Origin of the sequence: Paenibacillus sp. 1001270B_150601_E10, assembly GCF_015558675.1 — a bacterium.
Taxonomy (GTDB): domain Bacteria; phylum Bacillota; class Bacilli; order Paenibacillales; family Paenibacillaceae; genus Paenibacillus_B.
The window spans coordinates 410,484-525,826 of the sequence record NZ_JADMOL010000003.1 but is presented as its reverse complement, the minus strand read 5'-3'; the positions used below and the strand labels follow the sequence as shown (position 1 = coordinate 525,826).

Sequence of the window (115,343 nt, the reverse complement as noted above, 5' to 3'; positions counted from 1 at the left end):
ATAAGGAAATCACCAAGTCAATCGGAGAAGCTTGGACTTTACCCCATAGAAAAAGAAGTTCTAGATTTCATGGAGCGAGCCTATGAAATTTACATCACTTCCGTGCACCAATCTTCCACCCAGCAAGGAGGAATATCGTGAGTGCTGAATTGCTTCTTACTGTAGGGGGATTAGCCGTATTAGATATGCTTAGTCCTGCAACTTTGGGAGTCACGGTTTATTTGTTATTAACGGAAAAAGAGCGGTTGGGTTCACGCTTAATGATCTATTTATTCACCGTCGCAGCATTTTATTTTATAGTAGGTGTTGCGTTTATGTTAGGCTTAGATGTTTTGCTTGCTGTTTTCTCCTCCATCCTTCAAAATCGGATTGTAAGTTGGATGATGATGATCGTTGGAGTGCTGCTTTTTATAGCCAGTTTCTACTATCCTAAGAGTAAAAAATCTGATTTGCCAAGACCGAAGTCAAAAAGTAAAGCATCCATGATTGCGCTTGGGTTCACGACGTCCATCATTGAAGTGGGGCTAGCCTTTCCTTATTTTGCAGCGATAGGCCTTATGTCTACCTCACATTTAGCCGTTTATCAGTGGCTCCCCATTTTAGCTGGTTATAATTTGATGATGGTACTTCCGCCATTCATCGTGTTTACCTTGCATTTATGGTTAGGGCGTGTCATGCAAAGACCATTGGAAAGGCTTCGAATCAAGCTTTCAAAGAATTCGGGATCGGCTATTTCATGGATGATGAGTATTGTGGGGCTGATTTTAATTTTTAATAGTTTGGACTATCTATAGCATGACGATGAACCAACAAACGACGTTATTCGAAATCAGTATTGGCAGGGAAGGGGATCAATCTATGAAAGCTGCGTTAATGGAGAGGTTAAAGAATTTCCTTCATCGCGAGGATAATCGCTCATTAGTAGGCATTCCAGCGAGTCAAGAGGAAATCGCTAAGGCAGAGCAGCGGCTGAATGTAGAATTTCATGACGACTATGTACATTTTATTAGGGCGTTTGGTGGAGCGTATGCAGGTCTTGCGATACATGCATTCTGTAATGGTTCCAGTCTCGGAAAGGAAACGGTTGTCGATCTGACACTTGAGTTCCGCGAACAATTCAAGGGACTTCCCTTTGCAGAGGTGTTACAAGCCAGTTATGTTATTTCTATGGATGGGTCCGGTGATCCGATTATCATCAATCAGGCAGGACAGGTTTGCATCTGTTATCACGATACCGGAGAAATCAAGTTATTAGCGGACTCATTCGAGGCGCTGATCGAGGACAATTTCTATGAATGGTGATGCTCCATACGAAGGTTTATCGGGAATCATCAAATGTTATATAGGATAGGATTAAATACCCCAGAGCTCGGTACCAGGACATATTTTAATAAATGAATGAAGGAGTTGCTGCGGCAGCTCCTTTCGCTTGTTCGAGGATAGGCTTAGGCCCTTTAAGCTGAACCGCATCTTAAGTACGGTGAAACCTGATGAATAAATTTGGTATAATGTCGACACGAAGAAGAGGCGTGAATTTACCCTAAGGTAAGGATGATCAGCATATGAAAATATTATTAGTCGAAGATGACAAGACGATCGCGTCGGGTCTGGAATATTCGCTGCAGCAGGATGGTTATGCAACGGTTCTGTGCCATGATGTCACCTCAGCCAGAAAGGTGCTTGCCGAAGACATCGATCAATTCGTGTTATGCTTGTTTGATTTACAGCTTCCGGACGGAAGCGGCTATGAATTGTGCAAGATGGTGAAAGAGCGGCGAGACATTCCGGTCATCTTCCTAACGGTGATCGAAGACGAGGTCAACGTCGTGATGGGGCTCGACATGGGAGCCGACGATTACATTACCAAACCGTTTCGGGTTCGTGAGCTTCTCTCCCGGATCAAGACCGTCCTGCGGAGATATCAGAAGCCTTCCCACACCAGAGCGATCATCGACATCGACCATGTCCGAATCCATACGCTGGAAGGCAAAGTGCATAAGAACGGCACCGAAATTCCATTGACCGCCTTGGAATACCGCTTATTATTGATCTTCGGCAACCACGTTGGACAAGTCCTTACAAGGAATCAGCTCTTGGAGCAAATTTGGGACGTAGCCGGCGAATTCGTGAACGATAATACGTTAACGGTGTATATCAAAAGGCTGAGGGAAAAGCTGGAGGATGATCCATCACATCCGACCTTGATCAAAACGGTACGCGGCTTAGGCTATAAGGTTGGTGATTAAATGCTGCGCAATCGAGAAATCCAACGATTACTGCTTGTCATGGGCTCGATCAGCTTAACGGCGATCATCGTCGCTGCTTTCATTTCGCGTGACACGGTAACGATCGTTTTCATTCTATCTATTCTGCTTATTGGCAGCAGCTTGTTATTCACGAGATGGAGATATCGCGAGCTAGCGAAGCTGTCTGTCTATTTGCGCGAAATCAGCAACGGTAATGATTCCCTTGACGTTCGCGATAATCAAGAGGGCGAACTTAGTATTTTGAAGAATGATATTTACAAAGTGACGCTTATGCTATCGGAGCACCGGTCGCTTCTACAGCGGGATAAAGTTCAATTGACGGATGCTATATCCGACATTTCACATCAGCTCAAAACGCCGCTCACCTCGATGACAGTGATGGCGGATTTGTTAAGCGCCCCTGACCTGCCTCCGGATAAAAGAACGGAGTTCACCCATCATATTCGCATCCAGCTTGAACGGATTGATTGGCTTGTTTCTTCCTTATTAAAGCTATCGAAAATGGACGCGAAAACCATCCCATTCAAGAAAGATCGAATCCTTTTAAAAAAGCTTATCCATAAGGCAATAGAGCCGGTTATGATTCCGATGGATATTAAGGGACAAACGCTGTCCATCGCTGGCGATGACGACGTCTCTTTTGTTGGCGACTTCAATTGGACGGCTGAAGCGATCATCAATATTTTGAAAAACGGTGTGGAGCATACGCCTGAAGGCGGAACTATCGCCATCACATTTTCCGAAAACGCGTTATTTACAGAAATCGTCATTGCTGACCATGGAAAAGGCATTCCGAAAGAAGATTTGCCTTATATTTTTAAACGTTTCTACAAAGGAAAGAATGCTAGCGAAGGGAGCATCGGCATAGGGCTTGCAATGGCTCACAGCATTGTTGCCAGCCAGAATGGCGTGATCGATGTGACAAGCGATAGCGAAAAGGGGACGCAGTTCCGGATTAAATTGTATAAGCACGTCATTTAACGCACGTCGTAAGTGACTGAATTGTCACCTCCATCGTCACTGGAAAGTCATTTTAGACAGATAAAATGATATTCATCAGGTGAACGATGGAGGTAAGACCATGCAATTGAAGCAGCACCGAAAGATGATGTTGGCGATAACCATAGAGGGGAATGAAACCCTATGGGATGTTGGATTTAGAGAGATGGTATATACCTGGAATTGAGCAATTAGGGAAGGAGGTAACGTCATGGAAATTTTGAAAATCGAGCATCTATCTAAAATATACGGCAAAGGCGAATCGGCAGTGAAGGCACTCGACGATGTTTCTTTCTCGGTTCAAAAAGGCGAGTTCGTCGCAATTATTGGTCCGTCCGGATCGGGGAAATCAACGCTCCTTCATATGCTGGGTGGCGTAGATCGGCCGACTGGCGGTAAAGTTTATGTTCAGGATACGGACATGTATGCCTTGAACGAAACGCAGCTAGCCATCTTCAGACGCAGACAAATCGGCCTGATCTATCAGTTTTTCAATCTAATCCCCGTCCTGACGGTGGAAGAGAATATTACGCTGCCGCTCTTGCTAGATAAACAAAAGGTAGATCAAAAGCAATTGGATGGCCTTGTGAATACGTTGAATTTGCAGCATCGACTAAACCATCTGCCGAATCAGTTATCCGGTGGACAACAGCAACGGGTCTCGATCGGAAGAGCGCTCATCGGCAACCCTGCGATCATGCTGGCAGACGAACCGACAGGGAATTTGGACAGCAAGAATAGCAGCGAGATTGTCGACCTATTAAAAATGCTGAATAAAACCTATCAACAGACGTTGATTGTCATTACGCACGACGAACGAATTGCCTTGCAAGCCGATAGAATCATTTCGATTGAAGATGGGAGGATTGCCAAAGACGAGGTGATCCGCCGATGAATATTGTCAATAAACTAACGATAAGGCATTTGAAACAGAACAAAAGACGGACGCTTGTTACTATTATTGGCGTCATTATATCCGTTGCGATGGTAATGGCTGTTGCAACTCTTGGCATCTCTTTTATGGATGTATTGCAAAGACAGTCGATCACAGACAACGGAAAATGGCATGTTCTTTATAAAGATGTGAACAAAGCTCAGCTTGAAGCGGTTAAAGCAGATGAAGCAACACAAACGGTAGTAATCTCAAGGGATCGAGGCTACGCTTCTTTAGAGGGGGGACGCAATCCCAATAAGCCCTATTTATTTATCAGGGAGTATAATACACAAGGCTTTGAACTGTTTCCAATTGAACTAAGTCAGGGAAGATTTCCGCAAGCAAGCAATGAGATCGTTATTTCGGAGGAAATTGCAAAGAGTGCTAAAGTGGATTACAAGATTGGTGATTCTTTCACACTTAAGGTTGGTGAGAGATTTTCAGAAGACAAAGAGGATATACAGCGAGCACTTACACAGAATGATCCCTTGCGATACGGGGATAATCAGAATGCGGAAATCTTAAAGAATACCTGGTCAGCAAGTTACACGGTAGTAGGCGTCATCAAGCGTCCAGCATGGGAACAGACCTGGGCTCCTGGTTATACCATCCTATCTTATTTTGATGAAAGTATGATTGGTGCTAATGACAAGGTAAATGCAGCGGTTGTCTTAAACAAAGTCAAAAGTACCTTATATACGCATGCTGGAGATTTAGCTAAGGCCAATACAATTGATCCAGAGTCTGTTGCATTTAACAATAATTTATTGCGTTATTACGGTATAACGAATAATGATGGCTTGCGTAGCACGCTTTATTCCTTGACTGCAATCATTATGATGGTCATTGTTATTGGCTCCGTTTCGTTGATCTACAATGCATTTGCGATTTCCGTTTCGGAACGTTCACGACATTTAGGTATGCTTTCAAGTGTGGGGGCGACCAGAAGGCAGAAGCGAAACTCGGTATTTTTTGAGGGAATGGTCATCGGTGTGATCTCTATTCCTATTGGAATCATCAGTGGCCTTGTAGGAATTGGCATCACCTTTATGTTCATGAATGCCATGATTCAAGGGGCATTATGGACCAATGAAAAGCTGAAGCTTATTGTCACGCCGCTATCGATCTTAATTACTTGTCTTGTGTCGATGCTGACGATTTTCATTTCGACGTATTTCCCTGCGATCAAGGCATCCAAGGTATCCGCAATGGACGCGATTCGCCAGACTGCCGACGTTAAGCTTACCGTCAAAGCTGTAAAAACGTCGAAGTTCATTCGCAAACTATTCGGCCTCGAAGCGGAAATCGGATTAAAAAACTTAAAAAGAAACAAACGGAGATACCATGCCATCGTTTTTTCGCTCGTTATCAGCATCGTTTTGTATATGACAGTATCGTACTTTACAGCCGGCATGACACAATCGCTGGAACTGTCACGGCAAGGCGTCAATTATGATATTGAAGTATCGTACAGCAATGGAAAGAGAATAGACGATCATTTGATGCAAGCGATAGTATCTCTGAGTGACGTCACGGCGTACAACGTAATTCAAGAGTTCTATATGAACGCTTGGGTCGATGAAGCGTTCATTGCCGATGAATTGCAAGAGAGGGTTCAGAAGGATAAGGGTTTACTTCAAGATGGGAAGTATCCTTACGACATTAAGATTCATGCTTTAGACGATTCGAGTCTTCAAGCCTACGCTAAAGCTGTTGGCGCAGATTACGAACAGCTTACGGATCCAGATCGACCGGCTGCAATTGTGATGGATAGGATTCATTACAAAGATAAGGATACCGGAAAGTATGTCCAGACAAAGGCCATCTTTACGAATGTCGGTCAACGTATGGAGCTAACCCATTCCTATAAAGAGAATGACGAAAAAACGAAAGATAATAAAGTGATCATTGCCGCGTTAACGGATCAAGCTCCTATGGGGATGAACTCGACAGGAGTAGGCGGGTTGAATATGATCATGTCGGAGCGGGTTATGAATCTACTGGCAGACGATAAGGACCTGATTAACGCTTCAACGTACCTCCATTTGAAAAGCACGGAACCGATGAGAACGCAGCAGGAGATCGAGGAGTTGTATGAGATCAATCTGAATGTCAACAATGTCTATCATTCCAGAAGAAGCGAAGAACAACAGATTGTATTGATGTCTGTCTTTTCTTACGGTTTTATCCTATTAATTTCTGCGATTTCCATTGCGAATATTTTTAATACCATCTCGACGGGCTTAGCTCTTCGCAAAAGGGAATTCGCAATGCTGAAATCCGTCGGCATGACACCAAAAGGCTTTTCGAAAATGATGAACTATGAAAATATTTTTTATGGGATCAAGTCTTTGTTGTTTGGACTACCTGTTAGTCTCGCGGTGATGGTTTTGATCTATAACGCATTTTCAAACAAATTTAGCTATGGGTTCACCCTTCCTTGGATGAGCATTCTGTCTGTCATTGTCGCCGTATTTGTCATAGTCGGCTCTGCGATTGCTTATTCCGGTGCGAAAGTAAAAAAGGAAAACATTATCGATGCATTAAAACAAGAAAATATATGATTGGGAATTAGAATGAAAATATGATTCTCTATCTGCATGATGGAACAAGACTATTCAGTATAACAAAGAAAAGAGGATAGAGATGCCTACGATACTGGTTGCTGATGATGATGCGAATATTCGCGAACTTGTCTGTTTATTTCTACGCAACGACGGCTTCACCACAGTCGAAGCTGCGGACGGTAAGGAAGCACTGAACGTCTACGCCTCAACACACGTTGATCTTGTCGTGCTCGATATTATGATGCCAATTATGGATGGCTGGACGTTATGCAAGGAGCTCAGAAAAGCAAATCCTGATCTCCCTTTGCTTATGCTCACTGCGAAGGGCGAAACATGGGAGAAAGTGAAGGGTTTTGAGCTCGGGACGGATGATTATTTGACGAAGCCCTTCGATCCGTTGGAGCTCACGGTTCGAGTGAAGGCGCTGCTGAAGCGATACCGGATTGGCTCGACACAGACGATTCAGTTAGGAAGCGTCACTCTTGATCGTCAGAGCTATAAGGTCACAAGAGGGGCAGATTCAATCACACTGCCTCTGAAGGAGTTTGAGTTGCTGTACAAGCTTGCTGGAACACCTGGACAAGTCTATACGCGTGAGCAGCTAATCGATCAGATCTGGGGAATTGATTACGCTGGAGACAACCGAACAATAGACGTTCATATTAAGCGCCTGCGCGAACGGTTCGCGAATGCGCCGGACTTCCGTATCGAGACGGTGCGAGGGCTTGGCTATCGGCTTGAGGCTGACGAATGATCAGATCCTTATATACACGAGTCGTCCTGATATTTCTGGTCTCGGTTATTGGGGGCACGCTCATTTCTTTTTTCGTATCGATATGGATGTATAAAGATAAACTGAATGAGAACGTGCAGCTCCCTTTGCTGTACTTCGGGCAAGACGTTGCCCGGGTATATGAGACACTTCCGCTGCGAGAAGCGGACAAGTTTGTAAGTGAAATGAGTCAGCTCAAATCCTATCATATCCGGATATACGATGAAACAGGCCAGTTTCACTCCTATGGATCGCTTAATGGACACAAACCTGCTACCGTGACGATGGAGCTCGTGAGACAGGTGCTGGGCGGAGAAGTGGTTCAAGTTAATCGGGCAGGTGTTACTGTTACTCTATTAGGATTGTCATTTACAACGGAGACAGGTACGAAAGCGATGTTTATCGAACCGATCGACCTCCCTTCCGCTCCTTTTATCATAAAGTGGGTATGGAATTTTACCATCTATTCACTGGCTGCAGGAAGCCTATTGATTCTAGGTGCTGCGATATTCCTAGTCAAGCCGATTCAAAAGCTGACAAAAGCGACGAAGCGAATTGCAGGCGGTGACTTCAACGTCAAGCTGAACATTAAGCAGAAGGGCGAGCTGGGTGATTTGGCGAAAAGCTTTGAAGACATGACGCATGATCTGCAGCAGCTGGAGCAGATGCGAAGAGAATTTGTATCGAATGTGTCTCACGAGATTCAGTCGCCGCTTACCTCGATATCTGGCTATGCTATGGCGCTCAAGCAAGTAGACCTTGCTGACTCAGAGCGAGGCCGTTATCTCGACATTATCATCGCTGAAGCAGATCGGATATCCAAGATGAGCGATAGCCTGCTTAAGCTCAGTTTGCTTGAATCGCAGTCACAGCAACTGCGGATGGACACGTTCAGCCTTGATGAACAGATCAGGCGGGTCATCGTTGCCATCCAGCCGCAATGGTCGGCTCGCAACATTCGCTTCGAACTTGACTTGAGGACTGTTCGAGTAAAGGCCGATTATGATTTACTAAGTCAGATCTGGACGAACATCATCGGCAACAGCATCAAATTTTCTGAGAATGACAGCGTGATTCACATCAGCATCAAGCAGGATGTTAAAAACGCGACAGTCCGTATATCCGACACAGGCATTGGGATTTCGCTCGAAGACCAGAAACGTATCTTCGAGCGATTCTTCAAAGCCGATCGCTCCCATAGCAGAAAGTATGGCGGAAGTGGTATGGGTCTTGCCATCGTGAAACAAATCATATCGCTTCATCAAGGCGATATCCGAGTCGAAAGCGAACTCGGCCGGGGAACGACCTTCATTGTCACCCTTCCCATTACAACGCCGACAGCCTAATGAGCGGGTAGTTGTGCGATTCGTTTGAACAATGGCAATCCTTGAATTTTCTATTTGGTGATACACTGTTCAATCTACTCCTGTGCATGCGGCACGGCAGCTTTTTTACTTGTTCATACTCCGTTCATATGAACGTCATAGGGAGTCCATCTTCGTCATATATGCTTTCCTTAGCAGTCGATAAAGACAGCTAGAAAGCTGGCGAAGATAGGAGATGATGCGAGTGGAACAAAGAGAAGCAATAAATAGGGGTATGAGTCCGAAAATGAAAAAAACCCTTCGTGTGGTACTTATAGCCGCAGCAGGCTTAGTTGTCGCCATCGGGCTTTTTCTTGTCATCGTGTTTATTGTAAATATGATTAGCACCCAATCAGAGCAAGCAAAAATTGAGCCTTATGGTCAGTTGGTATCTGTAGACGGGAAAAAGATGAATGTTGCGATTCAAGGAAATGGCGAGGAAACCGTTGTACTATTACCTGGTTATGGAACAGCGGCACCAGCCCTAGACTTTAAGTTGTTAGTGGATGAGTTATCTCCCTATTATAAAGTTGTCGCGATCGAGCCCTTCGGTTATGGATTGAGCGATGACACCGAAAAAGAGCGGACCACGGAGAATATTGTAAGAGAAATCCATGATGCCTTACAGCAGCTTCAGATTGATCGCTATATCTTGATGGGGCATTCCATTGCAGGCCTTTACGGCATCGACTATGTGAACCAATATCCGAATGAAGTGCGTGCATTTATTGGTATTGATAGCAGTGTCCCGACACAGCCCGGCATGGATGTGGAGTTCCCACTTAAGACATTTGAGTTTCTCAAAAAATCGGGTCTTCTCAGATTGGGCATTAACGTAAGCGGCGACCCTTACGCTGCCTTACCCTTTGATGAACATACAAAAGAGCAAATGATCATGCTGATGAAACAAAACGCGAACAATGATACGATGTTGAACGAAATGAAACATATTTCTACTAATTTCAAAGAAGCGCAGCATCTAACATTCCCTAACAATCTTCCTGTTCTTTTATTTATTGAAGACAGTAATACAAGTGTTGCAGGGTGGGAAGCCTTGCATGAGGAGCAGGTAAAAGATGCTGAGTACGGGAAAGTCATAAAGCTGGAGGGAGATCATTATCTTCATCATACGCAATCCAAGGCCATAGCAGAAAGCTTTAGAGCATTTATGCAAGAATTAAAATAAGCTAATATTGATTGCCGAATACGAATGGTTGTTGAATGAAGCGGTCTTGATCCAGACTTATTGGATTGAGGCCGCTTTATGATATATTCAAATAAAGACGAGCTAAGTTTTAACTACTTGATGATAAGAAGGAGTGCAAATCATGAATCTCGAAATGGTGATGCAAGAGCTTGCGGCGCTCGGCAAGGAGCGCACTAAGAAGATATACCTATCTAATGGCGCGCACGAGCCGCTGTTTGGTGTGGCAACAGGGCAGATGAAGCCCATTTACAGGAAAATAAAACGCAATCAGCCATTAGCGGAGGAGCTCTACGCAACGGGAAATTACGATGCGATGTACTTTGCCGGGGTGATTGCGGATCCTAAGGCAATGACAGCAGATGACTTTGAACGGTGGATCGATCAAGCTTATTTTTATATGCTCTCCGACTATGTGGTCGCTGTTACTTTGGCAGAGACGGATATTGGACAAGAGGTTGCTGATAAGTGGATTGCTAGCAATATCGAGCTTAGAATGTCGGCTGGCTGGAGCTGCTATTGCTGGATGCTAGGGAATCGCCCTGACAGTGAATTTTCTGAAGAAAAAATAGCAGGGATGTTGGAACTCGTTAAACATACGATTCACGATGCTCCTGACCGTGCGAAGCACGCGATGAATACTTTTATATATACGGTTGGAGTATCCTATCAGCCCCTTCATGATAAAGCGGTCGAGATCGCGAAGGAAGTAGGTCCGGTGGAGGTCAATCGTGATACCGGTAAAAGCAAGTTCTTGGATGCATCCGTTAATATTCAAAAAGCAGTGGAAAAAGGACAACTTGGCTTCAAACGGAAATACGTGAGATGCTAGTCGTAAAATGTTGAATAGGATACTTCATGAGGCTGTCGATACATGACAGTCTTATTTGCATTGAAGAAAGAAGGCTATCATGAAGCGCTGGGCAAACATTTTCCAAAATACAGGGAAAAATAGATGGACTCCGGACAAACGTTCACTATAATGGAAATAACAGACAAACAGAACCGTTGGACTGGATAAGAATATGAACTAGCAATAGTAAGAAAAAGAGTGTGATCTATATGGAATGTTGTTAATAATCATAAACTTATAATATCTGAACGAGGTGTCGAACAATGAAATTGCCGCAGGTTTGGAAGAAGCGCCTTATGCATATCACGCCGAATGTAGTCATCTTGTTCGCAGCAATCTCTCTTTCCATGAATATGATCAGATCCGTTAGCAGTTCGCAAGGTCTCACTCTTAGTCTTATTTTCGCTGGCTTCATCTTTGCCTCGATACTTATTCGACCGCTCTCGCTCAAATACGTGCTGGCCGCTATTGCTTTTTTCGCATTCTTCAATGCGCTTCCGGATTTATCGTTTGATAAGTTGGTCAGCGTCATGTATTTATCGCTGATTCTTCTCGCTTTTCTACTGCCGTCACCCTTACCGATATTCCTAGCCGCAGGATATTTCCTTTATTTCATTCCATCTTATTCGCCCGAAGAGCCGATGGAGATGATTCGCACGATAATGATCGGCATCATCGTAAATACGATCCTCTATTCACTACTGGCATTCTACTTACGGAACTTAAAGCAAGAGAATGCGGTCAATGTGGAGTTAAATGCAAAACTCAACCAAGCGTTAGGCAAGCTGGAGCATATCGCTTACTACGATACGCTCACCAAATTGCCAAACCGTGAATTGCTCATGGAACGGATGTTTGAGGAGTTGACCAAAGAAGCAAAGACGGCCGTTCTGTTCCTCGACCTCGATCACTTTAAGAATGTTAATGACATGATGGGCCACAACGCGGGAGACCGGATGCTGCAGGATGTCGCCAGCCTTCTGAGCGACACAGTAGGCCATTCGTGTTTTATTTCCCGCTATGCGGGGGACGAATTTGTACTGCTAATGCGCTACCAGCAGCAGGATGAAATCGAAGCGTTGGTGGAGCAGCTCATTCATGCATTCCGGACACCGTTTCTGATCGATCATAAGCAGATCTATGCGACGCTGAGCGTTGGCATCAGCCTGTATCCCGAAGATTCACGCGATGCTGACACGCTAATCCAGTATGCAGATAAGGCGATGTACAGCGTCAAGAGTGGTGATAAAAATGGATTTCGTTTTTTTTCCGCCATCAAGAGTGAGGAACTGCTGCGTCAAGTCAAGCTAGAGAACGATCTCAGGAGTGCAGTGAGTAGGAGAGAATTAGCTGTCCACTATCAGCCATTGGTGGAGATGAGCACCGGGAGAATTCGAGGTTTGGAGGCGCTGCTGCGCTGGACGCATCCAGAGCTGGGACCAGTCTCGCCATCCGTATTCATCCCGTTGGCTGAGCAGACCGGAGTCATTGTCGAGCTGGGTGAATGGGTTCTTAACGAGGCATGCGGGCAGGTTCGGGCTTGGCAGCTTTCTGGAAATCCCGATCTGACGTTAGCTGTGAACATTTCGATCCGCCAGTTTAGGTCGCCTAAGTTTGCTTCGAAGGTGATAAGTATTTTGGAAAATACAGATTTCGAACCTGCGCTATTGGAGCTGGAGATTACAGAAAGTCTGGTGCAGAACTTGAATGAATCGGTCATGATTCTTGGCGAACTCAAGCGCCAAGGCATAAAAATCTCGATCGACGACTTCGGAACGGGTTACTCCTCGCTCAGCGTCTTGCGGCACCTGCCTGTGGATCTCCTGAAGATTGATCGTTCGTTTACGCAGGAAATGACAACCGCTATCCCTGCTGCTTCGATCGTCAAGCTTATCATCGATATCGGTCACAGTATGAATCTACAAGTCATCTGCGAAGGCATCGAGAACCTGCAGGAGTTTAAAATGCTCCAGCAATACGGCTGCGAGATTGGGCAAGGTTTTTACTTTCATCGTCCATCCTCTCCAGAAGAGATCGAAACTCTACTTCGCCGCAGGACTCCTGCTTGAGTTTCAAATATTCCGACAACAATTCGCGTTAGCCATTATTGTGTTGCAAATTAGAGCGATTATACTAACGGGTTCTAATTCTACAAAATAACGATCTATTGGGAGTGTGTATAATGGAAACCTTGATCCGGGTAGCGATAGTCACGGGCGGCGCATCTGGGATTGGCAGAGCAATTTGCACCCAGTTGGCGGGTAAGCGCGTATTTGTCGTAGTTGCCGACATCGATGAAATGGGCGGCAAACAGACGGTTAGCATTATTGAAAAAGAAGGTGGCAGAGCGCGATTTGTAAGACTGGATGTTACGAATGCTGCTCAGGTAAACGCAATGGTCAACAACGTATATAAAGAATTTGGACGATTGGACTATATGTTTAATAATGCGGGGATCGCAATGTATGGAGAGTTGTATGATATGTCGTTAGAGCATTGGGAGAGAATCGTCAACATCAATCTTTGGGGTGTCATACACGGTACTCAGGCAGCTTATCCATTAATGAAGAAGCAAGGTTTCGGTTCTATTGCCAATACGGCATCTGCAGCAGGGCTTGGCCCGTCACCAACTGCGGCAGCTTACGCGACAACCAAGCACGCTATTGTCGGGTTGACTACCTCTCTGCATTACGAAGCAGAAACGTTCGGAGTCAAGGTATGCGCGCTATGTCCCACGTTCGTGAATACGCCGATCTTCTCTAATGGCGAAGGGATCAACATGGACAAAGCGAAAATATCCGCACAATTGCAGCAGAAGAAAATGATGAGTCCCGAGCAGTTTGCACGTATTGCGTTAAAAGGACTTGATCGAAACCAGTTGATTGTATGCCCAATGCCGCTGCGGCGGACAATGGATATTTTCTTTATTCTTTTCCCGGCCATTCATCGGAGGCTAATCAGGTTCTTCCGCAATGCAGCACGCCAAGCGAACGTAAGCCATACTAAGCAAACTTAATAGAATCATGTGAACCGAGATACCCGATAAGCTGAATCTAATCGCAAGTAACACTGAAAAGTTTATTCGAGGAGGATGTTATATGCGGAAGATATGGAAAAGAAAGATTCTGATTGATAATCCCGTTGAGCTGAACCGGGATCAGATCGAACAGGATCTGCTCGCCGGCAACCAAGTAATCGTCCAGTTCTCTCACCCGGACTTATATGGCACCATCCTGGAGGAAGTAGATGAACTTTGCGCTCATTTCGATGAAAATTTCGGAGTACGATTCTACGGTCATTACTCTCTTTCGTTTGATGGTCATACGCTCTTTCGGATTCCCCATGTTAAAATGCTGCATCTCAATAGTCTCACCCATGCGCATAATACAGAAGCACTGGCTGCACTGAAGCACTTGCGCAGTTTGCATTTGGGCATATACGAGCTGGAGAATTCGAACATTTTGGGAAGTGATTCGCTGCGGTCTTTAAGCGATTTAACGATTTTTTCAGAAAAAAAGATTCTTAATCTAGAATATGTTAAAGAGTTCTCCCGTCTAGAACACTTGCATGTCGGAGGAAAGGTGAAAAATCTAGATGCTGTAGGCGATCTGAAGAATTTGAATTATCTCGCCCTGCATTCGATCAGCAAAATCCCGTTGCATTTTGTTAACCGATTGAAAAGGTTGAAGCACCTTCGCATTTTGCTAGGAGGCCGAGAGCATATTCAGGAAATTGAGGAAAATGAAATGGATAATTTGGAGATTTCCAGAGTACGCGGTTTTCAAGACCTGTCCAATATTGCAAACTTCAGAGCGCTAACGAGTCTTTTGATCGAGGATCAAAATCAACTGCATGAAGTCCGCTTTGATCAGCAAATGAAGTCACTAAAGGAATTATCCATTTGGAATTGCAAAAACTTGGCGCATATATCGGGAATGGATCAATTGCCTTCGCTGCTCAAGCTCCGCATGATCAAAACGGCCATCGATTTCGATTCCTTTATCCACCAAAAGCTTCCTCATTCCTTATCAACCGTGGAATTTTTGACTACCAAAAACAAAGTGGACCAAGAAATTCAAGAAACCTTGTCTAATAGGGGTTATCAAAAATGGAGCAGCTTCTAATGGCCAACATTTTTCCAAAATGCAGGTAAAAAGTAGGTAGACTAAGAGCAGGTGTTCACTATAATGGAAATAACAGGCATATAAAACCATTTTGCTGGATATGACATGAGGCAGTTTCAATAAGAAAAGAGAGCTAGTGAGGAGGCTAACCTGTGGGAAGATCATTTGCCAATTTGCATATTAAATCGAATAATCTTGAGAAGACAATCGAAGCATTAAAAGACTTAAGCGAAAAGGATGCCAACGTAATAGGGAGATCGCCCGAAAATGAATCTATAGAGCCTCAAGTGATCATGTACGTGAGCAGCAGCAATGAGAAATGGATCAGCGTGCTCCACGATTATTTTGTATGGGGAACCGTGAAGAAGATCGGCAAAGCGCTATCCCGTCATACCGAAGAGCCAGTGATGACAGTTGGATATATGAATGAGGAGATATTCGAGTTGTCGGTGTTCGAAAGTGGAGATATTCAAGCTGAAAGAATCTTTTGTGAACCTTGGACGAGAAGTGAATATGAACTCAAAGAAGCGCGTCTTCAGGATGACTATTTGCAAGAAGCGTTGGATATCCATCCGGTAGATTTCGGCAACCTCATAAGCATGACGAGTCCAGAACAAGCCGTTGATAAGCTGTCAGAGCTCTTAGGAATGTCGATATGGGGTGATGCGGAGTGGATCCCGTATGAGGAGGAGCTCAGAAATCGATTTAGAAAATATGAATTCGATGTTACGAGTTGAATTTGTTTTAGGAGGAATGAATGAAATTATCTTTTTTACTAGATACACATGGAACGTGTGTAGGCCAATTAAGAGATGAACTGCTGCCGTTAGAAGAATTAGCAGAAGCATGGACGTTTCCGTATGACGTTCTCTTCATATTCCGTGTTTTCCCTGAGAGTTATAGTCGAAAAACATTTAGACGCTTTGATAGCCGGGATCATGCTCTCTATTTAGACATCAGCATCAGCTACGAACAGTATCAACGGATGTCCAAAAATGAACAGCGCGAAGCCTTAGGCATTTTCTTCTATCACTATATGTTAGAGTCTGTTGCAAAGTATAACAAGCATGCGGATAAGGAAGCACAAGGACAATTGCTAGCCCAGGTGAAAAGTTGGATGCTAGAAAACAATTGGTTGGATGGAAACATTCATCAAGCAAGGGGACTTCTTGCTCAAAATATGGGGCTTTACGAGGTCAGCCAGCAATTGAAAATGCCTCTAGAAGAAATCGAGTATATCTATCTTCGTATGAATGATGATGAACCAACCGGCGTTCATCCAGACAATATTGCAGCAGAAAAGGCCCCGCCATATCCTTTCTAGCAGGTAGGTGTACAAAAAACCGGATGTGGGCATATTTACGTCTGTTAACATAACGTAGGGTGAGGAGAAAGGATGAAGCACATGTATGAGCGTTTGGCAGACAAACTCGAGACGACGACTTCCGCTTTAAAATGGTTTCCTGGTCACGGAGCAGAAGAAAGCTGGATCGTGGAAGTCGAACAGGAATTAGGATTTCGTCTGCCGCCATCTTACCGCTGGTGGTTGGTTCATTACGGCAATGCCCGGTTGAATGGCGGGGAAATTCTAGCGATCTCTGCTCCGGAACATAGAGAGTATGACGATAGCGATCTTCTCTACATCCACAGGCTGAATATAGCCGAGGACTGGTGGATTAGCCGGTTCCCGAACAGACTAGATTTGTTCGTTCCGGATAGCGACGAGCTTTATTTTTTTGATACGTCTTCCAGAGATGAACAGGGTGAATTTCCGATTATGTGCTATGATCTCATGAATGAATTGATCGACAAATATGCTTCAACGTTTGCGGAGTTTCTAGAGCGGCTGATCGACGAGCGCTCATAAATGATAAAGATTCAGGAATGTACCATCCTGTCGAAAGCGATGTTTCGCGTTAACCATGACGAGTTGGGTTTCCCGTGGCCAGGACATGTTTGTCCTGGTTTTTTACATGCGAGATATTCTAAGCGTGCAAATGAAAACGTTAAACCTACCTGTTGACTTTGACGTCGTGTCGTCCTTTAAGCTGATGATGAAAGGAGGATAACATGGAACTGCACACCATCAGTGAAGTAACAAGAAAATATCAACTCTCAACACGAACACTTCGATACTATGAGCAAATTGGACTGCTTAGAAGCTCGAAGAAGGAGGGGTATGCTTATCGCACCTATGACAAAGGTTCGTTGAGGATACTGGAACAAATATTAATTCTTCGCAAGCTTAGAATTCCATTAAGAGACATCCAATCCATTCTGCAAAATGAAGAGTCTCGCGTAGCTGCAGCTATCTTTCAAAAGAAGATTAAAGAGTTATCAGATGAAATTACGGCAATGGCTTCGGTTAAAACGATTCTAGAACAGTTTGCAATCTCCCTAAATAAAAACACTGATGTAGAGATTGGCCCGGAATTATTAGCGGACGAATCCATTCGAAAGATCATTGAAGCCTTGCCAGCATCAAGATCCAATTTAAAGGAGCATACACTCATGAATAACGGGAATAAGGTTGAATATCACGGACATCAACTCAACGATGTAAGAATCATATATGTGCCACCTTCATCAGTCGCTTCCATACATGTTGTAAGCGGGTCGCCTGAGTATGATACGGAAGTAGAACTTAGACAATTAATGATTAGTACGGATCTTGCTAGTAAGAAGCCTGATCTACGCCATTATGGCTTCAATCATCCGACTGGAGTCCAGCCCGATGGGACTGACCACGGGTACGAACGATGGGTCACCATTCCAGATGACATGGAGGTGCAAAAACCATTTGTTAAAAAGTTTTTCCCTGGTGGTTTATACGCTGCCCATATGATCCCAATGGGAAATTTCGAGGAATGGCATTGGCTTGCAGAATGGGTGGAACAGAGCAGTGAGTATGAGCCGAACTGGGGAGATCCTGAGTGCATGCATGGATCAATGGAAGAGCATTTGAATTATTTGAATCAGTATCAGCTGAGTGTAGAGGACATGAACGAAGGGTTGCAGTTGGATCTGCTGCTTCCTATCAAATCTAAAGGAAAGGATGAGTAATGGGGGTAGCATAACCCTTATATAAATAGAAGCCTAGGGAATGAGCGAGAAACTAATTTCGTTCATTCTTTTTTTGATATGAAAAAGGAAAAATTGATACAGGTTAACTGTATAATAGAGGAAATGACATCTCTGTCCATTCCTTTATGAAGGTCAAGGAGGTGTCTGTTTACGCGTTGAAAAGATTAGTGCTAGGAGAGGGAAGTTTCTTGGTCAATCCTATACCCAAATACCAAATTAAAAAGGGCCGAATTTTATTAGTGCTGGGGTTATTATTCATCGCATTGTTTGGCTCACGGCTATTATGGATGGAATTGTTCCGTGACCATAAGCCAGCACCCATTCAGAATGGTCAGTTCGATTTGCGCAAGTGGCATGCAGAAGAAGGCGACATTCTCTTGCTTGATGGGGAATGGGAGTTCTATCCCTCACAATGGCTGATCGAAAGAGGACAGAACCATAGCTTAGATGAGAACAAGCGAGAACTTATCCAGGTCCCGGGAGGATGGAATGAAGCCTTGCAGCCTGACAGGCCAACTCCATATGGATTTGGTTCCTATCGCTTGCGCATTCATGTAGATCCAGGAAAGGATATCAATTACAGCATCCGTGTACCAAGCGTGCGCACATCATCGGAACTATATGTTAACGGTCGGCTGCTTACTGCATCTGGTCAGGTGGCCAAATCGGAAAATGAATATGTGGCAAAAAACCTGCCTTATTCCACAACCTTTACGGCAGATGAGGACGGCGTCATCGAACTGGTGATTCAGGCGGCTAATTATGTGGATAGTCGAAATAGCGGCATTATTCGATCGATTAAATTTGGCTCGGAAGGAGCCATTGCAAAGGAAATGAAATTCTCCATTTCGATGCAGCTTCTGGGGGCTGTTATCTTTCTTATGCATGCTGTCTATTCGCTTATTTTATTTTTAGTAGGCAATAGGGAGAAGAGGCTGCTTTATTTTTCACTGCTGGCGCTATGTGTAACGCTATCTAGTTTATTTAGCAATGATGAAAAGCTGTTCCATCAATTATTTTACATCGGCTACCAGTGGGATTTCCGACTTTCCAATGCCTCCTTTATCATAGGGGCGTATGCGTTGCTGGAGTGCACCAATCATCGTGAGCTCCCTTATTGGAGAAGAGTGTTCCCTGCTTATAGGGTGATTAGTCTGGGAACTGCAGGAATGATTTTATTTTTAGCTCCCTCCCAGGTGATTGCGCTTTTCCCCGTTTACTTTTTATTGGGCTGCATAGCTGCAGTTGTCACCGTCTTTACTATTGTAAAAATAATCATCAAAGATATAAATAAACATCTGCTGTTGCTTTGTTCGCTGCTTGCGCTCATACACCATTTTCTTTGGTCATTATATTGGCGAGAAAGCGGCATGAGTATTGTCCACTATCCGTTTGATCTTATAATCTCCATGGGATGTATTGCCTCAGTGTGGTTTAAGGATTACTTTAATATGCATGCCAACACGAAGGAGATCGCTGCGACCTTGCAAAGAATGAATGATCATAAGGATCAATTCTTGGCTAATACCTCGCATGAATTTAGGAATCCGCTTCATAGCATGCTTAACATGTCACAATCTGTGTTAAAGAGGGAACGGCATCTGCTGCAGGAGCGAAGTGTCAAAGAGCTTGAAACGGTCTTATCGGTAGGGCATCGTCTGACATTTATCTTAAACGACTTGATTGATGTCATGAGTTTAGAAGAAGGGACGCCGCGGCTTCAGAAAAAAGTGATTAGGATTCAGCCTATCGTAACGGGAGTTATGGATATGCTGCAATTTAACGCTGAAGTGAAGTCTGTTAAGATTGCAAATCTGATATCAGAGAATTTTCCTACTGTCATTGCGGATGAGAACCGCCTGATTCAAATCGTGTTCAATTTGCTTCATAATGCAGTGAAGTATACGAATGAAGGGGAAGCTCTGATTCAAGCTTTTACAAGAGATGGAAGAGCTTATGTTGCGATTACCGATTCCGGAATTGGAATGGATGAGGAGATGCTGAAGCGAGTATTCCTTCCCTATGAGCAGGGCAGCACGAGTGAGACGATGATAGAAGGCGGATTTGGGCTTGGTTTAAGCATTAGCAAGCAGCTGGTTGAGCTTCACGGAGGGACATTGTATGCCACCTCTATTCTAGGAGAAGGCTCTACCTTCACCTTTTCCTTAGAGTTGGCAAATGCGGGGATGGTTGAAGGGGCTGACGGTCCTCCTGATTTCGAATCCGTACCGCTATCCTTAATGCTGAATCAAACAATCCCAAGCGGCCTAAACAGACCGGAAATCTCCCCAACGATGGAGCAAACCTTAATTGGAGAGAGAGAGCATGATCGACCGCTTCTATTAATCGTTGATGATGACCCTATTAATCTTCAAGTGCTTGAAGCGATACTGCCGCCGGAAGAGTATGACCTCACGATGGTTACGGGCGGCAAGGAAGCGTTGGCTGTACTGGATACTAAGGACTGGGATCTAGTCATCACGGATATTATGATGCCACAGATGTCGGGCTATGAGCTGACGCGAAGGATTCGCGAGAAATTTACGCTTACCGAGCTGCCTATTCTGCTGCTTACAGCGAGAAGCCAGCCGAAAGATATTCAGAGCGGCTTTTTAGCGGGAGCCAACGATTATGTCACCAAGCCTGTGGAGGCAGTGGAAATAAGATCGCGAATAGAAGCATTAACGACGATCAAAAAGATGGTTCGCGAACAACTGCAGCTAGAAGCAGCGTGGCTGCAAGCGCAAATTCAGCCGCATTTCCTATTCAACGCATTAAACGCGGTATCTGCCTTAAGTGATATTGATCTGGATAAGATGCGTCATTTGCTGGATGAGTTCAGCAACTTTTTAAGGCATAAATTTAAATTTCAAAATATGGACGGTCTTGTTCCGCTTGAGGAAGAGCTGAGTCTCGTGCAATCTTATTTATATATTGAGAAGGTGCGTTTTGATAAAAGGCTGCAGATTATTTGGGAGATAGACGACTACGAGGGCATTCATATTCCTTTTCTTTCGATCCAGCCTTTAGTCGAAAATGCGATTAGGCATGGCGTGATGAAGCGGGCTCGTGGAGGGAAAGTAGCTATTCGGGTTACGGTCCATGAGACGCATGCAGAGATCACCGTTGAAGACGATGGAATCGGAATGAACGATACCCAATTGCAGCGGATACTAGAAAGAAAGGCTGACAACAAGTCAGGAGTCGGATTGATCAATACCGATCAGCGGTTAAAACGTCGATTCGGAACAGGATTGCAGATTACAAGTGCGTTAGGAGCGGGGACAAAGGTAACCTTCTATGTATGCAGCAAACCAGGCAGCAGATATGGCGATGGACATAGATAAAGCCCTTTAACCTATTCAGGATAAGAGGCCCTTTCATGAGAAAATAGGCATAAAAGAGGCCATCCATATGGATGGCCTAAAACATGCGGCAAGGAGTTCATGATGGTGAATTACAGATATATCCTGTGTGCATCCTCATTGAAGTGAGCGATGACATTCTGATATTGGCGAATATCGATATGGTTCTGTCTCATGATCTTCTGCATAAAGATCGAATCCGTAAACATTTTGTTGATGATGCATTCGCACCATAACGGGGTATCTTTAAAGAATTCCACCAAATCATGAATATCATCAAAGTCAAAATAAAGGATATAGCAGACATAATTCTGAAGCAGTATGCTGAAACAATGCTCGCGATAGGGATTAGTGCATTTGTTGGAGAGAAAGTCTCTCATGACATCGAACAGCGCTGTTTTCTTTTCGCTGTGCATATGTAGAAACTCATCTACGTTATTGATCAGTCGCCTTATATTCTCTAAGCCGTCTTCTGGAGGCATGGTGAGCTTGGGCGACTTCCCCTCTATGGCTCGCAACAGCTCCAGTGTGAGTGTTTTACTGGCTTGTATTTCATGTAGAGCAATGAATAATTGATCTTGGTGCTTCTCGATATTCTCGCTATAGTAATCATGATATAGCGAATAATAGTGCTCCATGAGGATATTGGTTTTCGTATGAACCAAGTCTTGTCCGCTGAATGAAAAACCGTAGAGCGTCTCCTCATTCACGGGGTGAGCATAGAGATAGAAAAAGAAGAAGAAATCTCTTAATTGATGCTTCTGTTCATTGCTTAACGCTCTAGCATCCGCCAATTGCGATAACTGAAAAAAACAGTAGTTCTTCATAAAATCATTCATGGCATTGTAAAAATCGATCTTTACGATGGACATTGTCTGGTTGATTGTATACAGCAAATAATACAAAATCAGTTCGTCATAGACATCTAGCTGTTCGAAATCAGCAGAGAGTACAGGCTTCCAGTCCGGATGGTTGACGTAATGAGCATCTCTAGGCTGTAATTCATTCACCCAATCGATAAACGTTGCATCTTCACGATCAACAAAGAATAGCTCTGCGCTGTCGTCTTCAAGAAGGCCATATTCAAAGCTATCGTTTGGAACAGGCTGTAATCCTCGGTTGCATTTGATATTTATGTATTCATGGTACAGGAGTTCAAGTGTCATCTGGCATACCTTCCTTTATACTGAGAACAAGGGACAAGGGATTGATATGAAGCTGCAAGGTGCTTTTTTTCGAAATAGGTTTACCTTTACCCGCGAACATCTTCAGGCTTCAACAGATGCAGCATTTCTTGGACAGCAGGAGCAAGCTTTTCGTTTCCGTTCAGTATTGCGGTGAAGAGGGGAACAGCCTCCTTTAACAGCAAAAAGCTGAAATAATAATACCCAAGGAAGGGTTCAGGCTCATAGCCGGGCGGCTCTTCTTGCTCCCACCATTCTTCGTCGTCTTCTTCACTCTCTGGCCACAAGAACTTCTCATTCAGCAAATCGTTCATCGTCTCGACCGTATGTTCAGCATTCATGTAGGCTATGTTTATCGTATTTGCTACCGTCAGGTACAGTTCTATCTCCTCGGAAGAGACTTCTTCCGGCATCTTGCCTGCAAGCCCTTTCAGCAGCAAGAGCAGCGCCCAAGGCGTTACCTGCCATAGGGTGCCTTGATGTTCGATCAGGTTAGTCACTTGTTCATATTGGCCAGTCTTGATGAGCTGCGGGATGTCGGCCCCTCTGCCATAGGCTGTCGTCAGCCGATGCCATGGAATATTGTCCGTTTCCTGAGTTAAGAGGTTCAAGGTGTTCTCCTCCTTTAAACGTCATAGCTACTGTTACTATATTATCATGGATGGGGAGAAACTCTCATCGGGGGAAATTTAGTTGCACGATTTTTTTCCAAACGATGGTATGATAAATGCAAGAAAAGGAATGAATTCGTTAATTAAGAGTGGTGAAACGCTTTGGATAATCGTTTTAAAGAAATAGATGCCGTTATTGAAGAGATGCAAGCGTTAGTTGCAGCACTGCGCGTGCAGAATCCTGATTTTTATGCCCGATACCCTATGAATCTATCGACGGAAGCCGAAGAAGAGACGATACGCTTCGTGACGGATCAATGGCAGCTGCCAGATGAGTACCTATACTTTTTGAAGCATTATGTGCCCGAATCGGTGAGCTGGAACACAGATGAATATTTAAGTCTTGATATTTACGGTGCGAGTGAGCTTTCACAAGGGCAATGGGGGTATCAGTATAATCCCGTAACGGATGAGGATATCTTGGATTGGCCGAGCAGCTACCTCGTCATTGCATGCGATGAAGGCGACCCGTATTGTATGGATCTATCCAGAGGGGACACGGTGATTTATACTGCGGAGCATGGAACGGGCAGTTGGGATTTTTCCATAGCTTATGATGACCTCGTTTCATTTTTACGAAGCACCTTGCTGCCGCGAGGCTTGGAAGAGTGGGAGATGGACGAGGATACGCCAGTGAACTATTACAAGCTAATGCTTACAGGTGAAGGTCAAGATAAGATAAAGACGCTGATGTTTATCAAAAAAGCATTCTCTTGTGATTATGCGCAGGCGAGAGCTTATTTGGAGCAGGTACCGTTGCTCATATATAAGGGTGTGGAGCTGCGTGCCGCAGGTATTGAGGCACAGCTGAAGAGCATCGGCGCTGATTATGACATGCGCCCCATCAGTCTAGAGGAATTCATTAGCGACCATTGATGTCGCCTGCGGTTATTTTGGGTTGGACCTCTTACCGGTGGGCGGCAAGATTCACTAACGTGGGACATAGGCCCCAACGACTTCGAAAGTCAGCGCGTTGTCTATGGTCAAGTATTTGACCTCAATCGTTTCTCCCTTTTGAAACGAGGGGATATGGATGATCGGGATGAAGGTTTCTACCACAGTATGAACAACTTCGCCATCCTGCTTGGTGACGGTCAGGTCGAGAAGCACTCCCGGTTGATCGTCAAGCTGAGAATTGGTTTGCTGAATCGCGTTAATCGTTGCCTGCGCAGAAGTACCGTTCATCAGAATGGCCTTGCGCTGGGATAGCTTGTTGCTGCGGGTTCGGAGTCCTTTGATGACAAACGTAATGGTTAATGACGCTGTGCATAGTGAGAAGATGACAATGACTAGAATAACCGTCATCAATGGGATGCACCTCACTTCTTTTTTTGGAAAATTAATCCTATATTTTGTTTTATTATAGCTTAATGAATTTTTTCAGATAAGTCCATGTGTGTTGAAAAGGTTGTTTATAATTTGGGATAAGTGTTCTCGGCACAACGCTCAGGTGAATATATAATCCAGGATGAGGAGGAATGTTCATGTATCTCGTATCCCAGCCTAAGCCGGTGATGGAAGGCAAGCATCAAGCGATTGTGCATGTGGAAGAACTTCTTTTTCCACCGGGTTACCTTCAGTTCTTGCAATCCTTTGGGCAAGGGACATATAGGGGGTGGATGAATATCCATTTGCCCGATTCAGAGGTTCTCAAGCCTTTTCCTGAGTATGAGTTATGGGAGCACGATGAATCCAGTCCCATAACAAAGCTGCAAATTGGACAATGCATCGCGATAGGTACAACGGTGGATGGAGACTTTCTAGCGATCCATCCGGAGACAGCTCAGCTGCTCTGGCTGCCTCGGCATGAGGATGCGTTAAGGGCATTATCCATACCGATGAGGGAGCAGGGAGAAGAGCAATACGCAAGAGTATTAGACGATATTTATCGTCAAGTATACGGCAGCAGTCAGGAAGGGCCGGTGTATTACGAACCTTGGACCGATGATAAGCGTCATCTTTTCCTACGCTTGCCGCCGAAGCAGGAACAGCCCACGCTTTCTAAGCTCGCCGGCATGTGCCGGGAGGAATTTCATCCTGACCTACTCATCGAAAATGAATACACCTGCATGCTGTTCTACCAACGGCTTGGCGGGTATATTCGATTCAATCTTGCAAACACGCAAGAAATCGCCATTTTTTATGAGCAGCAGGCGCAGCCCATGTTTGATGCCATGGAACAATGGCTCTTGTCAAAAGGCTGTGAAAGATACGCTTAACCTCTCTATAGCTTTCTTTGCATTATAGCGATGAGCGGTCAGGAGACCCTTTCAGACAACTGTAAAACAAAAAAGCCTCCGCTCTAATCGTTATAATCGCTTGTAGAAAGCACCTTGCATTTGCTATCATAATAATGAACGGAGGTTCATTTATGCAAGTGTTAAAAGAGGATGTTAAAGCAGCGATTCTAGCAGCTGCATGCCAAGAATTTCTGGAAAAAGGGTATAACCTTGCATCAATGCGAGGCATTGCCAAGCAGGCGAACATTTCAGCAGGCAATCTGTACCGCTATTATCCGAATAAGGAAGAGCTGTTCTATGCGATTACAACCCCGGTGTACCATCGCTTGCTTGCCTTGAATGAGCATCAGTCGGGCAAGATGCGAGAGGATGTCTCATTAACGCTGGAGCAGATGATTACACAGATTGGGCAAGTCATGAGCGGCCTTCTGCTTGATAACCGCAAGGAAATGTTGATTCTGCTTGATGGAAGCGCAGGGACAAAGTACGAGGACGCGAAAGATCAGATTGTTGCCGTCTTTGCCGAGCATGTCGAGCAGCATCTTGAACGATCAGGATATAGTTCGGGCAATCAAGCGCAATCGCAATCTATTGGCTATTCGGCTGGGTTGGTTGCAAAGCCGTTGGCTGTCAGCTTTTTGGAAGGGTTGTTCGAGATTATGCGGCTTTATGAAGATGAACAGCTTATTCGAGCCTGCATCATGAAGTACATTGACATTCTGTTTCAGGGCTTCGGTAAGTTGGTTCAGTAAATTTTTTTTGAATTAAAAATGAACAAGTGTTTACTATTCGGGTAAAGGAGAACTGCGATGAAAACCTGCATTGAAACCCCTCATGGCTTAGTGGAATATCGAATTGCTGTGCACCCCAATCGTCAGGCAGAGCGGACCTTGTTGATTATCAACGGAGGACATACGAACTGTAATTCGCTGCTTCCAGATGAGCCCTATCTGTTGGAGGCGGGCTATCGGTTGATTGTTCCATCGCGCCCCGGTTATCAAGGAACCCCATCCGCAACGGGCAGAACGGCTCATGAGGCCGCGGATGCACTTGCCGCATTAATGGATGCCCTTCAGGTCGAGCAGATTGATGTTATCGCATTATCCGCAGGAGGCCCTACTGGGCTTCAGCTTGCTAGCAGATACCCAAAGCTTGTCAGAAGGCTTGTCCTGCAGTGTGCTGTGACCTGTGAATGGCCGGATGCTAGGCAGAAGCGTATTGCTTCCTTGCTGTTCAGACCTGGGATTGAGCGGATTTTTTGGGCATTATTCCGGGGGATGCTGAATACTGCTCCGCGGTTTACACTATCCAAATTAATGGAAAGCCTAACCACCTTAAACGCAAAGACTATCATAGAGACACTGGATGATAAGCAGCTGCACACGATGAAGCAGTTTGTTGCAACCCAGCGCTCCGGTTCAGGATTCATAAATGATATTCAACACGATAGTGGCGATCTATCACGGATTAAAGCGGAGACGTTGGTCATATTCAGCAAGTATGACGGTACGATTCCATACCGTCATGTGGAATACGCAATGGAGCGAATTCCTCATGCGAAGCTTTGTTTAACAGAGGCGGAGAGCCATCTTATGTGGTTCAGCCCACACTATGCGCAGGCACGCGATAGACTGCTGCATTTTCTGCTGGAGGACTAATGAAATTGATTGACGTATTGAACAGCAAGCTCCTCCCTATTCAGGGGGGAGCTTGTATATGCGGCAACAATATCTGCTTTCGTAGCAATAACACCAACGATTTCGTCGCAACGTGGGAAATTCATCAGGTGAGATTCCTGAAATTTCCCAGCACCATGTCCAGAATCAGCCTCGTATCCGGCTTAAGCTCGCCGTTCATCTGTTCTTGAATAGATGGTACGATTGAATCGCTGAGCCGGATCAGCTGGTCATACGCTTCGTAATTGGTTCTCCAGAATTGATACGGGCTGCCTTCCCCGAATTCTCCCTTATCAATAACCTTCACCCAGTGTTGGACCTGTTCATCAACAGGCTTCTGCTGTACGGCCTTTACGGCTTCTTGGAATTCCAGATCCTTCTCTTTCACGTCAGGCATGGCTTTATATAGCTGCTCCTCGTGGACACATTTACGAATCAGCTGGCTTGTGGTCAAGTAATCGCCTCCAACGCCATCCGCAGCAGAGACATAGGCGATAAAGTCATCCGTGCGCTGGAGCTGTTCGAAGTCGTGCTGCAAGCGGTGAATGACATCAATCGCAATCAGGAACAGCTGGGAATCGAAGAGTGTCTTCTCGAATATATAGTTTTGTTCAATATCGAGAAAGCGAGGCTCCTCCAAGCTGACACAATGGAACATGCCGAGCCATTTCTCCAAACGCTCAGGCATATCCTCGTACATAAAAGGGAAATCTCCCTCTGCGTATTTCAAATCGGAGTAGAGCTTCTCACGAATTTCATGTTCATCTTTATTGGGATGTCGCTCGCGTTCACGAGTATAGTAATCCTCTACCATTTCGTTCAAAGTGTTCTGGTTATTGATATAAATGACATAGCTGCCGTGATAGGTATCGGTATAAATGGAGAAGGTATACACGTCCTCGTTGTTTCCTTCCGTGATATACTCCTCCACTGCCGATCTGCAATATTCATATAAAGCATCCTCTATATGTTTTGCGCTCACGAACATTCCTTCCCTTAATCGGGTCGAATCGATCTCTACGATCTGCTTATCGGGGGTGCAGAGGATATAGCTTCCGCTGCCCTCTAGTTCTCGTTTTCCACTAATCAGTTTGCTGATGTCTACATCGTAAGCACTCATATTGGAGCAACTCCCTTTTGTATTTAGCATTAATGCCATATTCAACGAGCGAGAGAGCTCTTCCTGCCAAAAGGCAGAAATATAGAATAGACAGTCAGTCATAGGAAGCAAGTGTTGCTGCCGCAGGCCATTCTCGATTACAAATGCAAGAAGGCAGATGACCGGCATCTATTTAGGGCCTAGGCCTTGTTGTGTTTTTCCGTGTTGTTTCCTATACTCTTGTAAAAAGAATTGGGTAAAGGGAGAATATGGATGATTGCGCTAAAAAATATCGGTAAATTTAAAGAGCTTCCCCCCATTGCGATGCATATTCACGAGGGGAATATTCCTGCCTTGCAAGACGAGCTTGCAAAAGGGTGGGATATCGAAGAAGGCATTGTACTTAGCCAATATACGACACTAAGCCCACTGGAACTGGCATTAATATCAGAAAGGCTGGATGTTGTGAAACTATTGGTTGAGAACGGCGTCAATCTGAACATCAAACAAAATCCAGCCTTTTTACTCGCGGTTCGCTATTGCAAGGAAGACATCGTTCGCTATGTTGTTAAGCAAGGTGCGAAGCTGGATATGCGTAATCGTGTGGGGTCGGGTGCTTATACACAGGCTTATTACGGCAATAAAAGCAATATTCCGCTCATTCAAGAGCTAGGGTTGGATATCAAGATACATGGTGGTGCTGTCCTGCGCCAGGCTGTATCTGATCATGATCTGAAACTAGCGAATTATTTGCTTGATCAGGGCGTGGATATCAATTATAACGAGCCAGATATGGTCTATCCTTATCAGGCAACCCCATTAACGGTTGCTGCACGTATGGGCAATATGAAGATGGTCAAATTTTTGATCGAACGTGGTGCTGATGTATCCAAAGCTGAAAAGGATGGGGAGCGGCCGTATACGATTGCCGTCAGCAGCAAGAATGCTGCTATGGCCGAATACTTGAAGTCATTGGAGCCTGCCGAGCTGCATGATGTGGAAAACAAAAAGCACGAGTTGAGGAAATATAAGCTGACCGATGAACTGATTGCGTTTCTAACAGGAGATCAGCTGCGCCTGAAGCTCAGTAAAAACGATTATGATATCCAGCATATCGATTTTTTTACCCTAACCGATACGGTGGAGATGAAGATTGGGCGTCAAAAGGTGCTGCGGCTGTCAGCTGATATCGATCAATACTCTGCTCTGCAGCTGGTATGGAATCCAAAGAAAAAAGGCTCAATCGGATGCTATGATATGGAGCATCAGGAGTATGCGGATTTATGCAGCTTTCAGGAATTCCTCGCAGAACCTGATCATTACCTGATCAAGTTCCTTGAGGGAGCATTGTAAAAGAATAACCGCTGCTGTACACACGTGTGGAAGCGAGTGTAAGGCAGCGAATTTTTATTGCGAAGTATGGTTCTCACTTGTAATTGTGTTTTGAAAATAGCCAGTGTGCCAAAGAGCAGTGAACCAAGGAGAGGGAAGCAGCCCTCTCCTTTTGTTTTGCTGTCGTAATACTTTCGCCCTGTTCGCAAAAGGTGAAGTATGTGATCATGGATTCATCAAGGCTTTGAGGCAATTAGCTCCAGGCTTTGAACTTCAGGCTATTGCGGTCCTTCCTTCTATACTCATTGGCGAATTAGGGCCGCAAGTTTCCTGAAGAATCCTTATTCATGAGAGGAGGCTCCAGGCTATCATATTCCTTCCTTCTACTTGTCCTTAAACCAAATGTAGGGATATGGCTTTCCTGGATTCTGATGATGAACAATACAATCTATTTGCGAAGAGCACAGAAGCTCGTGGTGAACCAAGAAGAACATGCTACTCAACTTTCAAAGGCGCATTTGGCGTCTACGATGAGAAACATCGAATATCTCGGCTTTACGTTCTCGCCTTTGTTAATGCAGGCCGTTCGCACCTTGTCTGTGGATCAGTTTCAAACGCTGTATCACCAGTTGGTTGCAGACTTGAAGGTCATGGTAGGGGCACATGTAGCATACAAACCCATGTATCCAAATTTCCCGGTGCAGGTCATGGAAGAAGATGATGCAGAGCTTTATCTAAATGCTCTCTATCATTATTGCACGCTGGAGCTTCCTCAGTACGAGGTGCGTGAACGGCTTCCGTTGCTAGACAAGGTGAAGCTTAAAGTGATTGATCTTGGGGCAGAAGCGGAGTTCTACACGATGATACGTCAGCTGATTCAAGCAAAGGGTTCCATCTCAGCGACAGACAAAGAGGATATTGATACGGTGATAGCCTTTTTAGATCCCGACCAGCTTGCAGAGATCCTGCCAGCTGAGATTCCGTATAAAGAAAACGTCGGGTTCGTAGCAGGATCTTTATACAAGCATGACAAAGCGAATGTAGAGCTGCTTGGGAGGTACATCAAGACGGCCACAGATGTGCTGCGTCTGGCCGTTGCATGGTCGGATGGCGATGTCAGCCTGGCTGAGCCCACCCGTTTTCGCAAATTCAAGCGTCCAGAAAGACGCCTCTTGCTTGGATTGCTTGAACAATGCGGTTCCATCACCGAGGATATGCTGAGATATAAAGAGCGCTGGGTTCGATTAGGGGAGATTCTCCACCCTTCCGAATACAAAGCGCGATATACACGCTGCAAGGAAGCTTTTGATATCCTGCGCAACGATAAGCCTTTTACGACCTTTAGTGGGAGCGTTGAAGTCTCCTTTCAATATAATCTAATCTGGAATCTTATTGATCTATTGATGAAGCGGCCAGGCGAGTTTGCCAGAAGACTGGATCAGCTGCTTCGAAAAAACGAGCAGACGGAATATGTGATACTGGCATTTGGCGAAGTGGCTAACCAGGTATCGACACCGGTGCTGCTGCAATTGAAGGCTCATTTTGCCCATCGTCATGAACAGCAAGAACAGCGCACCTTTTTCCCAAAAGGCAATGTGGCGAAAGCCTATGCCATACCCCATACACTCCCGCCTATTGAGGCTTCGGTATGCCAAGAGATTGTGAACCTTTGCGATCAGGTGCTTGAAGAGCGGTTCTCTGCTATGGCTCCATTAGGAAAGACATACGTTGATCCTAAGCTGAAGACCTATCTTGTGCCATTCTCGCAAAGATCAGCAAGCAAGTCGCTGCGGACGATTGTGCGTGGAAGCCGTGTACCAATGCCAGAAGGGGATACGATACGCTTCTTTAACTGGTGGAAGGAAGGCCAAGTTCAAGGCAAGCCAACAGGCCGTGTCGATATTGATTTGTCGTCCGTGATGTATGATCATAATTGGGAGTATGTGGAGCATATATCGTATACAAATCTTCGCTCCAGCAATTATCAGGCGGTCCATAGTGGCGATATCGTAGCCGCACCTAATGGGGCATGTGAATTTATTGACCTCCATATCCCCTCGATCGTCCATTATGGCGGACGATATGTCGTGACAGCCCTTTACTCTTATACCGATCAGCCTTATTGTGAATTGCCGGCGTGCTTTGTGGGTTGGATGATGCGCAAGAAGCCAGGTTCTGGGGAGATTTTTGAGCCTTCGACGGTTGTCGATAAGATCGATGTGACCGCCAATACGCGGATTGCGATTCCGGTAATTCTGGATTTGGTTGAGCGGACAGTTATTTGGACGGATCTGTCTTTAACGAGACACCCGTTCAACTACAATAATGTTGAGAATAATCAAAAAGGCATGGTATTGATGGGGAAAGCCATGTCTACGCTGAAGAAGCCAGACCTGTATGATTTGTTTATGCTCCATGCTAAGGCAAGGGGCCATTTGGTCGAAGCAGCAGATGAAGCCGATACGGTCTTTTCGGTGGACAAAGGGGTGACTCCCTTTGATCTAGAAGAGATCATGGCGGAGTATTTGGTTTAATCGTAGAGAAGGGATATCTGGCATATCGTTATTGGAGAGCGGCTTGCAGGCTGCTCTTTTTTGTTAATAGCTAATTATGCCATAGATGGTGGTTCCAGTATATGGTACGATAGACTTCACTTTAGAGGAGCGGGGCAATGCTTTATAGATTCCCTCGAAAGGAGCAAAGCACATGGAGCCTACATTTGAACTTCCCAATCGAAATGGCGAGGAAATGACGATACTAGAGCTGCAAGACGCGATGGTTAGAGGAGAGCTTACTGCTAGAGAGCTCGTGATGTACTACATGTATCGAATTGCGATCTATGACCAAAGGGGTCCAATCCTTAACTCCATTATCGAGATTAACCCAGATGCCATTTTTATTGCAGAAGCCTTAGACAAGGAAAGAAAATCGATGGGCCCTAGAAGCCATCTTCACGGTATTCCTGTATTATTAAAGGCCAACATTGAAACGAATGACAAAATGAGCACCAGCGCAGGAGCCTTGGTCATTGAGAATTACATAAGCAAGAATGACGCCTTTCTTGTTCAGAGGCTGAGAGAAGCGGGAGCTATTATTCTAGGCAAAACGAACATGACAGAGTGGGCAAACGGCATGTCCTCCCAAATGTGGGCAGGCTATAGCGCAAAAGGCGGGCAAGTGGCGCACCCGTATGGCGATTTTTTTGTAGGCGGATCAAGCACGGGGTCGGCTGTTGCAGTGACCGCTAATTTTACAAGCGTTGCGGTCGGAACAGAAACATCAGGCTCTATTCTGAGTCCCTCGATTCAACATTCCGTTGTGGGCATTAAGCCAACGGTCGGACTTATAAGCCGCTCAGGCGTCATTCCTTTTTCTTATTCTCAAGATACGCCAGGCCCAATGGCAAGAACCGTGGAAGATGCGGCGATTCTTCTTCAGATTCTGACAAGAAGGGACGAGCAAGATCCGGCAACCTGGCGGAATGAGAAGTCGGATATAGATTATACCGAATATTTGGACGCAAAGGGATTGGAAGGAGCAAGAATAGGCGTAGTGCGGAATGTGCCGCTTGGGCGGTTTCGTGATCCCGACGAATATGATGAAGAACTCTATAATGGCGCTATAGGCGATGTGGGAAATGCAGGGGCAGTTATCGTGGATGATATCGGCATCCCTTCGTTTTATCGAACATGGGAGTGGGATAAGCTCTGCTGCGAATTGAAGCACGGCATGGATAATTTCCTGCAGGGACTCCTGGCACATTGCCCTGTTCATTCCTTAAGCGAGCTAATAAAGTGGAATCAAGACCATGCTGCTGTGGCTTTGCGATATGGGCAGGATAAGTTGGAAAGGTATCAGCAGATCGAGAGTCCATTAAAGAATCCCCAGTATTTGCTGCAATCGTTGACTGATCTTTACTACGCTCAGAATGAGGGCATAGACTACGCGTTGAAAACATATGATTTGGACGCCATCCTATTTCCATCGTATGTAGGGGCGGATTTGTCTGCGAGAGCGGGATATCCTACAATCGCGGTACCAGCTGGATTTAAGGCTAACGGCAGGCCGTTTGGCATTACCTTTGCAGGAACAGCATTCAGCGAGCCGACGCTCATTCGTCTAGCTTATGCGTATGAACAGCGAACGAAGCATAGGAAAAAGCCTGTTTTGTAAGGGTAGGAACGAAAGATGACACAAAAGAGCAAAGAAGCCATTCCGTGATAAGGGGTGGCTTTTTACTGTGGATCAAATCTCTACACGGCTGTTTCTTGCATGCTATTCGATTATCATGAATGCAAAATAACTCCTAAATGCAGATGCTTATTAGACGGAACGTTACGGCATTGACATACCCGCAACTAAAATAATAAGATAATAACGTAAACGTTTAACCTATAATAAGAAATAGAATGATTGTATTACTGTTAATAAACCGTAAACGTTTACTTGGAAGGATGGTAGTATGGCGGCTACGATTAAGGATATTGCCAGAGTAGCAGGTGTGTCCACGGCGACGGTATCCAGGGTGCTTAATCATCTAGGCGGGTACAACGAGGAGACGGAGAAGAAGGTTATGGCGGTAGCGAAAGCTCTAGGCTATCGGAAAAATGAAAATGCAAGAAGTCTAGTGCAGAAGTCCACCAAGACGATCGGGGTGATTATGCCGGAGGTCACGACCGCTTTTTATGGCGACATTATAAAAGGAATAGAAGATGTCTCTTATGAATATGGGTATAGTGTAATCCTTACGCATGCAGGCAGCCAGGGTAGCCGCATACACGAGAGCATGAATCTGATGGGAGAGCGCAGAGTGGATGGGCTCATTATTGTCTCGGTAGAGCTGCATGAGGCGGCGATGGAGTCGCTATTATCGCTCGATATCCCTTATATCTTGATTTCGACGAAGACGAAGCGTGAAGATGCGCCTTACATTAAGGTCGATGATGAGCTGGCGGCATATGCAGCCGTGAAGTATTTAATAGACCATAATCATCGAAGCATTGGAATGGCAGGAGTCAATCCGGAGGACCCGATTGCAGGCGCCCCCAGGATTAACGGCTATATTCAAGCGCTGCTCGATCATGGCATTAAAGTCGATTTGAACCTGATTAAGGCGGGAGATTTCAGCTTTGAGTCTGGTAAAAAAGCGATGAAGGCTTTCATTGAAGATCAAGCGAAGTTAACAGCTGTTTTTTGTGCAAGCGATGAAGCTGCACTTGGCATAATTTCGACCTGCTTTGAGCACCAGATTCAGGTGCCTGATGACCTTTCGGTTGTCGGCTACGATAATTCCAAGGTGTCTTATATGTCAATCCCGCCGCTCACGACAGTAGCCCAGCCTCTTTATGAGATGGGGCAAGAAGGCTGCTCCAAGCTGATGGATGCGATTCAGCATCACACGAGAATCGAGTCTCAAGTCATTCCGCATCAATTGGTCGTTCGCCAATCTGTAAAAAAATTATCTTAAATAAAGGTAATTTTTTTCGCCTATTACGTAAACGTTTACGTTACTTATAAACTCATGGAAATGGAGTGAGATCACGATGAATGCACGCAGCACAAGCGATAAAGAGAATCCTCAAGAAAGAGAAGTAAAGTGGTGGCAGACAGCCGTTGTGTATCAGATCTACCCTCGCAGCTTTCAGGACAGCAATGGAGACGGCATTGGGGATCTAAGAGGGATTATCAGCCGGATCGACTATTTAAAGATGCTCGGAATTACGGCGATCTGGCTGTCTCCCGTGTATAAGTCGCCGAATGATGACAACGGCTATGATATTAGCGACTACCAGGACATTATGGACGAATTCGGCACGATGACGGATATGGAGGAACTGCTTGCAAAGGCCAATGAGGCTGGCATCAAGATCATTATGGATCTCGTTGTGAATCATACTTCGGACGAGCACAAGTGGTTTATTGAAGCGAGAAAGGGCCGGGATAACGAATCCCGCGACTACTATATCTGGCGTGACCCTGTAAACGGGGATGTCCCGAACGACCTTGGCTCCATCTTTAGCGGCACTGCATGGGAGTGGGACGAAGCAAGCGGCCAGTATTATCTGCATCTGTTCAGCAAGCGTCAGCCAGACCTGAACTGGGAGAATCCAAAAGTCCGCCAGGAAGTGTACGATATGATGAACTTCTGGCTGGATAAGGGCGTAGGCGGCTTCCGCATGGACGTGATCGATCTTATCGGCAAGATTCCGGACCAAGGCATTACAGGCAACGGGCCGAAGCTGCATGAGTACCTGCAAGAGATGAATCAGGCGACCTTCGGCTCCCATGATGTACTGACGGTAGGCGAGACGTGGGGAGCAACACCGGACATTGCGAAGCTGTACTCCGATCCCGCACGTCATGAGCTGTCCATGGTGTTTCAGTTCGAGCATGTCAGCTTGGATCAGCAGGAGGGCAAGGATAAATGGGACCTGAAGCCGCTCGACATTACAGAGCTCAAGCGGGTTCTTTCCAAGTGGCAGACCTCTTTGGGCAACCAGGGCTGGAACAGCCTGTTCTGGAACAACCATGACTTGCCGCGCATCGTATCGAGATGGGGCAATGACAGGCAGTATCATGAGCAGAGCGCCAAGATGTTTGCGATTCTTCTGCATATGATGAAGGGAACGCCGTACATTTATCAAGGCGAAGAGATTGGCATGACCAACTATCCAATATCAAGCATTGATGAAGTGGAGGATATCGAATCCATTAACATGTATCATGATCGCTTATCTAAAGGATACAGAGCAGATGACATCATTGCTTCTATTAATGCAAAGGGCAGGGACAATGCACGTACGCCGATGCAGTGGGATGATCAAGAGCAAGCGGGCTTTACGACAGGGACGCCTTGGCTGCACGTGAATCCAAACCACATGACCATTAATGTGAAGCAGAATCTTGAGAATCCTGATTCCATATTCCATACGTACCGCCGCTTGATTAAGCTTCGCCAAGATCATCCTATTATCGTATGGGGCGACTATGAGCTGCTTGAGGATGCCGCGAAGGAAGTATTTGCTTACTGCCGCCATTATGAAGGAGAGACTTGGCTTGTGGTCGCCAATATGTCTGAGCAGGAGCAGAGCTTTTCTGTCGATAAGGATGCCGTTGAGGTCATCATAAGCAACTACAATCGTTCAAGAATCGATGTGAGACAATTCATGCTTAGCCCGTATGAGGCTTTTGCGGTTAAGCTGCAATCATCAAACTAGGATTCTCCGAAAATAAGACCTCATCCCGCCGCTTTGCCGTGGAAGGAGAGGTCTTTTTCACATGTACATGCATCACATGAACTCGAAGAAGTATCGAATCATATGGAAGAAGACGGGGGACGTATATGTCAGGCTGTCGATCCGGCTTAAATATTTTTTCTTTAGCGCATCGAATTTATGTCCATCCCCGATCAGCAGGTCGCGCTTCAATACGGATATGGTCAAGCTGCCGAAGAATCCGCTGAGGCTGATGAGCAAGCCGGAAAATATCCCAAACGTGGGACCAATCGGCGTCAAATAAGGATGGATCAGATAGGCTGCTCCCGTCGTCACGAACAATGCACAAGCGAAGCCTTCCCAGGTCAAGTTCAGGTTGGCGGTCGGCACGACCTTGCGTTTGCCGAAATAGAGTGATACGAGATAATGGATGACATCGTTGAGCTGTGTCAGCACCACGAGGAACAGCACAAGCCCAGCACCATACTGCGGCGTCGCAAATTGAAAGTAGGCCAGATGGCTGAGTCCAAATACCATCAGCATCAGCCCCCACTGGGTGGAGCTTACGCTGCGTACAAACCCGACCGTCCCCTTATTAATCAAACGCGGCAGAGGCAGGAATAGAAAGACATAGATCGGAATAAAGACGATAAACATCCCATACCATTCGATATATATCCAATAGAACTGAAAGGGTATGGATAAATAAGCCCATAAGAACAATCTTCGGTCAGCCTTCCTCGAACGGATCATGGAGAAATATTCTTTTAGCGAGAAGAAAGCAAGCACCATAATAGCCAGCAGGGATACCACGGGATGAATAAGCGGCGCCATGCAGAAGACGAGGAACATGCCCCACCAAGTCTTGATGCGGAGTCCAATCATCGTATAGTCCTTGCTTGGCTGTATTCGATCAGCCACTTTATAAACCAAATGAAGAATACATAAGGCCAAGAAAATAACGAGCGAAATTGATAAAGAATGAGTCAATATGAATCACCATCTTGTCGTAAGCTATCAATCCCATTAGAGGAATCTTATGCTATTATGAAGGAATAGTTCGATGTTGATAAGGGGAATTTTTAAAATGACAGCTGAACGATCGGTCTTTATCTTGCTTACGAATACGGGAACGCTATTCACGAGGGTTATTCAAAGCTATACGAGAGCGCCTTACAACCATGCCTCGATTTCCTTTGATCGGGAGCTCTCGGAGCTGTACAGCTTTGGGAGAAAACATCCCAACAATCCACTCGATGGCGGATTCGTGAAAGAGGACATTAAGACTGGAACCTTTAGCAAGTATCCGAATACGTCATGTGTCATTTATGAGCTGAAGGTATCGGATCGTGAGATTGAAAAGATGAAGCGGGTGCTTCAAATCTTCATTCGGAGCAAAGAAAAGTTTATGTACAATCTCTTGGGCGTGATTGGCGTTGCGCTGAAGGAGCCTGTTGAATTCAGCAATTCTTACTTCTGCTCGCAGTTTGTTGCAGAGGTTCTGCAGCGATCTGGCATTAAGATTTGGGATAAGCTCCCCGCACTGGTCACACCGGATGATTTCCGCCAAAGTGAGCGAATGATCTTGATTTACGAAGGGAAATTAAGTGAATATCACCCCTATTCCAAATAAATAGATAATAGAGATTACTTATTCGGTTGCGTAGGAGAATATAAGTTCTATTTGTATTTGGTAATCATCGTACAGATGGAGGTAGCTCATTATGAATCAAAAATTTATAGCGGCTTTACAAAACCATTCTCTTTCTGATCTTCAAATGATAGATAAGAGTGATCTCCATAACCATGCAGGTCGTGGAGGTCATATTGAATATATAGAACAATGGGCAAACGTAAAAATCATGCCACCAACCGAGCCCTTTAATTCACTAGACGAAATGCAGTATTGGTTTGACCATCATGTGAAGTGCCATTGCCCGGGGCTAGAAGGATATTTAAAACGGATTGAGGCATCATTTGTACAGGCAAGACAAGACCATATAAAAGTGCTAAGTATGAGTTTTGGAATAGATGAGATCGATAAATTAGGGGGTATGAATCCATTCATAAACATAATGAACGGGATGCGTGATACATTTTCTCCTGATACAGTGTTCTTTCCTGAATTAGCACTAACACGTGAGAGTTGTATCGATTCTATCTTGCAGCGTATCGACGAGATATTGTCATACCAATGGTTTAAATCGATTGATATTTGCAATAATGAGTTTGCTCAGCCTATTAAGCATTTTAAGGGTGTATATCAGGTTGCACAAAAAGCAGGACTAATACGAAGAGCGCATGTAGGTGAATTCGGTAGTGCTGATGATGTGATGGAAGCGGTCGAAGAGTTGGAGCTTCAGGAGGTTCATCATGGAATTGCTGCGGCACAATCTCCTCAAATTATGAAGTGGCTGGCCAATCACAATATTCAATTAAATGTCTGTCCAACAAGCAATGTAATGTTAAGAGTAGCAAGAAGCTACAAGGAGCATCCGATCAGGACTCTATTTGATAACAATGTCCCGGTAACGATCAATACAGATGATTTGTTGATATTTAATTCAACCATTTCGCAAGAATATTTACATTTATATGAAGCGGAACTAATGACAGCTGATGAGCTGAATGTGATTCGTGAAACGGGTTTGCATGATGCATACTAAGAAGGTTCCTTTTGAATCACTCCATTTTTTTAATTTTATGAAAGGTAGAACGCCATTCCACATAAGCAGGAATGGCGTTCTGCATTTAGCTTAAAAATCAAAGTTGTCTGGATCGGGACCGACACGCAAATTTTGATTGAGCGCGTCAATTCGTTCCATCTCTTCCTGACTTAATTCAAAGTCGAACAAAGCCGCATTCTCCACAATCCGATGTTCTTTCGTCGATTTAGGTATTGTGATCACGCCGTTCTGCAGGTCCCAGCGAAGAATAATTTGCGCAACGGATTTGCCATGCTGAGCTGCGATCTCAAGCAGCGTATCATTAGACAATAGTTCACCCTGCATGAGTGGAGACCAGGCTTCCAGCTGAATGCCATGCTCCTTCGTAAAGCGGAGCAATTCCTTTTGCGTCAAGCGAGGGTGGAGTTCCACCTGATTGACCATTGGAGTAATCTCGGCATGCGACATGAGATCTTCCAGGTGATGAACTTGGAAATTGCTTACGCCAATGGCTTTGACTCGGCCTTCGCGATACAGCGTCTCCAGCGCTCTCCATGCCTCGTTATACTTGCCTTTTACAGGCCAGTGAATGAGGTAGAGATCGAGATAATCCAGGCCTAGTCGCTCGAGGCTGGCTTCATACGCAGCGATTGTTGATTCGTACCCAAGGTCGGCGTTCCATACCTTGGATGTAATAAATAACTCCTCGCGTGCAAGGTGATTCTCCTGCATGGCTTCATGGATGGCTTGACCCACACTGCGTTCATTTTCATAGATCGCTGCGGTATCCATGCTTCGGTACCCATGGGCAATGGCAGCTTTGACGGCCTGCACGAGGGTAGGGCCCTCCTCAACCTTGAAGACACCCAGTCCGAGACCTGGCATGTTTACCCCGTTGCTTAGTGTCATGGTGTCTTGAATATGCTTGATCATAATGGATGATCCTCCCTGTATGATGAATGATGATAATATGTCTGTTTGACCTATGGAATCGTGTGTTATAGGGTGTGTTTTAGCCTGCCTGCGATTGTATCGTTGCCGCAGAGGCGTTGGTTCCTGTGCTGTTATGCTCGCGCTTTTCTAGGATGCGTGCCCAAGCCGTTAGCAATACCGCTCCGAGTACCATGAGCGCACCAATCCAAGTCGTATGGATGAGGCCCATCGTATCTGTCACCACACCGCCTAGGTAAGCGCCAATCGCAATACCTGCGTTGAACGCCGCGATATTGACAGCGGAGGCTACATCCTTAGCCTCTGGAGCTAAGCGCTCAGCCAGCATGACGACATAAACCTGCAGCCCCGGCACATTCATAAAGGCGAACATGCCCATGAAGAAGACGGTGATTAGACCGACTGCTTTATAGGGAACGGTAAAGGTCAGCGTGAACAATACAACGGCTTGAATGGCAAACATATAGAACAAGGCCGTTAGAGGCTTTCGATTAGCCGTCTTGCCGCCAATGATATTACCTATTGCAATGGCTATGCCATAGACAAGCAGGATAACGGCGATTGTATTCTCCTTAAACCCTGTTATTTCATGAAGGAGTGGAGATAAATAGGTAAAGACAACAAACGTTCCACCGTAGCCCAGCGCCGTAATCGCAAAGGCCAACAGCAATCGAGCGTTCGTAACAAGCTTAATTTGGTCTTGAACGCGTACCTTCGTTCCTTTTCGTAAATTCGGAGATACTAACATCAAGTTCGCTAGAAAGGCGAGTATCCCGATTACCGATATAGCGATAAATGCTGCTCGCCAGCCCATTTGCTGGCCGATAAAGGTTCCAAGCGGAACGCCAGTCACTGTAGCGATGGTAAGTCCAGAGAACATAATCGCAATAGCACTGGCTCTGCGATGCTCTGGCACGAGATCTGCTGCAATGGTGGAACCGATCGACATAAAGATACCGTGGGATAAGGCTGAGATTACGCGTGCCGTCAGCAGGAGTGTAATCCCACTCGCAGCAGCAGCCAGCATATTGCCGGCAATAAAGACTGCCATAATCCAGAGCAGCAGTGTTTTCCGTGACACCTGAGAGGTCAGGGATGTCAGGATAGGCGCTCCAAAGGTAACGCCCAATGCGTACAAAGTGACGGTTAGTCCAGCTGTCGTAACGGATATATGAAAATCTTCAGCGATAAGAGGCAGAAGGCCTACGCTGATAAATTCGGTTGTTCCAATGGAAAAGGCGCTGATGGCTAGAGCCAGTAACGCCAAGGTGCTGCGCTTATTCTCTATGCTCATGATTTAACCCCTGTCTTATTGTGATGCCCGGCCGGTAATGCTATTATGTATGGTAGATGCAAAAATGAACAGTAGGTACTTTTTTGTTCTGTAGGAACTAAAAAGTGCCTATTAGAAGATATAAGGGGTTGAAGGCATGTCAGAAGAAATTGCAACTAAGAAAAAATATAATATATCGGTAGAAGCGACGTTAGAAGTGATCGGGGGAAAGTGGAAGTGTGTGATTCTGTGCCACCTTACCCACGGAAAAAAAAGAACGAGTGATTTGAGACGCCTTATGCCAGCCATTACACAAAAGATGCTTACACAGCAACTGCGTGAGCTTGAGGAAGACGGCATTCTGAACCGAATCGTATACAATCAAGTGCCTCCAAAGGTGGAGTATGAGCTAAGTGAATATGGATGGAGCCTAAAGCCTATTTTGGATTCTCTATGTGCTTGGGGCGAAGAACATATTATTAAAGAGTATGGTGATAAGTTTGCTGTGCTGGAGGATAATATTTTGAATCAAAAGACAGAAGATTGAGCGGTGAGTAGAGGGGGAGACAGCAATGAGAGAATATGAGACGTTAACTAGCTTGGAAGCGGTGAATGCGTTTGTTGATCGCTATCCGCTGTCCTTTGTTTACGTTTCCAGCACGGATTGCAGCGTGTGCCATGCCTTGTTTCCAAAGGTGCAGGATTTGCTAATGAAGTACCCGGAGATTCATCTGGGGAATGTGAATGCTCAGGAAGTACAAGAGGTAGCAGGAGCGCTGTCCATCTTCACGGTGCCTGTCCTGCTCTTGTTTGTGGAGGGGAAGGAATATTTGCGTGAAGCGCGTATTGTCCATCTGGATCTTTTGGATGAAAAAATAAAAAGGATATACGATCTTGTGGTCGTATCTTAGAGGAACAAGAAAAAGATTCGATGCCTGTGTCGGTTCTTCACAAGAAGAATGGCAAGCCGCTGATAGGGATAAAAAAATAAGAAGAACGAGAATCCCTAGTGGCTCTCGTTCTTCTTTGCATTTACAGCATGTCCACGGTCAACGCATTAAGGATTGCTTCGAGGAAGCTCCACTCGTATCTCAAGCACTCCGTCGTGCAGCGATGCGCTTACGCTGCCGCCCATTTGTTCTGCTAGGAGCTTCACAATGGACAAGCCTAAGCCCGTACTGCTGCTTCGTGCTCTATCACTGGTATAGAAGCGGTCGAACAGCCGCTCCGTATCGAAGGCAGCGACATGCTTGACTGCATTGCTGAAGGACAGCACAGCATTATCTGTCGCCAACAAGCGTACGGTGATATCTCCGCTTGAATGCTGAATACCGTTTCGAATCAGATTCTGAATGATTCTCATGGCCATTTCTTTGTCTGCAAGCACGAATAGAGGCGGGGCTTCCTCAAATCTCACCGCAAGCTGGTTCTCCTCCAAGGTGGTAACAGATGCTGCGAGGACTTCAGCTACAAGATTGGTCAGATTGATCCGTTCGATGGCAAGCTTGGGTTCGACATTGAGCAGATAGGAGTATTCAAAAAAATGCTCGATCAGCCGCTCCAGTTGATCCGCATGCTTTTGAGCGGTTTGCAGTTTTTTTCGCTGATCGAAGGTCAACTCACCAAGCGCCACAAGCTGCTGATAGCCCTTAATCGCAGTAAGCGGTGTTCGCAAATCATGGGAAATGTTCGCAATAAGCTCTTTAAAGTTGCGCTCCTCCTGTATGCTTTTAAGACGGAGGTTCTCCTCCGCCTTAAAATAGGTGTTAATATGGACCGCTAATGTATTCAGCTCCTTGCTTAAGAGCTCCAAGCGGATCGGCTGGCGGGTATGCTCAGTCAGACGCTTGTGCAGCTGACGATTGATGCTATGCAACTGCCGATGAAGGAAACCGATATAGAACGAGAGTATGAAGACCCCGATGATTAAAGCAGCTGCAAAGAGAATCAATTTGCCCACCAACCTTTCTACTACTTGATTTCGGATCTCCTAAACATGAGAGATGTGATTCCAACCATGATAATTATAAAAATAACGCTAAACAAGATGGCCAAAAACAGATCGCCTGCTGTCGTATCAAGGGTGAGGAAGGTGTAGTCTCCTGCATACGGTGTGAAGGAGAGTACTCGACCAAACCACGGATAGCTGTCGCCTAATCGAATCAGCTGTGCCGTAAAAATAGAAAAGGCATAGTAAATGACAACGACCAAAATCGGCTTTTTCAGCTTAAAGGCAAGAGGGACACAGATGCTTAACTGAGCAGCATAGACGATCATTAAGGTTAGGGCAATCGCGATCGTTTTCCATATTTCAGCGGCTGAAAGGACTGAGCCTCCTTCTGTGGTTAAGAGATGCAAAAATACAACTGCCACGGAGCCCATGCTGAATTCGGAGCCTAAGCAAAGAGAAATGAACGTAATGATCGCATAGGGAAGTAGGAGGCAGATAAGGGCCATGCCGAGTATGACGGCCTTGCTCACGATGACAGTGCTTCTGCTGCTGCCGTTCGCGATCGCATCATGGATCGTTTTATTTTCAAAATCACCACAGATCAGAATGCCCGCCATAAACCCGCCAAGAATGCTGATGACGTTGATATCTGAGAACATAAATCCGATTCCCGTTATGCTAGCCTCCATCTTGCCCTGAGGAATCAGATAGGCGATAAAGGTCATGACTAGTGCGCATAAGGTCGTAATACCGAGCAGAATCTTCATGGCGCTGGATTTGCGTAATTTGAACAGATCGGCTTGAATCAAATTAAGCATCTTGATCACCACCAATCACCGAAATAAAGTAGTTTTCAAGGGTGTCTCCCTCAATTGAAAAGGTGGTGGTCACAATACTATGCTCTAGCATCGTTTTGGCAACCGTATCCTTTTGATCCAAGAAGTCATACAGCTTTATGCTCTTGTCCGGCATGACCTTGTAATTCGTCGTATTCAACTCGCTTTCCAAGATGCCAGCAAGCTTCTCTGGCTGGTCACACCTAATATAAAGGTGGTGCTTGCAATTCTCGTCGAGCTGCTCAAGTGTTATAGTCCGCTTAACTTCGCCTTTGTGAATGATAATATAGTTCGTTACTGTCTGATAGAGCTCGGGCAGATTATGACTGGAGAGCAGGATCGTCATCTGCCGCTCCTCACATAGTCTCTTCAGCAGATTGCGAATCTCTACCACACCTAGTGGATCAAGGCCATTAATGGGTTCGTCCAAGATTAACAGTTCGGGATTGCCGAGCAGAGCGATTGCAATTCCGAGACGCTGCTTCATGCCGAGTGAAAAGTCTTTTGCTTTCTTTTTGCCTGCATCCGCAAGTCCGACCAGCTCCAACAACTCACCTTCGATGTCCTTATTTGGCACCCCGCGCATGATTCGATGATACTTAAGATTCTCCCTTGCACTCATATAGGGTACATATCCAGGATGCTCGATCATGCAGCCGAGCCGCTTCCGTTCCTCCTGCAGCGCACGATTGCCTTGGTGGCCAAACAGTTCAATGCTTCCTCCCGTCGGAAAGGATAGACCAGCCAATAAGCGCATTAGCGTAGTCTTTCCTGCGCCGTTCTGCCCGATCAAGCCGTATATCCTCCCGGATTCCAGCGTAATGGATACATCACGCAGAGCATATGAACCGTGGTAGTGCTTCGTAAGACGATTTGTTTTTACGACATATGGTTTCAACCTGCTCACCTCTCCTTTCTATTGAAGCTGAACCGTGCGTGGGTGGCTCAACTTGTATACCGTCAGTCTACGATCCAATGGTTTAGAAAAGGTTAAGGGGAGCCAACCAAAAGTCAGAAAACCGATAATTCGATCGAACCTTTACACCTTATATAAACGATAGCCTAAGCCCCATACCGTCTCGATATATTCCTCATTCGGATTCGCCTTTTTCAGCTTGTTGCGCAGATTACTGATATGCGTTTTAACCGCATTATCATCCTCCAGATATTCATCCTTCCAGACGGACTCATACAGGTTCGCTTTAGTAAATACTTTGCCGCCATGTTTAACGAGCAGCTCCAAGATCATATACTCTTTGGCTGTCAGCTCGATATCTGTCTCACTTACGATGACGCGCTTGGTATTATCATCAAGCATCAGGTCTTTATACTGGAACACTTTATTTGCATGCAGCTGCTTATGCGATCTTCTTAGAAGAGACTCTACACGTGCCACCACTTCTCCTAGATCAAACGGCTTGGTGATATAGTCGTCTGCACCGAGCTTCAACAGATCGATCTTCGTACCGACCATATCTTTAGCGGAAATGACGATGACTGGCGTATCAGTGAAGGAGCGCACTTCTTTCAGGATTTCATCCCCGCTTTTATAGGGGAGCATGATATCAAGCAGTATCAAGTCGTATGTATGATTTTTTATTTGGGAAAGGCCATCCGTGCCCGTATAGGAAGAGGCTACGGTATACCCAGCATGGGTTAAAGCCTCTGCCAGCATCAAGTGGACATCCTCGTGATCCTCAATAATCAGTACCGTTTCCACGTAGCGTCACCACATTTCTTTCTATTGGCTTTGTATATATAATATAGGAATGATCATTTTGTAGAAAGTTGGAATCACAAATGTCTTGATTCCCGAATCTCTATTAAAAGCGAAATAAGATTATAATAAATACCCCCTAATTATTTAGTGTTAGGGGGTATTACCGTATTCATACCAGCATGATAAGCACAATACCCTTCATCCGCTTTATTTATTGTGATCTGCAGAGTTAGAGTGTTGTGTCAGAACGGCCTAATCTGGGATAACAAAGGAAACCGTTGTTCCTTCCCCAGGCTTGCTGTTAATGGATAAGCCTTGCCCGTAGCGTTGAATCAATCGGCGATGGGTGTTGGAGACGCCGATCCCGCGCTTGTCCTTCAAGATTGGGTTGAGCAGCTGATCCACCTGCCCTTGTTCCATTCCTTTTCCGTTATCCTTTACTTCAATGAGGGTAGAGCACTCCTGACGGGCAATGCGGATATGGACCGTTCCGCCCTTGCTTAGACTTAGAATGCCATGCTTCACTGCATTCTCGACAAGCGGCTGAATGGACAGCGGCGGAAGCTGCACGGTAATGCCGGGCTCAATGTCCCATGCGACGGACAATCTGCCTCTAAACCGCTCCTGCTCGATATACAAGTAAGCCTCCACAAGCTCCAATTCATGGGATAACCCAACCTGTTCACTCGTATTGAGGAAGTCAAAGCTGATCCGCAGGTAAGAAGCAAAGGCATCCCCTAGATCCTGCATCTTCTCGGTATCGATCTCGCCAAGCGCCATGATGGAGTTCAAGGCGTTGAACAGAAAATGCGGCTGAATCTGCGCTTGGAGATACGCGGCTTCCATCCGTAAGCGTTCATGCACGGATTGCTTCAAGGAGATTAATGCCCGAATGCGGTATTTCAGTTCTAGGGCATCGACAGGCTTGGTGACATAGTCGTTTGCTCCCGCTAAGAATCCGGCATAGATGTCAGCAGGCTGGCTGCGTGCCGTTAGCAGCAGGACTGGAAGCTCCGATACGGAGTATAGCTGCCTTACCATGCGAGTAAGCTGATAGCCTGACATATGAGGCATCATCACATCGGCGATGATCAGATCCCACTGCTTCGTACCTAGCAGGTCCAGCACCTCTCTTGCCGAGTAGACGGTTGTGATATTGTAAGGCTCCGAAGAAAGAATGCCAACGAGCACCTTCAGGTTAACAGGATCATCATCTACTGCAAGGATATCCAATTTTGATTCGGTTAGAAGTGGCGGCACCAATTCCTGTTGGCCTTGTTCTTGCAATGCTGGCGATGAGAGCAGGAAGCGAAGCTGATCATCATCCGACTCCTTCGTATTTATAGAAACGGATACATTTTTTTCTTCTATTGAGGGGCGAATCGTGCTTGCTACCGGGAGGTCAAAGGAAAACACAGAACCCTTCCCAAGCTCAGAATGCACGGTTAAAACTCCCTCATGCAGTTCAACGAGCTGCTTGCATATGCTTAAACCAAGCCCGATGCCCTGCCCGTCATGAATACCATAGTCGCCTTGTTCATAGGGCAGGAACACACGCTCCTGCGTCTCCTTATTCATGCCGACGCCTGTGTCGGCGACATGGATGAAGGCACGTCCGTTGCTCACTTCTGCGGATACCGTTATCGTTCCTGCTTCGGTATATTTAAGTGCATTATGAATCAGATTGTATAGAATTTGCACCAATCTCTTCTCATCCGCGAGGACGGCTGGCATGGACTCGTCAATGTCCGTCCTCATCAGGATTGGCCGATCCTCTGCCATATACTTCAGCATATCCATCACGCCGGATACGGCTGCTTGAATGCTTATAGGCTCCCTCTCCAGCACAATGCGGTGCTCTTGGAGTCTAGCGACATCGAGCAGGTCGCCAAGCATATGCGACATGCGGCGGCTGATCGTAATCAGCAGATCCATATCCTTCAGGCTGCTCGGTTCCATCTTGCCTTTCTCTCTTGCTGCTACCGTCTCTGCAATATTCATAATGCCGTGAAGCGGCGTCCTAAGTTCATGCGACGTATTCGCTAGAAACTCATCCTTCAATTTGCTAGCTTGTTGCAGCTGGATATTGAGCATCGCATTCTCCCTGGAATTCCTTATATATTTCTTGAACCAGTAAGTGGAGAAGCCGACAATAGCAGCAATAATATCGATAGGATAGAAGACATTCGTCACTTCATACAAGTAATCGATGCCGCTCCATAGCAAGTTGGAAATGATGCCTGCTGCACTTAATAGGAGAAAAATAACATCCTTGTCACCATATTCTTTAAAGATGATTGCCCCTACAATATAAATGAGCCACGCCCATGGAATGAAGTAGAAGGCAAAAAAGATTGAGTAGTCGATTGCTCCGTGGACCATTGAAACAGGTGCGACGACAAGGAAACTGGTAAACAAGACTAGGGCTCCAGCATACAGTCGTATCCATCTGCTTTGCATCGGTTCTGACAACAGTCCCCTGAAAAGGAGAAGGATGAATAGATTTTGCCATAGAAGGGAGATCAGTCTGATTTTGATTCCCCATGTATAATTGGCGGGCAGCCACAGCAGGAGCACATTGTCGTGTCCTGACAGAATGGCTATTCCTACGGACAGTGTCAAGAGACCAGTAAGCAGCAATGTCCATTCCTTCCGGTTGAACAAGTAAAGAATAAACGCATATAGCCCGTGCAGCAGCAAAATAATGAATGTGACCAGCTGAAAGCCAATGGAATACCAGCGTGCATAATCAATCGCAGCCTGAGAGCCAAAGCGTATCGATCTTACAATCCCGCCATTGTAGGGCTCATCATAGTTGGCCATGCGAATGAGCAGTTCCACTTCTGTAGCGCCTTTTTCACCATAGGAGGCGGTAAAGGAACTGCTTTGTGGCCTATAATCGTCTGTTTTGGCAGCGGGTCTCCCCATAATGGCGTTAACCTGACCGTTAATCTCGACAATGGAAGACGCTTGAAGACCTCGTATCCAAAAGGCAATCGGCTCCTGCAGCGGATCAACCAGCAGCCGAAGCCGATATGTGCCATAGCCGTAAGAGGAGCCTGATGCTGGATTCAGCTTGTTTCCCCAATCTCCAGGCACTTGAATGGAATCTCCCTGATCATGGCTATCCATTAGTTGTTTATAGGTGATAAATTCGTGCGGATAGAAGCTCCACTCGCCATTCAGGTAGATCGGAGGCGACTGTTCCAAATCCATACCGCGCAAATCCAGCACACCATCAACAGACTGAAGCTGCTTTGTAGCAGGATATATTTCAGACCATATCCACCTGAGTCCCAGCAGAACGATGAGAAAGACGAGAATGATCATGCATTTTTTAAATGTGGGTTTAGGTTCGGTATGCTTCATCATACGAATGAAGTTCGACATGATCGGATACGTTCCTCTTTTTGTAATCATGAAAACGGCTGTTACTATGAATAGGGAAGGAACGCAGAATAAAAAGGCCATCCCTAATCATTAATAACATTAGGGACGGCAAACGGATGAAACTACATATTGATTTGAAGCCGGCTTAGGGTTACGAACGCGCTCCTCTTAAGGATTTGCTTACAAGGACCATGATGATACCGATTCCTAGGAAGTACAGCGGCATAGTGGCAAGTGAACCGTTATGAAGATAACTCATTCCGCTTGTCATCAGGCTGACGATTAGGTAATACCCTAATCCAAAGAGTGCGCCGGCTGTACCCAGCACATCCTGATAGTGCACGAGCGCTAGGCTTAGGCAGTTTGGAATCGCCATTCCGATGCCTAGCAGGATCACGAAGATACCCATGACCATCAAGATCAGATTCAGCACGGACGGGCTCATCCCAGAAAGCGTAAGGCCTGTAAGACATAGCGCCCCCGCTGTTGTAACCAAAGTGCCCATCAAAATAATCTTCTCTGCAGGCATTTTTCTAAGCAGCTTTTTAGACAACAAGGCCCCGAAGATGGATGACAGCGCAACAAATATACCGAAGAAGCCGAACATGCCTGGCTTCATGCTGAAGAATTCAATAAAAATAAACGGCGCTTCCGCATAGTAGCTGAACAATAACCCGTTGGTTGCGCCAATTAGAAAACCATAAGCCCATACTCTGCGGTCCACCATAAGGCGCTTTGCCACTGACAAGGTGCTAATGCTGGTCGCAGCCGTTCCTTTTGTTTCAGGCAGAGATGTAAATGTCGCTGCTCCAATTGCGATACTCATCACCACGAGCGTGAAGAACACAGCCTGATAGCCAAGAGATTGATCCAACCACCCGCCAATCAAAGGCCCGATAGCCGGAGTAAAGGCGAGAGCAGCGGATATTTGAGCAAATACGGCATGACGCTTCGCGCCATCGATGCTTTCGCGCAGAATGGTCTGCGTCACGACAGAGCCTGTACTTGCCCCAAAGGCTTGGATGAACCGACTTGCCATCAGCCACTCGACAGAGGGCGAGAGATAGCAGCCAAGGCTCCCAAGTCCATACACGGCAATTCCCCATAACATGGCTGGACGCCTGCCAATAGAATCGGATAGTCTTCCCCAGCAGAAGACGCCAAAGGAGAAGCCTAGAAAGTAGATGCTGAGTGTCATCTGAATCGCATTGCTGCTCGCGTGCAAATGGTTTGCAATGTCCGGCAACGACGGCGTATAGATCGTTTCACTAATCTGCGGAAATCCGACAAGGATAATAAGCAGCCATAAGGCTGGCGTTGAGATTTTTCTATTCAATGTTCTTTCCCCCTATATCATTCGAAAATCTCAGTTATCCTGCGTCAGAGTCAGGGGATAGGGGGTTTGCATTTGATCAATCTAGAAAATGAGAGCATAAATATCACCTTTGCCTATATAGGGGGAGTTCTAAAAGGCATTATATCAGCATTACCCGTTCAAAGGGCAGAAAAAATGATTAATAGTCAATCTAAACTAGACATGCAGATGTCAACTATTGCTCGTTATACTATGATTATCTTAAGTCGAAATGAGGTACCAATATGAACAATCACGTCGTACACAAACCGAGTATCACACTAGCAGGAGTTACGACCCGAACGACGAATGCCGAAGAAGCAGGTTCGAATGGGCGACTGCCGAAGCTGTGGGAAACCTATTTTAAAAACAGCACAGCTGTGCAAGCGTATAGCGATCAACCAGCATATCTTTATGCCCTGTATACGGATTATGAGAGCGATGCTTCGGGAGCTTATACCGTTCTCATTGGTCATGAGCTGAAGGAGAACATAGATCGAGCGGATATGCCATTCGAACATGCTGCCGTACCGGAGAGTGAGTATTTGGTGTTTACATCTAAAAAGGGTCCCGTATACGAGGTGGTGGCGCAAGCCTGGATGGAGATATGGAACTATTTTAATGATTCAAAAGAGGTGAGAGCTTATACGGGGGATTTTGAGCTGTATGATGCCAGCAGCTTTGATCCGGCGAATGCAGAGGTGCGGATTTATATTGCAATCCAATCATGAGGAATCATAATGATTTTCGGTTCCATCATAAAGAACCCATGTTGACTGTCATCTGATCAACATGGGTTTTTGTCTTATAGGAATGACACGAATCTTAGGGGCTGCTTCAGGGATTAAGAACGACTCAGAACAACGCTCTATGATTTTCCGTTTCCGTATAGACGGAAATCAGGACCAAGGCGGAGTCGTTTCCTATGTTCTTAACGAAATGGGGGGTGCAGGCATTCCACGAAAATGAGTCTCCTTCACCGAATTCCGCCGAAATTTCCCCTTGCTCCGCATAAATCCTGCCTTTAATGACCACATGCACTTCTTCACCCTCATGAGCATGCGCTTCACCCGTCGAAGCTCCGGGAGGAAGCTCGACGATCATCATCCTCATATTCTTTGTAGAGCTTAGATGCTCTACTCTTAGATTTTTTTCGATTCCGCTTGTCGTTACATAACGCTCCTCTTTTCGAACGATACGCATTCGTTCTTCTTTTTTGAGCAGCAAGTAAGCGAGAGGAACCTCTAAGGCTATTGCAATATTCTCCAAAGTAGCGATAGAAGGAGAGGTTTTATTTGTTTCGACCTGACTTAAAAAGCCTTGGGAAAGCCCTGTTCTATCACATATCTCCGCAATGGTAATGCCCTTTCGTTTGCGGATTGCTCGTATATTGGATCCGATATCCATACGATGAACACGTCCTTAACAAAATATTTGCTATACAAAATATATATTTATATTAACAAATTTCCTATTGACATGCCAATGCCTACATGATTACATTACTAATATAAATTTATTTTTATTATTACTAATATTTAAGGGTGGAGATAAACAAATGAATAAAATGACTTGGGTAACAACATTAATGAGAGTGGTGCTGGGCATCATATTTCTCGTTCATGGCATCAGTAAGTTCCAAATGGGGTTAGGAAATGTAGAGGCCTGGTTCAGTTCCTTAGGGGTTCCGGCATTTATGGCATATGTGGCGGCTATCTTAGAATTGGCTGGAGGCATCCTTCTTATTATTGGACTAGGGACAAGGGTTGTATCCATTCTGTTTGCCCTGATGATGGTTGGCGCGATTGTTACGGTTAAATGGCCTGCAGGCCTGATTGGATCGGATCAGATGCCTGGCTATGAGCTAGATTTAGGCTTGTTCTTGATCGCTTTGTATTTGTCGGTATCCGAATCTACGGCATTATCGCTTGATCGTGTTTTTTTAAAGAAACGCAATCCTTCAACCAATCTTTAAGTAACAGTCATTGACCAATAAAGGAGTGAATGATGAGATGATTCCTTCTTATTTCATTGCACACGGTGCACCTTCTCTTGTCTTGGAGGATCATGCATATACAGAGATGTTAAAGCAGTTTGCTGGCCATATTCCAAAGCCAAAAGCGATCGTCATCTTTTCCGCTCACTGGGAAGAACCGATTCAAACCATAAGCGCAGTCGATCGTCACCATGTGATTTATGACTTTGGCGGATTTCAAGAAGAGCTGTATAAGATGACGTATCCAGCGAGAGGCAGTCGCCCGTTAAGCGAGCAGATTCAAATGTTGTTTTCAAAGCAAGAAATAGCGAGCAAGTTGAATGTGGAAAGAGGCCTCGATCATGGAGCGTGGGCGGTCCTTAAGCTTATCTACCCTGATGCGGATATCCCGGTGGTCGCCCTGTCTGTTAATCGCTACTTGACGAATGAACAGCAATATTACATCGGGAAAGCTTTATCTGAGCTAAGAGAGCAGGATGTGTTGATTATCGGCAGTGGAGGAACCGTACACCATTTGAGCCGCTTGAATTGGCGCTCTGATCATGTAGATGAATGGGCAGAAGCATTCGATCAGTGGCTCGATCACAAGCTTGAGACATGGGATATCGATGCTTTGATGAATTATAGGGAGCTGGCTCCACATGCTACAGAGGCTGTTCCAACCAGTGAACACTTCATTCCTCTGCTGCTAGCAATGGGGAGCGGTGATAAGAATCGACGAGCTAAGCTGCTTCATCGCAGCTATCAATACGGCAATCTAAGCTTAAGCTGCTGGCAGTTTGATTAATGGATGAATAATGACTGCAATGAGCTTTCGCAGTCTCTGCAGAACGCTTTGCTATTCAATCATTCATTGAGCCATTCGTGGGATATATTCTAATAAAAAGCCGGACACTCTATGGGACTGCCCCCCTCTTCTTACTGGAGTGCCCGGCTTTTTCGTTCAAGAGAAACGAATGATGAGTCTCTTCTCTTATATCGCTATCCTTGACCGTCATTCATGACAGCATCAAGCTCCAATGGCAAGAAGGCATACTTTCCATCTCTAAGGATATCGCCCTGACGAACTGGAATCGGCTGCTTGAAGAGCGGGCCATCAATAACCGTCGTATGGAATTCGCCGCCCTCCCCGCAAGGATCAATGCCTCTTGCTTCAAGCTCTTCTATATATCCCAAGGTTAAAATGCGGCCGAGATCCTCTTCTTTCATGCCTAAGGATGTATTCACCGTTACGATGGTTGTTACGAATCCAAGCTGGATGAATTCCAGCACAGCTTCCCGGTGATCCATCTCCCATAGCGGCATGGCAAGACCCAGCCCAGCATTTTTCGTCACCCTATCATGCCAGCAATCCTGCACAGGCACGTCCAGATCGCCCGTAACGAGTACTTCGGCTCCTTGATCCTTGGCCTTAGCGAGCAGCATCATAAAGTTTGCTTCATAGTCCTCCCAACTGGTCGCAGCTGTAAAGACAGGCAGTCCAATCGCTTCCGCCTGCGCGCGAATGAGTTCTGGGGGCATGCCGTGAGATCGTGATCGCTGTCCTTCTTCCTCCAGCATGACAATCAGCCCGATTGGCTCCCCGACTTGCATTGCTTTGTACAACGCGAGCGTGCTGTCTTTTCCTCCACTATAAGAAGCTACAAATTTATGGCCTTGGGCTCCATTTTTCCAATCCACCACATGTTTCAACTCCCATCCACTGAATACTGCTATTATACTTCAATCGACGAGGATGCAATGTAATGAAACGTTCACAGGAATAATATTACAATATTCAGCAGGTGTGTTAGAATAGTGACCGAGGTCAAAAAATGACCGTGGTCATTTTTTCTATTGTGAGGTGATGGAAGTGCTTAGAGAATCGAGAAAACAGGATCTTAAGGAGAAGATCTTTCTGGAATCCATTCGCTTGTTTGCAGTGAAAGGAATGGATCATGTCAGCGTATCGGAGATTACGAAGGCCTGCGGCGTTGCGAAGGGGACGTTCTATAATTACTTCCCAACGAAGGAGTCTGTATTGCTTTATTTGGGGCAATCGCAGCTGGAGATGATTATAGAGCAGGCCGCAGAGACCGATAAGCCCTTGAAAGAGCGTATTCTTTTTGCATTCAAGCAGCTGACGAACCGACTTGAGGAGCATCCAGCCTTGATGAAAGCAGCGGTCGCGGAGGCAGTCAAATCCATGGGAGCCACGGCAGGGGAAATGGATACGATCGGGCAATTCAAGCTATGGATCTCCAAAATGTTCCACGAGGAGCAAATCCGACAAGAGGTGCGTTTTGCTGGCGAGATGGAAGACATCGCGTCGATTCTTGTTGGGACGTATTTCTCTTCTATTATGTTTTGGCTGCATGAGGAACAGTCCGTTGAGGAATTGCATCAGGGTGTGAATCGCAGGGTATCGTTGCTGCTCGATCAATTGATTATGAATATCTAGGACGTCGATTAACGCGATTGAGGCTGTTTTTGAATAAATGGCCATACGCTCATCGCCATTCATTCAAGTACATGTATCGACACCATACAGCCGCTTGAATGTTAATTTGTTAGGAAGGATCTCATAACGTGGCTTGAATAGGGGGCAATGAAGATGACGAAGGTGATCGTTCTAGGTGGAGGCATTGCGGGCTTGGCTACGGCTATTTCCCTTCAGAGAGAAGGAATAGAGGTTCATGTGTATGAGAAGACGAGAGAGCTAAAGCCCGTTGGAGCGGGAATCATGATCGCAGCGAACGCAACGCGGATTTTTAATGAATGGGGACTGACAAATGCCTTAAAGGCCAAGGGGCATCTGCTTCAGCAGCTTCTCATTTTATCAGAAAAGGGGAAGGTTCTGTCTGCTCTTAATCCTAATCCGCAGCCAGACCAGACAATTGCGATTCATCGGGCTGATCTTCATCAGATTCTTATGGATGAGCTGCATGCAACACCTGTTTCTTTAGGTAAAAAGGCCGTTCATGTCCTTCAAGAACCGAAGAGTGTAACGGTAGCCTTCGAGGATGGGACCGTTGCTGAGGCTGATTATGCGATTGGAGCAGACGGCATTCATTCTGCCGTTCGGCAGCAGATCCTGCCTCATGTGAAGAATCGTTACGCAGGATATACGTGTTGGCGTGGAGTTGCTGTATGCAAGGATCTCAAGCTGGGAAGCCATCTTCATGAAATATGGGGGCCTGAGGGACGCTTCGGGTATATGCCTCTTTCCTCGTCTAAAGTCTACTGGTATATCCTGATGAATACAGCTCCCAATCACAAAGAGCTCTCCGCGCTCACGGTTCATGATCTATCGAAAAAACTGCAAGCATATCCCGCGATTGTAGGGGACATCCTGAAGCATGCTCACGAGCAGCCCCTTATTCATCATGACGTGTATGACATTCCGTTAATGGATCACTATGCCTTTGGACGGATTGCACTGGTTGGCGATGCAGCTCACGCAATGACACCGAATCTTGGACAAGGCGCCTGTCAGGGCATCGAAGATGCCTATGTCCTTGGCAAATGCTTAGCGGAGAGCCTGGAATATGGGCTTCAAAATTATGAGAATCATCGGCTTCAGCGTGTGAATCGAATCTGCAAGATCGCCAAGCAGGTAGGGGTGATGTCCCAGTTCGACTCGCCCCTCTTGTGCGCCATTCGCAATACCGTCATGCGTGCTGCATCGCCAAGCCTGCTCCGCAACCAGACTCGCTATATTTATGAATATACGTATTAAAAAAATCCCGTACGACAACAAAGGCATGATGAGCGAATGTGTCTTTGTCGTACGGGATAGTATTTAGGCTGTAAATTGCTCCTGCAGCGTACTGGAGAGCTTCTTCAAGCGAAGCAGCTCCTGATTGACCTGTTCTGAGGCTTGGCCTTGGGAGGCCGTAAGGCGGTCAAGCTCCTGCACGAAAGCCACGCTCTCCTGATTGACTGCTGAAATATTGGTCATTTCGATCGCAATTCCTTGGGATTGCTGCTCAGTCTGCTTAACAGAATCGCTTAGACGCTCAATGATTCGGATCATATCATGGACCGATTCGTTCATCTGGTGGAAGCTTGCGACAGAGGCATGGGTCAGCTCAACGGTATGCGCTGTCGCCTGGGTTCCTTCTTCGATCTGAACAACCGAAGAGGCGCTTTCCTCCTGAATGTGCGTCAAAATGCGTTTAATCTCATCCGTAGCTCTGCTGCTGCGCTCTGCAAGCTTGCGGATTTCTCCAGCAACGACTGCAAATCCCCGCCCATATTCTCCCGCACGAGAGGCTTCAATAGAAGCGTTCAAGGCAAGCAGGTTGGTTTGACTGGCAACCTCCTGAATGGTAGAGATGATGCTCTCAACCTGCTCGGAAGATTGATTCAGTGTCTGCATCGTTTTCGAAGACCTGCTAATGGCTTCCGATACGATCAATACCTGCTGCAGCAAGGATTCGATGTGCTGTTGATTCTGCTGAACCATTCCTTCTGTCGCGGTTGCGCTATAATTCAGTTCGGAGAAAGCCTCGGAATTGTTCTGGATCATATGATTAATCCGCTGTAGATTCTCCTCCATATTATGCAGGGAACGACTTTGGACCTCCAAGCCTTGCGATACCTGCTCGAAAGCATTCATCATGCTCGAATTGGCTTCCAGGCTGTGTACCGATTTGTCCGCAACGACCATGGACGTTTGCTCCAGCTCCGTTGATAGATGCTTGACGGTATTCAGCAGTGAAAGAACCTCCTGCTGTTTATGAGCCTTCTCTTCCTCAAGCGCTCTAGTAATCTTCTGCTTGGAGTGAATCTGCAGACTTGTTGCACTAGAGGTTAAGATCAAAAATACAGCATGAATGACGAGCATAAGGAAGGAATACTTCTCTACGCCAAATACCAGCTCAGGCACAAGGAAGAAGCCTAGAATATGCTGTAAGGCAAAAAGGACCGTCATTAAAGCGATCAGCCGAATATTTTCATAATAAGCAACAATCGCAACCACCATGAAGATAGAAAAGTGGAATTCTACCGTCCCACCGCCGCCTGCAATAATCGATATACTGGAGAACGTAAGTATAAGCGTATTAAGAATAGGGACAAACGCATGGTCATTTTGTTTTCTGTAGGAGTACCATGCGAATCCTAATAGGATGACAGGAAGCAGGAACAGTAGATTCAGAGATAGTGAAAAGCGCTCTGCGATGGTCGGATCTACAGTAGCATGACCCATCATCAGACTGTGTCCCATAATGTTAAACACACGGTGCAGGATATGTACGATAAGGCTAAGGATAATGGTGCCGAGGGAAAACAGAAGCATCAGCTTGTTTTTCTTGTTGATCATGGATTGGACCCTTTCTCATGGTTATAAAATCATGCATATAAAGATGATTTTGATTACGAATTATAGGCCAAACCCAACGGCAATACAATGGATTTTCCGTGATCGTTTCATGTAAGCCCTTTAAATCGTTCTCTTGTTATCCATAGTCGAGGATTTGAAGGTCATGTAAGGAATAAAAAGGGATGGATTTGTGAATATTCAAATATTATGATATTATACATCTCTATAGGCGGACTCATGCTTTACCTAATAACAAGTAGAGGAATGACAAAATGACTGAATTGCCAAATTGCCCTAAATGTAACTCGGAGTATACCTATGAGGATGGAAATCTTCTCATTTGTCCGGAATGTGCACATGAATGGACATTGGACGCAGCGAATGAAAGCAGTGAAGATGTGAAGGTCGTGAAGGATGCCAACGGCAATATCTTAAACGACGGGGATACGGTCACTGTAATCAAGGACCTGAAGGTCAAAGGCAGCTCCTCCGTGGTCAAAATCGGAACAAAAGTGAAAAACATCCGTTTGGTTGATGGAGATCATGATATTGACTGCAAGATTGATGGCTTTGGAGCCATGAAGCTGAAGAGTGAATTTGTTAAAAAAGTATAGAAGCGAGTATTCAAGCTGGGCCTAGTGCCTGGCTTTTTATTTTTCAAAGTGCCTTAAAATTGGAGATAGAGCCGATCGCTAAAGACCGGCCCATTTATATGGTTATGTTAATGTCTAGTTGGAGGCGACTAGGAATGTACCTCTAATCGTCCTTTAAAGGACAATTCGGCAGGCCCGATATTATCGGTTTCTCCATCGAGAATTCGCTTCACATCGTCCATTGCTTCATATAGGGATACCCATTCACCGGACTTCTTCGTGTAGGGTTCGGAGACAAAGAATGGTTGTGACAGATAGGATTCTAATCGTTCTCCCCGCTTATACAGCTGTTGATCCGTCTCGGTCATCTTCTCCAGGCCCTGTGCGGTAACAAGGGGCCTTAATTCCCGGTAACGACGAAGCAACTTGCGTGCACGCTGCTGCAAGGTTAAATGTGCAGCTTCGAGGTGGGCGCCTTCTAATACGGTGGAGGTAGACCCTATAGGATCGATGGCAGGATATATATTGCGGCTGATCATATCAGCATCAAAACGCCATAGTGTGTCTAGCGGCCCGTATGCCCATTGATCATCCACCACTTCACATTTGATATCGACTAATGCGATGGTAATCGGCCTTGCACCAGCCTCTCTAAGCCTGTCTTGCAAGGACAGAAGCTCACCAGACAACACCGTACTCCGATCAACGCCTAGGAAGATATCCTTTTCATCACGAAGATTGACGATGCAGTTATACAGGTCTCCTTGCGAGGTGTGGACGAATTGGGATTGAGTTTGAATATGATTGATTCCAGAGGCATCAGAGCCCGTATCCCAATAAACAGTAGCAAATCCCCGTTTCTTCATCCGATGCATAAGCTCTGCTAATAATACAAGCTGACCCATATTAGGTCGTGCGACAAAGCCAACCGTGCCTCCACGAACAACTGGTGCAAACAAGTCCAAAGCCTTTATGCCTGTTTCAATCATTCGTAACCCACTCCCTCTGATTATAAGTTCATCCAGACTACACCCTGCTAGCGTAGCAAGGGCCACTAGCGTTTTTACTTCAGCGCGTCCAATCGGAATTTTCCCTGTACACAAATTCGAGACTGTCGCAGCTCTTAGCCCTGCTGACCGAGCTGCTGTTGTGAGATTAGGGACACGTCGACGCAATAGCGGTACGTTAAGCTGCAATTCATCATCCATTTATTGTCACCTCTTTTACTCTAAATAGTAATTACATTTACGCTACAAAGCAATAGTTTTTTTGAAAAAATATACATCTCCTATCTAGATTTGAAAAGCCTGGCTTGAGGGTTCTAAGCGAATACTCTGTTATAAAGAAATAAAAATACCCATTCTTGCAACAAGGATGAGCAACAGTAAACATAACCAATTAATAACTTCAGTTGACAGTTTCACTTGAGATTTGCCATAATGATAACAACTTCATATGATACCTTTAATTCAGTCCCGTGAGGCTGACAAGGACAGCGGAATGTATGATCTTAATAGGGATACGTGTGTATACGTATGTCCTATTGCTTTAGCATGATCAGATATGGCTTATTGTCAGGGAAACTGGGCAATAGGCTTTTTTTATTGCCCTGATCCACTAGGCAATCCCGTATATTCCCTCTTCCGGAGTGTGAAGAAGCGCATTACGAATAATGCGTCTCGCACATCTCAATGGTATCAGTAACATCAAGATGACTTGGGGGATGGATATGGAAAAAGTAGATTTGGAATTCTCGTTGCAGGCAGTGCCGAACAGCTATCGAAACGGATTTTGGAAGATTCTTGCCGTTATGCTTGGCTTCACCTTCTTCTCGGCCAGCATGTGGTCAGGCGGGGCGTTAGGGAACGGCTTAACGTTCATGGAGTTCATTGGCGTGGTGCTTGCAGGGAACTTGATCTTAGGCATTTATACGGGGGCCTTGGCTTACATTGCAGCAAAGACCGGATTATCTACACACTTGCTGACAAAGTACGCCTTTGGTGTAAAGGGATCGTATCTATCCTCCCTGCTGCTAGGCTTTACGCAGGTTGGTTGGTTTGGCGTAGGGGTTGCGATGTTCGCGGTACCGGTTCAAAAGGTAACGGGCATGAACGTGTACATCCTCATCGTGATTTCTGGCATTCTGATGACCGTAACAGCGATCTATGGCATTAAGGCGCTTGCAATTCTTGGAATTGTCGCTGTGCCTTCTATCGCGATTCTAGGAAGCTATTCGATGTTCGAAGCCGCATCCACAGGCGGCGGTATGCAAGGATTGTTTAATTATCAGCCGACAGAAGCGATGGGACTTGCTGCAGGCCTAACAATATGTATCGGCTCCTTTATTAGCGGAGGTACGCTGACACCTGACTTTGCGCGCTTTGCGAAGACGACACGCTCTGCGGTCGTAGCAACGGTCATTGCCTTTTTCCTAGGGAACTCATTGATGTTCCTGTTCGGTGCGGTAGGCGCCATTGTCTACGGACAAGCCGACATTTCAGACGTGATGTTTATGCAAGGACTGATTATACCTGCTATCATTGTCTTGGGACTTAATATTTGGACAACGAATGAGAACGCCCTTTATGCATCGAGCTTGGGCTTTGCCAATGTTACGAAGCTTCCGAAAAATATGATTGTTATCTTCAACGGTGCAGTAGGTACGATTGCTGCAATGTGGCTGTACAACAACTTTGTAGGCTTCCTGACGGTGCTTGGCTCCATTCTGCCGTCAATCGGGGCGATTTTGCTGGCGGATTTCTTTATCTTGCGCCGGGGATCGTACAAGAATTACGAAGAAATGAGCTTCAAATCAGTAAACTGGGTTGCGATTGCAGCCTGGATCGGCGGAGTGCTGATTGCGGAGTATGTACCAGGCATCCCACCGATTAATGGCTTGATCGGTACTGCCGTGCTTTATATTATCGGCATGAAGGTGTTCCCATCGAAAGAGAGCTAATTCAACAGGACAAAGGGGGATTCAACGGTGATTATCAAACAAGCAACACGAAGAGGCCAAGAAGGCCTGTGGAATATTGAGGTTGTAGATGGCGTATTCAAGACGATTACACAGCAGCCCTTACAAGAAGAAGGACACGAGGTTATTGACGTTAACGGCTCCTTGGTTCTTCCACCATTCATTGAACCGCATATTCACTTGGATACGACGCTGACGGCAGGCGAGCCGGAGTGGAATAAGAGCGGCACTTTGTTTGAAGGCATTCAGCGCTGGTCTCAGCGTAAGGAAACCCTCTCGATTGAGGACGTGAAGACAAGAGCGAAGACAGCTCTAAAATGGCAGGTTGCTCAAGGCATTCAGCACGTAAGAACCCATGTGGATGTAACGGACCCTACACTGACGGCGCTTAAGGCGCTGCTTGAAGTGAAGGAGGAGGTCGCGCCTTATGTGGATCTCCAACTGGTTGCTTTCCCTCAGGAGGGAATTCTATCCTACCCTAACGGGCCTGAGCTGCTTGAAGAAGCGATGAAGATGGGAGCTGATGTAGTTGGCGGCATTCCACACTTTGAATTTACACGCGAATATGGCGTTGACTCGATGAAGATCGTATTTGACCTGGCGGAAAAATATGATCGTCTCGTTGATATCCACTGTGATGAGATTGATGACGAGCAGTCGAGATTCGTTGAAGTGGTTGCAAAAGAAGCCTATGAGCGCGGAATCGGTGCGCGGACGACGGCGAGCCATACAACAGCGATGGGGTCCTATAACGACGCCTATGCGTACAAGCTGTTCCGTTTGTTGAAAATATCCGGCATCAGCTTCGTATCCAATCCGCTTGTGAACATCCACCTGCAAGGACGCTTCGATACGTATCCGAAGCGCAGAGGCTTGACGCGCGTGAAGGAGCTTCAGGAGGCGGGATTGAATGTATGCTTTGGACACGATGATATTTTCGATCCGTGGTATCCGCTAGGTACAGGCAATATGCTGCAGGTGCTTCATATGGGTATCCATGCATCCCAGCTGATGGGCTACGATCAGATTGTAAACAGCATTGATCTGATTACCAAGAACAGTGCCAAGACGCTGCAGATTGAGGACAAGTACGGCATTGAGGAAGGCAAGCCTGCCAACTTCATCGTATTGAACGCAGAGAATGAATATGAAGCGATTCGCAAGCAGGCATCGGTGCGCTACTCCTTCCGTCATGGCAAGGTGATTGCAGAGACGAAGCCAAGCGAGACAAGCGTGATGTTGAACGGACAAGCGGAGCGTGTAACATTCCAGCGATAAGACGGGGACATGGGTAGACTCTCTTAATAAAAATCGATAGGTATAGATAGGCTTGAAGCAGATCCTTTGGGATCTGCTTTTTTTCATCCACCGATTCCGCTTTATAAAAATAGTATCCGCGAAGTTGCCGCATGCAGGAAAAAGGCCTTATTCCCCTGAATAGAATTGGAATATCATGGATTAAAATGAGCCCTAAGGGGGAGAACAAGTGAGCACCTATGCGTACTATAAGTCGATATTTGAGCAGGTGCCAAAGCCATTTGCCTTTGTGGATCTGGATCTGCTTGATGACAATGCAAGAGCAATCGCTGGTGCTGCACAAGGAAAAACGATCAGGATCGCCAGCAAATCGATACGATGTGCAGAAATCATGCGGCGCATTCTGAAGCATCACGAGGCCTGTCAGGGCATCATGTGCTTTACGGCCAAGGAAGCAGCATTTCTCGCAAGGCAGGGCTTTGACGATTTGCTGCTCGGTTACCCGCAGTGGCAGGCGGCGGAGATCCTGCCCTTGTTGGACCTGCTGAAGGAGGGGCGCAGCATCACCTTTATGGTCGATTGTGTGGAGCAGGTCGAGCATCTTGAGCGTCTTGCGAAGGAACAAGGTGTTGCGATTCCCTTATGCATCGATCTGGATATGTCGGTGCAGTATCCGGGTCTTCGTTTTGGCGTATGGCGCTCGCCATTAATCTCTTGGGAGGATGCATCCCCTGTTGTTGAGCGAATAATGGCCTCTTCCTGGATCCGATTGGAAGGCATCATGGGCTATGAAGCGCAAGTGGCAGGGGTAGGCGACAATGTCAGTGGTTCATTCGGCGCTTGGGCGAAAAATCAGCTTATTCGAGCTTTGAAGCTTCGCTCTGTGAAGGAAGCTGCCAAGCGAAGGCAGGAGATCGTCGAGCGATTGATGGAATTGAAATTATCGCTTCGCTTCGTTAACGCGGGAGGAACCGGGAGCTTGAGCAGTTCCTGCAAGGAAGCATGGGTTACGGAGGTTACGGCAGGCTCAGGTTTCTATTCGCCTGCCTTGTTCGATCATTATGCGGCCTTCCGATACAAGCCTGCAGTTGCAGGGGTGGGTGTGGGGAGATATGCGATATTCATAGACTATATACTAAAGATTATATGCAAGGGATATCAAAGGAATATGCTATGTCTAGCATATATACAAAGGATATTCATAGGCTAGTGACTATTGCTAGACTATAGAAAGGAGTGTAATTGAAGTGGAAAATCAGTTTTGGCAGCTCAATGAATTCTCTGATCTATTAGGTAGACACTTTACAACTGTGAATTCATGGTTTAATGACCTAGAAAAAAATAAAATTCACTTTGTAAATAAGACGCAATCTGGTAACAAGAGAGTATTCGATTCATTGGATCTCGAAATAGGGAAGTTAATAGTCAGATTAAGAGATGACGAAGGGTATAATCTCGAGGCAATTAGAAATAAAATTGCTACAGATCCGTCAATCGAAACCCGTCCGTTTCCTATTGATTACCAATCCGATCAACAAGAACTATCAATAGAAGTTGTCTCAAATGAAATAAGCAAGAATATCGAATCCCAAGTAGGGAATTTGTTAAAAAACTTTGAAGAACAAATGATGCTACGGTTAGGGGAATCGGCAGAAGAGAGAATCATTAGAGAAAGACAACGAGATATCAATAACATGATTACAACAAACCGGATTCAAACAAAACTTGAGCTCGAGGCATTAGACAAGTGGGCCGAACTACCAACGAAAGAAAGAAGCATCGGTTTATTTGTAAAGCGTGAGGATACTATAAAAAGAGAAATGTTCGTTAAAAAATACATCCTCGAAAACTTTGAATCTCGACTTAATAATGAGATGAAAAATGATTAGGCTGCTCATTTGAGCGGCTATTTTTTTGTTCGTTTCTTTATGACTGAATAAGAGTCTAATAGAGTAGTATAGAGACAATTATACCAACATACATCGAAAAAACCGCATAAGATCAAGGTTCTTTATATTTTAATCAAATAGAGTGAAAAAGAGTATAACAGAGTGATATAGAGTGGATAGATATATTTTTAGTAATTATTATAACTTCAAGTTTCTTAGGGTGAAGTGCGGATCCGCCAGCGTTGACAATCGGTGTTATGTATGAAAGAGAAAACTTCGGAACGGAGTAGAGAGCATATACAAACACATATAAAGAGAAACTTGCTGGAGCAAAAAAATGAGCAGTAGTATAGAGGATCGAAGAGGCTTATATAGTTAGTAGTTGAGTAGGGAAGGGTTCCTTTACTAGGCACATGCTTGAGTAGGAAATGACTATAAGACTTGTCATAGAGTAGGGGAGGGTGAGATAAATGTTTATTTCTCCTATGCTATTAGAAACATCAGAAACAGCATTTAGTGATCCACGATTCATCTTTGAACCGAAATTTGATGGCCACCGGCTTATATATACTAGAACAAACGAGACTACACGACTGTACACTCGACATCATACCGAATGTACTCGTCAGTATTCTGAGATAACTGCTGTCCCTTTGGCAGATGACATCATCCTGGATGGTGAAGTAGTAACCATTGACCCGATCACCGGAGCTGTAGATTTTGAATCTATCATGTCCCGATTCCGCGCTAGTAAGGATCTTACGATTCAAAAATTAACTAGGCAGTTTCCAGCCACTTACGTTGTGTTTGACATCTTACGCTATCAAGGTGAGGATCTGCGCAGCTTGCCACTTCTGGAGCGTAAAAATATTCTTCACTCCATCGATTTTCATGGCACCAATCACATAGTCCCTATACCCTTTATTGAAGGGGCAGGGGAAGCCCTGTTTGCTGATATATGTTCAAGGAACATGGAAGGGATCGTATGCAAAAGAAAAGAGAGCCGCTATGTTAGCCGGCGATCTGCGGATTGGCTAAAAGTAATCAATTGGACTTATGTAGATGTTTGGATTATGGGATATCGAAAAGGAAAGTTCGGTTGGCTTACAGGAGTAGAGGATAATGAGGGGAACCTTAGAGCCGCTGGTATAGTAGAGTTAGGTGTAAGTCCCTTGCAAAAGAAGAAATTCTTTGAAGAATTAGAAATAGGAAATGAAAGCAAAGATATTGTATATTTAAAGACACCAAAACACGCCACAGTAAAGATCAGAAATTGGACCAAAGCAGGGATGCTTCGAGATCCGGCCTTTGTTAAATTTATATGAAACCTTACCTCTAATACTAGGTAAAGTTATTTTTTCGTTTTGAGCAGAAATATTTCTGGTTAAAGGCTGCCTATTGGATCTTATGCATAAGCATAGTAGGCGCAGGTATAACGTGGTTTTTTAGCTAGATTAAAAGATGACCCTTGGAGATCTCCTCATCCAGGGGATTTAAAATAAATACAAAATAAAATAAGGTGGGGAGTCCCACCTTATTTCAATTCCTTCGCAAAATTCGTTGTAAGTTCTGTAAAAATATTTTTCTTAATAATTGCCTCTTCACCTGAATTGTCCTCTGGATCAGTTCCATCGAGATTGAATTTACCAGCCTGCATATTAATTACGCTGTACTGACCATAACTGTTTTTCTTTAAAAAGATCAAATATTTGCTGTCTTTTTTCATTTCTGTATACCCTTCATATGCAATTCTTTTTTTACCTTTAAATGTTTGATATACTCCGATGGGTTCAATTACTGTAAGATTTTTTACAACCTCTTCTGGGCCTTTTAGAACCTTTTCCACATTAATCTCTGTAAACGTAGCAATATCAGCAACAAAGCCTTTAGGTAATTCAGTCAAGTGTACCTCACGGTCTTCAAAATCTTTAGTAGGGCTGCCAATAACAACTAATTCAGCATTATTAAATAGTCCATTACCTGTAGAGTATCCAACATAATCCGAGGATACATATACGTCACGTACAGAATTATAAATAGCAAAATAATAAATGCAGCTAGCAGCAAGAAGGAGAGCCAGAACAAGAGAGATAATAGTGCTTTTCTTTTTCAGTAACATTAGATAATCCTCCTATTTATTTAATTTCCCCATTTGTACTTCAATTCGCCTTTGTCGTAGGTTGAAGGGGAGGTTATATTTCGGTTTCTAAATGTGTCGCTTCCGTCTGTCATGACTGATTGCGATCTTAAAGTTGAATTTATGTCGTTTGTATGAGCTAGGCCAAGAGAATGTCCCACTTCGTGGAGGGCTGTGTTCTTCTTGTTTGTGTCGTTATTGTATCCCCCGAGAACAATATTGTTATCAAACATGTAAACCATGCTATAGTCCCAATTCTTAACATTGGGGTCTACTTCTCCAGTTGTTTTGCTCATTGAGATACACTGTCCTAATCGATCTGCTACAATCGAATTAGATACATAATACTGGTCAGTGGACGTTGTGGGATTGGTGGTCGTACTGATACTTACTTTAGTAGAGATTCCTGACCACTGTGAACGTGCATAATCAAAATACGTAGTGTAACCTTTTTGAGAGACGGATGCATCATACCACGCACTGAACTGACCGCCGCCGTTTCTTGTTTTTCCAAATACAGTTGCATCTGCACTAGGAATTACAGTTGCTACAGCTGATAGTGCAATGAGAGAAGCGATGATTACTTTAGTTTTCTTAATCAATTTTCCCTTACCTCCATATTATATTATGTAACCCAAGTTATTTATACCATTATATATAAAATATGGGAATAGTGCTTCAATCCTTAAAGGGCTATAATTTTCAGCAGTTGATAGTCTTGTTGGCTTATAATAAGTCGAAAATAGTAAAAAAATATTTTTGTTTCGTTGCAAATGGAATCAAAAAGAAGGTGGAACCATAAACAATTAATAATATTTCAATGCTACAGCTAGGATTTAAACGATTTTGAATACAATACCAGCCTCGTTGACACCACCCATAAAGTAAGTGAATTATCCAGTTCCAGATACAACGCTGTTCTCAGCCTAACAGTTCACACTATATGCTATAATATGTTTAAGATTGTAAACTATTAATGCATCCTGATTACATTCTCTTCATTCATACCAACTTTTTTATTGGAATTTATCATACTTTAATATTTATTTCTTATTTCTCGATCACACGGGTACTGCAGCAATCCAAACATGGGGTAGGTATACGCATTCAAATCGAGACAATCGAATGTCGATTCATGATCTACCTTACGATTTTTGGGAGGGGATTATTTTGCATACGAACCGTACAGTTGAACTCTATGTGAGAGGAAATACTGCAATGTCGGATCCTCTAAGAAAAGGATTCTACACAGTGTTATTAAAAGATGTTCAAACAAAAAACACCCATAAGAATGTGAGTAATATTTTTGACCATACAACTCCTAATCGTTTGATGTTATTAGGAACCATTTATGCATTGAAAAAACTTAAATACCCGTGTGAGATAAAGTTGTATTCCATGGCGCATTTAGGATTAAAAAAAAAGAAAGGCATTAACAGTGATTTATTGGCCGAGGTATGGTCGTTAGTTTCCACAGGTGGCCACACACTATCATTTGAATCAAACCCAAAAAAAGTACGAGACCAACTATCATATCAAAGTGAGAATAATGAAGAAATTAATGAACCTGCTACAGTGTATATGGGTTATCTATTAGCGACTCTGAAGGAACCGAGCGAAGAGACGATGGAACTACTTTGTTCTGTCCCTTGTGAGAGGGCTCTTGAGATACTACTTCTAATGCGTGAACATAAGAAGCGAATTAATTCACCTAAAAACTTTATTAAGAGAGCAATCGAGGAGGGGTGGAGCGTTACAACAAGAGCATAATCATTGAAACATAACAGAGTCAATTCAAGATCTTTTGTGTATACAATCTTTACATATATAAGGAATTTGAGTAAAGTTTATTAAGTACAAGATTATGAATAATTAGAAATGGAGATGTTTAATGACTCTTTCTAATTTTGATATGGCTCTCTACACACTATTGTTTTTAATACCTGGTTTTTCTATGAGTTTTGCTTATGGATATTTTATTCCACAAAGAGATCAAGCATACCAGCCAGCTATTCTAAGATTTTTTTTCTTTAGTTGCGTAAACTTCGCTATTTGGTGGCCATTAATTCATCAATTAATAACTATAAAATATTATGATAATCATCCTTTTCGTTGGTCAATTTGTATAATTGCTGTATTAATTATTTTCCCATTTATTCTCGGATTAGTAGCAGGGCTTATAACAGAGAAAGAATGGCTACGAGTAATGCTTCATAAAGTGAAAGTCCAGACTTTGCATCCTGTACCAACAGCATGGGATTATATTATGAGTAAAGCTGCATATACTATAGTTACTCTTAAAGATGGAACTAGAATATATGGTAAGTATTCCAATAACTCTATAGCCTCTTCTGTTCCTAATGAAAAAGATTTGTATATTGAAGTCGTATACAAATTAGATGAAAACGGGAGTTGGCAGGAAATACCGCGATCTAATGGAGTTTGGATTGCTGGTGACCAAATACTTCATATTGAATTTTTTACAATGGAGGAGATAACATGCCAAGCAGTAAGCCATCAGGAGTAGGGTATCAACCAAACAAGGACTTTGGGCATCAACCAAGTCCAGGCAGGGAACAAAAAGGGATCCAACCCCAAGCGCCAAGTGCAAAGTCACCCCCACCTACTGGAGGATCTAGTATAGCTAGACCCAATCAAAAATAGAAGTTTACATTATGAATCAAAATAACAAGCCTTTAAAAAAGTTGATAATGGACACCAGCCTAGTAAATCTCAAGATAAACAAGGACCACCTGGAGGCGGTTCCAGCATTCCACGGCCTCAAAAATGATTGTTGACTTGAATATTAAAAGACAAAAGACCACTATCCGAAGTGGTCTTTTTTCTAAACTCATACTTTTCCTTCGTAAACCAAGCGCCAATACTGATAACCAAGCGCTGTTAGTCGACAAGATTTGGATTCCATTGCTGCAAAATACATATGTTTTGCATCCACTGGAACGACTAGCCCAACTGATTCGTATTTTTGTAAGTCTTTAAATACAGCGACATTTTCTTCTTTGGGCTCATCGCTAGAGAATTCATAAGAAGGATCTAACTTAAATTCTTCTGTAGGTTCTTTAAAATAATCGCTAATTTTTCTAATAGTGATTAAAGGTATAATTGGTTCGACCCTTCTTATATGAGTAAATCTTGACACGTTTGTTTTAAAAACTGGTCTTTGATCCCAAGCACCCAGTGCTTCATCAATATATGAGTATAAGCTACCAGGTGTAACATATCCTCTTAGATCAGCTGCGCCTCCATGAAGTGCGTCAAGTAGTAATGAGGTAAAGACACCTTGGCCATCTATTGCGAATGCAGACTCAGAGCTTCGACTTGCTGTTAAAATAGTTAATCCATCACTAAGTTGAGTGAGTCCGTTTTGTTGTGATGGAGATCCAAAGGAGCCAGAATGACAACAATCGAGGATGACTATTTTATCGCGTGCACCGGACCTGTTTGCTAGATTTAAAATTGTGTCCATTGCTATGCCTTCATCGTATGTTTTGTAATCAGTTGTAACGATGTATCCTCCTGTTGAATTTATTAGTCCGTGCCCTGAAAAGTAAAGGAGAGCAACATCATTATTCCCTTCAAACAATTCTTCGATGTTCTGTCTCTAATCGGGTTTCGTAGCTTCATTTAAGATAGACTTGACCGAGAAAATTCGCGCGAAGGTGTGCGACATACATAAGCGGAGTATATGTTAATGAATACATATATAAATGACCAAAATCTGTGATTTGGTGCAATAGTCTAAAATTAGCCCTAAACATAACAACTATCTTCGAAAAATGTCACCCCAATGACACAAAACTACCCTCAATGATGAAATAATAATTCTTCCGGAAGCACCGGTTCAGCCGATCTGCTCGGCGCCAGCTGCGCAGCGAAGCTATAGCTCCTGGTTGTTTTTCCGGAAGCTGCTAGCTGCGATTGGCTTGCCAGACTAATGTTTTTGATACTTAGCCTTCGGCTAGTTGTAGACTGAAGGCAGTGACGTTGGTGATTGACCTACGCTTCAGCTTATACTCCTTATTCCTGGTTCAATGAGCTCAAACGAAGTGCAGCTGGTGACAGACTACTGTACTGATCTGTTCGCTAATGACAATGTTGGCCACATTCAAGAAGATCTATATCAAGCAACTGATCTTCCAACTGAAATGGATATGTTGATTGACCTAATGATCGTTACCATACCATATGCTCAATCTGAGCCTCTTATATTCTCTTCCTACAGCTGCTTCCGTTTATAAGATCATGGTTGTTTCTTTTTAGTTCATAAATCAAGGGCTTCTCCCGCGCCTTCGCTTGGGCTACACCCGCCATATTCATCTGCAACTATGTTTTTTCTTCTTATAAATGTTTCTTATGGGCTATAATCCTAAACATCATCTCTCTGTGGATAATAAGGCACATAAATAGGGATTATCCACACCCGCGTATAGAAGGTATAAACGCATACGCGTTTAACAGATAAGAAACATTCTCCCTCCAAAGGAGATCGTGTACCCAGGCTCCATTGAGGAGGTCGTGGACATCGTTCAATGGTGCAGGCGCGAGGGACGCAAGCTTCGTGTCGTTGGCTCGGGGCATTCGTTTACGGCCATTGCCGCATCCAATGATGTGTTGATGTCGCTTGATCACCTTCAAGGCATCGTGCGTGTTGATCAAGAGGCGAGAACGGCTACGGTCTGGGCGGGAACGAAGCTAAAGCGGCTTGGCGAAGCTCTGTTCTCGCATGGGTTATCGCAAGAGAATCTGGGCGATATCGACGTTCAGTCGATTGCGGGAGCAATCAGCACGGGAACGCATGGAACAGGCCTGACATTCGGCAATATTTCGACTCAGGTGATCGGAATGACCGTGGTTACCGGCCAGGGGGAAGTTCTGGAATGTACGCCGCAATCGCATCCCGAATGGTTTAAGGCAATGCAAATCTCCCTTGGCGTCTTAGGGGTGATTGTGCAGGTCACCCTTCGACTGGAAGCGGCATATAAGCTTGAATATGAGAGCAGGCGACTGCCGATTACTGATTGCTTGACGCAGCTCACCCAGTTGGCAGGCGAGAATCGGCATTTTGAATTTTTCTGGTTCCCCTATGCGGAGCCTTGCCAGATCAAGCTGATGAACATTACAGAGAGAGAAGTGTCAACTCGCAAGCTGCAAGATTATTTTAATGAAGTGGTGATGGAAAATGCCTTCTTTGGTCTGCTATCCGAAATGTGCAGGCTCCTCCCGCGCACGAGCGCTGCCATCAGCCGGCTGTCGGCTTCGCAGGTTCCCGTAGGCCGCAAAGTATCCCATAGTCATCGTTTATTCGCAACCAAGCGTCTCGTTCGCTTTCATGAGATGGAATATAGTCTCCCTTCGGAAGCGATGGCCGAAGTCATTAAAGAAATGCAAGCGGCGTTATCCAAGCAGCGGTTCCATGTCCATTTCCCCGTGGAGTGTCGTTATGCTAAGGGTGACGATATATGGCTTAGTCCGGCATACGGCCGGGATTCGGCCTACATCGCTGTGCATATGTACAAGGGGATGCCCTATGAGGCTTACTTTCGAGCGATGGAGGAGATCTTCCTCCACTATGGCGGGAGGCCGCACTGGGGCAAGATGCATACTCTTCAGGCCCCACAGTTCGAGAATCGATACCCCATGTGGTCAGCCTTTCAGAACGTAAGGGAAGAGCTTGATCCTGACCAGCTCTTTATGAATGAGTATTTATCCCGTATTTTCAAGCCGCATTCATAAGTGAACTCGGAACATGACGGATTCAAATGATGCTTCATGGCAAAGTTTGAGATGGGGCTCTTGTTAACCACAAATCTTGACGCAAAAAAGAATCAGCTAACGATTACGGATCTGACGGACTGGTTTATACTAACAACAAATAGAGTGGAAAGAGGAGCCGGTTCTAGAGGCGGCCCATGGGGAGCGGCCAGGCAAGAATATGGCGTTGAGGGTGACTCTGCTGGTGGTTCTGCAAAGCGATTCAGTTGATTGCTTGAGTTTTTGAATTGAAGTTCTTTCTTCTCCCTCTCTTTTTAAAGCTTGTAAAGGAGCATTGAAGCATGAATTGGAAGGAACGTATGGATATCGAGGCGAACATCGAGACGATCTGGAGATTGTTTGACTGGGATAATCAGCAGCGTATTATGCCGCAGGTGGTAGAGAACAAGTTGATTGAGGAGACAGAAGGCAAGATTGGAACCAAGTTTCAGCAAAAATACAAGGAAGGGAAACGGGTTGAGACGTATATCGTTGAAGTGTTGGAGTATGAAGATACGCCAGCCTATAAGCATTTAAAGGTTGGCTTTACCTTGGCTAAGACCTTTAACATTCGTGCCGCGTACACCCTGCATAAAAAAGATGAGCACCACACCGTCTTTGAGTATAGCGGGTCCAATGAAGGCATCAATCTGTTTGGCAAGATCATGTTGAAGCTCGGCAGCACCAAAGGGAATCAAAAGGTCGTTACGGACTTTATGAAGCGTGTCCAACAAGAAGCCCTGAAAGACGAGCGGAACGCAGTGTGACTTCTATAGCTAAGACTACATGAACCAATCTACCATATTGTCATCCATTGAGCCTTGTGAGAAACAAGGCTCTTATTGCGGCATCTATTTCTATCGATACGCTGCATGATATTACAAATATAGAGCATTTTTTCTTTAAAACATCAAAGAATCGCCTACAGAAGTAATTGAAAAAAAACTCTTTCTTAATTTATAATATAGGGGAAAATCTCCACTTGTAATTTTTGTGCAAATGGATGCCTGCATTTATTTTAAATAGAGAGACGAAATGAGGGATAGGGATGGCAAGAGTCGGAACTAAGCTTCAATCATCCAACACGCTGCTGATGATATCAAGCATCTACTCTTCTTTAACGAAGACGGAGAAGAAGGTTGCAGATTATGTAAAGGCTAACCCGGAGGACACCGTGCTTGCCACAGTAACGGACCTTGCCGAGAAGGCGGAAGTGGGAGAAACCTCTGTCATACGCTTCTGTCGGAAGCTTGGCTTCCGCGGTTTCCACGAGTTTAAGCTTTCGGTTGCGCAGGATCTAGTGGATCGTCCTCCTTCTGTGATGAGCACCGAGATTCATGAGGATGACGATCTGTACACGGTGGCGCGCAAGCTGACGCTCCAGCATGAGATTCTGCTTAAAAATACGCTCGATCTGGTCAATGTTGACCACCTGAGCAAAGCTGTTGACCAGCTGCTCGCAGCTAGGAAGATTACGATCTATGGCGTAGGCTCATCAGGAATTACCGCGCTTGATCTGCATTATCAGCTGATGCGGCTTGGCTTGAATGTGGAGGCGCATCGCGATTCCCATATCATCGCCATGACGGCTTCGCTGCTGAAGGAAGGAGACCTTGTCTTTGCCATCTCCACCTCAGGCAGCACAAGGGATATTGTCGATCCTGTGCGTGAAGCGAAGAAGAATGGCGCACAGATCATTTGTCTTACAGGACATCTGCGTTCGCCTATCGCTTCCCATGCGGATACCGTTTTGCTCGTCTCTGCCAGAGAGCGACCGACAGAAGGCGGGGCGTTGTCCACGAAGTTTATCCAGACCTATATGTTGAATATGCTGACAACGATACTTGCCATGAAGAAGAAGGATGCGGAGGATGCGCTGAAGAATACGGCGCTGTCTGTTGCTGATAAGCTGTATTAGCTTCATTGTCTACGATTAATGCAACAGGCTCATTGTAACAAGCAGGCCATTCACACATCGTTAAAGCTGGACCTACAGAGGGGAGAGCAGGCAGTCATGACCTATGCGATTGGTGTAGATATTGGTGGAACCAAAGTGCAGTTTGCGACAATCAATAGGCAAGGAAGCATTGTGGATCGGTTATTGGTGCCGACAGAGGCAGCAAAGGGTCCGGATCAGCTGATGAAAAAGGTGGAAGACGGCATTGCCCACATGATTGAATCCGTGGGGCATGCCAATCAGATTGCAGGTATCGGCATTGGGAGTGCCGGTCAGATTCATTATGTGGATGGATCGGTGTGGTATGCGGGAGAGACGCTTCCGGGCTGGAGCGGAACTCCAATTAAAGAACGAATAGCGGCGCTATATCCATACCCGGTCTACGTCGATAATGATGTGAATGTGCTTGCGGTGGCGGAGAAGCTGTACGGTGCAGCGCAGCCTATGAACCACTTCATCTGCTTGGCGCTAGGAACAGGCATCGGCGGGGCGGTTATGGAATCTGGACGCCTGCAGCGAGGCGTCTTCGGCGGGGCCGGGGAGCTTGGTCATGTGTCCGTGGACATGAATGGCCCTGTCTGCGACTGCGGCAATCAAGGCTGTGTGGAGCTGTATGCTTCAGGCACAGGGATTGCCCGCATCGGAAGAGAGGTTATTGCCGCTGCGGAAGGCCCTGTGGATTGGCAGCCGGATGCGAAGGAGATCGTGGCCGCCTGGATGAATGGGGATCAAGCTGCCGACAAGGTGATGAGTGTTGTCATCCAGGCGCTCGGGACCGCCATTGCCGGCTATATTCACAGCTTCAACCCAGAAGGCGTGCTGATTGGCGGAAGCGTTTCCCAAGCGGGAATGCGCTTCTTTGATGCATTGGATCAGGAGATTACCAAGCGTACGTCTCCTGTCATGAGAGCGAAGTGCCGCATTGTGCCTGCTCTTCTAGGAGCAGATGCAGGCGTCATTGGCGCTGCCGCTCAGGTGTGGTATGTCTAGGTTTATTTAGTATGCCTTTTTCATCACCTATCAAGGGACTGCTTTCGGCAGTCCTTTTTGTGCTGCCTTCATGCTGCCTTCCCTATGGTCTTTTGGACACCTAGGAAAACAGAACTGCAAGCCCCATTTTGGAGATTTGCTCCAAAATAAATCAAAACCAAGGATTGACAATGAAATAATTATCCATTAGATTCGTTTTAGGAGGATTATTCCTCCGAAATAGAGCATAGGATAGCATATCGAACGATGTAGGAGGGTGAGTCATTTGAAGAAGAGCAACAAACGCGCACTGCCTGTATTGCTTGTGCTTACGGTAATCTTCATGACAACACTAAGCGCATGTTCATCAGGCGGCAAGACAACAAGCAATGCAGATGGCAAAGTAGAGATTCAGTTCTGGAACTCCTTTGCGGGGGATTCCAGCAAGCCGTTAGAGGCGGCCATCGCCAAGTACAACGAGAGTCAGGATAAGATATTCGTTAAAGTGCTTAGCAATCAAGATCCACAGAAACAATTGACAGCGATTTCAGGAGGGAACCCGCCAGATCTTGTCTTGACCCAGTGGAATAATATTGGTCCATGGTCTGCGGCTGGGGCAGTGAAGCCTCTGAAGGAGTTTATCGACAAGGATGGATTTGATACCGCTCAGATCATTCCGGCAGCACTTGATCGCATGAAGGTCAAGGATGAAATCTTTGGGTTCCCGATCTCCATGAGTATGGCTAACAAATTGTTCTATAACAAAAAGACTTTCGAAGCAGCAGGCTTGACAGCTCCGCCAGAAACCTTAGAGCAGATGATGGAGTATGCGAAGAAGCTAACGGTGAAGGATGACAAGGGCAATATTACACAAATGGGCTTTATTCCAGATTATCCATGGATTGATAACGTATTCTGGCCCATCATCTTCAATGGTTCCTGGGACGATGGCAATGGCAAGCTGACTGCGAACCAGCCGGCTAACGTTAAGTCCATCGAATACCAAGCAAGCTACTATCAAGAATTCGGCCAAGTAGGCATTGATAAGTTCAAGTCCGGCATGGGCAAGATGGAGACTCCGCAGGATCCGATCTTAACCGGCAAACTCGCAATGATGATTGGCTGGGAGAACTGGTATGTTGAGAACCGCGGGGAAGGCAAGGATATTGGCGTAGCCCCATTCCCTTACCCAGAAGCACAGCCTGAATTGAAGAACGCAGGTATGGTTAGCCCGATCGCGATGTTTATTCCTGCGAAGGCGAAGTATCAGGAGCAAGCGTGGGAAGTGATGAAGTATCTCTTAAGTGAGGACGTACAGATCGATTACAGCATTGAATACGGCTCTATCCCTGTCCTGCTGAAGGCCTTGGACAATCCGAAGCTTACACAGAACGAGAAGACCAAAGCGCTGTGGGACTATTATGAAAGTGCAAAAAGCCCGAATTTGAAAGGGTTCCCAAACAGCATTTATATTAACGAATACCTGCAATCTTTGAATGAAGAGACGGAAAAAGCGTTGAAGGGCCAGCAATCTGCTCAGGAAGCGATGGACACCGTCGTGAGCAAGATGCAGCCGGTTGCAGACAAAAATAAATAAACGATAAAGCAGGCGCAGGGAATGTATGACCTACATAACCTGCCCTGCTGTAATCTTCTTAGAGAGGTGAGAAGGGTTGTCTTCCATACAGGCGAACTCAGGCATCAAGAGTAGAGAGAGAAAGCGGCTGCTGATCGGATTGCTATTTATCAGCCCTTGGATATTCGGCTTTCTCGTATTTCAACTCTACCCAATCATCATGTCCCTTTATTACAGTTTCACTGAATACAATCTATTTAACGCTCCACAGTGGGTGGGTTTATCCAACTATATTGAGATGACGAAGGACGTCAAGATGTATCAATCGTTGTACAACACGATTTTTATTACGATATTTGGCTTCTTTCCTCAGCTCATCTATGCCTTGGGTATTGCCCTTCTGTTGAATCAGAGTGTGAAGGGCCTGTCGATTTACCGCACGATATACTTTCTACCGACGCTCGTTCCTGCTGTGGCCAGCTCCTTGCTCTGGCTGTGGCTGCTTAACGCACAGTATGGTCTCGTTAACCAGATGCTTGGGGCGATTGGGCTGCCTGAGCCGAACTGGCTCTTGGATGCCAACTGGACGAAGCCGTCGCTTATATTCATGGGCTTCTGGGGGACGGGGACGACGACGATCATGTATCTCGCTGCCCTGCAGGAGGTTCCGAAGATGTACTATGAGGCGGCCTCCATCGATGGCGCGAGCAGATGGCGCAAGTTTTGGCACATTACGCTTCCTGCCATTTCGCCTATGACCTTTTTCCTCATCATTATGGGCTTGATCGGTTCCTTTCAATATTTCTCGCAAGGGTATGTATTTGCCGATTCAAGCGGGCAGGCGATTGGCGGACCAAGCAACTCTATCTTGTTCTACGCCATCTATTTATTCCAGAATGCGTTTGTCTTCTTAAAAATGGGCTACGCTTCCGCGATGGCTTGGCTCTTGTTCGTGGTTGTGCTCATTCTAACGCTTGTCATCTTCCGCAGTTCAGGCAAATGGGTCTTCTATGGGGGGGATAAGTAATGGACAATTCATCCATTGTTAAAAAAATCGTTCCTCATATCATCTTGATCCTATTTGGATTGATGTTCTTGGCTCCCTTTGCTTGGCTCTTGCTTACTACATTTAAGACAGAAGATGAGATCTTCGTTATTCCCATTCAATGGTTCCCAGCGGAACTGATCTGGGATAACTATGTGAATGCCGTCAGCATGATTCCCTTTGTTCAGTACACGATGAATACGATTGTCATTGCGATCCTAAGCGTTGCGGGCGTGGTCATTCTGTCCCCGCTTGTAGCATACGGATTCTCTCGAATTGACTTTAAAGGACGCAATGTTCTGTTTGTTTTTATGCTAAGCACCTTGATGCTGCCGATGCAGGTGACGATGATTCCGCTCTACGTGATGTTCAACAACCTTGGTATGCTGGATTCCTACTGGCCGCTCGTGCTGACGGCTTGGTTCGGAACTGGAATTGCCTACAACGTGTTTATGATCCGGCAGTTCTTCAACGGCATTCCGTACGAGCTGACCGAATCGGCCCGCATTGATGGGGCGTCGGAGTTCCGCATCTATTCGCAGATCGTGCTGCCGCTAGCCAAGCCTGCGCTTCTAACAATTGGACTCTTTACCTTCCTCAATGCCTGGAGTGATTTCCAAGGTCCGTTGATCTACTTGAACAATCAGGACAGTTGGACATTATCTATTGGACTAAAGCAATTCATCCGTGAAAACAGCGTAGCTTGGGGTCCATTGATGGCCGCAGCGACCTTGTTTACCGTACCGATCATCATTATGTATTTCTTCGTTCAGAAGAAATTTATCGAAGGCATCTCGATCACAGGCATGAAGTAGATGGGAGCACAAAAAGATAGGAGATAGGAGAACACATTATGGGACAGTTGATAACAAGGAGAGGATTAGTCGTTTCCTGCCAGGCCTATGAAAATGAGCCGCTATTCGGTGCGGATCATATGGCGGAAATGGCTAAAGCGGCTGTGCTTGGTGGAGCCATCGGCATTCGAGCCAATGGAACGGCGGATATCGCTGCGATAAAAAATAAAGTGAATGTTCCTGTGATCGGACTCGTGAAGCAGCAGATAGGAGAGGCCTCCGTTTATATTACGCCTACGCTGCAAACGGCCTATGAGGCATACGAAGCTGGCGCAGATATCGTGGCGATAGACGGTACAAAGCGAGCACGCCCGGACGGCAAGACGTTAAGGGAGGTGGTCGAGGCACTGCATCTTAGAAACATCCCGGTGATGGCAGATATCTCTACTGTCGAGGAGGGGCTGTATGCGGTTGAGCTGGGAGTGGAGTATATCTCTACGACTTTATCCGGATATACCCCTTACAGTCCACAGACGGCTGAGCCTGATGTGGAGCTCGTTAGACAGCTTGCCCAACTGACGGACATTCCAGTGGTAGCGGAAGGCAGGTATCGCCGATCCTCTGATATGGTCGAGGCACTCAAGGCTGGCGCACAGTTCGTCGTCGTTGGTACCGCGATTACAAGACCTCAGTTCCTGACTGAGCTTTACTTGAAGGCGATGCAGGAGAAGGTAGGGATATAAGAGGTTGTTTAATAAGCCGACTTTCTGATCACGCACGATAAGGGATACCGCTGCAGGAATCGGGATGGGTGAATGATCAGTGCACACAACGGAATATACGATTCCTTTACCATGAATCACATGAGGCAATAAAGTTTCTTACTTAACGGTTAGACCCCTATTGCAGCTTATCAAAAGGATTGGATAGAGGAGGAAGATGATGTTGTTGTCGATGAGAAAATGGATGTCTATAGCTATGGCTGCCCTACTGATGGTATCAATCCTTCCTGTAGCAAAGGCTGAGGAATCAGCGCCAAAGCCAGGGAATGTCTACAACCTCGCTTCTCATTCCACCTATACGTGGTCAGAAGCACCAGAGAGCACTTATCCTGATCCAGGTAACAAGCTGATAGACGGCCAGAAAGGCAGCGTGAATGTGCTTGATCCAGCATGGGTTGGACATATTCGCAAGCAAGCCCGGGAGATTCATTTTGATCTTGGTGCCTCCAAATCCATCTCAAGTATAAAGGTGCATTTCCTTCAGGATTGGCCATCCTCCGCCATTCTATTTCCCTTAACGGTCTCAATGTACGTGTCGGATGACCAACAGAACTGGGCGCTTCTCTCCCACAAGGCCACGGAGAAGCTGTGGGTGGATGGTCCGCCAGTGGATCAGTATTATACGTGGAACGGCAGCCAAGACGGTATTGCCGACAGCACGACAGGGGCAACGATGGCCTATGCCCGTTATGTGAAGGTTGTCTTCACGATGCATACTCGCGCATGGAGCTTCATTGATGAAGTCGAGATTATGGGGGCGGATGGTAAGCTTGCTCAAGCGGAAACGATTCCAACGAAGCCATTTGCCTATCAGCAAACCGGAGCAGACACAGCGGGAATTAACAACCTGACCTTGCTCTACAACGGTCATTATAGCAATGGTGATGGCGATTGGACGAAAGATAGCATTGTTCCGCACATCAGCTATGTCAATCAACAGGGGGAGCCGCTTGATTGGATGTTTGACGGCGTGCTCTATCTAGGCCTATTCTCGCCTAATGGCAAGAGCTTTGATGGGTCTGCAACGATTCAGGAGTGGAACTGGTACCTGAATAAGACCTTTGCAGCAAACGGAGACATGAAGCAGCTGAATGAGGCAGCGAAGGAAGTTGGTACGAAGCTTGGTGATCCGAATCATAAAGTGAAGGTTGTCGTGATGATCCCTGATCCAGGGGAGTACTTAGCAGACTTTGGCGATGTGGATGGAGACGGGAAGTCGGAGAACTTCAATGCAGGTCAAGTCGGTACTCAGAAAGCAATGGAGAATCGCAAGAAGGTCGTCAAGTGGTGGATCGATCAAGTGACGCAGCGCTTTGCCCAACAATCCTATTCCAACTTGGAGTTCTCTGGACTGTATTGGCTGTCCGAACAAGTGAGCACAAGCGCTACTGGTCCAGAGATGCTTAGCGCAGTAAGCGATATGGTTCATGCCAAGAACCTGAAGCTGTTCTGGATTCCTCACTTCCTTGCGTATAAGAGCTTCATGTGGGAGGATGTAGGCATTGATGCAGCTGCCTTCCAGCCTAACTATTTCTTTGAAGAGATGAACGTTGATCGTATGGAGGATGCTTCCAAAACGGCAAAACGCTATGGCATGGGCGTAGAAGTGGAATTCGACAGCCGCCTGTTGACCGAGCCGAATGTATTCCGCCAACGCTACATCGACTACTTAGATGGCGGCGTAAAGTATGGCTACATGGGAAGTGCCTTCAAGGCTTATTATCAAGGCAGCGGCCCTGTTCTGAAGACTGCGGCATTAAGCAATGACCCAAGCACACGGATACTTTATGACTGGCTGTATCAATTTGTGAAAGGCACGTATACGGTCAACTCTACAGCAACAGCTAGCCTGAAAGCCAGTGTAGAGCAGTTTGAAGCAGCAGGAGAGTTTAAGAACCATGGTGCAGCCCAGTCTCTCAAGGCGAAGCTGGATTCCGTCATTCATGCAGAGAGCAAGCAGAAGTCTCAAGAGGCTGCCCAGTATATGAATGAATTTGTAAGCCATCTGGATAATAAGAAAAGCAGCAAGCACATTTCCGATAAAGCCTATCAGCAGCTGCATGCTTCTGCGCAATATTGGCTGACCCATTATAAGTAAGAAGCCAGCTTGCCACGAGTTGAAGATCTTTTTTTAGTCATATAACCGTCAAACAGGTGATCTGTCGGCATTACATGCCGGTTGAGATTGCCTGTTTTTTTGCAATGTTAACAAGCGGCAATAAACCTCTTGACTTCGAGATATATAAATGTTATATTTATCTCGAATTAAAGATAATATTTTTCTAAATAAAAAGATGACTTACCGTATACGCTAATGTTGATTCAGCAGAGTCAGATGAAAGGTAATATCACTTACACGATATATTCAATCGCTTTCTTAAGATAAGAAGGCGATAAATAAATGGAGGTATGAATCATGAACGGATTAAAAGGAATTCACCATGTTACAGCGATTACAAGCAGTGCGGAAAAGAACTATGCGTTTTTCACCTATGTGCTAGGCATGCGTCTTGTGAAGAAGACGGTTAACCAGGATGATATTCAAACCTATCACTTATTCTTTGCTGACGACAAGGGCAGCGCTGGAACCGATATGACGTTCTTTGACTTCCCTGGTATTCCAAAAGGAACACATGGTACAGATGAGATCTATAAGACGTCCTTCCGTGTGCCAACGGATGCTTCCTTGGATTATTGGGTGAAGCGCTTTGACCGTCTGGACGTCAAGCATACGGGAATTCAAGAGCTGTTTGGCAAGAAGACACTGTCCTTCGTGGATTTCGATGATCAGCAGTACCAGCTTATTTCGGATGAGTTCAACAAGGGCGTTGCTTCAGGAACACCATGGCAGAAGGGACCAATTCCGTTGGAGCATGCGATAACAGGCCTTGGTCCAATCTTTGTGCGCACATCGAATTTTGAATTTTTCAAGGAAATGATGGAAAAGGTACTGTTGTTCAAAGAAATGGCCAAGGATGGCTCGCTGCACCTCTTTGAAGTTGGCGAAGGGGGCAACGGAGCTCAAGTAGTGGTGGAGTTTAACAATGTGATGCCGCAGTCCCGTCAGGGCTTTGGTACAGTTCATCATGCAGCTTTCCGAGTGGAGGATCGTTCTGTTCTCAATGAATGGATTGAGCGCTTGGACGGATTTGGCTTCCCAACTTCCGGCTATGTGAACCGCCACTTCTTTGAATCGCTGTATGCAAGAGTAGCACCGCAAATTCTGTTCGAATTCGCAACAGACGGTCCAGGCTTTATGAGTGACGAGCCTTACGAGACTATGGGAGAAATCTTGTCCCTGCCGCCATTCCTGGAGCCAAAGCGCGCAGAGATTGAGAAGATGGTCCGTCCAATTGATACCGTGCGAAGCACAAAGGAATTCGTGAAGGAATAAGCATGCTGCGAATCACTCATACTTGTTATGGAAGACTGCGCCTTAGGAACTTGAATCAAGTTCTTAAGGCGTATTTCTGTTGGTTGTTTCATTGTGCACTTGAACAATAAAAATCGTCCGATTTTCAATATTCATGCATGGATTGTCCAACTATAATGAAAGCGAATACAAAAACAGACAGAGGAGGACATACACAATGGACGGATTTACAATCAGTTGGATTGGGGCACTTGTCGGTCTAGCTATTGCCATCATATTGATCCTGAGAAAGCTTAATCCGGTGTATGCATTATTTTTAGGTGCGATCCTTGGCGCTTTGATTGGCGGGGCGAACTTGGAGCAGACGATAAATGTTCTTGTAAGCGGTACACAAAGTGTCATGGGAACAGTTATCCGAGTTCTTGCAGCCGGTGTGCTTGCCGGGGTCATGATGGAATCGGGCGCCGCCGAGACGATCGCGCAGGCGATTGTGAAGAAGTTTGGCGGAGGCAAGGCCATACTCGCACTAGCTTTGGCAACGATGATTATTACGGCAGTAGGCGTGTTCATTCCAGTGGCTGTGCTGATCGTAGCGCCAATCGCTTTGTCGGTCGGCAACAAGATGGGAATTAGCAAGATTGCTTTGCTGCTTGCATTGTCAGGCGGCGGTAAAGCAGGCAACATTATTTCTCCGAATCCGAATACCATTGCAGCAGCAAGGGGCTTCAACTTGGAGCTTAGCGATGTGATGATCGCGGGATTTATTCCTGCATTATGTGGATTGATTGTAACCGTCATTGTAGCCTCCCTTTTGAAAAAGAAAGGAACCATGGTTTCAGATGCAGAAGCAGTAAATAGTGAAGTAGACACCACAAAATATCCGCCGCTTAAGACGGCGATTGTAGCGCCTCTTGTCGCTGTTATTCTGTTGATGATTAACCCAATCGGTTCGATTATCGGAATCGAAGCGCTATCGAACTTCAAGGTTGATGCTATGTTTATCCTGCCGATTGCCGGTGTGATCGGAATGCTCGCCATGGGACAAGGCAATAAGATTCTCGAATATACAACTTCTGGTATTCAGAAGATGACCGCAACAGTACTGATTCTGATTGGCGCAGGAGGGATTGCAGGACTGATCTCAGCTTCCGACTTATCTATACAGGTTGTTAGCTTGATTGAGGCATCCGGCATCTCTGGCACGTTCCTTGCCCCTATTTCCGGTATTTTGATGGCAGCAGCAACCGCGTCTACTTCGACTGGTGTTATTCTAGCAACAGGTTCGTTTGGACAAGCCATTCTTGATATGGGTACTGCTCCGCTTGCCGCAGCCGTTATGGTGCATACAGGAGCGACGGTTATCGACTCCTTGCCGCAGGGCAACTACTTCCATGTTACAGCGAACAGCATGAACATGAGCATCAAGCAGCGGATGAGCTTGATCCCATACGAGGCGATCGTAGGCGGAACCATGACGATTGTCGCAACCTTAATCTACGGATTTTTCTTATAATACAGCACATGAGGTGATCACATGAAACAACCAACATTTCTGCTAGCTCCCGATTCCTTCAAGGAGAGCATGACAGCGAAGGAAGTATGCATTGCGATGGAGGAAGGAATGCGCAAGGTATACCCGGATGCGGAATATATCCACGTCCCGATGGCAGATGGCGGGGAAGGTACGGTACAGTCCCTCGTTGATGCTACCGGCGGCAAGATCTATGAAGCCGAGGTGACTGGTCCGCTCGGACAGCCTGTAAAGGCACGATACGGAATTATGGGTGACGGTGTTACCGCTGCGATTGAAATGGCGTCGGCAAGCGGAATCCATCATGTCACGAAGGAGACCAAGAATCCATTCATTACAACAACGTATGGAACAGGCGAGCTGATCCGGGAATGCTTGGATAAAGGCATTACTAAGATCATTATCGGGATCGGCGGCAGTGCAACCAATGATGGCGGCACGGGTATGGCGGAAGCCCTAGGTGTCCGTTTCCTGAACGCAGCAGGCCAGTCGATTCCACGCGGAGGCGGAAGCCTTGATCAGCTGGCAACGATTGATGTGACGGGACTCGATGAAAGACTCAAGCATGTCGAGATGATTGTGGCCTGCGATGTAACCAATCCGCTTTGCGGCGAGCATGGAGCCTCCCACGTATTCGGACCGCAAAAGGGCGCAACGCGTGAAATGGTAAAGGTGTTGGATGACAATCTTGCTCATTATGCGGATATTGTTCGCGAGCAGCTTCATAAGGACGTACGCGACATCCCCGGAGCGGGCGCAGCAGGAGGACTCGGAGCAGGGCTTCTCATCTTCACGCAAGCCACCTTGCAGCGAGGCATCGATATCGTGATTGAGTATACGGGTCTTAAAGCGAAGCTTGCTGAAGCGGATTACTGTTTAACGGGCGAGGGCGGCATGGACTTCCAAACGAAGTTTGGCAAGACGCCTTATGGTGTAGCCAAGGCAGCGAAGGAAGCCAATACGAAGGTCATCGCCATTGCCGGCTATATCGGCGAGGGAATTGAGGCTCTATACGATGAAGGGATCGACGCGATATTCGGCATCGTGCCTGGCGCGGCAGAGCTTGAGAAGGTACTCGCTGAAGGGCCGCAGAACGTGAGCAGAACGTGCGAGAACATTGCAAGACTGATTCGTTTAGGATAAAAAATGAACCCCAAGATTCCGAGTGTGCTTCGGACTTGGGGTTTTCTTATCGATAAAAAGCTAACAATCCGTGAACCAACTCAAACAGCTCCAGCAAATGTCTAGGGTCCTTGCCTGTCAGGTCAGCAATTCGCTTCAGACGATATTGCAGCGTGTTGCGGTGGATGTTCAAGCTTGCGGCGGTTGCGGACACGCTTCCGTTATGATTGATAAAGCTTCTTAGCGTATCCATCAGATCCACCGATTCTTTGTCCTCGAGCTTCGTGATAAGGGATTCGGAATCCGTCAGCTCAGCTTGGCTAAGCTTCACGAGAAATTCCACCTCTTCATAACTGATGATCCGCTTCGGCAGCTTCAAGGCGTGAAGCACGCTCATCGCTTGCTTGGCCTGACGATAGCTATCGGCAACTTGCGCCTCGTGTCGCCCATAGCTGATGACCATATCCGGTTGACCTTGAAGAAGAAGCTTGATCGCTTTCTCAATTTCTCCCTCATTCTGAATAAAGAACAAGTGCGTATCCCCGTCAATCATAAAGGAGGGATAAAGCAAGAAGAGCTTGGCCTGCTCGCGATCCATTCGGAATCGCTGAATATACAGTACGGTAGTTGAAAGCATCAAGTCGATGTTATAGGACATCGCTTCTCTTTTTAATTTTTGCGTGTAGATCCCTTGATGCTGTAGCAGCATTTCAACGAAAGCCTTCTTGCGATTCGCTTCATTCTCAAGGGCTTTTAGAGCCATTCCTTGTTCGATAAGAAGCGCCACTGTCGTCCGTACGATATTGCAGAAGGGCCGCACCTCAACGGGATTGCCAGTAATGCCAATGACGCCGACACGTTTATGATTGATCACAATCGGTTCGTTGGTTCCCTTTTTCTCGAATAGACCGTCTTCCCATACTTCGACCATTTTCCCTGTAGCAAGAGCCTTTACTGCTCCTTGATGGACCGTTCCGATACGCTTGCGATTGCCGCTTCCGATAATGATGCCTTCCGCATTCATGATGTTGATGTTGTAGGGGATATCCTGCATCATTTTATCAACGATATCCTGTGCCTGCTGCTCCGATAATTGATACATGACCGCCCTCCTTATCTCGCAAATGGTTGCGGTTACAATAGTTTGTCTGATTATGTGAATATTATAACTTATTTGTGCAAATGAATAAAAGAAAAACGATTCCAGATCCAAAAATGGCTGATCACGGAATCGTTTGGTGTTTATCGTATGATAAGGGGATTCTAAACGGCAGGCTCAGAAGCCTTCGCGTACTTTCGAATCAACGAGATCTGCCCGGAATGAATGCCCGTATGGTACATCAGTCTGCCTACCGCCTCGATCGGACTGGAGGGGCCCATTGGTGTATCCTTGGGCTTATGCCAGGCCTCCTCATCAAGCTTCTGCATCCCTTCTAATAAATATTGATTGGATGCGTCAAGCAGGCTTATGAGCACGTCAAGATTAGAGAATTCGGCGTCGCTTGCTTGAGCGCCGCGGCTTGTGAGGATTTGAAGATCTTGAGGCATCGGCTGATTAAAAAACCATTCGGCAAACATGTATTCGACCTCTGCATTATGCCGCAGCATGTAGCCAATAGAAGCAGGACCGATACTTAAGCTGAGCTCTTCCTCGCGGAGTTCTTTCGCCATCTTGTAGAATCGTTGCTGCAGGGCGTTCCAGACCGGAACAATGGCTTCATAGGTACTCATCCGTATACCTCCTAATGGTGCGTGTATTATTGTTCGTCTTCCTTGTCCGTGGACTGGCCATGTCCGTCGCGTGCAACATGCAGGAATGTATCCGCTGTAAGGTCAATATCAAAGGCTTGACCGAAGCCGGCTACATATCTGCCGGTGGAAGGGGTTAGCTCGAACAGGGAGAAATCAAGCGTTCTCAGCATATTCATCATGTTTTTGTTGAAACGAAGGTCGAATTGGGCGAACAATTCGTCATGCCCTTCATTGCCAAGGTTGCGAGCCGTGCACACGAAGCGGGCGCGCTGGCGAGCAAACAGATTGGCTGTGCTTGCCTCGTCCTCAATAAGCATGACATCGACTGCAGGATTCGCCTCCAAATGATGGTAGTGATTTGCGATTTTACTAATATAGATATAAAATTTGCCGTCTTGATTCACGAATGGCGCATAGGAGATAAAGGGCTGGCCTTCCTCATCCAAGGTGCTGAGCATTACCGTCTTCAATTTGCTTGCAAAGTCCAAATATTGAAATTTCATCGTTTCCAGATCCATAACCTTCATCATCGTTCCTCATTTCTATCTCATTTTGTGCAGGACATGTATTCGTGGATGATCGTAATCATTTCGAGAATCGATTTCCGTCTCAACGCCATATACGCGCCTGATCAGTTCCTGTGTTAATACTTCTCGCGGCTTGCCGTAGCTTTGCATGCGGCCATTCTGAATGACGCATACCTTATCGCTGTAGGTGCTGGCATGGTTTAAATCGTGAAGCACCATGACAACGGTGAGTCCAAGCTCTTGATTCAGGCTTCGAACGAGCTCAAGCACCTCAAGCTGGTGCCCGATATCGAGATAGGTTGTAGGCTCGTCAAGCAAGAGCAGCTTCGGTCGCTGGGCAAGTGCCATTGCTAGCCATGCCCGCTGTGCTTCCCCGCCAGAGAGGGAGATCATGAGCCGGTCTTTATAATCCTGCATCCCGGTTTTCTCCAGAGCCCACTGTATAATGTCGTAGTCTTGGCGATCGAGCCGCTCAAACCATTTCTTATGGGGGGAGCGGCCATAGCCAACCAGCTCCTGCACAGTCATATCGGCTGGGCTGATGTTGGCTTGGCACAGCAAGCACATCATCTGGGATACCTGCTTCGCTTTCAAGGAGGTGAGGTGCCGTTCTGCGATGCAGATCTCACCGCCTGCGCAAGGCAGGAGCCCCGATACTCCTTTTAGAATCGTGGACTTGCCAGAGCCATTCGGTCCGATGATCGAGACGACTTCCCCTTCTTGAACTTCCAGGGAGAAGTCATGCACGACCGTCCGTTCTGCGAATTGAATACGAAGGGAGTGCACTTTAAGCATGTCATGCTCCTCCTTTGCGCATGAGATATAAGAAGTACGGCCCTCCCGCCATGGCCATCACGATGCCCGCCGGGATCTCAAGCGGGCTGAACAACGAGCGCCCGATCGTATCGGCTGCGATCAGAATGACTGGGCCCAGCATCAGGCTGAGCGGCAAGCTGTATTTATAGTCAGAGCCGATCAGCATGCGCGCAATATGCGGCACGATTAGGCCGACGAAGTCCACGAGCCCAACCTTGGCGACGGATACCGCCGCGAGGAATACGGCGACAAAGGAGAGGGTGAACCGCACGCGATTCAGGTTCTGGCCAAGGTTGTGCGCCGTCTGCTCGCCTAAGCGGAGGATATTCGCTTGGCGGATGCAGAACAGCGCCATGATCCATCCAGCGATGGAATAAGGCAATATGGCATAGACGTCGGCCATGCCCTTGCCGGAAAGGCTGCCGTTCATCCATTGCAGAGCGGCAGGCAGCTTGTCGCTGTATAGGATCGACAGCAGGCCGATAACGCCGCCGAACACGGCATTCACCGCTACCCCGGACAGGATAATACGGATCGGGGTAATGCCGGTCTGCTTGGTCCACGCCCAGGCGTATACCATGACGGCTGCAAAAGTCCCGCCTACGATAGCGGCAAGCGGAACCAATGCCGTGTATTGGGGCATGACAAGCAGTATGAATAGCACGGTTACAGCTGCCCCGCTTGATACACCGGTTAGGCCGGGGTCTGCGAGCGGGTTCATCATAACCGCTTGAAGCAGTGCGCCGGAGGCGGCAAGATTGGCGCCGATAATAAAGGCAAGCAGCACTCTCGGAACTCGGATATCCCATATAATCGTGTTGGCGGAATCCGCTCCTGCTCCAGTGAGTGTCGTCCACGTCTCTAGAGGCGAGAAGCGAACACTGCCGATTCCAATAGCCAAGATGGCACATAGGATGAGGAGAGCGGCCATCGTCCCAAGCAGGAATGCTTTTCTTGTCTGTGGCTTCTTGGCCATGTCATTTGCCTCCGAATTAGTTGTACAGGATGTTAGCCATCTCTTTATAGGCATCTGGTGCTTTTACAAGTGAAGCGATGCCGAACAAGTTATAATCCAATGTTTTTAATTTCCCATTTTTGAAGGCGGAGAGCTTTTCCCAAGCTCCATTCTTCTTCACATCCTCCTCGAACTTTTGTGCCACTGCGGCTGGATCGCCATGGGCAACTAAAAGGATGACATCGGGGTTAGCCGTAACGATGCTTTCCATATTGAGAGGCACATACGTTTCGCTTTGCTTCAATACATCAGACAGTACATTGGCAGCACCAAGGTTGTGAGCAATGCTGCCCGCAAACGTATTTTCGTTCATCACCATCAAGGACTCCGCAGAACCAAAGAGGATCATCACTTTAGGCGATTCCTTGCCTTTTGTTGTTTCCATAATCTCATTCTCTTGCTTCGCAAAGCTTTCCAGCACCTCAGCGGCCTTGTCCTCTTTCCCGTATACACGTCCGAGCACGGCCGTGGAAAGCTTTAATTCATCCAGCGAATCCGCCGGAAGGTACGCTGCAGGAAGATTTGCAGGCTTCAGCATCTTATCGATGCTGTCCTTGATGGAAGCTGGCGCAAGGACCATATTAGGCGTGAGCTTTGCGATCTGCTCGAGATCAGGCTGATGAGAAGAGCCGACACGCTGTACTTGAGCGTAAGCCGCAGGCAGCTCGCTCTTTGTTGTTGGAACCCCAACGAGTTCAAGTCCAAGTGCGTCGAACAGCTCAGTGATGGACACGGACAGCGTAATGGACTTTGCTGGTGTGGTCTCGCCGAATTGAGCAGCAAGCTCTTGCAGTTTCGTCTCATCCACCTGAACGGCGGGTGGCTTCTGCTCAGATTCCTTGCTGTTGTTCGGATTCGTTGAACTGCTCTCGGCAGGTTGCGTAGCCGTTTCTTGCTGACCAGATGAAGAATCGGCAGGGCTGCTCGTTTGATTGCCGCTGCCGCAAGCAACTAAAGATAATGCAATAAGCACAATAAATGCGAACTTCCAAGCTCCATGACGCATAAAGATTCCCCCATATTTCCAAAAATCTATTGATAACGGTTCTCATTATATAGATATTGATAATCATTATCAACAATTATTTTGAGAAAATTAATCAAATATGGAAAAGTGCCTGCGCATAAAGAACGCAGGCACTACGGCATGGGGCTTCGCGGTAAAGGGGTGAGCGGCTTAGGTGGTCGTGTCTAGGCCGGTATTGGAGCGGACAAGAATCTCGTCGTAGTGCACCTGATTGTCTTCTTTGTACGATTTTTTGGATATAAGTGTTCCGATGTAGCCAGCCAGAAATCCTAACGGAATGGAGATCAGGCCTGGAGTTGAGAAAGGATACAACGGCTCGCCTACTAAGATTGCCTTGCCCTCAATCGGGCTGAAGACGTTAGGGCTGACAAGCACCAGCCCAACTGAGGCAACCAAGCCTACAACCATGGCCCAGATCGCGCCGCTGGTATTGAATCGTTTCCAGTAGATGGTGTACAGGATAACGGGAAGATTGGCACTTGCTGCGACGGCAAAGGCCAAGGATACGAGAAAAGCGACATTTAAGTTTTTCGCTACAAGCGCAAGCAGAATGGACAATATGGAGATTCCGATGGAAGCATAGCGCGCCATGTTGACCTGCTGCTTCTCGGTGGCTTCCCCTTTTCGTAAGATCTGATTGTAGAAGTCGTGTGAGAAGGCTGTGGCAGCGGTAAGGACAAGCCCTGCAACAACCGCTAGAATTGTAGCGAAGGCTACAGCAGAGATGAAGGCAAACAGCATATTGCCTCCAAGGGCTTGTGCAAGGAGCGGAGCTGCCATATTGCCCGCTTTGTCGGCGGCAATAATATCGGCGTTGCCGACGAAGGCTGCGGCGCCAAAGCCCAAGAAGATCGTCATGACATAGAAAATGCCGATCACCCAGGTTGCATACACGACGGAGCTGCGCGCTGTCTTGGCGTTGCGAACAGTAAAGAATCTGACGAGAATATGCGGAAGCCCCGCTGTTCCAAGCACAAGGCCCATTGTTAAGGAGAGGGTATCAAGCCCCTCTTTATACTTGACTCCAGGGTTCAAGAAGGCATCCTGCAGCGGGGTCGCAGTCTTCATCTGATCAAACATGGCTGTAATGCTGAAGCCGAACTTGGAGAATACAATAAGGGATATGATCAGCGTTCCGCCCATAAGCAGAACCGCCTTCACGATTTGCACCCAGCTTGTGGCGTGCATCCCGCCAAAAATAACGTAAATGGTCATCAGAATACCGACCGTAATAACGGAAGTCGTGAAATCAATGCCCAAGAGGAGCTTGATCAGCGCGCCAGCGCCTACCAGCTGGGCGATCATATAGAAGATGGAGATGGCAATGGTGTTGAAGGCGGCAAAGCCGCGGATCTTCTTCGCGTTAAAGCGAACGGCAATCATGTCGGCAAAAGTGTATTTGCCGAGGTTCCTAAGTGGTTCCGCCACTAGGAAAAGAACGACAAGATAGGCGACAAGGAAGCCGATGCTGTAGAAGAAGCCGTCGAAGCCTGCGAGCGCGATCATTCCCGCGATGCCTAGGAAGGAGGCGGCTGACATATAATCCCCAGCGATCGCAAGGCCATTTTGCCAGCCCGTTAATCCACCGCCTGCCGTATAGAATTCACTTGCTGAGGTGGTCTTTTTCGAGGCCCAATATGTAATGACCAGCGTAAACGCAACAATGACTAGGAACATGGAAAAGGCAGCGACATTCATAGCGCATCTCTCGCTTTCTCTTTAAGAATGTGATCCGACAACTGGTCGAATTGTTGTGCCTTCTTGTAGTAGATCATACAGAATGACCATGTCATGACAAATTGAAGAAAAGCGAAGACCCAAGCCCACGTAATACTGCCATAGAACGATTGATTTAAAATAGTGGTGTAGGAAGTCAGGATCGGCAGGGCGAAGTAGAAGCAAAAGAAGCAGATGGTGAACGGGATGATGAATCGTTTCTTAGCGCGGAGCAAGGCTTGGAAGTTCGATGACCTTGCTATTTGGGAATATTCTTCGGAGGAGCGTTTCATCGGTGTGCTCTTAGCGGACGACGGTTTCTTATCCATAGGCAATCCCTCTCATTCATATAAAGATAAGCGTTCAACAGCAAGGACCCGTCTAATCTATTCTTTATCTATACCCCCTTTGCTTTAGGATAGAGTATAATTTCTGGATGAATATGGTTATTGCTATTACTATATAATGCAGCATCCATATGTAAATATGTATACTTTACAGCTCTCTTTTTCCCTCGTCCAATTGCAATGCCGGCACCTTAATCTAAGGCTAGAATCTTAGGATCATGTTCACTTCTGGCGAGCATAAGAGAGCGTTTTATCCTATACAATGGGTAATAGCGAACGGACTGGGGACTGATTAGAAATCGTCTACATGTAAAATATTGACCGTCCTGCTTGTTTTCCCGTATAAGATTTGGGACAATAAGGTACAGATTGTTTCGGAGGTGCTCCTGCATCTTCGAGGCTTAAGGACATGCATTGAAATGAGGAACACACATGAATAAACCATCGATATATGGGTTGACGATAGATCAGCTGATCACCTGGCTTGAAGAGCGAGGACATAAGAAGTCGCGAGCCGCTCAAGTCTGGGATTATTTATATCGCAAGCGGGTCGTAACGTTTGAAGAGATGGCGGATGTCCATCCATCCTGCTTGTCTTTATTGGAGGAGCATTTCTCGATTCTTACGCTGGAGGAGCATTTGAAGCAGGAGTCGTTGGACGGAACGATTAAGTTTCTGTTCCGCCTTACGGATGGCAACTTGATTGAGACGGTGCTGATGCGTCAGAAGTTTGGCTTGTCGGTATGCGTGACCACGCAGGTCGGCTGCAATATTGGCTGCAGCTTCTGTGCAAGCGGACTGTTGAAAAAAAGCCGTGATCTTAGCAGCGGCGAGATCATGGAACAAATTATGAAGGTGCAGCATCACTTTGACCAAGTGGGCAAAGGAGAACTCGTGACCAACGTTGTGGTCATGGGGATCGGTGAGCCGTTTGACAACTTTGAGAATTTGGTTAACGTGCTTGCGATTATGACCGATCATAAGGGTATGGCTATTGCGCCCCGTCGCATCACGGTATCGACCAGTGGTCTACCGGATAAGCTCAGAGCCTTTTCCGATCTGAACCTTCCGGTGAGCCTGGCGCTATCGCTTCATGCACCGAATAATGAGCTTCGCACGCAGATTATGAAGATCAACCGAGCGTATCCCATCGAGACCTTAATGGAGGCACTCGATTATTATTGGGAGAAGACGAAGCGGCGCGTCATGCTGGAGTACATTCTGCTACGCGATGTTAATGATAAGCAGGTGCACGCCAAGGAACTGGCAGAGCTGCTGAAGGACCGCCGTCAGCGCCTTAGTGTGAATCTGATCCCATATAACCCTGTGGATGAGCATAGTCAGTATCAACGGAGTTCACATGAGTCCGTGCTTGCCTTTTATGATATTTTGAAGCAGCATGGCATTAACTGCACACGACGGATGGAGCATGGCACGGATATAGACGCTGCCTGCGGACAGCTTCGCAGCAAGCAGATGAAGTCCTAGCTCCCTTAATTGAAAAGAAGATGTCGGCCTTGCCCTTATCCGGGGAGGTCGATTCATCTGAGCAAAGACGTATAGCGTATCCCCTTGCGGGTGCGCTTTTCTTTGTGGCGAGATGGGGCACAATGTGGTGAGAGAAGAATTATTGGGTCGTAATGTTTAATCATTCTACACATAGAAAGTGAAGGGGACATCATCATGAAGAAGACATTCTCAGACATCTTTATGATCTTAGTTGGTGCGGTACTGTTCGCACTGGCGATCAATTTGTTTGTCATTCCAAATGAATTCGGCGAGGGTGGCGTAACAGGGGTCACGATTATTTTGTATTACTTGTTTCAGTGGTCACCGAGTATCGTCAATCTGATCTTGAACGCGATTCTGCTTGTCATCGGCTACAAATTCCTGGATAAGCAGACTACGATCTATACGATTATCGCGGTGCTGCTGCATTCCCTGGCCCTTCATTTGACAGCGGGCTGGACGATCGCCTCAGATGAACCGATTATCAATGCAATCTTTGGCGGAATATTGTCAGGGGCAGGGCTCGGCTTGATCATCCGTGTCGGGGGTACTACCGCAGGTTCAACAATCATTGCGCGGATTCTTCATAAGTTTTTGGAATGGAATATAAGCTACGCGCTGCTTCTTGTCGATCTTATTGTCGTATTCTGCTCTTACTTTGTCATTGGAGCAGAGAGTCTAATGTTTACCGTTGTGATGCTGTTTATTGCGACAAAGGTCATGGACTATATTATTGAGGGACTGAATCCGAAGAAGGCGATTATGATCGTCTCAAAGGAACAGAATCAGATTGCAGAGCAGGTCAATCAGGTGATGGAACGCGGTGTAACGGTGCTTCATGGACACGGCTTCTATACCAAGCTTCCGCAGGAGATTCTGTACATTGTCATCAGCAAGCAAGAGGTCAGCCAATTGAAAAAGATTGTGAAGTCGATAGATCCACAAGCCTTTATTACGATTCATGATGTGCGAGATGTGTTTGGCGAAGGATTTATGGAATTAGCAAAATAACGGCATATGCAAAAGGCTCTCTGCGATTGAAGCAGGGAGCCTTTATCTTTTTCAAACCAGTTGAATGAAAGAACAATGTTTTGCTGAGCCGCCCTCAATCATACAAAAGGATGTGACAGGTGTGTCAGGCAAGCCGAATGCAGGAGGGAGAAAGCGCCTGATGCGGCAGCTCCTCATGAAACAAGCCGAGATGCATCGGATGCTGTTCCTGCCAAGGATTAGCTTCTACAGGGGGGATAAATACGGAGTTCGAGCGAAGCAGGGTTAGAAATCGCTTGTCCGAAGTCATGATCCCATAATCCACGATGTAGGTTCGATTCGCTTCAATATCGGCAATAAACCAGTTGGTTGCCTCCTCAGACACGATAATCTCCCAATAGCTTGTTGCATCCACACCCGTAAGGGAGCCCCATGTAATATCATACACGCGAACAGCACGATGAAGCGCTTTCGCATCAAGATTCAGTGCTTTCTTGGCTTCCATTAAGCGTTCCTCGGTTATTTCCCAGTACACATGAAGAGCTTCGACATCACATGGGAAGAGTGCGATGCGATCCAATGGCTTCGGGGTTGCCCCGTTTTGATCTAAAGCTTCGATGATTCTCTGAATATCCACAGCTGCTAACCTCCAATTACGATTCCATAACCTCGTTAGGGTTCTCGTTTGATTTTATTGAATAGTTTAGCGGATTCCGCGCGATAAGTTTGCCGAAGCGTGAAGGAAGAAATGATCTTCTTTTGTAGAATCGATGGAGGATTTGTAAGGTAGAGGCATGATAAGGGGAAAGAGCCGCCTTTTCAAAATATTAAAATACGATAAACAACCCCTTAACAAATCATCGCTACAATAAAACTATCAAGACTGGGGTTATAGGTGTTATTACGCAAGGATGAAATGAGAATGAAGCCTGTTAAAGCAGGCAATGATGAAATCATAGATGCTCGATTAGCAAGATATTCGGTTTGAACATGAGGATGGAGGGTTTGTGCATGGAAAAAGTACTGGCCGGGACGCTGATGATCGTTACGTCTTCTATACTCCTGTTGTCTGTTGTCTTTGTATTGACGTCGCTTATCCCTGACGAAGGACACGTTATGACCTGGTCCGCTACGACCGTAATGATGATCATGGCTGCGCTATGTGTTTTCTATAAGGCTGCCCGTACTAAACGTTAAGCCAAATCGATCAATATGCCTGAATCCTATCGGATTCCCCATAATCCGACGGCGAATCCCAAAATATTCGCATAGGCATCTAGGACTATCAGCAGATTGTGTGATAACACGAAGTGTGGCAAAGTATTACCAAGTCATATTTTTACATACGAAGGAGGAGTTTTAATGATGAACTACCACTTTTATGTAGGCAATGATAATGGTAATAGTGAGCACGATCTGATTATTGATGGACAGTTGATTCAGCAGCCGAATGTTAATTGTACGGTGGACGAGCTTCCTTGGAGCGAGGAGCAAATGCCGGAAAGCTTCGTAAAAAATCTCCAAGACCAGCTGGTGGTCACCATAGATTCCCCTGCTGCCCGCCCGGGCATGTATTATGTTGGCAAGTTCGCGCTTGAGAGCGGCGAGATTCTGGATAATTTGCAGATTGGAATTGATCTGAAGTGCGAGATGGATCTGCCGATTGTGAATACCTTGGCGCAAATCGCCGCTGTAGCGGTTCAAAAAGCGTATGCAGACGAGAAGAAAATCCCGGACGATATTGATGTCGAGGTGGATATGGCTACAGCTCTGCCTGTGACTCAGCATACCGATGAGACAGCCGCCAAGTTTGAGAAGCGATTCATGCAAGGTCCCCATCATGTAACGGTCCATCTGGGCATGCGCCGTGTGTCCGTTCGTATTACCTTTCCTTATACAAAGGTCGTTCCTGAAGCAACCCCTGTCATTTTTACGCTGCAAAAAGACAATGAAGGCAAATGGAGAGACGGTGATATCTTCGAGCAGTTTGTAGAGGCATACAAGCTGGATAAGAAGTTCAACGGCTCTTACTTCAAAGACAAGCGTATTCTCCATGTCGATATCGGTGACGGTTCTACCGAGTATCCGATTACTGAAGGCAATAAATTTTTGCGCCAGTTTGTCCATGGCAGCCATCACGGTGCAGGCTATGCGATAGAAGAGGCACTTGAAGAATTTAATCGCCTGATTCACCTTCCAAACAGCCCACGCCAATTTTTCAGCGATGTCTTGAAGAATCCCAAGCACAAATATCATGCGAGAGCGATCAAGACGATCAAGCGTCCGCTCGACAGCCAAGTGAAACAAATTGTTCAGCACGTGAAGCGCCAATTAACGAAGGCGCGCAATGAGATCGACGTCATTTGCGTGTATGGCGGCGGCAGCATCCTGATGCGCTCGCTTCTCTATCCGCAGCTAGAGGAGATTTGCAGCGAACGAGAAATGCAGCTACTCTATATCCCGGCACGCGAGGCCGTTCAATTGAATGCAATGGGGCTAGACGCCTTTGTGCGCGGCAAGATCTATGAAGCACTGAAGACGAAAGCGATGCAGCCTGCGTAAGCGATTCGCTTGCAGGAGGATCGTCTCTTTAGGACTTGGACAAGCATGGATTCTTGGCGAAAATGGACGGTGGTAGGTGAAGTTTGGTGAAAAAAATAAAAAAGCCGGGAGAAAATATTAGCCTAAAGACGAAGAAGAATGAAGATCCAGCCGTCATGGACTGGATTAATTCGCAATCGAATTTGATGGATTCATTGCGGTATTTGATCGAACGCGAGATCCAGCAGTTTGGGGTACGCAATCTGCAGACGGTTGTTCCGACAGAGCGCAATGGCTGGAGGGATGCAAGTACATCCTGGGTGCAGGAGGATCGAGGCGTGGGAGGCACGCATTCGTTAGGAGATTCTTCTCTGCCGATATCATCGGTTGAATCCGAAGTCGAGATCGTGCAGGAACCGGAGATCGAAGAGGAAGAGCTGGCAGATGAGGACATCGAGGCTTGGGTGTAACAGCGGAGCCGTGCTTCGTATGTCTAAATCATACCTGGTAATACTTAATGTTATAAAGTATTACCCAGAAATACTTGGTAGTTCTAAGTAATACTAAGTATTACGATTATGCGTGGATATCGCTTTGCACATGCTCATCAATTGGTTCATGGGTTTCATCGTTTGGGTAATAATGAGGGTCACTGTCATCAAAATGACAATCGCGTATCCAACGCCATATAAAAGGAGTCCTGTAACATGTTGAAAATTGCAGCTATTGTAGGAAGCATCCGAAAAGAATCATTTAATCTTCGTGTGGTGGAGACATTGAAGGAGCGTTATCAGGAGCAGTTTGAGCTGGATATTATCACGCTTTATGACATTCCGATGTACAACCCTGATGATGAGCTCACACCGCCAGAATCTGTGATCACGCTTCGCAAGCGCATTAAAGAGGAGGATGGGGTTCTCATTGCGACTCCTGAGTATAATAGCTCCATTCCTGGTGTGTTGAAGAATGCGCTTGACTGGCTGTCCCGCGTCGAAATGGTCTTGGTGGGCAAGCCTGTCATGATCGTTGGCGGCTCTCCTGGCGTGCTGGGTACGGTGCGTGCACAGATGCAGCTGAGACAAATACTGAACGCTAGAGGTATTGGCGCTCATGTGCTGCCGCTAAATGAAGTGTTTATCGGCAGTCTTCACGAGAAGGTCCAAGATGGCCGTCTGCAGGATGAGAATACATTGAAGTTCTTGGATGAAGTCATCGCGAACTTTATCCAGTTTGTGAAAGACACGAATCAACGCTAGAATGGTTGAAATGATCCCCTTATGGTCGACAACGTGAAACAGACATCTGGCAAGATGGACGGAACGTTGATGATCAGAAGGGGATTTTTTATGGCCATTTAATAAATATGGACATTGACTCTCACGTAACGTGATACTCTATCATTATCAATGAAGGGGGCATGAAGCATGATGAAAGTGAAGGAAGTTGCGGATCTGGTCGGCATCAGTGTGCGCACACTGCATCATTATGATGAGATCGGACTATTATCACCTGATGAGATAACCGAAGCGGGGTACCGACTCTATTCTGATGATAATCTCGAGACGCTGCAGCAGATTCTCTTCTTCCGTGAGCTGGGCTTCCCTTTAAAAAAGATAAAAGAGATTATGAGCCGTCCATCCTTTGATCGCAAGGAGGCCTTGGAGATGCACTACAAGATGCTGCTAGAGAAGCGAAGCCGCCTCGATCAAGTGATAGAGACCGTTCAGAAGACCATTCAACACACGAAAGGTGAGATTACGATGTCTAATAAAGAGAAATTTCAAGGATTTGACTTCAGCCATAACCCCTATGAACAAGAAGCGCGCGAGCGCTGGGGAGATCAAGCAGTGGATGAATCCAATGCAAAGGTCAAGGCATTCGGCAAGGAGATGCAGGATCGTATGAACGAAACGTATCACAATCTTGCTGCTGTCCGCCACCTTGCACCGGATAGCGAGGAAGCACAAACGGCAATCGAAGCATGGTATAAGCTGCTTAACGAGTTTGGCAGCTACTCGCTTGAGGCCTTCAAGGGGCTTGGTCAGATGTACGTGGATGATGTCCGCTTTACGAAGAATATTGATCAGTTCGGGGAAGGCCTGTCTGTGTTCATGAGAGACGCAATGGCGGTGTATGCGGATAAGCATCAGTCATAATGAAGAGCTTAAAGATGATCGAACTCATTTGTCTGAAAAGTAAGCAAGTTTGATCATGGATGAACGAGTGAATCGCTTGCCTTAGAAGCGAGAAACAGAAAGAGGGTAGAGACTGATCCTTTGGATCGGTTCCACCCTCTTTTGGTTAATAAGGTCTTGAATCATGAGTACAAGTCTAACTCATGCACGTTCCGTTCTTCCACACTATATAAGGAGAAATGGCATAGCGGTCACTCTTTCTCCTCATTTTCCTGACGTGTACGAGCCTATGCGTGCATTCCGGATAGGCAACATTTAGATTGGCAGCAATGCCACCTTTTCTTGTTGTCCAAGCTGATCGACCATCTCAAGCCACTCGACTGGTTTGTTGGACAATACCGAATAATAGCGCTGTAAAAAGGCAACGATCAAGCTGGCTTCAAGCTCCGTCTGATCTTCATCGCTCGGCATGAAGCACAGGTCCAAGCCGGATACTGCCACACCGTCATTATTCCAGGATGGGTGGACGTAGCGGAAATCCAGACGTTTGTAACCAAGATGAGACAAGACTTCACGGCGGACATACGGATCCATTGGCTTTACACCGCCAAATTCATAATGGTCCACTTGATACGGATCATAAATCTCCGCAAACATGCCGTACAAAGCTTGTCCGCTTGCAGCCGCCAGGGCGTTCAAGTCGTGCAAGCGCTGCTGAGCCAAGAATCGTCCGATCCCTTGGTTCGGACGTCCAATAATCGTGAAGTCCGTCATCGCGACATTGAAGTCCTCATAATAACGGTATTCAGTGGCACCAACTACCTCTCCGTTTACTTCAGCTACAAAGACACGGATGCCTGGGTCTTCAAGCGGCTCTTTCCACAGGCTGAATTCCAGCACTTCTTCTGGAGGAAATACCTCCTGCATAAGTTCATGCATCTTTTTAAATAATGGATCGTCAATATGCGTAATGCGATGATAGTTCATATCGCTAGCTCCTCTCATTGATAGCGGTTCGGAGGTCACCGAATTTCCCGATATCCTAGTCATTGTTTTTCTTAAAAGGATTGTTCCACTCCATAAGAGCTCCATAGTGACAGGATTCTTCATCCTCCAAATAATGCTCCACGACCCTAACTGGCGTGCGGCCGCAGCGCATCAGAAACGTGATGACAGGGTCCTTAAGCTCGCCTCTTACAACAGCATCGAGATATTGCGAGGCGGTCATGCTGTCAGCATGCAGATGATAGCCGGGCATTCGTCCTCCACCGAGCATTCGCGTGAGTCCATTATGAATCACAACATCATACATGGCCTGCATCAAGCACTTGCCGATGCCAAGCTTGCGATAAGCGGGCCGTACGCTTATATCGACGACATAAAGCGTACCGCCATTAGGATTGTGGCTGCGGATATAGCCGGAATCCGTAATCTGTTCCCAAGGATGATCTTCTTCACGAGCAGCATCATCGACGAGCAAGGCTGTCATGGAACCTGCCAACTGCCCATTGATCTCCATACATAATGCGCCCTCAGGGAACCATGTGATGTGATTGTGAAGCTGTTCCTTATTCCACCACAGCTCAGAAGGGAAAGGAGGTGGAAAGCTCTCCTGCTGAATCGCAAGCAGTTCAGGTATATCTGAATGGGTGTAGGACCGGACGACTGCAGGGATCGGCTGGTGCTGATCGAAGACGTATAAGTGTTTGCGGTACAGCGTAACCCCTCCTCTTTTGGTGATGAGCGTGAACATGAATACAGATATGGCCTGCCGAAGCAAATGTTAGGGTGAACCATACTGCAAAATAGCAAAAAGAGTTGTTATTCCACACTTGATGGGACCATGCTGTTCATTGATCATCTCCCGATGAACATCCTTAGCTCCAATCCGTATAAAGATCCGTGCGGCGATCGCGCCAAGTCGTGACAGAGCCGCGCTCACGCACTTCTTCGAGAAGGGCAAGATCAAGATCTGCGGTAACAATCATATCCTGATTGATCTCGCCTTCTGCGAGCAGTCCTTTAGGCGGGAATGGGATGTCATTCGGCGTAATAATCGCAGCCTGCCCGAAGTTCGCCCTCATAAAATCAACGGTAGGCAAGGATCCTACAGTTCCTGTCAGTACGATATAGATCTGATTCTCAATCGCTCTAGCATGGCTCGTATAGCGAACGCGATGGAACCCGTGACGGTCATCTGTACAGGACGGGCAGAAGATAACGTCTGCACCGCGGGCTTTTGCCATGCGCACTATCTCCGGAAACTCAATATCATAGCAGGTCAGCATCGCGATGATGCCTTTCTCCGTTTCGAATACTTGAAGGCCATCACCCTTGTTCATGTTCCATTCCGTCACTTCGGTAGGCGTTATATGAAGCTTCGCCTGCGTCTCCACGCGGCCATCCGGAAAGAACAGATGCGCTACATTATAGAGATGCTCACCCTTGCGAATGACGTGGGTCCCTCCGATAATATGCATGCCAGACGTCTTAGCCAAGGACGCAAACAGCTCGATATACAGATCTGTAAAGTCAGGAAGGTCCTGTATCGTTAATGCTTGTCCATGTTCGTCTCCAATGGACATGAGCTGCGTGGTAATAAACTCTGGAAATAAAATAAATTCTGAGCCGTATTCTTGCGCCGTTTTCACATAGTGCTCGCACTGCTTCGCAAATTGTTCAAAGGAATGAATGGTATGAAGGTCATACTGTACGGCAGATACTCGAAGTTTCATAAGGACCTCCTATGTAGGTTATTTTTTCCTCATTATGCTATGATTTTGGTCGTTGCACAACCAAATTTATGAAATATTTTATGGAGATGCTCGAAGTCGAATGGCCTCTTTTGCCCGTTCTACCTATTTGCTTGTACTTCAATCCTATGCCGGAAGTAAAAGGATGGTAGAAATTGAAGGATCGGGGAATAGTAAGGCAAACAACCTCACGGAGAACTCGGAGGAGGCATTTGCAGATGAATAAACGAGTAGTGCTGAGTCAATGTCCACGTACAGGAGACGCGAAGTGGAGAAAGGGTTTGGTTAGAAGCACGGTGTTTACGATCGTAACCATCCTATTATTTATAGGCATGCCCCACCAGGGAACGGCATTTGGCAAAGGTTCGCAAGGAGCGGATGTATATGTCATTCAAGGCATGCTCAAGTCCTTGGGCAGCTACTCCGGAGAAATTAACGGCCAATATGACAACGTCACAGCCTCTGGCGTCATGCATTTTCAGAAGACACATGGGCTTCCAGTCACTGGAGTTGTCGATAATCGCACCTTCAAATCCATACATTACGCATATGTGAAGCATAAATTCCCAACGCCTCGCAGATGGAACGGCGGCGGAAAGTGGCGCCCTAGTGGGAATGGAGCTGGGGAGAGCCAGGGCGAGGGAGTGCTGAAGCGGATTAGAGCATAGTCATACGTAAAAACGCTTCGATCACCGTTAGGAGTCGAAGCGTTTATTGCGTGATGAAGCCAGATAACATGGAGGATGCATCCTTTTTTGCTGGCCTATAATCTATAGATGTACCAGCATCGCTCTTACACGAGCTTTTTACGAATCGCGCCAGACAGAAGGTCAATGATCGTAATCATGATCATGATCCCAAGCAGAATGATGCCTACGCGATCCCAATTTCGAGTGCTTAAGGCAAAGATGAGCGGTGTTCCGATTCCGCCTGCTCCAATAACGCCAAGGATGGTCGCAGAGCGGACGTTGATTTCGAAGCGATACAGCGTATAGGACAGGAATCCAGGCAGCACCTGTGGCATAACCGCGTACCATAGGATCTGAAGGCGATTCGCGCCGGCTGCCATGAGTGCTTCCGATGGACCACGGTCGATCTGCTCCACCTCCTCGGCGAAGAGCTTGCCAAGCATCCCGATGGAATGAAGGCCAAGGGCGAGTACGCCTGCAAAGGAGCCAGGACCTACAGCCTTGATAAATAAGATGGCCATTACAATCTCAGGAAAGGTACGGATGATGCTAAGGGCGACTTTGCCTGTCTTGGAAATGATGCCATGCTCGCTTATATTCGAAGCGGCCCAGAAGGCAAAAGGAATACACAGCACGGCTGAGATAAAGGTGCTTAGAATGGAGATGGCTAATGTATCAAGCAGCCCTCGCAGCAAGTCCTCGCCGTCCGGCAGGTACACATAATCCCAGTCGGGTGAAAAGATGCCGGATACAATCGCCTGGGTCACCTGCAAGGCGGTTTCTTTAAAGCCGTTTAACGGAACGCCTGAGAAAGCCCATACATATACGAGAACAAGGAGTGCTGCGATCAGCCATCTTGATTTTTTGACAGGCGGCTTCTTGACGATAGGATTCCATGATTGCGGTGGATGGCTCATTGCAACTTCTCCCTCAGTTTCGTGCTCATCCAATCAATGAATAACACGATCGCTAATGTAAAGATGATGATCATGCACGTCTTGTCGTACTCCAAAAATCCAAGCGTTACTTCGTAGTAATGTCCGATTCCTCCAGCGCCGACAAGGCCTAGCACAGCGGCGGCACGAACGTTGATCTCGAATGTGTACAGCACGTAGGACACGAAGTGAGCTTGAATCTGGGGAACGACGCTGAATATAATCCGCTGCATTGGTGTTGCTCCTACTGCAGTCATCGCCTCCAACGGTCCGCGGTCTATGGCTTCAAGTGCTTCATACGTAAGCTTTCCAATTAGCCCGAGTGAGAAAATAGTAAGGGCGAAGATACCCGGAAGCGGACCAAGCCCGAAAATGGCAACAAACAGCGCAGCGAGCAGCAAATCTGGAATGGTCCGAATGAGATTCAGTAAGAATCGAATCGGATAGGATAGCCACTTATTTGTATTCAAATTGCTGGCGCACAGCAAGGCGACTGGAATAGCCAAGATCGCACCTAGTGTCGTCCCAACGATCGCCATCCGGATCGTCTCCAGCATCGCACCTGTAATATCGTCAAAGTACGACCAACGCGGTGGAAACATTTCTTTTATGAGGTCAAGCATATTTGGAAGTCCCACAATCAGCTCGCTGAAGGAGGACTCCGTTTTTATGGCGCTGCCCACAAGCAGCAGAACAATAAAGAGCACGGTGAGGATGACTTTCAATCTGCCCGGAGCCTTCGGTCTCGGCATGGACCTTGCTTCAGATGTGGTGATGTGCTGCGTCTCTACACTCTTCATCCGACGAGATCCCCGAGCAGCTCGTCCTGCTGAATCGGACGCCCATAGATATGGTTGAAGACCTCATCTGTCGCTTCATGGACAGGTCCGTCAAAGACAACCTCTCCTGCGCGCAGCCCGATAATGCGAGTCGCATATTGCCTTGCCAGGTCTATAAAATGCAAATTCACAAGCGTCGTAATGCCAAGCTCCTGGTTGATCCGCTTTAGATCATCCATAACCTGCTTGGTCGTCAGCGGATCAAGAGAGGCTACAGGCTCATCGGCCAAAATTATTTTAGCCTCTTGCGCCAAGACGCGAGCAATGGCAACGCGCTGCTGCTGTCCACCAGACAGCTCGTCCGAGCGCGTATAGGCTTTTTCTACAATATTGACGCGCTCTAAGGCGCGGAAGGCGAGCTCTTTGTCGTGCTCGGGGAAGAGGCCAAGCAGGGTACGCATCGTCGAATGGTAGCCGACGCGGCCCGCAAGCACATTTCGAAGCACGGTGGTCCGCTTCACAAGATTGAAGCTCTGAAAGATCATGCCGATGCTGCGGCGAATCGTGCGCAGCTCTTTGCCAGAGGCATTGGTTATGGAGGCCCCATTTATGAGGATTTCTCCATCTGTAATCTCGTGCAGACGATTAATAGAGCGAAGCAGCGTAGACTTCCCGGCACCTGACAAGCCCACAACAGCGATGAATTCGCCAGGCTGAATCGTCAGGTTAATGTCCTGCAGTCCTTTAACTCCGTTTGGATAGGATTTGGATACATGACGAAGTTCTATCAAGATGATCAGTCCTTTATCAATAAGGTAGACATAAGCAGAACCAGCCGAAGCACATCCGTACTTCAACTGGTTCCGCTGCGGTTTATATGCGAAAAGAGGGGGATATGCGAATTTGCAAGCTAAAGCGCTATTCAGCCTTTACTTTCTCACCGTATTCACGCACGATTTCAAATACGCTGTCTTGGGACTTTACATATCCCTCATGGGAGTAAATTTCGCGAATAATGCCGCGGCCTTCCTCATCTTTGCCGATCTCGATAAATGCATTTTGCAGCTTTTCGCTCCATTCCGGATTCATATCGGAACGGACGGTAATCGTATCATTCGGAATATTCTCGGTGAAAGTCAGGACACGAGTGTCCTCGAATACCGTTGGATAGTCCTTTTTCACGACATTACGCGCATCCTGGAAGATTGCGGCAGCGTCCACGTCGCCGTTCAATACGGCAAGTACCCCTTGATCATGGCCTTTTACCGTAATAGGCTGCACATCCTTAAGCGGGTCAAGTCCTTCTTCCATCAGCTTGCCTGCTGGCCAGACAAAGCCGGCAGAGGATGTCACATTTTGATAAGCGATCTTTGCACCTTTAAGGTCCTTCACGCTTTGAATCTTCGAATCTTTCTTCACGATGATCATCGATTTGTAGAAATCGACAAGCTCCTCTGTTGGAGCGCCCGTCTCATCTTCAACGCCGTAGCGCTGCGCTTGCAGGATGACTTCAGCAGCGCCTTTGTCCTTCGCCAGCACATAGGCGGTCGGAGGGAGGAAGCCTACATCTACTTTTTTCGATGCCATGGCTTCGATAATCGTATTGTAATCCGTCGAGATGCTTACTTTTACAGGGATGCCTAAGCGGTCGGAAAGCAGCTTCTCAAGCGGCTTCGCCTTCGCCTCGAGCGTATCTGCATTTTGAGAAGGAACGAATTGAACGGTTAAGGTCTCAGGGACATAGCCTTCTTGCTTAGGTGCGGAGCTATTCGCTTGTTCTGGTTGGTTGGAGGCTTGGTCATTCGTACTGCTCGAAGCATTGCTGCCGCATGCGCTAATGAACATAAGAGACAGCAATAGAGGAATGATGATCTTAGCTACGTTTTTCAAAAGAATACCCTCCATAGTAGGAATAGTTTTGCTGGTGCTTGTTCTACTATAAAGGGATAGGATTATCGGGCCGTAAAGCGGATGCGAAGAATTTGTAAAAATTAGGGAGATTCATCCTTGGTTGTTCGAACGGCTCTCCTTGATATAGGTGGTTTTAGAGGAAAGGCTAAGCATTATTGGCTCAATAGGAGGAGGTGGCTTATGGTTTCCTATTTTCCATCTGTATGGTCTATCCGTTGGCGAAGCTCTGCGAGTTCCTTTCGCAGCTGCAGTGTCTCCTCTTGTACAAGGCGGAACATGCGGAGGTTCAAGACGCCGATGACGATCAATGTAAGGCCGCTAAGCGGGAAGGAAATTCTCATCACTGTCCATGTCCAGTAGACATGCTCAGGCGTCGTAGATTCGACTGATCTAGGGATGGTATACCAGAGACCAAGTAGCAAGAGCAGGACGCCTGCTGCGATAATCACATAGGATATTTGTTTTAATCGGGTATGAAACAATAGAATCACCTCCATGAAATGAGACTTGCCTGTCAAGAACGTTTATCTTGCCACATATGAATCTATGCATACGTTAGGTCGAACATATCATGCTTACTCGTGATAACCTTAACCTCTAATTACGGCTGCTCTTCTTTGAAGGTCCTTCACTTCAAAAAATTTTTTTTCACAAAATCAAGGATGTGCGTTAACAATTCAAACGTACACTAGATGTAGAAGCCATCGAGCTTATCGAAGCCATCGTCCATCCTACATATACAGAAGAGGTGAGTTTATTGACGGAGCAAGCCATTCAACGCTGTACCATTCTCGTAACCAGTGACATCCATGGGTATATAAGCTCAATCAGCTATCGGACCCAAGAGGATATCCCTACAGGCCTTGCAAGGCTCGCAACTCGGATAAAGGCGGAGCGCACAGAAGACCCGGATTTGATTCTAATTGATAACGGCGACCTCATTCAAGGAACGCCATTGACCTACTTTGCAGCCAATATAAAGCCGAATGAGCCGAATCCAGCGATCGCAGCTTTGTCTTCATTAGGCTATGATGCCGCTGTCATTGGCAATCATGAATTCAACTATGGCCGCGCCTATTTGCAGCAGGTGACAGGAGAAGGATCTTTCCCGTGGCTATCAGCTGGGATTGTTGAAAGAAAGACCAAACAACCATATTTTGGAACCCCATATATCATTAAACGGCATGGAGAGGTTAAAGTTGCGATACTGGGTGTTACGACGCATTACATCCCGAATTGGGAGCACCCTGATCATATAGAAGGCCTAGTCTTTCACGATGCGTTGGAGACCGTGAAGACTTGGGTGCCGCGGATTCGAGCTAAGGAGCAGCCAGATCTTATGGTTGTCGCCTATCATGGCGGGTTCGAACGGGATGTCAGGAGCGGCGAATGGACGGAACGATATACGGGAGAGAACCAAGGCTACGCGATGTGTATAGAGGTTGAAGGGATCGACATGCTCATCACCGGGCATCAGCATCGGAAGCTGACAGGAGAGATCAATGGGGTAACCGTGATTCAACCAGGCTGCAATGGACAGGTGCTGGGCAAGCTGGAGGCCGTCTTTGAACGCCAAGAAGGACGTTTTCTCTTAAAGGAGAAGAGCGTCGAGCTGATAGCTTGCAATGAGTCTTATGCGAAGGATGCTGAGGTGCTGGAGGCCATCCGACAACGTGAAGCCGAGACACAAGCATGGCTCGATGAAAAGCTCGGTGCAGTGGTTGGCCAGATGAAGATTGAGAGCCCGCATGCGTTGAGACTAAAGGACCATCCCTTTATCGAGTTCGTGAACAAGGTGCAGATGGAGGCGACGGGTGCGGATATTTCCAACACAGCGCTGCTCAGTGAGGATACGCATGGATTCGAGAGTACGATTACGATGCGCGACATTCTAACAAACTTTATTTATCCTAATACACTTACGGTGCTTCGTGTATCAGGCGCAGATATTCGCAAAGCGCTGGAGCAGAGTGCTTCCTACTTTACGATGCAGGCGGATGGGACGATAGGCGTGAGCCGTTCCTTCATCGAGCCGAAGGCTCAGCATTATAACTATGACATGTGGGAAGGCATTGAGTATGAGCTTGATGTATCTAGGAAGGTAGGAGAGCGTGTTGTGAAGCTTACTCGACATGGTGCTCCGATTGAGCCTGACCAAGAATACGAGGTCGCCATGAACAATTATCGTGCAGGAGGCGGCGGAGAGTACGAGATGTATCGCGGCAAGCCGGTCGTTCGGGAAGTGACGATTGATATGTCGGAACTGATCGCAGGCTATATTCGTGAAAAAGGAATGATTGAAGCGTCCTGCAACGGCAATTGGAGAGTCTTTGCGTCTACGCAGCCCCTAACAGCGGGTGAATCAGACGACAGCAATGCCCGTCTCTCTTCATAAGCACTCCTTAGGGACAGCCGGATGTTCAGCGCATAAAGAAAAACAGACCTTTACACGCTTAACCTTTTCGTAGGTACCATGTAAGGGTCTGTCTCTTTTTGTCCAAAGGCGTCTATTTCCTGAGAAATAGTTGTGCCTTAAAAGTCTAGGCTATTTCCTTCTTCTCCATGATTCGTATGGACAGAAACATAGAGAAGATGAAGATCAATAGAATGGCAATGGCGATCGAGCCCACTAACGTATAAAGGGAAGACTCGCCAAGGTTAAAGGATATGCCTCGATCATTGCTTAAAATAAACGTTCCAATTCCGACGACGCTGAACACGATGAGGATCAGAAAGAGACGCGCTTTTTCCGTCCCGAGCTTAAAGCACAGCGGCAGCAGCAGCGAGATCAGCAGCATGCCAGCGAGCAAGCTGCCTCCGAGAGCGGCAAAGTTGGTGGAAGCATCCCCTTTTCGGATCAGGAACATAAATATGGCGCTTAGGATGGTCGCTAGTACGAGAACGATAAGACTGAGTACATATTTGCTTGTAACAAGGTCTCTTCGGGATATAGGCATGGTTAACGCGTACTTGTCCCAATTGGCCTTTTCATCGAACGCTATAGCGTTGACGGGGAGAACGATGCCCAGGATAACAATTAGGAAGCCTGAGTTCCCATTGCTAAACGTAAGGAAAGCACCAAGAAAGACGACAAGCAGCAGGAAGGTTGATTGCATCTTGATCGTAAATAAGTCCTTAAACAGTAGTCCTTTCATCGTCCGTTCTCCTTTGCAAAAAAGATCATAATATCCTCGATGGTTGCTCGCTCCACCGTCCAGGCTCCCGGAAGAGAACTTCGTTCTACGAGTGCTTCCGCACCAAATTGATGCTGTCTTACTCCTTGAATGAGCGAGGGGTCGATTCGAGCAAGATCCTCCTTCGTGCATTTCAGAACGCCATACCGATCAAGCAGCATGTCCTTCTCTTCGCTAAACAGCAGTTTCCCCTGATGCATGAACGCGATATAGTCCGATACCTTCTCAAGATCGCTCAAGATATGGGAGGACATCAGGATGGAGTGTGACTCATCCTTCATAAAGTCCAAAAAGACATCCAGCATTTCGTCTCGAACAATAGGGTCCAATCCGCTCGTCGCCTCATCGAGAATAAGCAGCTTGGAATCATGGGAGAGGGCTGCTGCAATGGACAGCTTCATCTTCATCCCGCGTGAAAGCTCTTTGACTTTTTTGTCTGCAGGGACATGAAAGCGTTTGATATAGGCATGGAATTGATCTTCGTTCCACGTCTGAAATATATTTTTCAAGATCCGATTAATATGATTCGGGGTCAAGGTGTCTGGAAATGTACATTCTTCCAGCACGACACCGATATGCTCTTTCATGGGCTTGGTTAAGGCCCGGTTATCTTGGCCTAGTACGCGTATATCGCCTTTATTGCGAGAAATGAGATCCAAGATGAGCTTGATTGTCGTACTCTTGCCTGCACCGTTCTCGCCAATAAGTCCCATGATGGTTCCGGTGGGGAGCGTTAGGCTAAGATTGTCCAGCTTGAAGCCGGGATATTGCATGTCTACGCCTGTCATTGTAATTGCATGTTCCATCGCTATTCTCCTTTGTAGATCAAAGTAAGCAGCTCAATCAATTCCTCCAAAGGCACGTTACTCATGGTTGCTTTATCGACAATCTCCTGCATATGCCATTCGATCTGCTTCAAGTTCTCTTCTCGAATGAACGCCAAGTTCTTATGAGCAACAAAGCTGCCCTTTCCAACAATCGATTCGATAAATCCATCTCGCTCAAGGTCTTCATAGGCTCGCTTGGTTGTGATCACACTAATACGAAGCTCCTTGGCTAATAATCGCATGGAAGGCAAGGGATCGCCTTCGTTCAGCTCACCCGTCATAATCATATTTTTGATCTGAGAGGTGATCTGCTGATAGATCGGCTGCCCGTTGGCATTGCTAATGATGATGTTCACGTGAAATTCACCCTAACAAAATAATGTATATATATAATATACACAATATAATGACTGTTGAAAAGATAGACCTCATAAAAAATAATAAAAGGCACAGAGCAATAAGCCTCCATCTTAGTCATTCTTCACGAATAGCAGCAAAAAAGAGGTCTCAAAAATAAGTTCTGCGCTATATTGACCAGTGTGGTCAACAGGAATATACTGTGATTGACCGAAGTGGTCAACAGCATGCTGGGGGTTTTTGAAATGACAGAAAAGTTCTTCAATCTAGAGGAAGAGAAACAGGATCGCATCATCAACGCAGCAATGAAAGAATTCTCTAATCGAGGCTATGCGCAGGCTTCCACGAATGAGATTGTGAAGCAGGCGGGCATATCGAAGGGGTTGATTTTTCACTATTTTCAGAACAAGCAAGGACTGTTCTTATTCTTATATGATTACGCCATGGAGAAGATGATGAGCGAGATCGGCAGCAGAATGGATTGGGAAGAACGCGACATATTCCAAATGTATCGCCAGGTCATTGAAGTAAAGTTGAGACTGTGCCGCGTTTACCCGGATATGTTCAATTTTCTTAGAGCTGCTTATGTGGACGAAGCGAGTGAGGCAGCTTCCATTCTGGAGGAGCGTAATCATCACTTCATTAAGGAATGGCAGGGGCGCATGTTTGCGAATCTAGACGATTCAAAGTTTAAGGAAGGGATTGATGTTCAGCGTGCCATCCACATTTTGGTCTGGAGCATGGAGGGATATAGTCACAGCCAGTTTGAAAAGATCAAGTCCATGCCATTAGAGGAGATGGATCTTGATGCGATGATGGTCGAAATCGACATCTATTTGGAAATGCTAAAGCAGGCTTTCTATCGTTAGGATTCGTAAGCTGTACCAATGCGGAGGAGGCAGGGACATGAGCATTATCGAGCTTCAGCAATTAACGAAAACATATGGAAACGCGCGCGGCATTACGAACCTTACCTTTAGCGTAGAGGAAGGAGAGATCTTTGGTTTCATTGGCCCGAATGGTGCGGGCAAATCGACGACCATCCGTACGCTGCTCGGGCTGATCTATCCGACAAGCGGAAGTGCAAAGATTTTTGGCAAGGATATTATCCAGCATGGGCAGGAAATAAAGAAGGAGATCGGTTATCTGCCCTCGGAAGTGTTCTACTATGACAATATGAAGGTGAAGGATCTGCTTAAGTATTCGGCCAGCTTCTACAAGAAGGACTGCTCGAAGCGGATGAATGAACTGGCAGCCCGGCTGGAGCTTGATGTGAATAAGAAGATTGACGACTTGTCCTTAGGGAACAAGAAGAAGGTTGGCATCGTCCAAGGCCTGTTGCATGAGCCGAAGCTTATTATTCTTGATGAGCCGACAAGCGGGCTTGATCCTCTGATGCAGCAGCGCTTTTTTGAACTGTTACAGGAGGAGAATCAGAAGGGAGCGACGATTTTGTTTTCCTCCCACATCCTAAGCGAGGTTCAGCGACTATGTGACCGCGTCGCCATTATTAAGGACGGGGAGCTTGTCAGCCTAGAGAAGATGAGCACGCTCAAGGAGAACAATTACAAGCGATTCAAGCTGGAAATGGCTGAGCCAGTGACCGAGTCCTCCTTCGCTGTGGATGGCGTGACGGAGCTTCGCATCAAGGACAAAGAGGTCAGCTTTATGTATAAGGGCAACATCAACGCTATGCTGAGACATATTGCATCAATGGAGATTGCGAATCTATGGATTGAGGAGCCGGACCTTGAGGAGATCTTCATGCACTATTACGAAAAGGAGGAGTAGTGAGACATGAACATTTATCGTCATGAGCTAAAGGCGTATCGGAAGTCTCTCATCAGTTGGATCATTGCTTTGGTCGGCATCAATGTGTTGATGATGGCAATGTTCCCTACCTTTTCGAAGGATGCAGAATCTCTTATTTCCCTATTGTCCAATATGCCGGATGCGCTGCTTGCCGCGATGGGCATTCATATCGACACGATCACCTCGGTGCTTGGCTTCTACGGCTATATATTTGTCTACATCCTGCTTGGCGGTGCCATTCAGGCCATGCTGCTTGGCACCTCGATCTTATCGAAGGAGGTCAGGGAGAAGACGGCGGACTTTCTGCTGACGAAGCCGGTCACGCGCCAAACGATTGTCTCGTCAAAAGTCTGTGCGGCCTTGACTGCTTTATTGATCACCAATGTGATCTATACAGGAGCGGCTTGTGTTACGGCCTCCTTGGTGTCTGAACAAGACTTCAGCATGAAGCTGCTTATTCTTGCAACGCTGCCGCTCTTGTTTGTGCAGCTTATTTTCTTTGCAACGGGACTCTTGGCCTCTGTCCTATGGCCAAAGATGCGTACTGTGCTTCCAGTCTCCTTGGGCGTTGTGTTCGCCTTTTTCCTGATCGGGGCGCTTGGGGCCACAACAGGCGATGATAAGCTGCGGACGCTGACCCCGTTCAAATATTATGATACGACTTATATTGTGGAGCATGCCGGCTATGAAATGGCGTATGTCGTTATCAGTGTCGTATGGTTTGTGCTGGCAATGATTGCAAGCTATATCATCTATATGAAGCGGGATGTTCAAGCGGTATAGAGGAGGGTGAGACCATGAATATGTTTTGGCGGGAAATAAAAGCGCAGCGTAAGTCGCTCCTCATCTGGTGTATCGGCATGATCTTCCTGCTCATTGCCGGGATGAGCAAATATGCGACACTGTCGGTGCCTGGTGAATCACAAGCCTTGAATGAGCTGATGGCTGATATGCCGAAGTCGCTGCAGGCTATTTTTGGCGTAGGCTCTCTTGATCTATCGACCGTCAGCGGGTACTACGGCGTTCTGTTCCTGTATATCGCCATTATGGCGACCATCCATGCGGCCATGCTCGGTGCTACTATGATCGCAAAGGAGGAGCGGGATAAGACGGCCGAATTTCTGCTCGTGAAGCCTATAACCAGAAATCAGATGCTCACCGCGAAGCTCGCTGCTGCTCTTGTTGGTGTGGTGATCTTGAACGCAGCCACCTTGGTTACCTCGCTCATCGTGGTTCAAGGGTATAGTGACGGAGAGAGTATAAGCAAAGATATCCTTCTTTTGATTAGCGGCTTGCTAATCCTTCAGCTGCTTTTTATGCTGCTAGGGAGTGCCGTGGCTTCACTCTTGAAGCTTCCGAAGCGGGCAGCGGGATTGACGTCCGGCATGTTGCTCCTGGCCTTTTTCGTATCGGTTGTGATTGATATCAGCGGCAACTTGGAGGGACTTAAGGTATTAACCCCTTTTAAATACTTTGATGCCAAGAGTGTGCTAGAGGCGGGAAGCCTAAGTGCTGGATATATGCTGCTATCGTTAGCACTTATGGT

At 46.3% G+C, this 115,343-nt stretch carries 111 protein-coding genes (2 of these 111 cut by a window edge); 71 read left to right on the top strand and 40 right to left on the bottom strand.

The features are described from left to right. From I2H74_RS10975 to I2H74_RS10885, 19 genes are all read left to right on the top strand, one after another. On the top strand, nucleotides 1–141 hold the 3' portion of the coding sequence (locus tag I2H74_RS10975) for a MerR family transcriptional regulator (protein WP_195573977.1). 633 nt of this gene lie to the left of the window's left edge; only the last 141 of its 774 coding nucleotides appear in the window; the start codon falls outside the window, past its left edge; its stop codon occupies nucleotides 139–141. Further along, the gene (locus tag I2H74_RS10970; protein WP_420707442.1) at nucleotides 135–794 is read left to right on the top strand and encodes a GAP family protein; all 660 of its coding nucleotides are present in this window, start codon (nucleotides 135–137) and stop codon (nucleotides 792–794) included. Before I2H74_RS10975 ends, I2H74_RS10970 begins: the two co-directional genes overlap by 7 nt. 64 nt (nucleotides 795–858) lie before the next feature. Further along, complete coding sequence (locus I2H74_RS10965) at nucleotides 859–1,302, top strand: SMI1/KNR4 family protein (protein ID WP_195573975.1); 444 nt, start codon at nucleotides 859–861, stop codon at nucleotides 1,300–1,302. A gap of 260 nt (nucleotides 1,303–1,562) precedes the next feature. Further along, nucleotides 1,563–2,246 carry a response regulator transcription factor gene (locus I2H74_RS10960; RefSeq protein WP_195573974.1) on the top strand — a complete coding sequence of 228 codons (684 nt, stop codon included), beginning with the start codon at nucleotides 1,563–1,565 and terminating at the stop codon, nucleotides 2,244–2,246. After that, the gene (locus tag I2H74_RS10955; RefSeq protein ID WP_195573973.1) at nucleotides 2,247–3,248 is read left to right on the top strand and encodes a sensor histidine kinase; all 1,002 of its coding nucleotides are present in this window, start codon (nucleotides 2,247–2,249) and stop codon (nucleotides 3,246–3,248) included. A 229-nt stretch (nucleotides 3,249–3,477) separates the two neighbouring features. Beyond that, nucleotides 3,478–4,161: an ABC transporter ATP-binding protein gene (locus tag I2H74_RS10950; RefSeq protein ID WP_195573972.1), complete on the top strand. Its 684-nt coding sequence runs from the start codon at nucleotides 3,478–3,480 to the stop codon at nucleotides 4,159–4,161. Continuing rightward, the gene (locus tag I2H74_RS10945) at nucleotides 4,158–6,764 is read left to right on the top strand and encodes an ABC transporter permease (RefSeq protein WP_195573971.1); all 2,607 of its coding nucleotides are present in this window, start codon (nucleotides 4,158–4,160) and stop codon (nucleotides 6,762–6,764) included. Before I2H74_RS10950 ends, I2H74_RS10945 begins: the two co-directional genes overlap by 4 nt. Before the next feature lie 82 nt (nucleotides 6,765–6,846). Beyond that, entirely contained in the window at nucleotides 6,847–7,521 is a 675-nt protein-coding gene (locus I2H74_RS10940) for a response regulator transcription factor (protein WP_195573970.1), read from the top strand. After that, complete coding sequence (locus tag I2H74_RS10935; RefSeq protein ID WP_195573969.1) at nucleotides 7,518–8,885, top strand: sensor histidine kinase; 1,368 nt, start codon at nucleotides 7,518–7,520, stop codon at nucleotides 8,883–8,885. Before I2H74_RS10940 ends, I2H74_RS10935 begins: the two co-directional genes overlap by 4 nt. Before the next feature lie 217 nt (nucleotides 8,886–9,102). Next, nucleotides 9,103–10,089 carry an alpha/beta fold hydrolase gene (locus I2H74_RS10930; RefSeq protein WP_420707441.1) on the top strand — a complete coding sequence of 329 codons (987 nt, stop codon included), beginning with the start codon at nucleotides 9,103–9,105 and terminating at the stop codon, nucleotides 10,087–10,089. 142 nt (nucleotides 10,090–10,231) lie between these two features. After that, nucleotides 10,232–10,939: a DNA alkylation repair protein gene (locus I2H74_RS10925; RefSeq protein ID WP_195573967.1), complete on the top strand. Its 708-nt coding sequence runs from the start codon at nucleotides 10,232–10,234 to the stop codon at nucleotides 10,937–10,939. A gap of 284 nt (nucleotides 10,940–11,223) precedes the next feature. Further along, on the top strand, nucleotides 11,224–13,029 hold the full coding sequence (locus I2H74_RS10920) for a putative bifunctional diguanylate cyclase/phosphodiesterase (RefSeq protein ID WP_195573966.1): 1,806 nt from the start codon (nucleotides 11,224–11,226) through the stop codon (nucleotides 13,027–13,029). A 113-nt stretch (nucleotides 13,030–13,142) separates the two neighbouring features. Continuing rightward, the gene (locus tag I2H74_RS10915) at nucleotides 13,143–13,976 is read left to right on the top strand and encodes an SDR family NAD(P)-dependent oxidoreductase (RefSeq protein WP_195573965.1); all 834 of its coding nucleotides are present in this window, start codon (nucleotides 13,143–13,145) and stop codon (nucleotides 13,974–13,976) included. Between the two features lie 82 nt (nucleotides 13,977–14,058). Next, nucleotides 14,059–15,084, top strand: a complete 1,026-nt coding sequence (locus I2H74_RS10910; RefSeq protein ID WP_195573964.1) for a hypothetical protein — start codon at nucleotides 14,059–14,061, stop codon at nucleotides 15,082–15,084. Nucleotides 15,085–15,236: 152 nt separating this feature from the next. Then, a complete protein-coding gene (locus I2H74_RS10905; RefSeq protein WP_195573963.1) occupies nucleotides 15,237–15,821 on the top strand; it encodes a hypothetical protein in 585 nt (194 codons plus the stop codon). A gap of 20 nt (nucleotides 15,822–15,841) precedes the next feature. Continuing rightward, nucleotides 15,842–16,408: a hypothetical protein gene (locus tag I2H74_RS10900; RefSeq protein ID WP_195573962.1), complete on the top strand. Its 567-nt coding sequence runs from the start codon at nucleotides 15,842–15,844 to the stop codon at nucleotides 16,406–16,408. A gap of 81 nt (nucleotides 16,409–16,489) precedes the next feature. Continuing rightward, nucleotides 16,490–16,951 carry an SMI1/KNR4 family protein gene (locus I2H74_RS10895; RefSeq protein ID WP_195574087.1) on the top strand — a complete coding sequence of 154 codons (462 nt, stop codon included), beginning with the start codon at nucleotides 16,490–16,492 and terminating at the stop codon, nucleotides 16,949–16,951. Nucleotides 16,952–17,154: 203 nt separating this feature from the next. Continuing rightward, the gene (locus tag I2H74_RS10890; protein WP_195573961.1) at nucleotides 17,155–18,147 is read left to right on the top strand and encodes a MerR family transcriptional regulator; all 993 of its coding nucleotides are present in this window, start codon (nucleotides 17,155–17,157) and stop codon (nucleotides 18,145–18,147) included. A gap of 209 nt (nucleotides 18,148–18,356) precedes the next feature. Then, nucleotides 18,357–21,515, top strand: a complete 3,159-nt coding sequence (locus I2H74_RS10885; protein WP_229106554.1) for an ATP-binding protein — start codon at nucleotides 18,357–18,359, stop codon at nucleotides 21,513–21,515. Between the two features lie 110 nt (nucleotides 21,516–21,625). Here I2H74_RS10885 and I2H74_RS10880 read toward each other — a convergent pair whose 3' ends face one another. Next, entirely contained in the window at nucleotides 21,626–22,699 is a 1,074-nt protein-coding gene (locus tag I2H74_RS10880) for a hypothetical protein (protein WP_195573959.1), read from the bottom strand. Between the two features lie 86 nt (nucleotides 22,700–22,785). Continuing rightward, nucleotides 22,786–23,328 (bottom strand): hypothetical protein, encoded by a 543-nt coding sequence (locus I2H74_RS10875; RefSeq protein ID WP_195573958.1) that lies wholly within the window; start codon nucleotides 23,326–23,328, stop codon nucleotides 22,786–22,788. A 162-nt stretch (nucleotides 23,329–23,490) separates the two neighbouring features. Here I2H74_RS10875 and I2H74_RS10870 point away from each other — a divergent pair, with 162 nt between their 5' ends. Continuing rightward, on the top strand, nucleotides 23,491–24,264 hold the full coding sequence (locus I2H74_RS10870; RefSeq protein WP_195573957.1) for an SMI1/KNR4 family protein: 774 nt from the start codon (nucleotides 23,491–23,493) through the stop codon (nucleotides 24,262–24,264). A 54-nt stretch (nucleotides 24,265–24,318) separates the two neighbouring features. On the opposite strand, the gene I2H74_RS10865 is transcribed toward I2H74_RS10870, so the two are convergent. Further along, nucleotides 24,319–24,693, bottom strand: coding sequence for a hypothetical protein (locus I2H74_RS10865; RefSeq protein ID WP_229106553.1), 375 nt, complete (start codon nucleotides 24,691–24,693; stop codon nucleotides 24,319–24,321). Between the two features lie 179 nt (nucleotides 24,694–24,872). Between I2H74_RS10865 and I2H74_RS10860 the strand changes: the two genes are divergently transcribed. The 3 genes from I2H74_RS10860 (at nucleotide 24,873) to I2H74_RS10850 (ending at nucleotide 27,286) form a co-directional block, all read left to right on the top strand. Next, entirely contained in the window at nucleotides 24,873–25,607 is a 735-nt protein-coding gene (locus I2H74_RS10860; RefSeq protein WP_195573955.1) for a hypothetical protein, read from the top strand. A gap of 152 nt (nucleotides 25,608–25,759) precedes the next feature. Further along, nucleotides 25,760–26,380: a TetR/AcrR family transcriptional regulator gene (locus I2H74_RS10855; protein WP_195573954.1), complete on the top strand. Its 621-nt coding sequence runs from the start codon at nucleotides 25,760–25,762 to the stop codon at nucleotides 26,378–26,380. Nucleotides 26,381–26,437: 57 nt separating this feature from the next. Further along, nucleotides 26,438–27,286, top strand: a complete 849-nt coding sequence (locus tag I2H74_RS10850; protein ID WP_195573953.1) for an alpha/beta fold hydrolase — start codon at nucleotides 26,438–26,440, stop codon at nucleotides 27,284–27,286. 124 nt (nucleotides 27,287–27,410) lie between these two features. Here the strand turns inward: I2H74_RS10850 and I2H74_RS10845 are convergent, their stop codons facing one another. Further along, nucleotides 27,411–28,424, bottom strand: a complete 1,014-nt coding sequence (locus I2H74_RS10845; RefSeq protein WP_195573952.1) for a DUF4303 domain-containing protein — start codon at nucleotides 28,422–28,424, stop codon at nucleotides 27,411–27,413. A 252-nt stretch (nucleotides 28,425–28,676) separates the two neighbouring features. Here I2H74_RS10845 and I2H74_RS10840 point away from each other — a divergent pair, with 252 nt between their 5' ends. The 5 genes from I2H74_RS10840 (at nucleotide 28,677) to I2H74_RS10820 (ending at nucleotide 36,952) form a co-directional block, all read left to right on the top strand. Then, nucleotides 28,677–29,756 carry an ankyrin repeat domain-containing protein gene (locus I2H74_RS10840; RefSeq protein ID WP_195573951.1) on the top strand — a complete coding sequence of 360 codons (1,080 nt, stop codon included), beginning with the start codon at nucleotides 28,677–28,679 and terminating at the stop codon, nucleotides 29,754–29,756. A gap of 413 nt (nucleotides 29,757–30,169) precedes the next feature. Next, nucleotides 30,170–32,269, top strand: coding sequence for a cytoplasmic protein (locus I2H74_RS10835; protein WP_420707440.1), 2,100 nt, complete (start codon nucleotides 30,170–30,172; stop codon nucleotides 32,267–32,269). A 172-nt stretch (nucleotides 32,270–32,441) separates the two neighbouring features. Next, on the top strand, nucleotides 32,442–33,908 hold the full coding sequence (locus tag I2H74_RS10830) for an amidase family protein (protein ID WP_195573949.1): 1,467 nt from the start codon (nucleotides 32,442–32,444) through the stop codon (nucleotides 33,906–33,908). Between the two features lie 289 nt (nucleotides 33,909–34,197). Next, entirely contained in the window at nucleotides 34,198–35,202 is a 1,005-nt protein-coding gene (locus I2H74_RS10825) for a LacI family DNA-binding transcriptional regulator (protein ID WP_195573948.1), read from the top strand. 76 nt (nucleotides 35,203–35,278) lie between these two features. Beyond that, the gene (locus tag I2H74_RS10820) at nucleotides 35,279–36,952 is read left to right on the top strand and encodes a glycoside hydrolase family 13 protein (RefSeq protein ID WP_195573947.1); all 1,674 of its coding nucleotides are present in this window, start codon (nucleotides 35,279–35,281) and stop codon (nucleotides 36,950–36,952) included. A 72-nt stretch (nucleotides 36,953–37,024) separates the two neighbouring features. On the opposite strand, the gene I2H74_RS10815 is transcribed toward I2H74_RS10820, so the two are convergent. Beyond that, on the bottom strand, nucleotides 37,025–37,939 hold the full coding sequence (locus I2H74_RS10815) for a phosphatidate cytidylyltransferase (RefSeq protein WP_195573946.1): 915 nt from the start codon (nucleotides 37,937–37,939) through the stop codon (nucleotides 37,025–37,027). 97 nt (nucleotides 37,940–38,036) lie between these two features. Between I2H74_RS10815 and I2H74_RS10810 the strand changes: the two genes are divergently transcribed. Both I2H74_RS10810 and I2H74_RS10805 read left to right on the top strand, forming a co-directional pair. Further along, nucleotides 38,037–38,582, top strand: a complete 546-nt coding sequence (locus I2H74_RS10810) for a hypothetical protein (RefSeq protein ID WP_195573945.1) — start codon at nucleotides 38,037–38,039, stop codon at nucleotides 38,580–38,582. A gap of 91 nt (nucleotides 38,583–38,673) precedes the next feature. Then, nucleotides 38,674–39,615 (top strand): adenosine deaminase, encoded by a 942-nt coding sequence (locus tag I2H74_RS10805; protein ID WP_195573944.1) that lies wholly within the window; start codon nucleotides 38,674–38,676, stop codon nucleotides 39,613–39,615. Nucleotides 39,616–39,705: 90 nt separating this feature from the next. Here the strand turns inward: I2H74_RS10805 and I2H74_RS10800 are convergent, their stop codons facing one another. Both I2H74_RS10800 and I2H74_RS10795 read right to left on the bottom strand, forming a co-directional pair. Continuing rightward, a complete protein-coding gene (locus I2H74_RS10800; protein WP_195573943.1) occupies nucleotides 39,706–40,548 on the bottom strand; it encodes an aldo/keto reductase in 843 nt (280 codons plus the stop codon). 79 nt (nucleotides 40,549–40,627) lie between these two features. After that, on the bottom strand, nucleotides 40,628–41,860 hold the full coding sequence (locus I2H74_RS10795; protein ID WP_195573942.1) for an MFS transporter: 1,233 nt from the start codon (nucleotides 41,858–41,860) through the stop codon (nucleotides 40,628–40,630). A 136-nt stretch (nucleotides 41,861–41,996) separates the two neighbouring features. On the opposite strand from I2H74_RS10795, the gene I2H74_RS10790 reads away from it, so the two are divergent. After that, entirely contained in the window at nucleotides 41,997–42,386 is a 390-nt protein-coding gene (locus tag I2H74_RS10790; protein WP_195573941.1) for a winged helix-turn-helix transcriptional regulator, read from the top strand. Nucleotides 42,387–42,411: 25 nt separating this feature from the next. Further along, nucleotides 42,412–42,750 carry a thioredoxin family protein gene (locus tag I2H74_RS10785; RefSeq protein WP_195573940.1) on the top strand — a complete coding sequence of 113 codons (339 nt, stop codon included), beginning with the start codon at nucleotides 42,412–42,414 and terminating at the stop codon, nucleotides 42,748–42,750. A 146-nt stretch (nucleotides 42,751–42,896) separates the two neighbouring features. Here the strand turns inward: I2H74_RS10785 and I2H74_RS10780 are convergent, their stop codons facing one another. From I2H74_RS10780 to I2H74_RS10755, 6 genes are all read right to left on the bottom strand, one after another. After that, nucleotides 42,897–43,799 (bottom strand): HAMP domain-containing sensor histidine kinase, encoded by a 903-nt coding sequence (locus tag I2H74_RS10780; protein ID WP_324254048.1) that lies wholly within the window; start codon nucleotides 43,797–43,799, stop codon nucleotides 42,897–42,899. Between the two features lie 11 nt (nucleotides 43,800–43,810). Continuing rightward, on the bottom strand, nucleotides 43,811–44,608 hold the full coding sequence (locus tag I2H74_RS10775; RefSeq protein WP_195573939.1) for an ABC transporter permease: 798 nt from the start codon (nucleotides 44,606–44,608) through the stop codon (nucleotides 43,811–43,813). Continuing rightward, nucleotides 44,601–45,533 (bottom strand): ABC transporter ATP-binding protein, encoded by a 933-nt coding sequence (locus I2H74_RS10770; protein WP_420707436.1) that lies wholly within the window; start codon nucleotides 45,531–45,533, stop codon nucleotides 44,601–44,603. The genes I2H74_RS10775 and I2H74_RS10770 overlap by 8 nt, the downstream gene beginning before the upstream one ends. A 132-nt stretch (nucleotides 45,534–45,665) precedes the next feature. Further along, nucleotides 45,666–46,346, bottom strand: coding sequence for a response regulator transcription factor (locus I2H74_RS10765; RefSeq protein ID WP_195573937.1), 681 nt, complete (start codon nucleotides 46,344–46,346; stop codon nucleotides 45,666–45,668). 252 nt (nucleotides 46,347–46,598) lie between these two features. Beyond that, on the bottom strand, nucleotides 46,599–49,766 hold the full coding sequence (locus tag I2H74_RS10760) for an ATP-binding protein (protein ID WP_229106552.1): 3,168 nt from the start codon (nucleotides 49,764–49,766) through the stop codon (nucleotides 46,599–46,601). A gap of 121 nt (nucleotides 49,767–49,887) precedes the next feature. Beyond that, nucleotides 49,888–51,072 carry a multidrug effflux MFS transporter gene (locus I2H74_RS10755; protein WP_195573935.1) on the bottom strand — a complete coding sequence of 395 codons (1,185 nt, stop codon included), beginning with the start codon at nucleotides 51,070–51,072 and terminating at the stop codon, nucleotides 49,888–49,890. 263 nt (nucleotides 51,073–51,335) lie between these two features. Between I2H74_RS10755 and I2H74_RS10745 the strand changes: the two genes are divergently transcribed. Then, nucleotides 51,336–51,821: a GyrI-like domain-containing protein gene (locus I2H74_RS10745; protein ID WP_195573933.1), complete on the top strand. Its 486-nt coding sequence runs from the start codon at nucleotides 51,336–51,338 to the stop codon at nucleotides 51,819–51,821. A 124-nt stretch (nucleotides 51,822–51,945) separates the two neighbouring features. Here the strand turns inward: I2H74_RS10745 and I2H74_RS10740 are convergent, their stop codons facing one another. Continuing rightward, nucleotides 51,946–52,497, bottom strand: a complete 552-nt coding sequence (locus I2H74_RS10740; RefSeq protein WP_195573932.1) for a helix-turn-helix domain-containing protein — start codon at nucleotides 52,495–52,497, stop codon at nucleotides 51,946–51,948. Between the two features lie 151 nt (nucleotides 52,498–52,648). Between I2H74_RS10740 and I2H74_RS10735 the strand changes: the two genes are divergently transcribed. Together I2H74_RS10735 and I2H74_RS10730 are read left to right on the top strand one after the other, a co-directional pair. Next, complete coding sequence (locus I2H74_RS10735; RefSeq protein ID WP_195573931.1) at nucleotides 52,649–53,065, top strand: DoxX family protein; 417 nt, start codon at nucleotides 52,649–52,651, stop codon at nucleotides 53,063–53,065. A gap of 37 nt (nucleotides 53,066–53,102) precedes the next feature. Then, on the top strand, nucleotides 53,103–53,873 hold the full coding sequence (locus tag I2H74_RS10730) for a DODA-type extradiol aromatic ring-opening family dioxygenase (RefSeq protein WP_195574085.1): 771 nt from the start codon (nucleotides 53,103–53,105) through the stop codon (nucleotides 53,871–53,873). A 194-nt stretch (nucleotides 53,874–54,067) separates the two neighbouring features. On the opposite strand, the gene I2H74_RS10725 is transcribed toward I2H74_RS10730, so the two are convergent. Beyond that, a complete protein-coding gene (locus tag I2H74_RS10725; RefSeq protein WP_195573930.1) occupies nucleotides 54,068–54,778 on the bottom strand; it encodes a diphthine--ammonia ligase in 711 nt (236 codons plus the stop codon). 160 nt (nucleotides 54,779–54,938) lie between these two features. Here I2H74_RS10725 and I2H74_RS10720 point away from each other — a divergent pair, with 160 nt between their 5' ends. After that, nucleotides 54,939–55,526, top strand: coding sequence for a TetR/AcrR family transcriptional regulator (locus tag I2H74_RS10720; RefSeq protein WP_324254047.1), 588 nt, complete (start codon nucleotides 54,939–54,941; stop codon nucleotides 55,524–55,526). Nucleotides 55,527–55,679: 153 nt separating this feature from the next. After that, nucleotides 55,680–56,804 carry an FAD-dependent monooxygenase gene (locus tag I2H74_RS10715; protein ID WP_195573928.1) on the top strand — a complete coding sequence of 375 codons (1,125 nt, stop codon included), beginning with the start codon at nucleotides 55,680–55,682 and terminating at the stop codon, nucleotides 56,802–56,804. A 63-nt stretch (nucleotides 56,805–56,867) separates the two neighbouring features. Here I2H74_RS10715 and I2H74_RS10710 read toward each other — a convergent pair whose 3' ends face one another. Next, entirely contained in the window at nucleotides 56,868–58,391 is a 1,524-nt protein-coding gene (locus tag I2H74_RS10710; RefSeq protein ID WP_195573927.1) for a methyl-accepting chemotaxis protein, read from the bottom strand. Between the two features lie 272 nt (nucleotides 58,392–58,663). Here I2H74_RS10710 and I2H74_RS10705 point away from each other — a divergent pair, with 272 nt between their 5' ends. Further along, nucleotides 58,664–59,005 (top strand): zinc ribbon domain-containing protein YjdM, encoded by a 342-nt coding sequence (locus I2H74_RS10705; RefSeq protein WP_195573926.1) that lies wholly within the window; start codon nucleotides 58,664–58,666, stop codon nucleotides 59,003–59,005. A gap of 128 nt (nucleotides 59,006–59,133) precedes the next feature. Here I2H74_RS10705 and I2H74_RS10700 read toward each other — a convergent pair whose 3' ends face one another. Beyond that, nucleotides 59,134–60,192 carry a hypothetical protein gene (locus I2H74_RS10700; RefSeq protein WP_195573925.1) on the bottom strand — a complete coding sequence of 353 codons (1,059 nt, stop codon included), beginning with the start codon at nucleotides 60,190–60,192 and terminating at the stop codon, nucleotides 59,134–59,136. A 521-nt stretch (nucleotides 60,193–60,713) separates the two neighbouring features. On the opposite strand from I2H74_RS10700, the gene codB reads away from it, so the two are divergent. The 5 genes from codB to I2H74_RS10675 all read left to right on the top strand — a co-directional run bounded on the left by codB (nucleotide 60,714) and on the right by I2H74_RS10675 (nucleotide 66,432). Next, complete coding sequence (codB, locus tag I2H74_RS10695; RefSeq protein WP_195573924.1) at nucleotides 60,714–61,943, top strand: cytosine permease; 1,230 nt, start codon at nucleotides 60,714–60,716, stop codon at nucleotides 61,941–61,943. A 27-nt stretch (nucleotides 61,944–61,970) separates the two neighbouring features. Then, on the top strand, nucleotides 61,971–63,239 hold the full coding sequence (locus tag I2H74_RS10690; RefSeq protein ID WP_195573923.1) for a cytosine deaminase: 1,269 nt from the start codon (nucleotides 61,971–61,973) through the stop codon (nucleotides 63,237–63,239). A 208-nt stretch (nucleotides 63,240–63,447) separates the two neighbouring features. Continuing rightward, nucleotides 63,448–64,428, top strand: a complete 981-nt coding sequence (locus I2H74_RS10685) for an alanine racemase (RefSeq protein WP_195573922.1) — start codon at nucleotides 63,448–63,450, stop codon at nucleotides 64,426–64,428. Between the two features lie 37 nt (nucleotides 64,429–64,465). Next, nucleotides 64,466–65,107: a hypothetical protein gene (locus tag I2H74_RS10680; RefSeq protein ID WP_195573921.1), complete on the top strand. Its 642-nt coding sequence runs from the start codon at nucleotides 64,466–64,468 to the stop codon at nucleotides 65,105–65,107. 470 nt (nucleotides 65,108–65,577) lie between these two features. Beyond that, nucleotides 65,578–66,432: an RNA ligase family protein gene (locus tag I2H74_RS10675; protein WP_195573920.1), complete on the top strand. Its 855-nt coding sequence runs from the start codon at nucleotides 65,578–65,580 to the stop codon at nucleotides 66,430–66,432. A gap of 209 nt (nucleotides 66,433–66,641) precedes the next feature. Here the strand turns inward: I2H74_RS10675 and I2H74_RS10670 are convergent, their stop codons facing one another. After that, entirely contained in the window at nucleotides 66,642–67,226 is a 585-nt protein-coding gene (locus I2H74_RS10670; RefSeq protein ID WP_195573919.1) for a hypothetical protein, read from the bottom strand. 20 nt (nucleotides 67,227–67,246) lie between these two features. Further along, the gene (locus I2H74_RS10665; protein ID WP_195573918.1) at nucleotides 67,247–67,846 is read right to left on the bottom strand and encodes a matrixin family metalloprotease; all 600 of its coding nucleotides are present in this window, start codon (nucleotides 67,844–67,846) and stop codon (nucleotides 67,247–67,249) included. 568 nt (nucleotides 67,847–68,414) lie between these two features. On the opposite strand from I2H74_RS10665, the gene I2H74_RS10660 reads away from it, so the two are divergent. Both I2H74_RS10660 and I2H74_RS10655 read left to right on the top strand, forming a co-directional pair. Further along, nucleotides 68,415–69,014 (top strand): hypothetical protein, encoded by a 600-nt coding sequence (locus I2H74_RS10660; protein WP_195573917.1) that lies wholly within the window; start codon nucleotides 68,415–68,417, stop codon nucleotides 69,012–69,014. Between the two features lie 121 nt (nucleotides 69,015–69,135). Next, a complete protein-coding gene (locus I2H74_RS10655) occupies nucleotides 69,136–69,771 on the top strand; it encodes a DUF6338 family protein (protein WP_195573916.1) in 636 nt (211 codons plus the stop codon). A gap of 324 nt (nucleotides 69,772–70,095) precedes the next feature. Here I2H74_RS10655 and I2H74_RS10650 read toward each other — a convergent pair whose 3' ends face one another. Next, the gene (locus tag I2H74_RS10650; RefSeq protein WP_229106551.1) at nucleotides 70,096–70,848 is read right to left on the bottom strand and encodes a caspase family protein; all 753 of its coding nucleotides are present in this window, start codon (nucleotides 70,846–70,848) and stop codon (nucleotides 70,096–70,098) included. Between the two features lie 905 nt (nucleotides 70,849–71,753). On the opposite strand from I2H74_RS10650, the gene I2H74_RS10645 reads away from it, so the two are divergent. The 13 genes from I2H74_RS10645 (at nucleotide 71,754) to I2H74_RS10585 (ending at nucleotide 86,186) form a co-directional block, all read left to right on the top strand. Further along, complete coding sequence (locus I2H74_RS10645; protein WP_324254046.1) at nucleotides 71,754–72,998, top strand: D-arabinono-1,4-lactone oxidase; 1,245 nt, start codon at nucleotides 71,754–71,756, stop codon at nucleotides 72,996–72,998. A 36-nt stretch (nucleotides 72,999–73,034) separates the two neighbouring features. Next, nucleotides 73,035–73,247, top strand: a complete 213-nt coding sequence (locus tag I2H74_RS10640; protein ID WP_195573915.1) for a hypothetical protein — start codon at nucleotides 73,035–73,037, stop codon at nucleotides 73,245–73,247. A 71-nt stretch (nucleotides 73,248–73,318) separates the two neighbouring features. After that, on the top strand, nucleotides 73,319–73,783 hold the full coding sequence (locus I2H74_RS10635; protein WP_195573914.1) for an SRPBCC family protein: 465 nt from the start codon (nucleotides 73,319–73,321) through the stop codon (nucleotides 73,781–73,783). 281 nt (nucleotides 73,784–74,064) lie between these two features. Next, nucleotides 74,065–74,934, top strand: coding sequence for a MurR/RpiR family transcriptional regulator (locus I2H74_RS10630; RefSeq protein ID WP_195573913.1), 870 nt, complete (start codon nucleotides 74,065–74,067; stop codon nucleotides 74,932–74,934). A gap of 96 nt (nucleotides 74,935–75,030) precedes the next feature. Then, nucleotides 75,031–75,963, top strand: coding sequence for an ROK family protein (locus tag I2H74_RS10625; RefSeq protein WP_195573912.1), 933 nt, complete (start codon nucleotides 75,031–75,033; stop codon nucleotides 75,961–75,963). A 322-nt stretch (nucleotides 75,964–76,285) separates the two neighbouring features. Continuing rightward, entirely contained in the window at nucleotides 76,286–77,539 is a 1,254-nt protein-coding gene (locus tag I2H74_RS10620; protein ID WP_195574083.1) for an ABC transporter substrate-binding protein, read from the top strand. A 76-nt stretch (nucleotides 77,540–77,615) separates the two neighbouring features. Beyond that, a complete protein-coding gene (locus tag I2H74_RS10615; RefSeq protein WP_195573911.1) occupies nucleotides 77,616–78,545 on the top strand; it encodes a carbohydrate ABC transporter permease in 930 nt (309 codons plus the stop codon). After that, the gene (locus I2H74_RS10610) at nucleotides 78,545–79,378 is read left to right on the top strand and encodes a carbohydrate ABC transporter permease (RefSeq protein ID WP_195573910.1); all 834 of its coding nucleotides are present in this window, start codon (nucleotides 78,545–78,547) and stop codon (nucleotides 79,376–79,378) included. Before I2H74_RS10615 ends, I2H74_RS10610 begins: the two co-directional genes overlap by 1 nt. A gap of 38 nt (nucleotides 79,379–79,416) precedes the next feature. Continuing rightward, nucleotides 79,417–80,100 carry an N-acetylmannosamine-6-phosphate 2-epimerase gene (locus I2H74_RS10605; protein WP_195573909.1) on the top strand — a complete coding sequence of 228 codons (684 nt, stop codon included), beginning with the start codon at nucleotides 79,417–79,419 and terminating at the stop codon, nucleotides 80,098–80,100. A gap of 199 nt (nucleotides 80,101–80,299) precedes the next feature. Then, nucleotides 80,300–82,237, top strand: a complete 1,938-nt coding sequence (locus I2H74_RS10600) for a DUF4855 domain-containing protein (RefSeq protein ID WP_229106577.1) — start codon at nucleotides 80,300–80,302, stop codon at nucleotides 82,235–82,237. 318 nt (nucleotides 82,238–82,555) lie between these two features. Further along, entirely contained in the window at nucleotides 82,556–83,533 is a 978-nt protein-coding gene (locus I2H74_RS10595) for a ring-cleaving dioxygenase (RefSeq protein WP_195573908.1), read from the top strand. A 196-nt stretch (nucleotides 83,534–83,729) separates the two neighbouring features. After that, nucleotides 83,730–85,025 (top strand): GntP family permease, encoded by a 1,296-nt coding sequence (locus I2H74_RS10590; RefSeq protein ID WP_195573907.1) that lies wholly within the window; start codon nucleotides 83,730–83,732, stop codon nucleotides 85,023–85,025. 21 nt (nucleotides 85,026–85,046) lie between these two features. Beyond that, on the top strand, nucleotides 85,047–86,186 hold the full coding sequence (locus I2H74_RS10585; RefSeq protein WP_195573906.1) for a glycerate kinase: 1,140 nt from the start codon (nucleotides 85,047–85,049) through the stop codon (nucleotides 86,184–86,186). 46 nt (nucleotides 86,187–86,232) lie between these two features. Here the strand turns inward: I2H74_RS10585 and I2H74_RS10580 are convergent, their stop codons facing one another. From I2H74_RS10580 to I2H74_RS10545, 8 genes are all read right to left on the bottom strand, one after another. Beyond that, nucleotides 86,233–87,267, bottom strand: a complete 1,035-nt coding sequence (locus tag I2H74_RS10580) for a CdaR family transcriptional regulator (protein ID WP_195573905.1) — start codon at nucleotides 87,265–87,267, stop codon at nucleotides 86,233–86,235. Nucleotides 87,268–87,428: 161 nt separating this feature from the next. Further along, nucleotides 87,429–87,896: a DinB family protein gene (locus I2H74_RS10575; RefSeq protein ID WP_229106549.1), complete on the bottom strand. Its 468-nt coding sequence runs from the start codon at nucleotides 87,894–87,896 to the stop codon at nucleotides 87,429–87,431. Between the two features lie 26 nt (nucleotides 87,897–87,922). Beyond that, nucleotides 87,923–88,444, bottom strand: coding sequence for a HugZ family protein (locus I2H74_RS10570; RefSeq protein WP_195574080.1), 522 nt, complete (start codon nucleotides 88,442–88,444; stop codon nucleotides 87,923–87,925). Between the two features lie 15 nt (nucleotides 88,445–88,459). Then, nucleotides 88,460–89,239: an ABC transporter ATP-binding protein gene (locus tag I2H74_RS10565; protein WP_195573904.1), complete on the bottom strand. Its 780-nt coding sequence runs from the start codon at nucleotides 89,237–89,239 to the stop codon at nucleotides 88,460–88,462. Nucleotide 89,240: 1 nt separating this feature from the next. Next, nucleotides 89,241–90,236, bottom strand: a complete 996-nt coding sequence (locus tag I2H74_RS10560; protein ID WP_195573903.1) for a FecCD family ABC transporter permease — start codon at nucleotides 90,234–90,236, stop codon at nucleotides 89,241–89,243. A gap of 16 nt (nucleotides 90,237–90,252) precedes the next feature. Then, a complete protein-coding gene (locus tag I2H74_RS10555) occupies nucleotides 90,253–91,281 on the bottom strand; it encodes a helical backbone metal receptor (RefSeq protein WP_195573902.1) in 1,029 nt (342 codons plus the stop codon). Between the two features lie 171 nt (nucleotides 91,282–91,452). Next, entirely contained in the window at nucleotides 91,453–93,000 is a 1,548-nt protein-coding gene (locus tag I2H74_RS10550; protein ID WP_195573901.1) for a cation acetate symporter, read from the bottom strand. Then, the gene (locus I2H74_RS10545; protein WP_195573900.1) at nucleotides 92,997–93,347 is read right to left on the bottom strand and encodes a DUF485 domain-containing protein; all 351 of its coding nucleotides are present in this window, start codon (nucleotides 93,345–93,347) and stop codon (nucleotides 92,997–92,999) included. Before I2H74_RS10545 ends, I2H74_RS10550 begins: the two co-directional genes overlap by 4 nt. A gap of 450 nt (nucleotides 93,348–93,797) precedes the next feature. On the opposite strand from I2H74_RS10545, the gene rlmN reads away from it, so the two are divergent. Both rlmN and I2H74_RS10535 read left to right on the top strand, forming a co-directional pair. Further along, the gene (gene rlmN, locus I2H74_RS10540; protein ID WP_195573899.1) at nucleotides 93,798–94,853 is read left to right on the top strand and encodes a 23S rRNA (adenine(2503)-C(2))-methyltransferase RlmN; all 1,056 of its coding nucleotides are present in this window, start codon (nucleotides 93,798–93,800) and stop codon (nucleotides 94,851–94,853) included. Between the two features lie 195 nt (nucleotides 94,854–95,048). After that, nucleotides 95,049–95,885, top strand: a complete 837-nt coding sequence (locus I2H74_RS10535; RefSeq protein ID WP_195573898.1) for a YitT family protein — start codon at nucleotides 95,049–95,051, stop codon at nucleotides 95,883–95,885. Nucleotides 95,886–96,009: 124 nt separating this feature from the next. On the opposite strand, the gene I2H74_RS10530 is transcribed toward I2H74_RS10535, so the two are convergent. Continuing rightward, nucleotides 96,010–96,501, bottom strand: coding sequence for a DUF4912 domain-containing protein (locus I2H74_RS10530; protein ID WP_195573897.1), 492 nt, complete (start codon nucleotides 96,499–96,501; stop codon nucleotides 96,010–96,012). Between the two features lie 374 nt (nucleotides 96,502–96,875). On the opposite strand from I2H74_RS10530, the gene I2H74_RS10525 reads away from it, so the two are divergent. The 5 genes from I2H74_RS10525 to I2H74_RS10505 all read left to right on the top strand — a co-directional run bounded on the left by I2H74_RS10525 (nucleotide 96,876) and on the right by I2H74_RS10505 (nucleotide 100,561). Beyond that, entirely contained in the window at nucleotides 96,876–97,061 is a 186-nt protein-coding gene (locus I2H74_RS10525; RefSeq protein WP_195573896.1) for a hypothetical protein, read from the top strand. Nucleotides 97,062–97,226: 165 nt separating this feature from the next. Next, entirely contained in the window at nucleotides 97,227–98,426 is a 1,200-nt protein-coding gene (locus tag I2H74_RS10520; RefSeq protein ID WP_229106548.1) for a ParM/StbA family protein, read from the top strand. A gap of 86 nt (nucleotides 98,427–98,512) precedes the next feature. Beyond that, complete coding sequence (locus I2H74_RS10515; protein ID WP_195573895.1) at nucleotides 98,513–98,875, top strand: hypothetical protein; 363 nt, start codon at nucleotides 98,513–98,515, stop codon at nucleotides 98,873–98,875. Between the two features lie 237 nt (nucleotides 98,876–99,112). Then, nucleotides 99,113–99,661, top strand: a complete 549-nt coding sequence (locus tag I2H74_RS10510) for an NADPH-dependent FMN reductase (RefSeq protein ID WP_324254045.1) — start codon at nucleotides 99,113–99,115, stop codon at nucleotides 99,659–99,661. A gap of 171 nt (nucleotides 99,662–99,832) precedes the next feature. Then, the gene (locus tag I2H74_RS10505; protein ID WP_195574077.1) at nucleotides 99,833–100,561 is read left to right on the top strand and encodes a MerR family transcriptional regulator; all 729 of its coding nucleotides are present in this window, start codon (nucleotides 99,833–99,835) and stop codon (nucleotides 100,559–100,561) included. Between the two features lie 294 nt (nucleotides 100,562–100,855). Here the strand turns inward: I2H74_RS10505 and I2H74_RS10500 are convergent, their stop codons facing one another. The 3 genes from I2H74_RS10500 to I2H74_RS10490 all read right to left on the bottom strand — a co-directional run bounded on the left by I2H74_RS10500 (nucleotide 100,856) and on the right by I2H74_RS10490 (nucleotide 103,275). Next, nucleotides 100,856–101,527, bottom strand: a complete 672-nt coding sequence (locus I2H74_RS10500; protein ID WP_195573894.1) for a GNAT family N-acetyltransferase — start codon at nucleotides 101,525–101,527, stop codon at nucleotides 100,856–100,858. A 55-nt stretch (nucleotides 101,528–101,582) separates the two neighbouring features. Continuing rightward, nucleotides 101,583–102,257, bottom strand: coding sequence for a GNAT family N-acetyltransferase (locus tag I2H74_RS10495; RefSeq protein WP_195574076.1), 675 nt, complete (start codon nucleotides 102,255–102,257; stop codon nucleotides 101,583–101,585). A 160-nt stretch (nucleotides 102,258–102,417) separates the two neighbouring features. Beyond that, nucleotides 102,418–103,275: a carbon-nitrogen hydrolase family protein gene (locus I2H74_RS10490; RefSeq protein WP_195573893.1), complete on the bottom strand. Its 858-nt coding sequence runs from the start codon at nucleotides 103,273–103,275 to the stop codon at nucleotides 102,418–102,420. 236 nt (nucleotides 103,276–103,511) lie between these two features. Between I2H74_RS10490 and I2H74_RS10485 the strand changes: the two genes are divergently transcribed. Further along, nucleotides 103,512–103,961 carry a peptidoglycan-binding domain-containing protein gene (locus tag I2H74_RS10485; protein ID WP_229106547.1) on the top strand — a complete coding sequence of 150 codons (450 nt, stop codon included), beginning with the start codon at nucleotides 103,512–103,514 and terminating at the stop codon, nucleotides 103,959–103,961. Nucleotides 103,962–104,086: 125 nt separating this feature from the next. Here I2H74_RS10485 and phnE (I2H74_RS10480) read toward each other — a convergent pair whose 3' ends face one another. The 5 genes from phnE (I2H74_RS10480) to I2H74_RS10460 form a co-directional block, all read right to left on the bottom strand. Then, nucleotides 104,087–104,899, bottom strand: coding sequence for a phosphonate ABC transporter, permease protein PhnE (phnE, locus tag I2H74_RS10480; protein ID WP_195573892.1), 813 nt, complete (start codon nucleotides 104,897–104,899; stop codon nucleotides 104,087–104,089). Then, complete coding sequence (phnE, locus tag I2H74_RS10475; RefSeq protein ID WP_195573891.1) at nucleotides 104,896–105,717, bottom strand: phosphonate ABC transporter, permease protein PhnE; 822 nt, start codon at nucleotides 105,715–105,717, stop codon at nucleotides 104,896–104,898. Before phnE (I2H74_RS10475) ends, phnE (I2H74_RS10480) begins: the two co-directional genes overlap by 4 nt. Then, a complete protein-coding gene (gene phnC, locus I2H74_RS10470; RefSeq protein WP_195574074.1) occupies nucleotides 105,714–106,487 on the bottom strand; it encodes a phosphonate ABC transporter ATP-binding protein in 774 nt (257 codons plus the stop codon). Before phnC ends, phnE (I2H74_RS10475) begins: the two co-directional genes overlap by 4 nt. Before the next feature lie 127 nt (nucleotides 106,488–106,614). Continuing rightward, nucleotides 106,615–107,541 carry a phosphate/phosphite/phosphonate ABC transporter substrate-binding protein gene (locus I2H74_RS10465; protein ID WP_420707439.1) on the bottom strand — a complete coding sequence of 309 codons (927 nt, stop codon included), beginning with the start codon at nucleotides 107,539–107,541 and terminating at the stop codon, nucleotides 106,615–106,617. Between the two features lie 254 nt (nucleotides 107,542–107,795). Further along, nucleotides 107,796–108,089 carry a hypothetical protein gene (locus I2H74_RS10460; RefSeq protein WP_195573889.1) on the bottom strand — a complete coding sequence of 98 codons (294 nt, stop codon included), beginning with the start codon at nucleotides 108,087–108,089 and terminating at the stop codon, nucleotides 107,796–107,798. Nucleotides 108,090–108,364: 275 nt separating this feature from the next. Here I2H74_RS10460 and I2H74_RS10455 point away from each other — a divergent pair, with 275 nt between their 5' ends. Continuing rightward, entirely contained in the window at nucleotides 108,365–110,002 is a 1,638-nt protein-coding gene (locus I2H74_RS10455) for a bifunctional metallophosphatase/5'-nucleotidase (RefSeq protein WP_195573888.1), read from the top strand. A gap of 145 nt (nucleotides 110,003–110,147) precedes the next feature. On the opposite strand, the gene I2H74_RS10450 is transcribed toward I2H74_RS10455, so the two are convergent. The 3 genes from I2H74_RS10450 to I2H74_RS10440 are packed head-to-tail and all read right to left on the bottom strand — an operon-like array spanning nucleotide 110,148 to nucleotide 111,984. Continuing rightward, nucleotides 110,148–110,762 carry an ABC-2 transporter permease gene (locus I2H74_RS10450; RefSeq protein ID WP_195573887.1) on the bottom strand — a complete coding sequence of 205 codons (615 nt, stop codon included), beginning with the start codon at nucleotides 110,760–110,762 and terminating at the stop codon, nucleotides 110,148–110,150. Further along, nucleotides 110,759–111,607, bottom strand: coding sequence for an ABC transporter ATP-binding protein (locus I2H74_RS10445; protein ID WP_195573886.1), 849 nt, complete (start codon nucleotides 111,605–111,607; stop codon nucleotides 110,759–110,761). Before I2H74_RS10445 ends, I2H74_RS10450 begins: the two co-directional genes overlap by 4 nt. 2 nt (nucleotides 111,608–111,609) lie before the next feature. Continuing rightward, nucleotides 111,610–111,984, bottom strand: a complete 375-nt coding sequence (locus tag I2H74_RS10440) for a GntR family transcriptional regulator (protein ID WP_195573885.1) — start codon at nucleotides 111,982–111,984, stop codon at nucleotides 111,610–111,612. A gap of 246 nt (nucleotides 111,985–112,230) precedes the next feature. On the opposite strand from I2H74_RS10440, the gene I2H74_RS10435 reads away from it, so the two are divergent. The 4 genes in view from I2H74_RS10435 to I2H74_RS10420 are tightly spaced (at most 37 nt apart) and all read left to right on the top strand, a layout consistent with a single transcriptional unit that may run on beyond the window. Continuing rightward, nucleotides 112,231–112,854: a TetR/AcrR family transcriptional regulator gene (locus I2H74_RS10435; protein WP_195573884.1), complete on the top strand. Its 624-nt coding sequence runs from the start codon at nucleotides 112,231–112,233 to the stop codon at nucleotides 112,852–112,854. Nucleotides 112,855–112,891: 37 nt separating this feature from the next. Next, entirely contained in the window at nucleotides 112,892–113,776 is an 885-nt protein-coding gene (locus I2H74_RS10430) for an ABC transporter ATP-binding protein (protein ID WP_195573883.1), read from the top strand. A 6-nt stretch (nucleotides 113,777–113,782) separates the two neighbouring features. Beyond that, complete coding sequence (locus tag I2H74_RS10425; RefSeq protein ID WP_195573882.1) at nucleotides 113,783–114,580, top strand: ABC transporter permease subunit; 798 nt, start codon at nucleotides 113,783–113,785, stop codon at nucleotides 114,578–114,580. Between the two features lie 14 nt (nucleotides 114,581–114,594). Continuing rightward, nucleotides 114,595–115,343, top strand: the 5' portion of a protein-coding gene (locus I2H74_RS10420) for an ABC transporter permease subunit (RefSeq protein ID WP_195573881.1). Its footprint extends 55 nt past the window's final position; only the first 749 of its 804 coding nucleotides appear in the window; it begins with the start codon at nucleotides 114,595–114,597; its stop codon lies off the right edge, out of view.

Excerpts from the sequence above, each read along its gene's own strand:
- I2H74_RS10965 (WP_195573975.1), top strand. The coding sequence starts at position 859 with ATGAAAGCTGCGTTAATGGAGAGGTTAAAGAATTTCCTTCATCGCGAG.
- I2H74_RS10960 (WP_195573974.1), top strand. The coding sequence starts at position 1,563 with ATGAAAATATTATTAGTCGAAGATGACAAGACGATCGCGTCGGGTCTG.
- I2H74_RS10955 (WP_195573973.1), top strand. The coding sequence starts at position 2,247 with ATGCTGCGCAATCGAGAAATCCAACGATTACTGCTTGTCATGGGCTCG.
- I2H74_RS10950 (WP_195573972.1), top strand. The coding sequence starts at position 3,478 with ATGGAAATTTTGAAAATCGAGCATCTATCTAAAATATACGGCAAAGGC.
- I2H74_RS10945 (WP_195573971.1), top strand. The coding sequence starts at position 4,158 with ATGAATATTGTCAATAAACTAACGATAAGGCATTTGAAACAGAACAAA.
- I2H74_RS10940 (WP_195573970.1), top strand. The coding sequence starts at position 6,847 with ATGCCTACGATACTGGTTGCTGATGATGATGCGAATATTCGCGAACTT.
- I2H74_RS10935 (WP_195573969.1), top strand. The coding sequence starts at position 7,518 with ATGATCAGATCCTTATATACACGAGTCGTCCTGATATTTCTGGTCTCG.
- I2H74_RS10930 (WP_420707441.1), top strand. The coding sequence starts at position 9,103 with ATGCGAGTGGAACAAAGAGAAGCAATAAATAGGGGTATGAGTCCGAAA.
- I2H74_RS10925 (WP_195573967.1), top strand. The coding sequence starts at position 10,232 with ATGAATCTCGAAATGGTGATGCAAGAGCTTGCGGCGCTCGGCAAGGAG.
- I2H74_RS10920 (WP_195573966.1), top strand. The coding sequence starts at position 11,224 with ATGAAATTGCCGCAGGTTTGGAAGAAGCGCCTTATGCATATCACGCCG.
- I2H74_RS10915 (WP_195573965.1), top strand. The coding sequence starts at position 13,143 with ATGGAAACCTTGATCCGGGTAGCGATAGTCACGGGCGGCGCATCTGGG.
- I2H74_RS10910 (WP_195573964.1), top strand. The coding sequence starts at position 14,059 with ATGCGGAAGATATGGAAAAGAAAGATTCTGATTGATAATCCCGTTGAG.
- I2H74_RS10900 (WP_195573962.1), top strand. The coding sequence starts at position 15,842 with ATGAAATTATCTTTTTTACTAGATACACATGGAACGTGTGTAGGCCAA.
- I2H74_RS10895 (WP_195574087.1), top strand. The coding sequence starts at position 16,490 with ATGTATGAGCGTTTGGCAGACAAACTCGAGACGACGACTTCCGCTTTA.
- I2H74_RS10890 (WP_195573961.1), top strand. The coding sequence starts at position 17,155 with ATGGAACTGCACACCATCAGTGAAGTAACAAGAAAATATCAACTCTCA.
- I2H74_RS10880 (WP_195573959.1), bottom strand. The coding sequence starts at position 22,699 with ATGACACTTGAACTCCTGTACCATGAATACATAAATATCAAATGCAAC.
- I2H74_RS10865 (WP_229106553.1), bottom strand. The coding sequence starts at position 24,693 with ATGACGGTTATTCTAGTCATTGTCATCTTCTCACTATGCACAGCGTCA.
- I2H74_RS10860 (WP_195573955.1), top strand. The coding sequence starts at position 24,873 with ATGTATCTCGTATCCCAGCCTAAGCCGGTGATGGAAGGCAAGCATCAA.
- I2H74_RS10855 (WP_195573954.1), top strand. The coding sequence starts at position 25,760 with ATGCAAGTGTTAAAAGAGGATGTTAAAGCAGCGATTCTAGCAGCTGCA.
- I2H74_RS10850 (WP_195573953.1), top strand. The coding sequence starts at position 26,438 with ATGAAAACCTGCATTGAAACCCCTCATGGCTTAGTGGAATATCGAATT.
- I2H74_RS10845 (WP_195573952.1), bottom strand. The coding sequence starts at position 28,424 with ATGAGTGCTTACGATGTAGACATCAGCAAACTGATTAGTGGAAAACGA.
- I2H74_RS10840 (WP_195573951.1), top strand. The coding sequence starts at position 28,677 with ATGATTGCGCTAAAAAATATCGGTAAATTTAAAGAGCTTCCCCCCATT.
- I2H74_RS10835 (WP_420707440.1), top strand. The coding sequence starts at position 30,170 with ATGAACAATACAATCTATTTGCGAAGAGCACAGAAGCTCGTGGTGAAC.
- I2H74_RS10830 (WP_195573949.1), top strand. The coding sequence starts at position 32,442 with ATGGAGCCTACATTTGAACTTCCCAATCGAAATGGCGAGGAAATGACG.
- I2H74_RS10825 (WP_195573948.1), top strand. The coding sequence starts at position 34,198 with ATGGCGGCTACGATTAAGGATATTGCCAGAGTAGCAGGTGTGTCCACG.
- I2H74_RS10820 (WP_195573947.1), top strand. The coding sequence starts at position 35,279 with ATGAATGCACGCAGCACAAGCGATAAAGAGAATCCTCAAGAAAGAGAA.
- I2H74_RS10810 (WP_195573945.1), top strand. The coding sequence starts at position 38,037 with ATGACAGCTGAACGATCGGTCTTTATCTTGCTTACGAATACGGGAACG.
- I2H74_RS10805 (WP_195573944.1), top strand. The coding sequence starts at position 38,674 with ATGAATCAAAAATTTATAGCGGCTTTACAAAACCATTCTCTTTCTGAT.
- I2H74_RS10800 (WP_195573943.1), bottom strand. The coding sequence starts at position 40,548 with ATGATCAAGCATATTCAAGACACCATGACACTAAGCAACGGGGTAAAC.
- I2H74_RS10795 (WP_195573942.1), bottom strand. The coding sequence starts at position 41,860 with ATGAGCATAGAGAATAAGCGCAGCACCTTGGCGTTACTGGCTCTAGCC.
- I2H74_RS10790 (WP_195573941.1), top strand. The coding sequence starts at position 41,997 with ATGTCAGAAGAAATTGCAACTAAGAAAAAATATAATATATCGGTAGAA.
- I2H74_RS10785 (WP_195573940.1), top strand. The coding sequence starts at position 42,412 with ATGAGAGAATATGAGACGTTAACTAGCTTGGAAGCGGTGAATGCGTTT.
- I2H74_RS10775 (WP_195573939.1), bottom strand. The coding sequence starts at position 44,608 with ATGCTTAATTTGATTCAAGCCGATCTGTTCAAATTACGCAAATCCAGC.
- I2H74_RS10760 (WP_229106552.1), bottom strand. The coding sequence starts at position 49,766 with ATGATTACAAAAAGAGGAACGTATCCGATCATGTCGAACTTCATTCGT.
- I2H74_RS10745 (WP_195573933.1), top strand. The coding sequence starts at position 51,336 with ATGAACAATCACGTCGTACACAAACCGAGTATCACACTAGCAGGAGTT.
- I2H74_RS10740 (WP_195573932.1), bottom strand. The coding sequence starts at position 52,497 with ATGGATATCGGATCCAATATACGAGCAATCCGCAAACGAAAGGGCATT.
- I2H74_RS10735 (WP_195573931.1), top strand. The coding sequence starts at position 52,649 with ATGAATAAAATGACTTGGGTAACAACATTAATGAGAGTGGTGCTGGGC.
- I2H74_RS10730 (WP_195574085.1), top strand. The coding sequence starts at position 53,103 with ATGATTCCTTCTTATTTCATTGCACACGGTGCACCTTCTCTTGTCTTG.
- I2H74_RS10715 (WP_195573928.1), top strand. The coding sequence starts at position 55,680 with ATGACGAAGGTGATCGTTCTAGGTGGAGGCATTGCGGGCTTGGCTACG.
- I2H74_RS10710 (WP_195573927.1), bottom strand. The coding sequence starts at position 58,391 with ATGATCAACAAGAAAAACAAGCTGATGCTTCTGTTTTCCCTCGGCACC.
- I2H74_RS10705 (WP_195573926.1), top strand. The coding sequence starts at position 58,664 with ATGACTGAATTGCCAAATTGCCCTAAATGTAACTCGGAGTATACCTAT.
- I2H74_RS10700 (WP_195573925.1), bottom strand. The coding sequence starts at position 60,192 with ATGGATGATGAATTGCAGCTTAACGTACCGCTATTGCGTCGACGTGTC.
- codB (WP_195573924.1), top strand. The coding sequence starts at position 60,714 with ATGGAAAAAGTAGATTTGGAATTCTCGTTGCAGGCAGTGCCGAACAGC.
- I2H74_RS10675 (WP_195573920.1), top strand. The coding sequence starts at position 65,578 with ATGTTTATTTCTCCTATGCTATTAGAAACATCAGAAACAGCATTTAGT.
- I2H74_RS10670 (WP_195573919.1), bottom strand. The coding sequence starts at position 67,226 with ATGTTACTGAAAAAGAAAAGCACTATTATCTCTCTTGTTCTGGCTCTC.
- I2H74_RS10655 (WP_195573916.1), top strand. The coding sequence starts at position 69,136 with ATGACTCTTTCTAATTTTGATATGGCTCTCTACACACTATTGTTTTTA.
- I2H74_RS10640 (WP_195573915.1), top strand. The coding sequence starts at position 73,035 with ATGGCAAAGTTTGAGATGGGGCTCTTGTTAACCACAAATCTTGACGCA.
- I2H74_RS10635 (WP_195573914.1), top strand. The coding sequence starts at position 73,319 with ATGAATTGGAAGGAACGTATGGATATCGAGGCGAACATCGAGACGATC.
- I2H74_RS10630 (WP_195573913.1), top strand. The coding sequence starts at position 74,065 with ATGGCAAGAGTCGGAACTAAGCTTCAATCATCCAACACGCTGCTGATG.
- I2H74_RS10625 (WP_195573912.1), top strand. The coding sequence starts at position 75,031 with ATGACCTATGCGATTGGTGTAGATATTGGTGGAACCAAAGTGCAGTTT.
- I2H74_RS10620 (WP_195574083.1), top strand. The coding sequence starts at position 76,286 with ATGACAACACTAAGCGCATGTTCATCAGGCGGCAAGACAACAAGCAAT.
- I2H74_RS10610 (WP_195573910.1), top strand. The coding sequence starts at position 78,545 with ATGGACAATTCATCCATTGTTAAAAAAATCGTTCCTCATATCATCTTG.
- I2H74_RS10605 (WP_195573909.1), top strand. The coding sequence starts at position 79,417 with ATGGGACAGTTGATAACAAGGAGAGGATTAGTCGTTTCCTGCCAGGCC.
- I2H74_RS10600 (WP_229106577.1), top strand. The coding sequence starts at position 80,300 with ATGTTGTTGTCGATGAGAAAATGGATGTCTATAGCTATGGCTGCCCTA.
- I2H74_RS10595 (WP_195573908.1), top strand. The coding sequence starts at position 82,556 with ATGAACGGATTAAAAGGAATTCACCATGTTACAGCGATTACAAGCAGT.
- I2H74_RS10590 (WP_195573907.1), top strand. The coding sequence starts at position 83,730 with ATGGACGGATTTACAATCAGTTGGATTGGGGCACTTGTCGGTCTAGCT.
- I2H74_RS10585 (WP_195573906.1), top strand. The coding sequence starts at position 85,047 with ATGAAACAACCAACATTTCTGCTAGCTCCCGATTCCTTCAAGGAGAGC.
- I2H74_RS10580 (WP_195573905.1), bottom strand. The coding sequence starts at position 87,267 with ATGTATCAATTATCGGAGCAGCAGGCACAGGATATCGTTGATAAAATG.
- I2H74_RS10575 (WP_229106549.1), bottom strand. The coding sequence starts at position 87,896 with ATGAGTACCTATGAAGCCATTGTTCCGGTCTGGAACGCCCTGCAGCAA.
- I2H74_RS10570 (WP_195574080.1), bottom strand. The coding sequence starts at position 88,444 with ATGAAGGTTATGGATCTGGAAACGATGAAATTTCAATATTTGGACTTT.
- I2H74_RS10565 (WP_195573904.1), bottom strand. The coding sequence starts at position 89,239 with ATGCTTAAAGTGCACTCCCTTCGTATTCAATTCGCAGAACGGACGGTC.
- I2H74_RS10560 (WP_195573903.1), bottom strand. The coding sequence starts at position 90,236 with ATGGCCAAGAAGCCACAGACAAGAAAAGCATTCCTGCTTGGGACGATG.
- I2H74_RS10555 (WP_195573902.1), bottom strand. The coding sequence starts at position 91,281 with ATGCGTCATGGAGCTTGGAAGTTCGCATTTATTGTGCTTATTGCATTA.
- I2H74_RS10550 (WP_195573901.1), bottom strand. The coding sequence starts at position 93,000 with ATGAATGTCGCTGCCTTTTCCATGTTCCTAGTCATTGTTGCGTTTACG.
- I2H74_RS10545 (WP_195573900.1), bottom strand. The coding sequence starts at position 93,347 with ATGGATAAGAAACCGTCGTCCGCTAAGAGCACACCGATGAAACGCTCC.
- rlmN (WP_195573899.1), top strand. The coding sequence starts at position 93,798 with ATGAATAAACCATCGATATATGGGTTGACGATAGATCAGCTGATCACC.
- I2H74_RS10535 (WP_195573898.1), top strand. The coding sequence starts at position 95,049 with ATGAAGAAGACATTCTCAGACATCTTTATGATCTTAGTTGGTGCGGTA.
- I2H74_RS10525 (WP_195573896.1), top strand. The coding sequence starts at position 96,876 with ATGGAAAAAGTACTGGCCGGGACGCTGATGATCGTTACGTCTTCTATA.
- I2H74_RS10520 (WP_229106548.1), top strand. The coding sequence starts at position 97,227 with ATGATGAACTACCACTTTTATGTAGGCAATGATAATGGTAATAGTGAG.
- I2H74_RS10510 (WP_324254045.1), top strand. The coding sequence starts at position 99,113 with ATGTTGAAAATTGCAGCTATTGTAGGAAGCATCCGAAAAGAATCATTT.
- I2H74_RS10505 (WP_195574077.1), top strand. The coding sequence starts at position 99,833 with ATGAAAGTGAAGGAAGTTGCGGATCTGGTCGGCATCAGTGTGCGCACA.
- I2H74_RS10500 (WP_195573894.1), bottom strand. The coding sequence starts at position 101,527 with ATGAACTATCATCGCATTACGCATATTGACGATCCATTATTTAAAAAG.
- I2H74_RS10490 (WP_195573893.1), bottom strand. The coding sequence starts at position 103,275 with ATGAAACTTCGAGTATCTGCCGTACAGTATGACCTTCATACCATTCAT.
- I2H74_RS10485 (WP_229106547.1), top strand. The coding sequence starts at position 103,512 with ATGAATAAACGAGTAGTGCTGAGTCAATGTCCACGTACAGGAGACGCG.
- phnE (WP_195573892.1), bottom strand. The coding sequence starts at position 104,899 with ATGAGCCATCCACCGCAATCATGGAATCCTATCGTCAAGAAGCCGCCT.
- phnE (WP_195573891.1), bottom strand. The coding sequence starts at position 105,717 with ATGAAGAGTGTAGAGACGCAGCACATCACCACATCTGAAGCAAGGTCC.
- I2H74_RS10465 (WP_420707439.1), bottom strand. The coding sequence starts at position 107,541 with ATGTTCATTAGCGCATGCGGCAGCAATGCTTCGAGCAGTACGAATGAC.
- I2H74_RS10450 (WP_195573887.1), bottom strand. The coding sequence starts at position 110,762 with ATGAAAGGACTACTGTTTAAGGACTTATTTACGATCAAGATGCAATCA.
- I2H74_RS10445 (WP_195573886.1), bottom strand. The coding sequence starts at position 111,607 with ATGGAACATGCAATTACAATGACAGGCGTAGACATGCAATATCCCGGC.
- I2H74_RS10435 (WP_195573884.1), top strand. The coding sequence starts at position 112,231 with ATGACAGAAAAGTTCTTCAATCTAGAGGAAGAGAAACAGGATCGCATC.
- I2H74_RS10430 (WP_195573883.1), top strand. The coding sequence starts at position 112,892 with ATGAGCATTATCGAGCTTCAGCAATTAACGAAAACATATGGAAACGCG.
- I2H74_RS10425 (WP_195573882.1), top strand. The coding sequence starts at position 113,783 with ATGAACATTTATCGTCATGAGCTAAAGGCGTATCGGAAGTCTCTCATC.